The organism is Alsobacter soli (assembly GCF_003004785.1).
Taxonomy (GTDB): Bacteria; Pseudomonadota; Alphaproteobacteria; order Rhizobiales; family Beijerinckiaceae; genus Alsobacter; species Alsobacter soli.
Genome location: NZ_PVZS01000009.1, coordinates 57007 through 166816, shown reverse-complemented (window position 1 = coordinate 166816; position 109810 = coordinate 57007). Strand labels below are relative to the sequence as shown.

The following is a 109810-nucleotide window of genomic DNA, read 5'->3' as shown; positions in this document are numbered from 1 at the left end:
GGCCCTGCCGCACCTGCGCCTCGCGCGTCGCGCGGATGCTCGCGATGGCGGCCACGTCGACCCTGGCGCCGAGCCCCTCGGCGCGCCGCTTGGCGCGGTCCACCAGCAGAGCCAGCACAGCCTCCAGGCGGTCATGGCTGGTGTGGTGCAGATGGTCCGCCTTGGTGGCCGCGAACAGGACGCGGTCGATCCGCGGGCTGACCAGGCTCGACAGGATGGTGTTGCGCCCCGTCCGGAACGACAGCAGCACGTCGTCAAGCGCCTTCTCCAGGTCGGCCACCGCAGCCGGCCCGGCGTTCAGCGCCGCCATGGCGTCCACCAGCACGATCTGCCGGTCCAGCCGGGCGAAATGGTCACGGAAGAACGGCCGCACCACGTGCGAGCGATAGGCCTCGTAGCGTCGCGCCATCACGGCGGCGAGCGAGCCCGCCGGCGGCTCCTTGCCTCCCGGAAGGTCCAGCGGCGCGAAGGTGAGCGCCGGGGATCCGGCGAGGTCGCCCGGCATCAGAAAGCGCCCGGGCGGCAGGGCCGAGAAGGACAGCGGCTCGATCCGCGCCGCCGCCAGCGCCCCCTTGAACAGGTCGGAGAGTTTTCGCGCCGTCGTTTCGTCCGCGGGCTGGCCCGGGTCGAGGGCCCCCAGCGCCTCGATGAACGCTTGAGAGCCCTCCCGCCGCGCCGGATGGCGGCACGCCGCCACCGCCTCGGCGGACCACTCGGCGTAAGTCTTGGAGAGCAACGACAGGTCGAGCAGCCACTCGCCCGGGTAATCCACGATGTCGAGCGTCAGCGTGCGCGGCCCGGACACCCAGCCCGCGGCGCTCTCGTATTCGATGACGAGCCGCAGCTCGGCGATACGGCTGGTGGATTCTGGCCAGCGCCGGTCCGCGCCCGACAGGGCCGCCAGATGGTCCTCATAGGCGAAGCGCGGCACCGCGTCGTCGGGCTGGTGCTCCAGGGTGACCTTGCGGATGCGCCCCTGGGCGTAGGCCCGGAAAACCGGCAGCCGCGCCCCGCGCAGCAGCGCATGCACCAGGGCTGTGATGAACACGGTCTTGCCCGAGCGCGACAGCCCGGTGACGCCGAGCCGCAGCGTCGGCCGCGCCAGGCCCCCCAGGCTGTCCACCAGCGACTGCGCCGCAATGCGCGCCTCGAAGGCGAAATCGGAAAAGGAGGGAGGCACGTGGCAGGCGGGTCCGGAATGGCGGGCGACCGCTTATGTGGGGCCGACCCGCCCCGATGTCGAGCGCGCGCTCAATCCCCCGCCGACCCGGGCGCGACGAAGCGGTCCAGCCGCCCCTGTCCGAAGTCCACCTCTCGCCAGTCGTCTACGGGGAAATCCACCACGGCCATCGCCGAAGTTGGAAAGCCCGCCCGCATGCGGGAGAAGGCGTAGCGGTCGCCGTGGCCCACCAGGCGACGGGCGAACTCGGCCATCCCCGGATTGTGCCCCACGATGGCCGCCGTGCGCACCTTCGGGTCGGTGTCACGAACCACCGCCAGCAGGTCTTCCGCCTCCGCCTCGTAGATGCGCGGGTCCTGCTTGACCGGCGTGTCGCCGAGCGCCTTGGCCGCCTGCTCCCAGGTCTGCCGGGTGCGCAGCGAAGGCGACACCAGCGCCACGTCGGGCAGCAGGTGCTCCTCGGCCATGTAGCGGCCCGACGCCGCGGCGTCCCCGAACCCGCGCTCGTTCAGAGCCCGGTCGAAATCCGGCGCCGCATGGTGCGGCACGGCCTTGGCGTGGCGGAAGATGATCAGACGGCGCAAGGCGCCCTCCCCTGTTTCTTGTTCTCTTGTTGTTGTCTCTTGCTCTCACCGCCCCTCGCGCCGCGCCATGAAGGCGATGCGCTCGAAGAGGTGGACGTCCTGCTCGTTCTTGAGAAGCGCGCCGTGCAGTGGGGGGATGAGCTTCTTGGGATCCCGCTCCAGCAGGGTCTCCGGCCCGATGTCCTCCGACAGCAGCAGCTTCAGCCAGTCCAGCAGCTCGGACGTGGACGGCTTTTTCTTGATGCCGGGAACCTCCCGCACCTCGAAGAACACGCGCAGCGCCTCGGCCACGAGCCGCTTCTTGATGCCGGGAAAATGCACGTCGACGATCTGCTCCATCGTCTCGGCGTCCGGGAACTTGATATAGTGGAAGAAGCAGCGGCGCAGGAAGGCGTCCGGCAGCTCCTTCTCGTTGTTCGAGGTGATCACCACGATCGGCCGCTTGGCCGCCCGGATGGTCTCGCCCGTCTCGTAGACGTGGAACTCCATGCGGTCGAGTTCGAGCAGAAGATCGTTCGGAAACTCGATATCCGCCTTGTCGATCTCGTCGATCAGCAGCACCGGCCGCTGGTCGCTCTCGAACGCCTCCCAGAGCTTGCCCTTGCGGATGTAGTTCTTGATGTCGCTGACCCGCGGGTCGCCGAGCTGGCTATCGCGCAGGCGGGAGACCGCGTCATACTCGTAGAGCCCCTGGTGCGCCTTGGTGGTGGACTTCACGTGCCAGGTGATCATCGGAGCGCCGAGCGCGCGGGCGATCTCCTCGGCCAGCACGGTCTTGCCCGTGCCGGGCTCGCCCTTCACAAGCAGCGGCCGCTGCAGCGTGATGGCGGCGTTGACGGCGACCTTCAGGTCCTCGGTGGCGACGTAGTTCTCGGTTCCGGAAAAGCGCATGCGGGTCCGCTCGGGCTGGAGGTCCGGCTGCCCGGACGCGTTGCGGGCGAACTTAGCGCATTTGCGCGGCATGGGGAGATGGGCGCGAGCTTTCTCCGCTCTGACCCTGGCGATACCGCCTCAGCCTCCAAGGCCCAATCGCCGCAAAGCGCCCTGCCCCGCCGCCACGCCGGTCGCGAAGCAGGCCTGCAGCAGGTAGCCGCCCGTCGGAGCCTCCCAGTCCAGCATCTCGCCGGCCGCGAAGATCCCCGGCAGGCGCTTGATCATCAGGGCCTCGTCCAGTTCGTCGAGCGCGATGCCGCCCGCCGTCGAGATGGCGCGCTCCAGGCCGGCCACGCCCGTGAGCCGCAGCGGAACGCCCTTGATCGCCCGCGCGAGCGACAATGGCTCTCGCGAAAGGCTCACGCCATGCGCTTCTCGAACCAGCCCCGCCGCAACCGGCGAGAGCCCGGCCGCCTTGCGCAGCACGTTGGCGAGGGACTGCCCCGGCTTCGATGCGCCTATGCGCGCGGCGAGCTCGGTGTCCTTCGCATCGGGCTTGAGGTCGAGCCACAGCGTCGTGGGCCCGCCCTTGTCCAGCGAGTCCCGCAGGGCCGCGGACAAGGCATAGACAGCTCCGCCTTCGATCCCGGTCCGGCTCACCACCGCCTCGCCGCGAATACGGCGGCGCGCGAAGGTGAAGGCCGCGCCCTTGACCGGCTCCCCCGCGAAGCGGTCCCGGAACACGTCGGACCACGCAACCGTGAAGCCGCTATTCGCAGGCCGAAGCGGCGCGACGGCGACGCCTCGCCCCTGCAGGATCCCGGCCCAGCCTCCGTCCGAGCCCAGGCGCGGCCAGCTCGCGCCGCCCAGCGCCAGCACCGTCGCGTCCGCCGCGACGGCTTCGCGGCCTTCGGGGCCGTCGAACAGCAGTTGGCCCTCCCCATCCCACCCCAGCCACCGGCGCCGGAGGGCGACGCGCACGCCGCGTCCTTCAAGCCGCCGCAGCCAAGCCCGCAGCAAGGGCGAGGCCTTGAGAACGCGTGGAAACACGCGTCCGCTCGAGCCCACGAACATATCCTGCCCCAGCCCCTCCGCCCAGGCCCGCAACGCCTCGGGCGGAAACACCTCGACGATCGGCCGCAGCCGCGGCGCGGCCTCGCCGTAGCGGGCCAGGAAGCCCTCCAGCGGCTCGCTGTGCGTCAGGTTGAGGCCGCCCCGCCCCGCCATCAGAAACTTGCGCCCGAGCGACGGCATGCGGTCGTAGACCGTCACGGCGACGCCCCCGCCAGCCGCGGACGCGATTGTCTCGGCCGCCATCAGCCCCGCCGGCCCCCCGCCGATGATGGCGACGGTGCGGCTAGATCGGCTCGGGGTCGACGAAAGATCGCGTGTCATGCGCCCTGCGTAGTGACCCAGGACGGCCTCGACAAGCTCTCTCCGTCATGGCCGGGCTTGTCCCGGCCGTCCACGCCTCAGCCGCCCGCGCAGATGCCCGGGCCAAGCCCGGGGATGACGGCGAACAAGGCGCACGGGATCGGCGTGCGATCCGCTTCCGGCCCCGCCGCCTTGAAAAGCCCGCCTCCCCGGCCCACCTTGCGGCGGAGAGGAGCCCATCGTGATCCGCTTGCTGATCAGCGACCGTTCAGGAACCCGCGTGGGACAGCTTCCGCGCTGGGCTGTTGGGCTCGGCCTGGCTGCGCTCGCCGGCCTCGGCCTGCTCATCGCCGTGATCGGCTTCAGCCTAGTTCTGCTGCTCGCCCCCGTGGTGCTGGCCGCCGGGGCGATCGCACGCTGGCCCCTTCGCAAGGTCTTCCGCGAAATGGAGGCCGCTCAGGCCTCCGCCGCATCCGCCTTCGACCGCCGCCCGCCGCCTCCGCGCGACGTGATCGAAGGCGAGTACCGGGTGATCGAGGAGCCGCGCGCCGGACCCCGGTGACGCCGGGCGGGCGCCGCCCTATGCTCCTCCCATGCTCCTGACGTTCTTCACCAATCTCCGCGCCGCCAAGGTCCCGTGCACGCTCCGGGAATACCTGCTGCTCCTTGAGGCGCTGGAGGCGGATCTCGCCGACAAGTCGGTGGAGGACTTCTACTACCTGTCCCGCGCCTGCCTGGTGAAGGACGAGCGCAATCTCGACAAGTTCGACCGGGTCTTCGGCCAGACCTTCAAGGGCGTCGTCACCCTGGGCGAAGCGGTCGAGGAGACCGGAATTCCCGAAGAGTGGCTTCGCAAGCTCGCCGAGAAATATCTGACCGACGAGGAGAAAGCCCAGATCCAGGCGCTCGGCTGGGACAAGCTGTGGGAGGCCCTCCAGGAGCGGCTCAAGGAGCAGAAGGGCCGCCACCAGGGTGGGAACAAGTGGATCGGAACCGCCGGAACCTCGCCCTTTGGCGCCTACGGGTACAACCCGGAGGGCATCCGCATCGGCCAGGACAAGAACCGCAATTTCCGGGCGGTGAAGGTCTGGGATCGCCGCGAGTACAAGGACCTGGACGACACGGTCGAACTCGGCGCCCGCAACATCAAGGTCGCGCTGCGCCGCCTGCGCAAGTTCGCCCGCACCGGCGCGGCGGAGGAGCTGGACCTCGACGCCACCATCAAGGAGACGGCCTCCCACGGCTATCTGGACGTCCAGATGCGCCCCGAGCGCCGCAACGCCGTGAAGGTGCTGCTGTTCTTCGACGTGGGCGGCTCGATGGACTGGCACGTCGAGCAGGTGGAGCAGCTGTTCTCGGCCGCCAAGACCGAGTTCAAGCACATGGACTACTTCTACTTCCACAACTGCCTGTACGAGGGCGTTTGGAAAACGAACCGTCGCCGGCGCGAGGAGCAGACGCCCACCTGGGACGTCATCCGCACCTACCCGTCGGACTACCGCGTGGTGTTCGTCGGCGACGCGTCCATGAGTCCCTACGAGGTCGCCATGCCGGGCGGCGCCGTGGAGCACTGGAACGAGGAAGCCGGCCAGGTGTGGCTCCAGCGCGTGCTGGACCACTTCCCCCGCACGATCTGGCTGAACCCCGTGCCCAAGAACCACTGGGGCTACACCCACTCCATCCAGATGATCAAGGACCTGATGGGCCAGCGCATGTTTCCGCTGACCCTTGAAGGCCTCGACGGCGCCATGCGGGAACTGGCGCGGTGAACGCCGAATAGCTTCAGGCGCGAGCCCGGCGGCTCACGCGGCCATGCGACCGCAGCTTTCGGCGCACCTTCGGCAGGCGTCCACGCAGTCCTGCATGTCGCCGACGTCCTCGCAGCTCTTCGCGCACTCGCGGCAAATCTCAGCGCATTCGCGGCAGACATGCGGATGGTGGCTCGAGTTCATGATCATGAAGTCCGCGGCCGTCTGGCAGATGGTGGCGCAGGCCATCATGATCTTCACGTGCTCAGGCGCGAGGTGCTTCCCGCCGGCCTCTAGGCAGTGGGTCATCAGCATGCCGAGGCATGATTCATGGCAGCGCACGCAGTTGTCGACACATTCGCGCATCTCGCCCGTAAGGTGGTGCATGGCGGTCTCCTTGGCTCGGGGGATGACCGGCCAACGGTGACCTCCCGGAAGGGTTCCGCGGGACGGCTGACGGTTCGCCTCTTGCAATCGAGCCGCCGGGGCCCGAGAACGGCGGCGGCAACCGGAACGGCCCCATGCGCGACGACGCTCCCCTCGGCTACGCTCACCGACCCAAGCCGTTCGGCTTCGAGGTGAGCTATCGGTTGGATCCCGACGCGCTCTTCGTCGACACGGGCCGCAAGCAGGAGAACATCCCCTACGCGGCGATCGCCTCCGCCCGGCTCGCCTACGCGCCCACGAACTTCACGACCAAGGGGTACCGTCTCACGCTGGGTCTCAAGGACGGCCGCACGCTCAAGGTCGGCAACCTGTCCTGGAAGACGTTCTTTGAGTACGACCGGCAGGACGGGCGCTACACGCCCTTCGTTCGCGCGCTCCTGAAGCGCGCGGCGGCCGCCAACCCCCGCCTCGCCTGCCGCGTGGGGACCCCGCCCTTCCTGTGGGGCCTGAGCGCCGCCGCCGGGGCGTTGATTGTCGCCGGCCTGATCGCGATGGGCGTCCTGGCGATCCAGCGCAACGGCCTCACGGCCGCTGCGCTGCTGGTGCTCTTCGTGGCCCCGCTCGGCTGGCAGGTCCACGCCATGGTGACCCGAAACTGGCCGGGCGACTTCCGCCCCGACGCGCCGCCGGAGCGGGTTCTGCCGGGCTGAACTCTCAGGCCTTGGCCGGCTGCGGCTCGCGGACGACCAGCACCGAGGACTCCGCGTGGCGGACGATGGTGGAGGCGTTGGATCCCAGCAGGTAGGTCGCCATCCCGGGCCGGTGCGAGCCGACCACGATCAGGTCCGCCCCGATCTTCTTCGCCTCGGCGAGCACCTCGTTGTACACCGCGCCCATGCGAACCGCCGTGGTCACCTTGCCCTCGGTCAGGCGGATGGTGGCTGCCAGTTCGGCCAGCTTTTTCTCGGCGTCGGACTGCTGCTCCTCGTCGAAGGACGGCGGCACGTACTCCATGAAGGTGACGGGCAGGATGGAGCGCACATAGACGAGCGCCAGCGTGCCGCCGGTGACGTTGGCCAGCGCCACCGCCTTGTCGAGCGCTGGGCGGGCGATGTCGACTTCCGCAAGATCGACGGGGACCAGAATCGTCTTGAACATCGGGGGGCTCCTCTTCGAACGACTTGCGTCAGTTTAAGCGGGATCGCATCCGTTTCATTGCGAGAGGTCAAGCCCGTGTGCCTTGTTCAAGGGCGCATGGACATCCCGGCCCGGCGCCGCCTACCATTCCGCATCGGCCCGCGAAGAGGCCGCCGGGAGGATGACCTTCATGACGACGAACATGGACCGTCGGGCGCTGCTGCTTGCGGCGGCCGCCCTGGCGGCCGGCGCTTCCGCGCCGGCTTTTGCTGAGGAAGGCTGGCCGAAGGGCCGGCAACTGCGCCTCGTGGTGCCTTTCCCGCCTGGCGGGGCTACCGACGTGGTGGGACGCATTGTGGCTGACAAGCTCGGCCAGATCTGGGGACAGACGATCGTCGTCGAGAACCGCGCTGGCGCGGGCGGCAACATCGGCAACGAGGTCGTCGCCAAGGCGGAGCCGAACGGCGACACCCTGCTCGTCGGCACCGTGGGCATGGCCACGAACCAGTTCCTCTACCCCAAGCTCAACTATGATCCGGTGGGCGACTTCGCCCCGATCAGCCTTCTGGCGATGGTGCCCAACCTGCTGGTCGTGTCGAAGGGCCTTCCGGTGAACTCGGTCCAGGAACTCATCGCCTACGCCAAGGCCAATCCCGGGAAGCTGAATTACGGCTCGTCCGGCGTCGGCACCTCGATCCACCTGTCGGGCGAGCTGTTCCAGCGCATGACCGGCACGAAGATGGTGCATGTGCCCTATCGCGGCAGCGCCCAGGCCACCCAGGACCTGATCGCCGGGCGGCTCGACCTGATGTTCGACAACATTTCCCAAGCCTTGCCGCACGCCAAGGCGGGGTCCACCAAGGCGCTGGCCATCACCACCGGCAAGCGCTCGCCGGTGACGCCCGAATACGAGACCGTGTCGGCGACCGTGCCAGGCTTCGACGTGTCCTCCTGGTTCGCCTTCTTCATGCATCGGAAGACGCCGCCCGCCATTCTGGACAAGGTCGCCGCTGCCACCCGCGCGGCCGTCGCGGATCCGGGCGTGCAGGAGCGTCTGAAGGCGACGGGCGCCATCCCGGTCGGTGGCGCGCCCGAGGAACTGGAGGCCTTCATGGCGAGCGAAGTGAAGACCTGGGGCGCGGTGATCAAGGAGGCGAACATCAAGGCGGATTGAGAGCCGGCCTCTCCCGCGCCACAAGCAGCGCGGCGTCGCAGGCAGGGGTCGAATGTCGTCGTCCTGAACTGCGATGTCGCCGCGCTGCAGTGATCCCGGCGCCCTTCAGGCCACGCCGAGCTTGCGCTGCAGCTTGGTGGACGAGGTGGTGTACTGGAACGTCAGCTTCCGGTCCGGATAGACGTAGCGGTGCGCCTTCTGCGCCGCGAGGGCCGCCTCGTGGAAGCCGGACAGGATCAGCTTCAGCTTGCCCGGATAGGTGTTGATGTCGCCGATGGCGAACACCCCTGGGGTGGAGGCCTCGAACTTCTCCGTGTCGACCGGGATCAGGTTTTCGTGCAGGTTCAGGCCCCAGCCCGCGACTGGGCCCAGCTTCATGGTGAGGCCGAAGAACGGCAGCATGGCGTCGCACGGGATCTCGAACACGGTCCCGTCCGGGCCCCGGCAGATCGCCGCGGAAAGCCACCCGTCCGCGCCCTTGAGGCCCGTCACCTGCCCGACGCGCAGGTCCATCGCGCCCTGGGCCACGAGCGCGCGCATCTTTTCGACGCTGTGAGGGGCGGCGCGGAACTCGTCCCGCCGGTGCATCAAGGTGACCCGCTGGGCCACGGGCTGCAGGTTCAGCGTCCAGTCGAGCGCGGAGTCGCCGCCGCCGACGATCAACACCGCGCGCCCGCGCAGCGCCTCCATGCGGCGCACGGCGTAGAAGACGCTGTGCTCCTCATAGGCTTCGATGCCGGCGATGGGCGGCTTCTTGGGCTGGAACGAGCCGCCCCCTGCCGCGATCACCACCGCCTTGCAGTGGAGCTCCCGGGCCGCGTCCGTCACCACGCGGAAGCGCGGCTGCTCGGGCGTTCCCAGCGCTTCCAGCTCGGTCACCATCTGGCCGAGGTGGAAGGTCGGCTGGAACGGCTCGATCTGCTTCAGGAGATTGTCGACGAGCCCCTGCCCCGTGATCACCGGGAATCCCGGGATGTCGTAGATGGGCTTCTCGGGGTAAAGCTCCGCGCACTGCCCGCCTGGCTTGGGCAGGATGTCGATGACATGGGCGCGGATGTCGAGCAGGCCCAGCTCGAACACGGCGAAAAGCCCCACCGGTCCGGCTCCCACGATGACGACGTCTGTCTCGATCATCTCGAAGGCCGCCGTCGTCATCGCCTGTCTCCTGCGGCGCTACGCCTGCCGCTCCGGGGTTCGCACCACCAGGCCGTCCAGCTCCGGCCTCACCTTGATCTGGCACGAGAGGCGGGAATTCGGCCGGACGTCGTAGGCGAAATCCAGCATGTCCTCCTCCATGGAGGATGGGGCGCCGACCTTTTCGGTCCAGGCCTCGTCCACATAGACATGGCAGGTCGCGCAGGCGCAGGCGCCGCCGCACTCGGCCTCGATGCCGGGAACGCCGTTGCGCACGGCGTTCTCCATCACCGTCGAGCCGTCCTGGGCGTCAACCGTGCGCGAGGCGCCTTCGTAATCGACAAAGGTGATCTTGGTCATCCGGATCTCGGGTCCACATGCGGGAGCGCCGCCTAAGGCGGACACGCGCCTACTTAGGACAGTCGGGTGGCTTTGGCGAGATCCGGCGCCTACAGGCCGCCGGCCCGGGACACCTGCAGCCGGGCTGCGATCACGGCGCGGGCCTCGGCGACGGCCGCATGCAGGCCGGCCAGGGCCTCCAGCACGGAGTCCTCGTCGGCTTCCGCTGCGAGCATCTCGACCCGGTGCGCCTGCGCCGCCACCGCGAAGGCGCCGACCGCCCGGGCCGCCCCCTTCAGGAGGTGCGCTGCGTCCGTGCGCGTCTGTGCGTCCGCAGCCTCCCGAACCGCGCGCAGCACGTCATTCGATTGCTCGAAGAACATCCCGAGCACCTCGCGCGCCAGGTCATCGTCGCCCATGGTCTGGGCTGACAGATGGCGCAGATCCAGGATGGCCGGAGCTTCCGCGTCCGGGCCCGCATCCTGCCGCAACGCCGTGCCTGCGCCGAACATGCCGTTTCCCTTCTGGTGAGGGCGCCCAATCGGGAGCGCGGAGAAAAGTGTGTGGCGCCGGAAGCTTTCCACAAGCTTCATCGTGAGGAGGATTTTGGCGCCAAGGTGTCCAAGTTTTCGCCGGGTCGACTACCCAATGGTTGTAGAGGGGCCCCAACTGCGGCTGAATAGACGTTCTGTAACTCTCGCCTTGCGCCTTGTCACGCTTCATGGTGAATCAGCCGTTAACGACGTTTGGTGAGAGACGTCGAGGCTGGGTTTCCATGGGCAAGGCCTCCCATTAGAGTGCGGCTTGGTTAACCGACCCCGAAGAAATGGGCTGGCTGACCGCCGCGAGAGGCGCCATGCGCAACTCGCGCAGGCCGCGTGCGCGACGGCCTGCGCCGGTTGGCATGGAAGCGGCTGCGTGACGCGTACCGGATGCGAGGCTCCTGATGGCTACCCAACCCAAGGTCAACGACCCCACCGAGGCGGCCCTTTCGGCGATCGAAGAGGCGCTGAACCTCACGGGTTCGCCCCCCGCCGGGAAGCCTCGCGAGCCCGAGGAGGGCAGGACCACGACGGACGCCACCGATCCGATCGGCCCCAAGCTGCCCGCCGTCAACGACGCGGAGATCTTCCCCGAGGTGAAGATCGAGAAGCCTCGCGACCGGGCCCGGCCCTCCCGCGAGCAGGCGGACGCCCGCCGGCCCGAGCCCGGCCGCCCGGCCAATGACGACCGCCGCGCCGTCGGCGAGATCCTGCAGGCCCTGCAAGTTCGGCCGTCGCGCAGCGCCTTTGTGTTCGCCACGCTCGCCTCCCTGGCGTGGCTCGGCGTGTTCGGCGCCTACGCGGCCAGCCGATGGGCTGCGCTCGGCGGCGCCGACGCGACCTTCTCGCAGCGGCTCATGACCCCGGAGGCCGGCCTGGGCGCCTTCGCCGCGCTCGCGCCGGTGATCGTGTTCTTCGTCCTGGCCTCGCTGGCGGCTCGCGCCCAGGAGATGCGCCTCGTCGCGCGCTCCATGACCCAGGTCGCCATTCGATTGGCCGAGCCCGAGACGGTGTCGGCTGAGGGCGTGGTGAGCCTGTCCCAGGCGATCCGCCGCGAGGTCGCCGCCATGGGCGACGGCATTGAACGGGCGCTCGCCCGCGCCGGCGAGCTCGAGACCCTGGTGCACTCGGAGATCGCCACCCTCGAGCGCGCCTATGGCGAGAACGAGATCCGCATCCGTTCGCTGATCGACGAGCTGGTCGTCCAGCGCGAGGCCATCCTGTCCAACGCCGAGCGTGTGCGCTCCTCCATCACGAGCTCGCACGAGTCCCTGCGCGACGAGCTGGTCGCGACGGCGGCCCGCATCTCCGAGGAGGTCGGCGAGGCCGGCGCCCGGGTCACCCAGTCCTTCGGAAGCAAGGCCGAGGAAATCAGCGCCATCCTCTCCCGCACGGGCGAGCGGATGGTGGAGGAGATCGCCACCAAGGGCGAGAGCCTTATCACCCGCCTGTCCTCCACCACGGACGACGTCAGCGGCCGCCTCTCGGAGGCGACCGCCTCTGTCACCGAGACGCTGGGCGCCAAGGCCCGCGAGATCACGGACGGCCTCGCCGCCACGGGTGAGCAGCTCACCGGCCAGATCGCCGAGCGCGCCGCGCTCGTGTCCCGGTCGCTGGAGGACACCAGCGAGACTCTGCGGGCTACCCTGTCCGAGGGATCCGAGAAGGTCACCCGCATCATCGCCGAGACCGGCGCCGGCGTGACGGACGCCATCGCCGCCCGCGCGCTGGAGGTCAACGAGACCCTGCGCAACACCGGCGAGACGCTCGTGGCCGACCTCGGCTCCCGCGGCGACGCCGTGGCCGAGCGCATCGAGAGCACCGGGGCCCGCATCGCCGAGACGATCACGACCCGTGGCGACGCCCTCGCCGGCCAGCTCGCCGCGACCGGCGACCGCATCCACGAGGCGGTCAACGTCAACGGCCAGGCCCTCGAGCAGTCGCTCGCGAAGACCGGCGAGGCGATCGCCGCCCTGATCGCCGAGCGCGTCGCGGCCACCCGCGAGGCTTTCGAGACCAGCGCCGAGAAACTGCAGACCACCCTTGCCGAGCGGACGGCGGAATCCGAGCGCGTGTTCACGAGCAGCGCCGAGTCTGCCGTGCTCGCCCTCGCGTCCCGCGCGGAGCAGACGGAAGCCTCCTTTGCGGAGCGCGCCCAGGCCATCGCCGAAACCCTCGCGGCCCACGCCGCGGAGGCCCAGGCCGGTATGGCGTCCAGCTCCGAGGCGGTCGCCCGCACCCTGGCGAGCCGCACGGCGGAGGCCGAGCGCGTCTTCTCCGAGGCCGCCGAGGGCCTGGGCCGCGCGCTGGACGAGCGCGCCAGCGCCACCCAGCAGGCCCTTGCCTCGAGCGCCGACCGCATCGGCCGCGCCATCAGCGAGCACGCCGGCGAGGCCGACTCTGTCCTGGCCGCCCGCGCTCGCGAGATCGCCGACATGCTGGCGAGCCGCACGGGCGAGACCCGGGAGGTGTTTGAGCAGACCACCGAAGCAGTTCTGGGCGTTCTCGCCGCCCGCGCCGCCGAGACCCAGACGGCCTTCGCCGAGCATGGCGAGGCCCTGCAGGCGCGCATCGCCGGGATCGCCCGCGACGCCGTCATGGCCGTCGCCACCCAGAGCTCGCGCATCAACGACGCCCTGGCGCGCAACGCCGACCAGCTGCTCCAGGCCATCACCGAGCGTGGCGGCGAGGTGTCCCGCGCCATGGCCGGGACGCTCAGCGCCTTCGAGGAAACAGTCATCATCCGCGGCGGCAGCCTCAACGACCGTCTGGCCGGCCATCTGTCATCCTTCGAGGACACGGTCGCGCGCCGCGGCCAGGCCCTGGAGCAGACGCTCGGCGAGCGGATCGGCGCCTTCCAGACGATCCTGGGGGAGGTCGAAGCCAAGCTCGACGAGGTGTTCACCGCCCGCGTCGGCGCCTTCGAGGGCGCCATGCAGGACCGCGCTGCGGCGCTGCAGCAGGCGCTCGACTCCGCCTTCGCCGGCTTCGAGGGCTCGGTGCTGGAGCGCGGCTCCAGCCTCGCCACCACCCTCACCACGCGCCTGGAAGGCTTCGAGCAGGCCGTCCTTGGACGTGGCGGGGAGATCGCCGAGCGCATCGGCTCCGACGCCCGCGCCTTCACGCAGGCCGTCGAGGCCCGCCTGGGCCAGGTGGAGTCGCTCTTCGGCGAGCAGGGGGAGACCCTCGCCAACCGTGTCTCCGTCCGCGCCGAGCAAGCCGCCCGCGAGTTGCAGCAGCAGATCGAGGCCTACGAGGTCAAGACGGCCGCCTCGGGCGTCAACGTCGCCCGCACCCTCGACAGCATCTTCGCCCGCATCGACCAGGGACTGGACGCCCGCGCCAAGGCGCTCACCGAGACGCTCGCCGCCCGCACGCTGGAGATCGCCCAGCTGCTCGGCGTCGGCGGCAAGGACATCGCCCGGGCCATCGATTCCAAGATCGAGACCATCGAAGGCGCCTTCGTGGCTCGCTCGGAGGCTCTCACGCAGACTCTCACCGCCAAGGCCGAGCTTATCAACGCGACGCTCGGCCAGCAGGCCTCCGCCATCGCGGAGACGCTGGACGGCCGCGTGGCCCGCTTCGAGGAGCGCGTCGTCAACCGTCTCGACAGCGTGAGCGCCATGCTGGACGAGCGCGCCCGCACCTTCGGCGAGACGCTTACCGGCGGCGCCACCTCCGTCACGGCCGCGCTTGGCGACCGCACGGAGGAGCTTACGGCGCTCTTCGCCAACTCGACCCGCCAGCTGGGCGAGATCATGACCACCGGCGTCACGGCCGTGAACGCCGCCCTGGGCTCCCGGACGTCGGAGATCGCCTCGGTCATCGCCGGCGCGGCGCGCTCGCTCGACGGCGCCCTGGCCTCCGGCGCCGACCGGATCGCCCAGGCCGTGGACGGCCGCTCCGGCGAGATCGTCGGCGTCATCGAAACCTCCGCCAATCGCCTGGAGCAGGTGCTCGCCACCGGATCGGACGCCGTCTCCGCCTCCTTCGGCGATCGCACGGCCGAGCTGTCGCGGCTCTTCGACGAGCGCGGTCGCGAACTCGTCGAGCAGATCGGCTCGCAGGCGGACGAGGCCTCGACCCGCCTGTCCCGCGTCGGCGACGAGACGACCCGCGGCTTGGCCCAGGTCGGCGACGCCGTGCTTCGCACGCTGGAAAGCCGCAGCTCGGCCATGGTCGACCTGCTGCGCGAGCGTGGCGACGCCCTGGCCAACGCCCTGGCGGAGTCCACGAGCGCCCTCGAGACGGTTCTCGGCGAGAGCGCCTCGCGCTCTGTGGCGGAACTGTCCGGCGTGCATCAGCGCCTCCAGTCCGAGATCAACGGCAGCCTGGCGCGCCTTGCGGAAACCAACGCGCTGCTCGGATCCGCCATCACCGGCGCGGGCGAGAACCTGGGCAACCTGGAATCCGATCTCGGCGCCCGCATGATCGCGCTTCGCGACACGCTGAACGCCATCACCTCGGAAACCAGCGCGGTGTCCGACAAGGCGGCCGAACAGGTCGAGGCCCTGCGCGGCCTCGCCTCCGGCGCCCTGCGTGAGGCCGCCGGCCTGTTCCAGCGCCTGGACGAGCAGAGCCGCACGGTCGCCTCCTCCACCCAGGAGCACGCCCGCGCGCTCGCCAACGTGGCCGTCATGCTGGAGGACGTGGAGGGTCGCGTGAGCTCGGCCATCGACGCTCGCCGCGCCGCCCTCGAGGAGGCGGTCGGGGCCATCACGGGCCGCTCGGAGGAGGTCGAATACGTCACCCGCACCTTCAGGGCGCTGGTGGAGGACTCGCTCAAGGCGGCCGAGGATCGCGCCCGCCAGGTCGGGCAGGTGCTGAACGACTCCAGCCAGAACGCGGCCGCTGCGGTCGGCGAGCAGTTCGAGACGCTCCGCATGGCCACCGCCAAGGAGCGCGAGCGCACAGCCGCCGCGCTGCGCGCCACCTACGAGCAGGTCATGTCCGACCTAGGTGGCGCCCTCACGGCCGCCACGGAACGGTTCCGCGAGGCCGCGGAGGACATGCGCACCCTCAGCGCCTCCGTTCAGCAAGAGCTCGAGTCCACCCGCGCCGAAGTCCGCCGCGGCGTGCTGGAGTTGCCGAAGGAGACGCAGGAGTCCGCCGCCGCCATGCGGCGCGTCGTCAGCGACCAGATCCGCGCGCTCAACGAGCTCACCGCCTTGGTGGCCCGTTCGGATCGTGGAATGGACGTGTCCCGCCCCGGCGCGCGCGCCGAGGAGGAGCCGGCGGCCCGCCGCGTCAATGGCGCCGCAGCGCCCGAGGCGCCCCCGCTGCCGCTCCGCGCGCCCGAGGCGCCGCGTCGGGCTCCTGAGCCGCCGCCCGCGGCCGCACGTCCGAGTGTGCTGGTGACCCCCCCGCCCCGCCGCGAGGAGACGGCCCCGCAGCCGCGCGCCGCGCAGCCGGCCGCCAAGGCGGCGGAGCTGCCGCGCGAGGCCCTGTCGAGCCGGGCCAGCGCCGGCTGGCTGTCAGAGCTCCTGGCGCGCGCCTCGGTCGATGACGAGCCGGAGCCGGCCCGCAAGCCGGAGCCTCGCTCCGGTGGGTCGCGCGGCCAGTCGGGAGCGGCGGACTCGCTGGGCGCCCTGTCCACCGACATCGCCCGCATGATCGACCATGACGAGGCCGTGGACCTCTGGGACCGCTACACCAAGGGCGAACGCAACGTGTTCAGCCGGCGCATCTACACGCCGCAGGGCCAGGAGCGCTTCGACGAGTTCCGGCGCCGCTACCGTCGTGACTCGGAGTTCCGCGAGACGGTGGACGCCTACGTCCAGAAGTTCGAGGAACTGCTGCGGGAAGTGGCCCCGGGCGACCGCAACCAGGCCCTGACGCGCTCGGTGCTGACGTCGGACGAGGGCAAGGTGTACACGATCCTCGCCCACGCCGCCGGCAAGTTCGACTGACGAGCGCACCCGCTCCGCCTTCCCGGCGCGCCAAGCGCCGGGAAGCCGATCCAGCGAATGAGCTCAGTTCCAACCGGCGAACACGGCGCGCGTGCCCGCTGGATCCCCTCCCCTCAGCGGCTTCGCCCCTTCGGCGGGGGATGGCGCCGATGAGAAACGAAAGGCCCGGGATCGCTCCCGGGCCTTTTTCGCTTTCAGAACGAATGGCTACGCCTCAGTGCGCCCAGCGCACCACGTCCGCGAACACCTTGGTGGCCGCCTGGTCAAGCGCGAGGGCGGCTGACTTGCCCGACACTTCCGCAAGCGGGACAGCGCCCTTGAACACCCGCGAGGCGACGATCTTGCCGGAGTTGTTGTTGATCGTCTTGACGGAGAGCTCGACCACCGCCTGGGCGCCGCCATCCACGCGCACGCCAAAGAAGCGGATCTCGGTCTGCAGCAGCGTGTCCGGGTTGACGCCAACGCCCGTCCGGGCAACGGCGCGCCCATGGTTTTCGAACGCCTCGACCAGCCGGGTCTGCAGAAGCCGGGGCAGCCGATCCGACCATTGGACCCCGCCGATATTGCTTACTGAACCATCATTCGCGCGAACGATGATGCGGTCTGACTCGAGCGGCTGCAGCGCTGTGGGCTCGGCCACCACCAGTTGCGTGCGCCCGGGCGTCTGCCGCGCTGCGCCAACCGGGGCGGTCAGGTCATAGACCTGCGAGGGCGTCGAGCTGCCGCATCCGGCAAGCCCGAGGCACCCGGCCCCCACCGCCAGGGCCGCGGCGAACAGAGGCGCGCGACGCGATCGCGCGGGGGAAGGACAGTCACGGGAAGGCATGGAACGGGGTCGCCTCAGGCAAGTGGGCGTCCTCACGGACGGCCCCGGTATTCGGGAAGGGACGGCTTGCTACCGAAGATCAGCTGCTGCGGGTTCTGCTGGAAATTGCGCAGGGTGCGGTTGAGCTCGCCCAGGGTCTGCCGGCCTTCCGTCGCGAGCGACTGGTAGTCGCGCAGCGCCGGTCCGGTCACCCGGTTGATGCCGGCCGTGATCTCGGCCGTGCGCTTGTCCAGGTTGTCGGCGAGCACGCGCACCGACCGCGCCATGTCTCCGATGCTGCCGAGCGCCGCCTTGGTGTCGTCGGAGCCCAGGAACGTCCGGACGCTGGCGAGCACGCTGTCCACCTGGTCGGCGGACTTGTTGAGCTTGGCCGTGAGCTCCCGCGCGTTCTTGATGATCTCGTCGACCTGCTTGCTGTTGTTGCCGAGCGAGGCCGTGAATTTCTCGACGCTGTCGACCGAGCGCTGGATCTTGTCCGGATCCACGGCGCGCAGGGTCCGGCTCGCGTCGGCGAGCACGCCGTCGAGCTTCACGGAACTGTCGTTCAGGCGGCCCGCCAGCGTGGCGGCGTCGCGCAGGAAGGTGGCGATGTGCTCCTTCTCGCCCGCCACCGTCGCGGTGATCTGCTGCAGGTTGGAGACGACCTTGTTCACGTCGTCCGGGTTCACCGCCTTGACGACGTTCTCGACGGTGCCGGTGAGCCGCTGCAGGTCCACGGAGAGCGCCGCGATCCGGTCGGCCGCCGCGCCCGTGGAGGACAGGAACTTGTTCACCCCGTCGGAATTCGACGCAAGCGCGCCGGAGAACTTCTCGACGTTCTTGACGGTCGCGTTGATGGAGCCCTGGTTCTCGGACAGGATCTGGTCGGCGCGGCCGAGCACGTCGTCCGCCTTCTTTGCCAGCCGCTGAGCGCTCTCCAGCAGATCCTGGAAGTCGGACCGGTCGGCGTAGATCACCGGCGGCTGCCCGGGCTCCCTGCTCTCCAGCTTGGCGCTGTTCGGCCCGCCGCCCGACAGCTGGATGGAAGCCACGCCGGTGAGGCCCTGGAACTCCAGTCGCGCGCGCGTGTCCACGTTCACGGGCGTGTTGGCGTCGATCTCCACGCGCGCCACCACCTTGCTGGGGTCGTTCGGCTGCAACTGGATCGACGTCACCTCGCCCACCCGCAGGCCGTTGTAGAGCACCTGCCCGCCGCGCGAGAGGCCGGACACGGAGCCGCTGAACACGATGCGATAGGTGGCGAGCTTGGTCCCCGCGTCCTTGCCCGAGAACCAGAACACGAAGCCGAACGCGGCGGTGAGCACCGCCAGCGTGAACAACCCGATGAGCGCGTAGTTGGCGCGCGTTTCCATGCCCGGCTTACCTTCCTGCCCCGGCTTCGGCCGTCAGGTGACGGGCCCGCTCGCCGTGGAAATAAGAACGCAACCAGGGGTGGTCGGACTTCAACATCGTCTCGATGGGCCCCGCCGCAATGACCCGCCCGTCCGCGAGCGCCGCGATGCGGTCGCAAGCCGAATAAAGGCTGCCGAGATCGTGGGTTACCATGAAGACCGTGAGTCCCAAAGTCTTCTGTAGGGTTGCGATCAGTTGGTCAAAGTCTTGCGCGCCGATGGGGTCGAGACCCGACGTCGGTTCGTCGAGAAAGACGATCTCGGGATCAAGCGAGAGGGCGCGCGCCAGCGCCACTCTCTTGATCATGCCGCCCGACAGCTCCGACGGATAGCGGTCCGCCACTTCAGGCTTCAGACCCACCAGCTCGAGCTTGAGCAGCGCGAGCTCGTCCATCAGCTCCTGCGACAGCTTGAGGTGCTCGCGCATGGGCACCTGGACGTTCTGGCGCACGGTGAGCGACGAGAACAGCGCGCCCTGCTGGAACAGCACGCCCCAGCGGCGTTCCATCGCCTTGCGCGCCTCGGGAGTCAGATTGTCCACGTCCTGGCCGAAGACCTTGATGGTCCCGCGGCGCTTCGGCACCAGGCCGAGGATGGTGCGGGTGAGAACCGACTTGCCCGTGCCCGACGCACCCACGAAGCCCAGGATCTCGCCGCGATACACGTCCAGGCTGAGCCCGTTCATGATCACCTTGTCGCCGAAGCCCACGACGAGATCGCGGACCTCGATCACGACTTCCCGGTCGGGCGCGCCGTTGGGGCGTCCGGTCGGCGCGGCGACGGGGGGAACGGGGGCGTCCACGGGCTCGCTCAATAGTTGATGGACGCAAAGAACATGGCGAAGAGGCCGTCCACCACGATCACCATGAAGATGGCTTTCACCACTGACGAGGTGACCTGACGTCCCAGGGACTCGGCGCTGCCCTTCACCGCCATGCCCTCGATGCAGGCGATCATCCCGATCACCAGCGCCATGAACGGCGCCTTGATGATGCCCACCATGAAGGTGTTGAACGCGATCGCGCTGCGAAGCCGTCCCAGGAACACCTCCTGGCTGATCCCCCCGTAGATCCAGGACACCACCCCGCCGCCGAACAGGCCCGCGAGGTTGGACAGGAACGTCAGGATGGGCAGCGCGACGATGAGCGCCAGGATGCGGGGCGCCACCAGCACTTCGATGGGGTCCAACCCCATCACGCGCAGGGCGTCGATCTCTTCCCGCATCTTCATGGAGCCGATCTCGGCCGTGAAGGCGGACCCGGAGCGGCCGGCGATCATGATGGACGTGAGCAGCACGCCCAGTTCGCGAAGGGTCAGGATTCCGATCAGGTCCACCACGAAGGGCGTCGCGCCGAAGCGCCGAAGCTGGAAGATGCCCTGCTGGGCGACGATGCAGCCCACGAGAAAGGAGATCAGCGTGATGATGGGCACGCTGCGGAAGCCCACCGCCTCGAGGTGGAACACCATCGAGGTGATTCGGAATCGGCGGGGATTCACGAGCATCCGCCCGAACGCCGCGACCAGCGAGCCCAGGAAGCTCACGCCCCCGACCAGGTCCCGCCCGGCGCCCACGACGGTGCCGCCCACGTCGGACAGAATGTCCACGACGGCGGAATGCTGCACCGGGGCTTTCAGCCCAAACTCGTGGTAGGCGACCTCATGCAGCAGGATCCGCTTGGGCTCGTCGAGCCCCACGAAGCCGGCCTCCTGCCCGCGAGCCACGATCTCGGATCGCGCCCTGTCCAGCACCCAGGCGCCGAGCGTGTCGAGTCTCTCCACGGCCGAAAGATCGAGCAGCACGCGTTCGGCGCCCTGCGCCTCGGCTGTCAGCTTCGACGCGCCCGCCTCGACCGCGGCGGCCTGGTCGGACGTCCAGCGCCCGATGAAGCGCATGCGCGCCTCTGCGCCGTTGCGCTCGACCACCACGTTCGCGACAGGATCCATAACCGCCCGGTTCATGCGCGCCTGATTCAGGCGCATGCTTGGTTCTAACGATGATACAACCTCACGGGAATGGATGCGCGGCGGCTTCTAAGCGTTTTCCCTGAGGTGTGACCCGCAGGCGCCAGCCGGTTGCAGCATCTTCCGCGTGTATGCCCAGGCGGCGTCCGATTGCCCCCGGACGCCGGGCGCGCTACTCCGGACGGATCAACGCTGAGGTCACGATGTCACGCACCCTCGCCGTCGCTGTCGAAAGCTTCCCGATCGCGGGGACCTTCACCATCGCGCGCGGGTCGCGCACGGAGGCTGTGGTGGTCACCGCGACGATCGAGGATGGCCCCGCGCGCGGCCGCGGCGAGTGCGTGCCCTACGCCCGCTATGGCGAGAGCGTCGACAGCGTCGTGGCGCAGATCGAGGCCGCCCGGGCCTTTGTCGAAGAGGGTGGGGACCGCCATGCCCTGCTCGCCCATATGCCGGCCGGCGCGGCCCGCAACGCGATCGACTGCGCGCTGTGGGACCTTGAATCCAAGATCGCAGGGGTTCCCGCCCATGTCCTGGCCGGCTTGGACCGCATCGCCCCCGCGACTACCTGCTTCACCATCAGCCTGGGCGCGCCCGAGGCCATGCGGGAGGCCGCCGTGAAGGCGGCCGATCGGCCGATCCTGAAGGTCAAGCTCGGCGGCGGGGCGGACGACCCCGCCCGCATCGCCGCCGTGCGCCAAGGCGCCCCCGAGGCGCTGCTCGTGGTGGACGCCAACGAGGGCTGGCGCGAGGACGACCTGGCCCGGCAGCTCGCCGCCTGCCATCACGAGGGCGTCGCCCTAATCGAGCAGCCGCTGCCCGCCGCAGACGACGCCGCCCTTACCGCCTTCGACAGCCCGATCCCACTTTGCGCCGACGAAAGCGCCCACGGCATCGACCATCTCGCCGCCGTGGCCGAGCGCTATGACGCCATCAACATCAAGCTCGACAAGACGGGCGGCCTCACCGCGGCGCTGGAACTGGCCAGGGCGGCGCGCGCGGCCGGCCTCGACATCATGGTCGGCTGCATGGTGGGAACGTCCCTCGCCATGGCCCCCGCCACGCTGCTGACGCCGTTCGCCCGCTATGTCGACCTGGACGGCCCCCTGCTGCTCGCCAGGGATCGCGAGCACGGGCTCCGCTACGAGGGCGGCCTAGTCTTCCCGCCCTCCCCTGCTCTCTGGGGCTGACGTTCCGCCATTTCTGGGCGAAACCGCGGCTGGCCCCTTGAGGGCCGGCTGCCGGAATGGTGGTGTTGGGTTGCAGGGCTGCGGAATGATTCGCGCCCGGATCAAGCGCCATGGCCGACACCCCGCAAACGCCGCTCAGCTCCGACGACTACGAGGCCATCGAGGCCGCCGTGATGGAGACCTCCCGCGGCCGCTGGTTCCTGGCCGAATACGCCCGGCGCAACAGGCACGCCGAGACCGAGCGGCTGCTGCAATCCCTGAACCGGATCGAACGCGCCGTTTCGTCCCGCGACGCGCAGGCGCCGGACGCCGCCGCTGTCCTGGGCGTGCAACGCGACCTGGCCGATATCGCCGACAAGATCGCCCGGACGAGGCAGGACATAGCCCAGTCGGTGGCGGAAGCGGTCGGCTCCGGCAAGGCGCCGCCGCCGGAAAAGGCCTTCGACGAACTCGTCGCCATGGCCGAGCAGGCCGACACGGATGCGTTCGAGGCGGCCGAACAGATCCAGGAGATCGCCTGGTCCCTGCGCGAAAGCGCCGAAAACCCGGAAGTCGCGGGCGTCCTCGACGACCTCGATCGTCACGCGCTCGATGTCTACCGCGCAACCAACCGCCACACCGTGGCGACCACGCGCGTGCGCTCGATTCTCACCGTCCTGCGCGGCATTGAGGCGCGGATCCAGGCGATGCTCGGGGCCGACCAGAGGGCCTCTCGCCCGCCGGCGCCCGCCTTGCCGCCGGCGTCGACCGCCGCCCGGGCCGACATCGCCTTCGCCGAGCAGCATCCATTAGGCGCGCGCATAGCCCAGCGGCCGAGCCCGCCTCCCGTCCTGGAGAAGCCCAAGGCCCCACCGGCGCAGCAGCCCCTGGCCCCCGCGTCGCCGGCCGAGGGTTCGCGCGCGGCCGCTTTCGCGGCCATCGACGCCCTGTCCCAGGAGCAGAAGCTCGCCCTGTTCGCTTGAGCGCAGCCATGCGCTCTCCGTGACGCGGACGCGCGCGAGGGCCGTTTGCCGCAGGGATGCAAACGTGTTCCCTTGGGCGCCCCGTCCGCAGATCGACCCCGTGAACGCGCTTCTCGGCATCAGCCTCAAGATCATCTCAACCCTCGCTTTCACGGCGATGTCGACGCTGATCAAGCTCGCCGGCGACGCTGGCTATCCTACGGGCCAGACGGTCTTCTTTCGCTCGTTTTTCGCCCTGATCCCCCTGCTTGCGTGGCTCGCCTCGCGCGGCGAACTGGTGGACGCGGTGCGCACGACCCGGCTCTTCGGACATCTCAAGCGCAGCATCGCCGGCACAATGGCGATGTTCTGCGGCTTCACAGCGCTCTCGCTTCTTCCCCTGCCGGACGCGACCGCCATCGGCTACGCGACCCCGCTGATGACGACGCTGCTGGCCGCGCTGGTGCTCAAGGAGGTCGTGCGCGTCTACCGCTGGAGCGCGCTCGGCGTCGGCTTCTGCGGCATGCTCATCATGATGATTCCCTACATGCAGCCGGGGGGCGCCTATGGGCGGCGCGAGGCCATTGGCGCGCTGTTCGGCCTGGGAGGAGCCTTCTTCAGCGGCATCTCCTCCATCGAGATCCGCAAGCTGGCGCAGATCGAGAAGACCGGCGCGATCGTGTTCTACTTCTCCAGCACTGCCTCGGTGATCGGCCTCAGCACGATCGTCCTCGGCTGGCGTATGCCGGGCTGGCATGACGGCGCGCTGCTCGTGATGGCCGGGATCGCCGGCGGCGTCGGCCAGATCCTGCTTACGTCCAGCTACCGCTTCGCGCCCGCTTCCGTGATCGCGCCCTTCGACTACACCACCCTGATCTGGGCTTTGATCGTCGGCTTCGTGGTGTTCTCCAACATCCCCGAGCCGCTCGTGCTGACCGGCGCCGCGCTGGTGATCGCCGCAGGCCTTTTCGTGATCTGGCGCGAACGCCAGCTTGGCCTGGAGGACCGGCGCCGGCGCGAGCGCGAAGCTGGCGCGCAGCGCTCCACATGAAGGAGCGCGCCTCCCTCTCCGGCCCTCTGGGGCGTGCGCTGCTCACCCTCGGCGTGACGGAGATCGCCGCCTGGGGCTCCCTGTTCTACAGCATGGCGCTGGTTGGACCGCGCATCGCGGCCGAGACCGGCTGGTCGCAGGCGCTCGTCTATGGCGGATTCAGCCTGGCGCTCGTCGCCTCCGGCCTTTCCGCCCCGGCCGCCGGCCGCCTTATCGACCGGCACGGCGGCCGGCCCGTGATGGCCAGCGCCTCCCTGCTCGGCGCCGCCGGACTCGCTGTTCTCGCCGTCAGCCACGGACCGCTTGGCTATCTCCTTGGCTGGGCCGCGATCGGCGTCGCCATGGCGGGCACGCTCTATGATCCCGCTTTCGCCACCCTCGCGCAGATCGCCGGTCCGCAGACCCGCCGCGCCATCTCGTTGCTGACTCTGGCGGGCGGCTTCGCCTCCACGGTTTCATGGCCTGTCACGCTCTGGCTGCTGGGCCAGATGGACTGGCGCAGCGTGTTGTTGGTCCATGCGGCAGGCCAGGCCCTTCTGTGCGCGCCCTTGCTCGCCTTCGCTCTCCCGGCCGCTAGCGCCGGCTCCGTGGTGGCCAGGACCACCGAAACGGCCTTGCCCCGCCCGTCCCTGCTGCGCGACATGGACTGGACGGCCTTCGGCCTGTTCGCCCTGGTCATCGCCGCCCATGGCTTTGTCACGAGCGCGCTCTCGGTTCATCTTGTCCGCCTTCTGGATGTACTCGGCATGACAGAGGCCCAGGCCGTCCTGGCGGGCGCCTTCATTGGCCCGGCGCAGGTGGGCGCGCGTCTGCTCGAATTGTTGTTCGGAGCCCGTCTCAGCGCCCTGGGCCTGGGCGTCTGCGCGACCGTGCTTCTGCCGGTCGCCTTCGCCGTGCTGGCCGGGCTCCCGGCAGGAACAGCCGTGGCCGTGGCGTTCAGCCTCGTCTATGGCGCCTCCAACGGCCTCGTCACGATCGCCCGCGGCGTGGTGCCCTTCGCCCTCTTCCGCCGCGACCGTTACGGCGAGATCCTGGGCCTGCTCTCCACACCGGCGCTCGTCGCCAAGGCCTCTGCGCCCGTGCTCTTCGCGCTCGTGGTGGCGGACCATCGCGCCGGACCGGCTCTGATGCTCTGCAGCGCGCTCGCGCTGCTCGCGGCGGCCGCGATGCTGGCCCTCGCCACCCTGCGGCGGGAGCGTCCAGCCCCGGCGCCCTAGTCCGCTGTAACGAACGGGCGCGCTTGCATTCGGCGGCAAAGCCCAAGCCGACCCCAAGTTCTCCAGCGCATGCGGGCAGTATCTACTCCCTGGGACGAACGGGCCTTTACAAAGCCGCGTTCGTTTTTCAAAACAGAAGCACGCGCAAGGGAGCATGACGATGGGTGTCGAAGGCCGTGAAAAGGTCAAGGTGTTGGACATCGGCGCCCATGCCCTGTCGGGTCAGTTGGGCAAGACCATCCAGCGCCTGCGCAAGGCCTACAACCTGTCGCTCTCTGAGCTCGCCGAGCAGTCCGGCGTCGCCAAGTCGATCATCAGCCAGATCGAGCGCAACGAGACCAATCCCACACTCGCCACCATCTGGCGGCTGTCCCAGGCGCTCGACGTCTCCATCGAACGCGTGCTGTCGAGCGGCGACGACGAGCCCTTCATCGACAAGACCACCAAGGGCGACACCCCCATCCTGGTGTCGGACGACGGCAAGGTCCGCCTCGGCATCATCGGCTGGATCAAGACGGTCGAGTGGCTGCAGTGGTACGACGTCAACGCCGAGCCCGGCGGCGTGCTCGACTCCGACGCGCACCAGCGCGGCTCCATCGAGTGCCTCTCCGTCATGGATGGCGAGTTCGAGGTGGAGGTCAGCGGCCAGATCCAGCGCGCCAAGGCGGGCGAGACCCTCCGCTACCGCTGCGACCGCCCCCACAGCGTCCGTTGCGTATCGTCCACGCCCGGCCACGCCACCATGGTCTGCATCCTGAAGGCCGCCGTGATGGATTGAGGGCCAAGGCCCGGCATTGAGGTCCACCGTCATCCCCGGCGCGCCGGGAAGGGGATCCAGGGCGACTTGCCCGGGCTTGCCCGTTTCGCGCCGATCACGATTTGCGCCAGCTTGTCCGGGCTCGCGCCACGCCTCCTCCCCTTCCCCCTTCGCGGCTGCGTTGCTCCGGCCGGGGATGTCGTGCGAAGGAGCCCTTTGTCCGTGATTGCGAAGGAAGCGAAGCAATCCAGGGCGTGACGACTTGGGCGCCTCCTTCTGGGTTGCTTCGTCGCTGCGCTCCTCGCAGAGACGGAAAGCGCCGCGAACCTGTCTAGTCCGCCTTCTTCGCCGGCCGGGGCGGGCTTGCGACCGGCGGCAGGCTCTTCAGGTACTCCGCCATGGCGCCGCGGTCGGCGTCACCGAGCTGCGACGTGTTGCGGATCACTGGCCCCATCGAGCCTCCGACGGCGTCGTACTCCGGCGTGAAACCGGTCTTGAGCAGTTCGGCGATGTCGGCCTTCGACCAGGACTTCAGGCCTGCCTCGTGCTGGGTGATGTTCGGCACGAAGCCCTTGCCCTCCGGGTCCGGCCCGCCCGAGAGGCGCTTGTCTGCCACGATCGCCCCCGTGAAGGCGCGCGGCGAATGGCATTCGGCGCAGTGGCCGGGCCCTTCGACGAGATAGCGACCGCGGTTCCACTCGGCGCTTTTGGACGGGTCGGACTGCGCCTGCTTGCCGTCCAGGAAGGCGAGCTTCCACAGTCCGAGCCCGCGCCGGAGATTGTAGGGGAACGGCAGAACGTGGTCGGGCGCCCTCCCCTCCACCGCCGAAAGCGTCTTCAGGAAGCCGAAGAGATCCGCGAGGTCCGAAGCGCCCATGCGCTGGTAGGACGTGTAAGGGAACGCCGGATAGTAGTGTCGCCCGTCGGGCGACACGCCCTCGCGCATGGCCCGGATGAAGCTCGCCACGTCCCATCCGCCGATCCCGTCGCGCGGATGCGGCGAGATGTTCGGCGCATGAAACGTGCCGAACGGCGATTCGAGCGCGAGCCCCCCGCCGAGGCGCGTCCGATCGTCCTGTCCCGGGGTGGCGTGGCACGAGGCGCAGCCCCCGGCCCAGAACAGCGTGCGGCCGTTCTCGAGGTTCGGCGCCGACGCGACCGTCACGTCCGGCGCGCCGCGGACAAGCTCGTAGGTGGACGGCGCCGTCAGCAGCCAGAAACCCGCGGCCCCGAGCGCCAGCAGGACCACCAACGCGACCAAGAGCTTCTTCATGTCCGCCTGCAAAAAGGAGCGCCGTAATACTTGGCGGCTGCGCAGCAGCCCGGGACGGGAGCCTGGGGGACAAGGCTGCGGGCTCTGGCCCCCTTCCCCTCCGTGCTACGCCGGCCAGGATGACGGAGAACAACTGCCGTTCCCGTCCGGTCGCCCGACAAGAGTCAGCGCCGGAGGGGCTTCCGGGACGAGATCCGGCTGGGAGAGTTGCGCCTGCTTGGCGCTCAGCTCTTCTTGACCCGGTAGGTCTCGTGGCAGCCGCCGCAGTTCTTGAGCACAGCGGGGAAGTTCGCCTTGAAGGTCGCCTCGTCCTTGATGGCGGCGGACGCCTTCTGGGCGTCGGCGGCGAACTTGGCGAAGTGGTCCTTGAAGCCCGCCATGTCCTCCCAGATCTTCGGCGCGGCGGTGGTCTCGCCGCCCGTCTTGGAATTCTCCGGGTAGAGCGTCGGCATTTTTTGAGCCGCGTCCTGGTAGGTCGCGAGGGCCTTCTGCACCTTGGCGAGGTCGAAGGGCGTCTCGCCTTTCAGCATGCCGCCCGGATCCTTGGTGGCCGCGCCCACGCCCTTCATGATCTCCCGACGCTGCGCGATGACGTCCGACTGGGCCACCACGGCGGTGGCCCCGAGCGCGACAGCGATGGTGGCGATTGCGATGCGAAGCATAAGTGAAGTTCCTCCTGGCTCGTTCAACGGAGCTCTGGTTGATCGGAAGCGCAGGTTGACCCCGCGAATGAGGGAAAGCGAGCCAATGAGGCGCAAAGCCGATCTTGCATCCTTGCAAGATCAACTTTGCGTCAGCAACACGTGATCAGGCCGCTTGGGTCGAGGCCGAACGGATCACGTCGAACACGCGGTCGGGCGTCGCCGGCATGTCGATGTCGCGCACGCCGAAGGCGCGGTCGAGCGCGTCCACGACCGCGTTCATTACGGCCGGGCAGGACCCGATGGACCCCGCCTCGCCGGCGCCCTTCATGCCGAGCGGGTTCGTGGTGGAGGGAACGTTCTTGGTTTCGAAGTGGAGGAAGGGAACGTCCCCGGCGCGCGGCAGCGTGTAGTCCATGAAGCTCGCCGTCACGAGCTGCCCATCCGCGTCGTAGACCGTCTTCTCCAGCAGCGCCTGGCCGATGCCCTGGACCACGCCCCCGTGCACCTGGCCGGCCAGCAGCAGCGGGTTCACCGCGATGCCGAAGTCGTCGCAGATGGTGTAGCGCACCACCTGCGTGACGCCGGTGTCGAGGTCGATCTCGACCTCCGCGATATGTGTCCCGTTCGGGTAGGTGGCGTTGGGCGGCGTGAAGTCGCCCTCGCCGGTGCGCAGTTCCTTGGTGGCCTCGGGCAGGTTGGCGAGGTCGACGAAGTCGATGCGCCGGTCGGTGCCGGCCACGCGCACGCCGCCATCCGCCACCTCGAGATCGGCCACGCTGGCTTCGAGCTTCTGCGAGGCGAGGTCCTTCAGCTTCTCGGCCAGATTGCGCGACGCGGCATACACGGACACGCCGCCCACCGGAATGGAGCGGGACCCGCCCGTGCCGTTGCCCGTCTTCACCGTCAGGGTGTCGCCTTGCACGACCTTGATCCGCTCCAGCGGAATGTCGAGGTGCTGCGAGGCGAACTGCGCATAGGCTGTGGCGTGCCCCTGCCCGTTCGACTGCGTGCCGGAATAGACGGTCACGGTGCCGTCGGTCTCCAGCCGGATCTCCACGTCCTCGCCCTCGCCCCAGGCGGTGCACTCGATGTAGGTCGCCATGCCGATGCCGCGCAGCTTGTTCTGCTTGCGCGCGGCGCGGACCCGCTCCTTGAAGCCGGCCCAGTTGGCCGCTTCCATGGCGCGGGTCATATGCTGGTCGAAGTCGCCGGTGTCGTAGGTCCGGTCCCCGATCGGCGTGGAATACGGCATGGCGCTCGACGGGATGAAGTTCTTGCGCCGGATCTGCTCGGGCTTCATTCCTGTCTCGCGCGCGGCCCTGTCGACGAGGCGCTCCAGGAGGTACGCGGCCTCCGGGCGACCGGCTCCCCGGTAGGCGTCCACCGGCACCGTGTTGGTGTAGACGCCGCGGCAGCGGACATAGATCGCCGGCGTCTTGTAGACGCCCGTCATCATGGTCGCCCCGAGATACGGGATGTACGGCCCGTACTGGGACGCGTACGCGCCGATGTCGCCCAGGATGTCGAACCGCATGGCCAGGAACTGGCCGGACCTGTCCATCGCGACCTCGCCCACGGCGATGTTGGCGCGGCCCTGGGCGTCGCCCATGAAGTGGTCGGCCCGGTCGGCGATCCAGCGCACCGGCCGTTTGAGCCGCTTCGCGGCCTCCGCGGCGAGCGGATACTCGCGGTAGCAGAACGTCTTGGTGCCGAAGCCGCCGCCGACGTCGCCGGTGACGACGCGGATGTTCTCCGGCTTGATCTTCAGAACCTGCCCCGCGAGCGTGTCGCGGATGCCGTGCACGCCCTGGCTCGACAGGGTGAGCGTGTAGCTCTTCGTCTTGGCGTCGTACTCGGCGATGACGCCGCGGGTCTCCATGTAATTGGTGACCAGCCGGTTGTTCTCGATCTCGATCTTCACGACCTTGGCGGCGGAAGCGAAGATGCCGTCCACCTTGGTCTTGTCCCCCATGGCGGCGTCGAAGCTCACATTGTCCGGCTGTTCCGTCCAGACGGCCGGTGCGCCAGGCTTCAGCGCCGCGCGCATGTCCACGGACGCGGGCAGCGGCTCCCAGTCGACGCCGATCGCCTCGGCGGCGTCCTTCGCTTGATTGACAGTCTCGGCCACCACGAACGCGACCGCGTCGCCGACGTGCTTGGCCACGCCTTTGGCCAGCACGGGGATGTGCGCCACGTGGTTCTGGGTGCCGTCGGAATTCGGCATGGCCGCCTGGCAGGGCACGTCGCCCAGATGCGCCACGTCCTCGTGGGTGAGGATCAGCTTCACGCCCTTCATGGCGCGAGCCGTCTCCAGGTCCGTGAAGGTGAACCGAGCATGAGCGTGCGGGCTGCGCAGCAGCACGGCTTCGAGCTGCTTCTCGGGCTGGTAGTCCGCGGTATAGCGGCCGCCGCCCGTGACGAGGCGCTGGTCCTCCACGCGGCGGAGCGGCTGGCCGATGCCGAACTTCTTCACGGTCATGGGAAGGTCTCTCGGAGAGGCAGGAAGGTGGGACGAAGGCGGGATGAACTAGGAGCCGGTCTCCACAGGTTCGCCGTGGTTCACCCAGTCGAGGAAACCGCCGGCGAGATGGGCGTCGACGCCCACGCCATGCGCCTGGGCGATCCCGGCGGCCTGGAGCGAGCGCTTGCCGGATCGGCACGAAAGCACGACGCGCTTGCCGTTCGCCTCGGGCAGCGCGGCCGGATCGAATGTGGACAGGGGAAAGAGCACGGAGCCGGGGATGTGGCCGGCCTCCCACTCGTTGGGCTCGCGCACGTCCACAAGCAAAATGGAGCCGTCGGCCAGCCCTGCCTTGACCTCCTCGACGGAGAGATCCTCGACTCTGGGCCCTTGGCCAAAACCAAACATGCGGCGACGCTCCCTGACGTTTGCTCGGGACTTTAGCCCATCCGAACAAGTTGGCCAGAGGGAGCGACGGCGCGAGCGATGCGGGGCGCGCGCAGGACGCGTGCGCCCCGTTCGCCCCTTAGGCGAGCGGCGGGATGCGCAACACCTGACCCGGATAGATCTTGTCGGGATGCGTCAGCATCGGCTTGTTGGCCTCGAAGATCTCCGTGTAGTGGGCGCCCTTGCCCTTGCCGTATTCCTTTTCGGCGATCGCCCACAGCGTGTCGCCCTTGGCGACCGTGTACATGTTGGACGGCGGCGTCTCCTTGTTGACGATCAGGTCGCTCTGGACCTCCGCCACGCCCTGCGTGTTGCCGAGCGCCAGGATGATCTTCTCCGCGTCCGCCGTGGACATGGCGTTGCCGGAGACCTTCACCTTGTCGCCCTCCACGCTGACCTGAAGCCCTTGGGCCTGCAGCCCGTGCTTGGCGACCTCCTGCTGCAGGGCCTCGGGCGTGGCCGCAGCGCTCGGGCTCGCGCCGAACAGCTTCTCGCCCGCATCCTTGATGAACTTGAACAGTCCCATCCCTCTCTCCTTCTGTTGGATCCAGCGAACTAGGGCACGGCTGCGCCGCTCCGGACAAGCAACCGGCGCAGGTACCCTCCGCCAAGATCAAGCAACGCGCGAAACACGGAATGCGATCACGCAAAAAAGCCCGCGATCGAGGATCGCGGGCTCGGATATTTCGGAAGCGAGCTGGCTTATTCCCCGGCGCGCAGAAGCTTGTCCATGGCGGGTTCGGCCGGATTCCAGGCCGTGTCGCCATCCGCGCCGTCTTCTGACGCCATGGCGAGCAGCTGCCCCAGGCGATTGCGAGCCCGGTTCACGCGGCTCTTCATGGTGCCGACCGCGCAGCCGCAGATGTCTGCGGCTTCCTCGTAGGACATCCCGGAGGCGCCCACGAGGATCAGAGCCTCGCGCTGGTCCGGCGACAGCTGCTGCAGGGCGTCCTGGAAGTCCAGGAAATCCATGTGCGAATTCTGCGACGGAGCTGAGGCCAGCCGCGCCGCGATCTGCCCTTCGGGGTCGGCCACTTCGCGGCGGCGCTTGCGGTATTCCGAGTAGAAGATGTTGCGAAGGATCGTGAACAGCCAGGCGGACATGTTCGTGCCTTCGGTGAAGGACCCCAGATTGCTCCAGGCCTTCACAAGGGTTTCCTGCACGAGGTCGTCGGCGCGGTCGATATTTCCGGAGAGCGACATCGCAAAGGCGCGCAGGCTCGGGATGGCGCCGAGCAGTTCGGCCTTGAGGCTGGCGCTGCCCTGCGGGTTCATTCCGTCTCTCCGAGCTTCTCGTCGAGTTTGTCCATGAGCTCCTTGAAGCGGTCTGGTACTGGCTGATTGAGGACGTCTTCGTAAACGGCTCTCAACTGGCGCCCGATGTGGTCCTGGATCTGGGGAACGAGACCAGGGGTCGCTTCACGACCGACTCCACCCGGACCCGCCTTGGCTGGATCCGGGCGCCGGGCGCTCTTCTTCTGCGTCATTGCCACCCTCCGGGGGCGCGGAAAGACAGCTCCGCGCGGCACGATAGTTCGGAGTTTCAACGCGCAGCTACGTTCCCGGTTCCCGTCTGGCGGGAACCTTTTTTTCAGCCGTACGTTGTGGCCCAATGCCGCGCTCACGCACGGTCACCGATTGGGGGCGTTATGCCGATTTCTCAGGCCATCTCACCGCATTTGCCGTTCCTGCGCCGCTTCGCCCGTGCGCTGACCGGCAATCAACGCATTGGCGACGTTTATGTTCAGGCCACTCTTGAATCGATTGTATCTGATCCTTCGCGCATCGACCTGAACGGCGATGTGCGCATTGCCCTTTATCGCCTGCTGCTTGAGGTCTGGCGCTCGGTGCCGATCAACGCCCAAGTGGATCCCGGGCTGCCTCCCGTCGAATTGGGCGCCCAGCGCAGTCTCGACGCGATGACGCCGCGCTCCCGCATCGCCTTCCTGTTGCGCTCCCTCGAGGGCTTCAGCACCGCCGAGGTCGCTCAGACGCTCGATTGTTCGCTCGGTGAGGCCCAGGCGCTGCTCGACGCGGCCGGCAAGGAGCTTGCCGAGCAGATCAAGACCGACGTGCTCATCATCGAGGACGAGCCGCTGATCGCCCTCGATCTCCAGAGTCTGGTAGAGGACCTCGGTCACCGGGTGGTCGACGTGGCGCGCACTCACAAGGAGGCGGTCGCCTCCATCCAGAAGCTGCGGCCTGGCCTGATCCTCGCGGACATCCAGCTCGCGGATGGATCCTCGGGCCTCGAAGCCGTCAACGAGATCCTCGGCGCCATTGAGGTCCCGGTGATCTTCATTACGGCCTATCCAGAGCGCTTCCTCACGGGCACCCGGCCGGAGCCCGCCTTCCTGATCACCAAGCCGTTCCTCACCGATACGGTGAAGGCGGTGATCAGCCAGGCGCTGTTCTTCCAGCGCCGCGCCCAGCGCCCGGACAAGCTCGCCGCGTCCGCCTGAGGCTCGCTCAACCAAAACAAGAACCCGTTGAAGCCGCCTCTGAACGGCTTCAACGGGTTTCTCTTTGCGCTTTAGGTCGAAGATGAGAAAGACACAACTTAAGGCTGCGCCTTCAACAGCTTAGCGGCTCGTCATCATACCCAGGATCATGCCCGTTATTCCCGCGACGAGCAGCGCCGTCATGGGACTACGCCGCACGGAATCCTCCAGCTCGGTCCCGAGCGTCTGCAGGCGAGCCTGGGCGTCTTCCGCAAGGCCGCTTCCGGCCCGCGCGAAACTGCCTGCGGCGTCGGTCACCTGCCCGCGAGCGGTGTCGACCGCCTCACGGACGCGGCCGGCCTGCTCCGCCGCCTGCTCTCGCACCAACTGGGCCACCGCCTCGCTCAGCTTGCCGAGGTCGGCGCGAAGCTTGTTGAGATCGTCACGGACGTCCTCCGGACCGCTGCCCCCGCCAGAAACGCTGTCGAAATCAGTCACGTGATGTCTCCCTGTTTCGATCTCACATCCTGCCTGTCAGCAGCAGGACGATGATGATCAGCACCACGACGCCGAGAATGCCGGACGGGCCATAGCCCCAGCCGCGACTATACGGCCACGTCGGCACGGCGCCGATCAGCAAGAGGATGAGGATGATCAGCAGAATGGTGCTGAGGCCCATGGTCGATCTCCTGAATGGGTTGGCGCGCCAGCGCCGCGCCTGTTGCCTCGGTTCTTTCGTCGAGAACCCTGATGCTGCGGCAACGTTCAGGTTCTTTGGATGGTTCCTCGCGGCCGCCTGCCGGCCCCCCAAGCAGAACGGGATCCGCAGCCTGGTCAGCTGCGGATCCCGTTTGGCTCGGTTCGATCGGGCGGGAGGGGGCGTTCTGGCCCGAACCGTGCCTTGCTAGCCTAACGACGGGCGCGCCTCTGGGGTTCCATGCCGCGCCTGCCCTCCGCTCTATTCTGCGGTCAGTGAGGCGACGACCCAGGGATTCCAGGGAGAACGCTTCCCATCGGCGCTTGACGAGGCGGCCGCGTCGGCGGGAGCGCAGGTTCCGGAAATCGTTCGAGCCTTGGGCGCTGCTGCGATCGTTTCGCGCTTCACCACCAGGCTCGCCGGCGTTGCGGACGGCTTGGCCTCCGGCGCCCTCTTCACCACCGCGACCACCGGGGGAATAAAAAAGAAGGAAACGGCGACCGAGAAGGCGACGGTGGGGAGAATGCGCGACGCGTTCATCGGGAAGCTCTCCGTGTAGATGCAGCTTGACAACGTCAGCACTCTGGCCAAGTTCCCGAGGGCATGGTGCGTGAAAACGCACAAAGGCGTTCAATGCCGGTTTTAGTCGGTCGCCTTGCGCCGCTTGCGGACAGCCCTCTCCTTCACGGGACTGAGCACATCCTCGGCTGCGACGCCCACGGCTTTGGCTGCGGCCGTTTCCACGCGCTCCTTTCGCTCCTCCGAGTCGGCCGGAGCGTCTGCGGCGGCGTCGACCTCCTCGGCGATCGCAGCCACGACCTCCGGCTTTCCCAACTCCTTCACCTCCGAGATGTTCGGGTCGCGGGCCTGCTTGGCGACTTCGCGATACCGCTCCAGCAGCGTATTGAGCTGATCCTCGGAGAGTTCCTCCAGGTCGAGCAGCGTGTTGCGGGCCGAATGCGTCGCGCGGATCAACTCGTCCAGCTTGATCTGGACTGCCGCCGATTCACGGTTTTGCGTGTTCTGAATCAGGAAGACCATCAGGAAGGTGACGATCGTGGTTCCCGTGTTGATGGCGAGCTGCCAAGTATCGGAATAGCCCAGGAAGGGTCCCATCGCGCCCCAGACGACGATGATGAGGCACGACGCCACAAAGGTAAGCGGGTGACCCGCAAACCGGCTCGTTTTGGATGCGAAGACGGCGAATTTGGAGCCCATCGAGGTCCTCCGGAAGGAGCGTTGGTCGCAACAAACGCTCCGTCCTAGGCGCCGTTTCCTCACCCACCCGTAATCTTCGCGATTGAGGCAAACAGCGGGGCCGGACAAGCAATCGTAACCGGGAAGAATTTGCCGCTCGGCGTTGGGAGGAGCGGAACGACGAAGCCGCATGATCCCGAAAATCCGCCCGTCGCCTCGAGCGCCAAAAACAAAAGGGCCGGCTCTCGCCGGCCCTGCGCCGTTAGATCGGCGATGTTGAACCGTCAGTAGTAGTCGCAAACGCGACGGCCGTAGGCGTCATAGTAGCAGTCGGCCGCACGGCGCGGCGTGGTGGCAGCGCCGACCACGGCGCCGCCCGCGGCGCCGATCGCAGCCCCGGCGAGAGCGCCGCCGGCCCGACCGGTCGCAGCGCCGCCGATCACCGCGCCAGCCGCGCCGCCCAGGGCGGCGCCGGTCACGGCGCGATTGCCTTCTTCGGTGGCGCAAGCGCCGAGAGACAGGGCGACGGCGGAAATCATCAGGATCTTCTTCATCGTCATCTCCTTCAGACCGACTTCTTATCTGGGCCAACAGAAGACCCTGCGTCTCGTCGGCATTGCGGCTGCCAACGCAAGTCAAGCCACAAAGGTTGCGCCGTGGCTAGAGGGAGCCGCGCCTGAGCAGTCAAATCTCGATCATCGGCAAGCATTTCCACGGCTTCGCTCCGGGTTACCGAAACGCGGAACCAACCTAAAGGGCCAGCGTTGGGGGACACGAACGAACCAGAGGAGCGCAGGAATGCCAGATAAGCAGCAGCGGTCGAACCGGGGCTTCGCTTCGATGGACGAATCCAAGCAGCGGGACATCGCCCGCAAGGGAGGAGAAAGCGTCCCGAACGAGAAGCGCAGCTTTTCTCGGAATCCCCAGCTGGCCGCAGAGGCCGGGCGCAAGGGCGGCCGCAGCGTGGCGCCCGAATCCCGCAGCTTCTCTCGTGATCCCAAGCTGGCCGCCGAAGCGGGCCGAAAGGGCGGGGAGGCCTCCCACAGCCGCCGCATGAAGAACGCGGAAGCCGGCCAGCGCTGAGACGCTGCCAAAGCCGGAACGCTCATGGGCGTCGAATCCGCCAAGGCGGAATCGGCGCCTTATTCTTGTTGGCCAAGGTTCGCGCAGAAGTCAGGTCTCGAGAGCGATGTGGGGGCTCAAGCCCCCACCGCCTCGCTGAGGTCGATCGCGAGCACGCGTTCCCGGGTGTGCCGCACTGGAGCCCGCGCTCCTTGAGGGCGCATCCGCTCCATCTCTGACCGGATCCCCTTCCAGAGTGCGTCCCACCCACCGTCATCCCCGGTCGGCGCATTCGGCGCGAGCCGGACAGTCCCGTGGCGGGCCTTCTGCCGATCATACAACGCCCGGGTCGCCGCGAAGACGACGTCCACGCGCCCAATCACGCGCCGCTCGAGGAGGGGCAACGTCGCCGGGGCGTTCGGTCGAGCCGCCAAGTCCTCCGCGCAATCATAGATCCGCAGATCCGGGTTCAGGTGCGAGCTGAACGCCATCGCGGCCGGCGACGCGATCCAGATCACGGCCGGCTGGCCGCGCTCCGCCATGAGATCGTCCAGGAGCTTGCGCAGCAGCGCGTTCGCCGTGCGATCAGCCAGCCTGGGCGGCAGATGAGGGGTGGCCACGGCGACGCCGGAACCCTCGTCCCGGCATTCCATGGCTCCCGAGCCGGATCCGTCGAGAATGGGCTCCTCGAACACGAGCACCCGATGATCGCCGGCCGCCCGGGTCATCAGGGAGCAGAGGCGCGCATCCTGCTCCCGCCAGCGGCGGTGCGAAAAGCAGAGCAGCAGGGGCTTTCCGGTGGAGGTCGAAGAAAGGGTCATGGGCTTCCACGAAAGCTGACGCGTGTCCGCGTTCCTGCGAGGCCGCAGGAAACGAGGAATGGCGTGTGGGGGTCGAGATTGATGAGAGCCAAGAGCTACAAGGGAAACGTTCAAACCCTGCCAGGGTTCCACGGCGAACGTTCGGGAACTGAGGACCCTCGCCCGCGTTGGGTGCCGCCTCTCAGCAGGAGACATCGGCGATGGCGGACGAGGATGCGACGGCGTCACGCTTGGCGGAGTGCGCGGCCCTGATGCTCGGGCTGGCGCGGCTCATGCTGGACGCCGAGCCCCGGTCCTTCGCCGCCTGGCTCCGAAAAGTCGCGGACGACATCGAGGCAGAGGCGGCGCAAGATGAAGCGGAGGCGGCGAAAGCCGTCGCCGCGCGCCACTAGCCGGCCTACCCATTCACCACGGTTCCGCCATTCGGGTGGATCACCTGGCCCGAGATGTAGGTCGCGTCGTCGCTGGCCAGGAACACATAGGCGGGCGCCACCTCCCGGGGCTGCCCAGGGCGGCTCATAGGCACGTCCGAGCCGAACGTCTTCACCTTCTCGGGGGGAAACGTGGCCGGGATCAGCGGAGTCCAGATCGGCCCAGGGGCAACCGCGTTCACCCTGATTCCGTCTTTCGCCAGAGACATGGACAGAGAGCGCGTGAACGCCACGATCGCGCCTTTCGTCGAGCTGTAGTCCAGCAACTGCGGGCTGCCCTTGTAGGCGGTGACCGACGCCGTGTTGATGATGCTGTCTCCGGCCTTCAGGAGCGGCCGGACCGCCTTCGCCATGAAGAAGAAACTGAAGATGTTGGTGCGGAACGTCCGCTCGAGCTGCTCCTCGGAAATCTCGGTGATGTCCTCGCGCTGGTGCTGTTCGGCCGCGTTATTGACGAGCACGTTGATCCGGCCGAACGCATCAGCCGCCTTGGCCACCGCCTCGCGGCAGAAGGCCTCCTGTCCCACGTCCCCGGCGAGCGCCAGCGCTCGCGCGCCCTCCGCCTCGATGAGCCTCACGGTGTTCTGGGCGTCCTCGTGCTCTTCCTTGTAGACGATGCACACGGAGGCGCCCTCTCGCGCCATGGCGACCGCGACCGCACGCCCGATGCCGCTGTCCCCGCCCGTGATGATGACGCCCTTGCCCTTCAGGCGGCCCACGCCTGCAAAGCGCGGCGCATAGTCGGGCTTGGGATTCATTTCGGTCTCATGGCCCGGCTGGGAGCCCTGGCGCTGTGGAGGCATGGTCTGGTCGGACATGATGTCTCCGCTCTCGTGGAATGTCGTCGGGGTCAGTCGCGCGGTGGGCGCCGAGCGTTCTTGGAGGTCCTGGCCGGGACGGGCTCGCCGTCCTGAGGGGTGGGATAGCTCTCGAACTGCGCCATCGCCGTCGCCAGCATCCCGCAGGACGCCAGCGAGGCGCAGAGCAGCGCCATGGTGACTGTCGCCAGCGCGGGCATGTCGCTGGACAGGATCAGCGACCGCACCCCGCCGGTGTCCAGGCCGACCACGCCGGCGGTGATCAGGGCCCCGAACAGGAGGCCGCCGCCCAATTGGGTCAGCAGGAAGCGAGGCCAAGCCGCAAGAGCGGCCCTGCCGGAAGGGGCGCACGCCATTAAAATTATCCGTTGCTGTCGGTCAGGCAAACGGAGGCCGAGGCCGTTCGTTCCCGAAGGCGCGCCCGCGTCCCTTAGCCGGCCCAGACCTTCGGCTCGCGCGGCTCCGCGTCGGGCGCGCGCGTGTAGCTGGACGGCATGTCCAGCCGCCAGGAGAAGCCCGCGGGCGCGTAGTCCAGCTGCGCCCTTGCATTGAGCGCGCGGGGGACGAGCCGCTCGATCACGGCGTGGCCGAAACCCTTGTGCCGGGGCGGCTCCACCCTCGGCCCGTTGCTTTCGCGCCAGCTCAACGAGAAGCGGGCCTCGCCCGGCTGCGCTGGATCGGTTTGCTCGAAGCCCCAGGCGATGTCGATCAACCCGCCCGGGACGGAAAGCGCTCCGTATTTGGCCGAGTTGGTCGAAAGCTCGTGCAGCGCAAGCCCGATGTTCTGCGCCGCCTCCGGCTCAAGCCGCACGTCCGCGCCATGCAGCCGGATCCGGGTCCCGATGATGTCCTTCCAGAAGGTCAGCTGGGACTGCACCAGGTCGACCACGGCCGCGCCCTGCCAGTTCTCGTTGACCAGAATGTCCAGGGAGCTGGCCAGCCCCTGCAGGCGCCCGGAGAACCGCGACTCGAAATCCCGCGCCGATACGCTGGTGGTGAGCGTCTGGCGCGCCATGGCCTGCACCACTGCGAGCAGGTTCTTGGTGCGATGGGTCAGCTCCCGCAGCAGGATGCGATTGTGGGTTTCCCGTGTCCGGCGGTCGGTGACGTCCACGCTGGCGCCCAGGATGCCCAGGATCGCCCCGCTGCTGTCCCGGCGCGGCTCGACGCGGACCAGCTGCCAATTTTCTCCGCTGACCCCTTCGACCCGGAACTCGCCGGAGGCCGGCTCGCCGGCCGTGAGCACCGCCGTCTTCATTTCGGTGAGCCGGCGCGCCAGCTCGGGCTTGAAGACCTCGGCGTCCGTCCGACCGACGAAGTCGGCTGGGCTGCGGCCATCGAGTTCGCGGCTGACCCAGGTATAGAGGAGCTTCGCGTCCTGGGCGAAGACGGTGATGTCCGCGCCTTTCAGCGCGACCTGGAAGCGCTGCAGCGTGTCTCGCAGCTCGTCCGTGACGCGCGCGAGCTGATCCTGGGTCGCTTTCTCGCTGGTCAGGTCGATGATGGCCCCGATCAGACCGATCGTCCGCCCGTTCGCGTCCGCGAGCGGCTCCGCCTTGACCCGGAACCAGCGCGGGCGGCCCTCGATCTCGACGCTGTACTGGTAGTCGCGCGCCGTCCCCGAGGACAGGATCGCCTCCTTCGCCGGGATGATGATGGCGCAGACGTCCGGGGGCAGAAGATCCTCCTCCTTGAACCCGATCACCCGGCCGCTCGGCAAGCCGAACACGTCGCTGCTGATCCAGGTGAAGACCCTGTTCCGGTCCTGGGTGAACACGATGACGTTGGCGGCCCGCAGGGCCACCTCGAAACGTTGCACGGCGCCTGCGAGCTCGGCCGTCCTCGCCGCAACTTCCCGCTCCAGGCGCTCGTTGGCGGCGCTCAAGCGGCTGCGGCTGTCGGCCTCCTGCCGAAGGAAGCGGTAGGTGCTCAGCAATTGCTGAAGGCCGAACAGGAGGATGGCGAAGGCAGCCACCCCTCCGACGATCATCTGGATCCGCGCGGCGCTCCGGTAGCCGTGCTCGGATTGGGCCAGGACGAGCCGGTTCCTGTCGCGAAAATCGGCCAGCGACGCCCGAATCGCCGCCTGGTCCGCCGCATCCCCGAGGCTACGGATCCTGTCGCGCGCCTCGTCGCGCCGGCCCGCCTCGATGAGAGCCAGCACGCTGCGGATTTCCGTCACCCTGCCGTGGACCAGTTGCTCGATCCGCCCAAGGCGCTCGCGCTGGTTTTGGTCCATGACCAGCTCTCGAAGGCGCTCCAGCGGCGGCGTGACCGCCTCGAGGGCGTTGCGGAAGCGATCCACCGCCGCCGGGTCGTCCGACAGCAGCGCCGCATATTCGCCAGCAAGGATGTCGGAATAGGCGGATTCCAGCCGAAACACGCTCTCGCGCACCTGGGCCGCGCGCATGTTGACCGTGACGATCCGGTCCGTGTTGAGCACCGCCAGCACGGCGGCCACGACTGCCGCGACCAGGAAGGCCGCGCTCAGGATGGCCAGGAGCCAGCCCTGGCGAAACGCCTGGTCAGCAGGAGCGGATTCTGGAGTGGAATGAGCGGCGGCGCGGGAGCGCTCGAGGTCCGTGGGGGCGCGCTCAATCATGGCCGGGCCAGCTTTCGCCCGAGCCCGCGCCTGGCCATCCGCAGCCTGATCCATGAACGGAAGTCGCCCCGACCCGAGAGGCCGTTGAGCGGCCCGTGATTACCGAACACTCTGAACGCAGGTCAACGCGCGACTCCGAGGTTTGTTCCCTTTGGGGGTGCGGGCTCCCGGCTCAGCGGCCCACAGTGAAGTACAGGATGATGCCCGCCACGATCGCCAACGCGATCCCGATGGTCAGCACATAGCGCACATTGTGTCCTGTCACGCCCTGCTTGGCTCTGACCTCGTTTCGCACCGTCGGGGGATCCACCGGCTCTTGAGCCATCCGCAATGCTCCTTCGCGACTTGTCGTGGAGCAAACGTGCCCCGCCGGAAGACGGTTCCGTCCCGGGGCGGTCAGCCGCTCCTCAACTCAGGAACGAAAGCTCGTGCGGGACGTTTGTCTCGCAACCAAACACCACCCCCTTCCGACCAGCGAGGTATCGATGACGATCCACGCCCTTCCTTCGAGCGTCAGGATCCTGTTGCCCGCGGACGCCCTTTTTGTCATCGACGTGCTCCGCCGTTTCGAGCGCTTCCGCAACGGCTACGACCAGAGGCACCTGGATGCGGCCGCGGCGTCCATCCGCGACCGGCTTGGAGACGGCGCCGTGGACGGGCTCATGTCGGATGCGCTGCTGCTCGATAACGAGCTGCGGCTTCGCACGTCCGGCGATTTCGAATTCATGGCGGAGGGCGTTCCCACCGCGACCGACGGCGAGATCACGCTCCTGCGCATGATCGCCGCCCTTCAGGACGGCTCCTTCAAGCTGGCCGGTCAGGACGCGGCCGATCTCGAGATCGTGCAGTCCCGGGCATTGCTCATGCTGGCGAACAAGTTCGCGTCTCGCCTCGCGTCTCACGGTTTGCGCCTATCCCGCAACATGCTGGGGCCGAACTGGTCGGCGCGCCCGATCGCGCCGCAGCGCCCTGCGGGCGGCAAGGCCCCGGAACTGCGGGTTGTAGCCACCATGGCGGGGTGACGACCTCGCAAGAACTCGAAAAGGGCCGGAGCCTCGCTCCGGCCCTTTTCGATTCAAGGAATTTGGCGCCCATGCCGGAGGCGCTTTTGCCCCTCCGCAAGCCCCCTGCCCCGCTGACGTCAGGCCGACTTCTTGGACCTGCCGCCCTTGGCAGGGCCGCCTGCGCCTCCACGGGCGGTCGCAGGAGCGCTCTTGTCGACCTTCCCTGCCTTTTTCACGGGCTTGCTCGCCGCGAGCGGTTTGGCCGTTCCGCGGGCGCCGGCCTGTTCGGGCGCGCCGCTCTCCTTGGCTGGCGCCTTCGGAGAGGAAGGCGCCTTGCCGCCAGGCGCCTTTCTGGCGCGGCCTTCCGGGGCGAGGGCCTGCTCCGATTCAAGGCTGCGCCGAAGAGCATCCATCAGGTTGACGACGTTGCTGGGCCGGGGAGCCGCCGTCGCGGCCGGCGCGGCGCGGCCGGACTGCTTGGCCTTCACCAGATTGATGAGCGCGTCCTCGTACCGGTCCTGGAAGGCGGCGGGATCGAAGGACTTCTTCATGCGCCCGATGATGTGGGACGCCAGGTCCAGCATGTCGGGCGGGATTGTCACATCGGGGATATCGTCGAAATAGGCGCCCGGCTGTCGAACCTCGTAGGGGTAGCGCAGCGTCGCGGCGAAAAGGCCTTTTCCGCGCGGCTCGAGCATCAGGATGCGTTCGCGCCGGTAGAGCACCACCCGGGCGATTCCGACCACATCCTCCTGCCGCATCGCTTCGCGGATGACCGCGAAGGCCTCCTGGGCCACGCGATCATCGGGCGCTAGATAATAAGGCGCGTCGACGTAGAGCTCGTCGATTTCCGAGCGGGGCACGAAGGACTCAATGTCGATCGTGTGGGTGCTCTCCAGGGCGATGGCGTCGATCTCCTCGTCCTCGACGATGACGTAGTCGCCTTTGGCGACCTCATAGCCCCGGACCTGGTTCTCGGATTCGACCACGTCGCCCGTATCGGGATCGAACATCTGGCGTCGCAGGCGGTTGCCGGTTTCCCGGTTTACCGTGTGGAACGCGATACGAGACGCAGCGGTGGAGGCCGGATAAAGCGCCACCGCGCAGGAGACGAGGGACAGCTTGAGATAGCCTTTCCAGTTCGCACGCGGCGCCATCACGCAACCCTCCGCCGGCGAATCCCTCGCCAGTTCCACGAACGTGAGTCGCTTCCGACTCGTTCCGCCGATCCGCCCGTGCGCTGGAACCGCCCTCGGAAGAAGGACAAAATATCATTTATCAATGTTCATGGCGTCGGCAGAGAGTCGCCGCCCAGCATTCGCCACATTCAAGCCAAGTTCCGGACACGCGGCACGGTCAACGATTTGTTAATTCTAAGCTGCCGAGACCCCGAAATCCAAGCATTTCGGGTTGTTTGCTGGGCTGATCCGTGTCCTGAATGCCACAGACCTGCCGTACTAGGGTTGTGAAGCCTGTTCTGGCGGCAACCTGAATTGAACATGGCCGTTGTGGCGGGTATTGTCTCTCAGGCTCAAGCCTCGAGACCCCTCCTCGAAAAGGATGCGAATAATGATCCGTAACTTCCTCCTCGCCGCCACGGCCCTGACCGTGATGACGGGCGCGGCCGCTGCGGCCGACCTGCCGACCTCGAAGGGCGCCCCGATGGCCCCGGTCGTCTACGCCCCGGTCTTCACCTGGACCGGCTTTTACGTCGGCCTGAACGCCGGCTACGGCTGGAACAACGGCAACCGTGACCTGACCTTCACGAACGTCACCCCGGCCAGCGTCGACTACGGCGCGACCTACGGGTTCAACGGCGGCGGCAGCGACGGCGGCTTCGTCGGCGGCGGTCAGATTGGCTACAACTGGCAGTTCGGCGCGTTCGTCGCCGGCGTCGAGGCCGACCTCCAGTACGCCGACCTCGGCAACAGCAACCACAACGGCTACTTCCCGTACTATGCCTACTACGGCAACAACAACAACGGGAACTACTTCGGCACCGTTCGCGCTCGCCTCGGCTACGCGATCGATCGCGCCCTCATCTACGTGACGGGTGGTCTGGCCTACGGCGACGTCGGCGGCCACGACTTCTGGGGTAACAGCAGCACCAAGGCTGGCTGGACCATCGGTGGTGGTCTCGAGTACGCCTTCACCCCGAACTGGACGGCCAAGATCGAAGGTCTGTACGTCAACATCGACCGCGGCAACCGCTCCGGGTACGTGACTGGCGTCGACTCGGCTGGCCTTGCGGCTGACTATGTGGTCTCCTCCGGCAAGAACAACGACTTCGGCGTCGTCCGCGTGGGCGTGAACTACAAGTTCTAAGTTTCTCGGTCACACGAGGAATAAGAACCCGGCGGGCCCTGCCCGCCGGGTTTTTCCGTGTTTGGCGCTGAATTCCCGTCTCTTCCGCTGAAACCTCGCGAGGGTGGGTTCGTTATCGACTCCTGAGTGTTCGGTCGGGGGGCCCGGCCGGCGTAGCGGACGGACGAGATGGACAGCGGACACCGGTTTCAGGAATTGGCGGATCACGCGCCTGTGCTGATCTGGCGCGTAGGGCCGGACATGGCCTGCAACTACGTCAACGTGCCACGGCTCGAATTCACCGGCAGACCTCTGGGGGAGGAACTCGGCGAGGGCTGGTACGACGTCATTCATCCCGAGGACGTGGACCGGTGCCGCCGCCACTTCCGGTCGGCCTTCGACTTGCGTCGCGAATTCAAGATGGACTATCGGCTGCGCCGGCACGACGGCGTCTACCGGTGGGTGCTGGACACGGGCCGGGCGTTCTTCGACGCCCAGGGCCGCTTCGCCGGCTACCTCGGTTCATGCGTCGACATCACGGACCGCAAGGAGGCCGAGGTGCGGGCCGCCCAGGCCCTGGCCGAAGCGCGCCGGGCGCTCCGGCAACGCGACGTGCTGCTCGCCGAAGTCCACCATCGGGTCAAGAACAACCTCCAGGTGATCCTGAGCCTGATCGCCCTGAAGGCCCGTGACGTCCAGGACGACGACTGCCGGGAAGCTCTCGAGTCAGTGGGGCGGCGCGTCCAGGCTATCGGAGTGATCCAGCAGGAACTGCACGAGGATGACGACGTCTCGAGCATCGGCCTGCTGGACTACATCAACCGCCTGCTTCCGCCCCTGATGATGATCCACCATGGCGACCGCGCCGCCTTGACGGTCAACGGCGAGAACGCGCCCATCGATCTCGCCACGGCGACGCTGATGGGCATGATCCTGGCTGAACTGACCGCCAATGCGTTCAATCACGCTTTCGCGGCGGGCGCCGGCGCCATCTCGGTCGAGATCGGCCGCAACCAGTTGGGCCGGCTCCAGATCACCATGCAGGACAGTGGGCCCGGGTTCGGGGACGAAGCGCGCCCCCATGGGATCGGACTGAAGCTCGTCCGCAACCTGGCCCGGCAAGGCCGCATCGAGATCGAATGCGAGCGGGGCGCCGGCGCCAGGTGGACGCTGGTTTTGCCGAGCGAACGCTCGTGGGCGTCGGCCTGACAGGGCGGCCGCGAACTCAGGCCTGTCGGGCGACGGCCATGAGCCGGTCGATGGTGGACGCCAGTTCGGCAAGCTGGAACGGCTTGCCCAGGTGGGCCGTCGGCGGCGTAGCCTGGATCGGCTGCGGACCCTGGCCCGTATGTCCCGTCGCGAAGATGACGGGCAGGCTAGGTGCGCCCGCGCGAAGGGTGTCTGCCAGCTTGTCTCCGGCGATGTCAGGAAGACCGAGGTCCGTGATGACGAGATCTATGTCAGCATGCTCGCCGAACAGCGAGAGGGCCTGCTCCCCATTCAGCGCTTCGAGAGGCTGATGGCCGAGTTCCTCAAGCATGTCGACCATCGTGAGCGCAATCAGGGGCTCGTCTTCGACAAGCAGAACCTTGAGGGACGTATCGCCCAATGCAGAAACCCTTCGCCCGAAACAGCACAGGGCAATTCAGCGACACCGCAGCCCTCGGCGCAATCTAGCCCAACATGACCCTGCGTTACAGCCCTGATATTCGCCGAGGCCACCGCTCGACGATAACGAATCTACTTGCGCCGGGAGTCTTGGTTTCCCTTGGGCTCAGCGCCGTCCGGGATCGGTGAATTGTCTGGTCTCGCGCGCGAGCCCACCTCCGTTTCGCTCCCGGGTTGGCCCGGACGACGCGCGGGTTCTCCTTTGCTCTCTTGGGGCTCCGGAGAGCGCGGCGTCTGCGAGGTGTCGGACATGTCTTCGCTCCTGCGCTTCAGGACAGGCCGCTCGCGCGGCCGTTGGAGGCGCTCTCGAGAACGGTTCGGAGCACGTAGACCTGCCTCAGGCTCTCGACCAATTCCTCCTTGGACAGGGCGCTTGCGCCGCTCACACCCAATTCGAGGGCGAAGGACCGCAGGTCTTCGGTGATGGCGTCCGGGGAGGATGTGAGGGGCACGGCCGTGGCGTTGGCGAGGTCGTCTTCTTGAACGTGACGCATGGAACTCAAGGTTGCTGCTGTTGTGCGGCGCAGGTCGCGCCGATTGGGCAGGCAACTCCGCCCATGGGGCGCGGGTTCCGATTGTCGCCTCCTCACAGTGGAAGGCCCGTCCCGGTGCGTCAGGAACCGTGCTGACGGGGCCGCGTTGAACAGATCCCTTTCGGGTGGAGCCTTGTCTTGAGCATTGGAGCGCACCGGCGGCCTCGGATCCGGCGCGGGGCGGCTGGCCTCGTGGCGCTCATGCTCGGCCTCGTCGTGGGCGCAGCCGCCCTGGCGGCCTCGAGTTCATCCTCCCCGGCGCCCACCCTGCCGCTCGCGCTGGGCGGAAAAAGCCACTCCTCCTCTGACCAGGCGAAGCCGCCGGAGGACCCGGCCAAGGTGCCGGACTTCGTGAGCAGGCTGGACGATCGCCAGGCACGCGCGCTGCTGCTGGAGACCTTGGAGCGACGCCCAACCCCGGAAGAGGCGCGCGACAGGGATGCGGTCACTGACCTGTTCGGCGCGATGCTGTCCTCCGCCCGGGCCTACGCGGAGCGTATTGCGAAAACGGCGTCCGGCGTGCCTCCCCTGACCCTGGTGCGCGACCGCATGCTCGACCACCTGGACGCGACCCCAGGCTCGCTTGCGGCTCTTTTTGGATGGATCCTTCTCTCGCTCACCGCAGCGGGGGCCGTCGAGGCGCTCGCGCGGCTCGCCGTACGGGCCGTCACGCGCAGGCAGCGAACTCGCCTGGGCTTGCCGCCGCCGCCCGATACCTTGCGCGACGGCGGACTGCTGGGCCAGCGCCTGATCGGCTTGGCATGCTTCACAGCGGTCGCCGTGGGATTGGTGCTCGCCTCCCCGCGCGCGCTCCCGCAGGCGCAGCAGGACTTCGCCCTCTCCTTCGTCGCCGGGGCGCTGCTGGTTCGATTGGCGGATACCCTCGCCTACCTCAGCATCGCCTTTCTGACGCCAGCCTCGGCGGCCGCGGAGCGGCGCATGGTCCGGCGCGCGCTGCGAACCGCCGTGGTGGCATCGCATGGGACCGTGGTGTTCGGCGCGCTTGTTCTCACAGAGCTGCGCGCGGCGGACGTCCCCTTCGAGGGCCGCATGGTGATTGGCCTGGCGTTGTGGACAGCCCTCGGCATGGAGCTCTTCGCCGGCCTCAAATGGCTGCGCGTCATGATCGAGCCGCCGGAGGAAGGCGGAGGCTTCGCGCACGAGACCCTGCTGTTCCGCTGGCTGCGCGTGCATTGGCATGGGGTCACCATGCTGGCGGTGGGGTTGGTCTGGCTCCTGACCTTCCTGGGCGCGCTGGAGGCCGGCCCGATGGCGTTCGAGGCCGGTGTGCTCAGCCTGCTGCTGGTGGCCTACACGCCCGCCGCCGTCCGCCTGTTGACCCTCACGCTGCGGAGGTCCTTCGCGCGGCGACGCGGCCACGATGACAAGGTGGACCCGCCCTGGGTTACCAGCGTCGTGCGCTGCGCCCGCATCCTGGCGACTGTCGCGGCGCTCTACGTCATGGGGCGCGTCTGGGGCCTGGACGTCTTCGCCTACGCCAGCAACCGCCTCGGCGAGAGCGTGGCCCGCATGGTGCTGGACGTCGCGATCATCCTGCTCCTCGCCTATGTCGTCTGGGAGATCATCCGCGCCATCGTGCGCAGCGAAGCCGGCGGCGACCCGGTCGATCCCGACGACGCCGAAGTGGCCTTCGAAGAAGGCAGCATGAAGCCCCAGACGCGCATGCAGACCTTCATGCCGCTCGTGGAGAAGTTCCTGCTGGTGGTCGTCCTCATCGTCGCCGGCATGATGATCCTGAAGACGCTGGGGGTAGACACCGGCCCCCTGCTCGCCGGCGCCGGCATCGTCGGAATCGCCATCGGCTTCGGCGCGCAGACGCTCGTGAAGGACATCGTCAGCGGCATCTTCTTCCTGCTTGATGACGCCTTCCGCCTCGGCGAGTACGTCGAAATCGACCAGACCCGCGGCACCGTCGAGGGAATCTCCATCCGCAGCCTGCGCATCCGGCATCACCGCGGCGCCGTGCACACGGTTCCGTTTGGCACCATTCACCGCCTCACCAACTACAGCCGAGACTGGATCATCCTGAAGCTCGAGTTCCTGCTGGCCTTCGACACCGACTTGCAGAAGGTGAAGAAGATCGTGAAGCAGATCGGCAAGGAGTTGATGGAGGACGAAGAATATGGCCAGCACTTCCTGGAGCCGGTGAAGTCGCAGGGCGTGCGCCGCATGGAGCAAATCGGCATGGTCGTGGGCGTAAAGTTCATGGCCAAGCCCGGCGAACAGTTCATCCTGCGGCGCGAGGTCTACCAGCGCGTGCGCGACGCCTTCGAAAAGAATGGCATCGCCTTCGCCCGTCCGCAGGTCGTGGTGCAGGTGCCCAACGCCAAGCTCTCGGCGGAGGAGTCGGAAGCCATCGCGGCCGCCGCCGCAGAGGCCGTCGACCTCCCCGTTCAGCCGCAGAATCCCGAGCAAGCCTCGAAGAAGGCCAAGGCGGGCTAAGTTGCGTCGGAACAGCCCGGCCCGTCGCCACGTTTGCCCCGGAAGGAGATCCCGATGCCGCACGCCGCCACGCCTGATCCAGGCCCTACCCCGGAACCAAAACCTCAACCCCTGCCCAACCCCTCGCCGCAACCGGACATTCCGGATCCGAACCCTCCCGGTCCGGACATCCCTGAGCCTGGCCCGGGTCCCGGCCCCGGCGTGCCGGATCCCAATCCGGCGCCCGTCATGCCTCCGATGAGCGATCCCATCCCGCCGCCCGTGCAGGCCTGACCCGGCGAAGACCGACGGAACTTCGCCGCCCCGGGCACGTTTTGGGGCCGTCTCCGAGAACAGAAAGGGAGGGGCGCGTCCATGAGTTCGGACGGAGCCATCGACCTCGCGTCCGACGCGGGAGCGACGACGCTTGAACTGGCCCCCCAACCAAAGTGGATGGCCGGGCCGGCCGCATCGCTCCTGACCAAGACGGAACGGCCGAGCCAGGGCCAGGATCTCGCCCGCATGCTCGAAGACATGCTCGACCTGGCCGGCTGCCTGCTCGAGCTGGAGCGGATCAGCGGGCCCGACCGGTGGCGTCAGGAGACACGCGGCTATGAGGCCCTCGCCCGAGCCCGACGGTCCCTTCACCGCTGCGTGCTGGCCCGAGGGCTCTGAGGTCAGATACTCGCCGGAACCAACTGACGAAACGCGCGTTCTCGGTTCATCAGCGTCGCGCGCCGGAGGAACGCCCCCTCTTGCCGACGCGCTGGCGCCCCCTCCGGCCCGCAACGAACCCCGTTGCGGGTCTTCTTTTTGGGTTTTGGAACCCTCCAACGCAGGCGTACGTTCCGAAGGCACGTCTCAGCGTCCCGGTGGCGGGCGGCATGCCGCTGCGCGCCGGGGCTCGGTCCCGTGAAGGAGCTACGATCCATGTTTGGAAACCAGGATACGCGCATGTCCGACGTTCGCGACGATCTCGCGGCCGTTCGAAACGATCTGGCGCGTCTCGCCGACACGGTCTCGAACATGGTGTCCGGCCAGTCGCGCGCGGCTCGGAACAACGCACAAGGCATGATGGACCAGGCCCGCGGCCAGTTCTACGCGCGCGCGAACGACGTCAGCAAGATGGGCAACATGTTCGCCAGCGAGGCCCGGGACCGGCTGCATAACGCCAATGTCGAGATCGAGTCCCGGATCGAGCGCAACCCTATCACGGCCGTTCTGATCGCCGCCGGCGTGGGCCTCGTGCTTGGCCTCATGAGCCGTTCACGCTGATGAACCGGCTCTTCGAGACTCTCAAGGACACCGCCATGCGCCCGGTGCGCACGGCCGTGTCCCACCTCGTCGAGGACGTGATCGAGATCGCCCTGATCGCGATATTCGCCCTTCTGGCTGCAGCCTTCGGCATCGCCGCGCTCTATATCTGGCTCAGCGAGCGCTACGGCGAGCTCCATGCCGCCGGCTACATGGCCGGCATTTTTTTGGTCCTGGCCATTCTGGTCGTGATCTTCCGCGTGATCGCCAGCCGGTCCAGGGCCAAGAAGGCCGAGAAGGAGCGCAGGGAGATGGCCGCCAAGGCCAGCGACGCCGCCCGCTCGGCCCTGGACGTGGCGGCCCTTCTCAAGTCCACCGGGCTGGGCGGCGAGCGCGAGAACATCGCGGCCCGCGTGGCGCATTCTGTCACCAGCCAGGTGAGCCCCTGGACGCTCATCGGGCTTTCGGTGCTGGCAGGCTTCATCGGAGGCCGGGTACTGGACAAGAACGACGACTGAGCGGGACGGCCTCGCCGGTCACGCAAAAAAGGGGCCGCGGCGCAAGCCGCGGCCCTTTTGGTTGGGATGCAGGAGCCGCGGTCAGCCGACCGCCGACTTCTCCTTGCGGTGGGACTTCTGGTCGAAGAACAGGGCCTGGCTGATCACCGCCTTCACGGTCTCGACCCGGAAGGGCTTGGTGACCAGGAACGCGGGCTCCGGCCGCTCTCCGGTGAGGAAGCGCTCCGGATAGGCAGTGATGAAGATCACCGGCACTTCGAACGACTCGAGAATGTCGTTCACGGCATCCAGGCCGGACGAGCCGTCCGCCAGCTGGATGTCGGCGAGCACGAGGCCGGGCTGCTGCCGCTTCACGGCCTCGACGGCCTCGCTCCGGGTGCGCGCGACCTCGATCACCCGGTGACCAAGCCCTTCGACCAGGGACTCGAGGTCCATGGCGATGATGGGCTCGTCCTCGATGATGAGCACGTCCGTGGCCATTTGCTGGGCGATCTCGCGGCCCGCCTCGTCGATGAGCCCGGCCACGTCCTCGGGGCTGCGCCCCATGGCTCCCGCGATCTGCTCGTGGGTGAATCCTTCGACCGAGCTGAGCAGGAAGGCGACGCGCGCCGGCGGCGTCAGGGCCGCCAAGTTGCGCGTGATGCTTCCGGAAGCCGACGGGGTGTCCGTCACCTGGTTGATGGCGATGGAACCCCAGACCTTCAGGAACGCTTTGTAAAGAGCGACGCGGGGCTCCATCTCGCGCTCGAAGGAGTTGGGGTCCGCGATCAAAGCTTCCAGGGTGGCTACCGCATAGGCGTCGCCGCCTTGCTGAGTGCCGGTGAGAGCGCGGGCGAACCGACGCAGGTAAGGAAGGTGCGGTGCGATCGCCTGGGCTATGGACATGGGCGCCCCTTGTCTGCTGGAGAGATTTAGGCCCGGAGGCAGGGAGGTCGGTTGGCCCGGGCCAGCCGAACCTTGACTTCAAATGAACGATGGACCCTCTGAAAAGTTCCGGCCGGGGATCGGAACCGTGTGCGGCAAGCGACGTTAAGTTTTCCAAGCCCCACGGATGAGGTCGCCGATTGATCCCCCCGGTTGATCGCGCCGCAATTGGCGACCTGGAGGCCTGAATGGACGAGAAGAACCCCAAGCGAACGGACCGGACAGGCGGCAGCATGGATCAGCAGACAGGACAGGCGGCACGCACGGGCGCGCCGGCGGAAGCTTTTGACGCCGACGTGCACGCCCAGATCGGACGCCAGCTCCGCTCGATCTATGACTCTGTCGTGAGCCAGCCGGTGCCGGATCGCTTTCTCGAGCTTCTCAACCAGTTGGATACAAAAACAGGGGGAGAGCAGAAGGAAGACGAGTGATGGACGAAGCAGGCCGCCGGATGAAGGACGACCTGCTCGGCGCTGTCCCAGCGTTGCGCGCCTTCGCCATGTCTCTCTGCGGAAACCCCGATCGTGCGGACGACCTCGTCCAGGAAACGCTTCTGAAGGCTTGGGGCAACCGGAATTCGTTCACGCCAGGGACGAACGTCTCCGCGTGGCTTTTCACGATCCTTCGTAACGTCTTCTATTCCGAGCACAGGAAGCGCCGCAGGGAGGTCGAGGATGCGGATGGGCAGATGGCCGCCCGCCTCGCGACCCATCCGGCCCAGGATGGGCATATGGATCTCGCCGACTTCAATGCGGCCCTGCAGAAGCTTCTGCCGGACCAGCGTGAGGCGCTCATCCTGATCGGGGGCTCCGGCCTGTCCTACGAGGAGGCCGCCCAGATTTGCGGCTGCGCCGTGGGCACCATCAAGAGCCGCGTCAATCGCGCGCGCAATCGCTTGGCCGAATTGCTGTCGGTGAACACCGTCGGCGACTTCGGGCCTGATTCCCGGTGGCGCCCGGCCCTGAGCCAGTACACCCGCGCCGGCACCGAGGACCGCTGAGCTAAATCGCTCGTCGGGGACGTCTTCCGAAATGGAATGGAAAAAAGGCCGGGCGCGAACCCGGCCTCTTTCTTGAGAGCAGAGCGCTTCAGTAGCAGCGCACGCGGACGCGGTATCCATAGCGGTCGCGCGCATAGCAGTGATGCCGGGGCGCCGTAGCGTGACCGATAATGGCCCCGCCGACGCCGCCGATCGCCGCCCCGGCGAGCGCGCCGCCGGCCGTGCCAGCGGCCGCTCCACCCACGATGGCGCCTGCCCCGGCCCCGATCAGGCCGCCGCTGATCGCACGATCGCGGGGCGTGTATCCGCACGCAGCCAGGGGCGCGGCGATGACCAGCAGGGCCAGCGCTTTCATTTTCATAGCGATGCTCCAAGTTCACAGGCGACGACCGCCTGACCCAACGGGGCCCGGACGGCAGGCGGAACGATGGCGCCCCGCCCGCGCCGAACGCGAGTTCCACAACCTTTGTTCCACGCGCGTGGAATATCCGGGACAGTCGCGGCTTTGATGCCACACGTCCAGATCGACCAAGGTGGAAAGGAGTGCACGCGGAAGTAGAACCTCCGTGGCGGCTGGAGGTCCTTGAAGAGCGCTTAATGGAGAACCCAGGAGCAGCGGTTAGCTGAAGCCTTCGCCTAGACGAAGGGCGCCTTCACCCGCGATTGCCGGGTCATCCAGCCTGGAACGGGCAGGCCCTTGGTCTTGAGGAAGGCCGGGTTGAACAGCTTGGACTGGTATCGCGTGCCGTAGTCGCAAAGAATGGTCACGATCGTCTTCCCCGGCCCGAGCCGCTCCGCCAGCCGGATCGCGCCGGCCACGTTCACGCCCGAGGAGCCGCCCAGGCAAAGACCTTCCTTTTCGAGCAGCTCGAAAATGACAGGCAGCGCCTCCTCGTCCGGGATCTGGAAGGCCGTGTCGATCGGCGCGCCCTCGAGGTTGGCGGTGATGCGACCCTGCCCGATGCCCTCGGTAATGGAGGACCCCGCGGACTTCAGTTCACCCGTCGTGTAATAGCTGTACAGCGCCGCCCCCATGGGGTCGGCCAACCCGATGGTGATGGCCGGGTTGCGCGCCTTGAGGGCCATTGCGGTTCCGGCAAGGGTGCCGCCCGTCCCGACCGCGCAGATGAAGCCGTCCACTTGACCGCCCGTCTGCTCCCAGATCTCCGGCCCGGTGGTCTCGATGTGGGCCTCGCGGTTGGCGACGTTGTCGAACTGGTTGGCCCAGATCGCCCCTTCGGGATTCTTGGCGTTCAGCTCTTCCGCGAGCCGGCCGGACACCTTCACGTAGTTGTTGGGATTGGCGTATGGCACGGCGGGAACCTCGACGAGATCCGCCCCGGCGAGCCGCAGCATGTCTTTCTTCTCCTGCGACTGCGTCTCCGGGATCACGATCACCGTCTTGAAGCCGAGCGCGTTGGCGACCAGCGCCAGACCGATGCCGGTGTTGCCGGCCGTGCCTTCCACGATCGTGCCGCCGGGCCGCAACGCCCCGCGGCGGACGGCGTCCTGGATGATGAACAGCGCCGCGCGGTCCTTCACGGACTGGCCGGGATTCATGAACTCCGCCTTGCCCAGGATGCGGCACCCCGTCCGTTCGGACGCTCCCTTCAGCAGGATCAGGGGCGTATTGCCGATGGCGTCGACGATGCCGGAGCGGATGGTCATAGGGAGATCCTGATCGCCGGCAGGAGGTCGGAGGGAAGCCGGCTCGCCGCGGACTATAGGGTCGGCCGGCCGCGGATCAACGCCGCACGCGGCTGGCGCGCCCTCGCCTGCCATGATCCCGACGCATCGCTCGTCGCGGCTTGCGCCGACCGCTGACGGCGGCGAAGATCCAGAGATGCACGCGCCAGTTCCGATCCAGATCGCCCAGGCCGCGGCGCCGGACGATGTCGCCGACGTCGCGGACCTGTTCCGCGCCTATGCCGCCTCGTTGGACGTCGACCTCTGCTTCCAGGATTTCGGCGCCGAGCTTGCCGGGCTGCCCGGCAAGTACGCGCCCCCGCGCGGGGCGTTGCTGCTGGCCAGATCCTCCGGAGGCGAGCCCCTGGGCTGCGTGGCTGTCCGGCCGCTGCCGGAGGACGGCTGCTGCGAGATGAAGAGGCTCTACGTCTCCTCGGCTGCGCGCGGACTGGGCCTGGGCGAGCGCCTGGTCGGGGCGGCGCTGGCGGCGGCCGAGCGGATCGGGTACCGGGAGGTGCGCTTGGACACCCTTCCGTCCATGACGCAGGCCGCCGCGCTGTATCGCAAGCTTGGGTTCGAACCCATGCCGTCCTACTACGAGACCCCGGTGGCCGGGACCCTCTTCATGCGCCGCAGCCTGGGCGGCGACGTGCCCTAGAACGGCGAACGCCCCGACCGCAGGCGCGGTGGAGCGTCACGTTCGTTGCGCAGGGCGCGCAGGCAGTCACCAACTGGTCAGCACGGCGCCCTTGAACTTCTGCTCCACGAAAGCTTTCACCTCCGGGCTGCGGTAGGCGTCCACCAGCTCCTTCACCCAGGGCTTGTCCTTGTCGGCCACGCGCACGGCGATGACGTTGACGTAAGGTCCCTTGGGCTGCTCGAGGAGGATGGCGTCCTTCTGCGGGCTGAGCCCGGCAGGCTCGGCGTAGTTGGTGTTGATCGCGGCCGCGTCCACGTCGTCCAGCGTGCGCGGCGCCTGGGCGGCGTCGATTTCGATGAACTTCAGCTTGCGCGGGTTCTCGACGATGTCGAGCACGGTCGGCTTGAAGCCCACGCCCTCCTTCAGCTTGATCACGCCCTTGTCCTGCAGCAGCAGCAAGGTTCGGCCACCGTTGGTCGGGTCGTTCTGGATGGCGACCGTCCCGCCGTTCGGGACCTCGTCGAAGCTCTTGTGCTTCTTCGAGTAGATGCCCATCGGGAAGTTTACCGTCTGCGCGACGCTAACGAGCTTGTAGCCGCGGTCCTTCACCTGATTGTCCAGGTAGGGCTGGTGCTGGAACGAGTTGGCGTCGAGCTCGCCGGCGTCCAGCGCCTGGTTGGGCACCACATAGTCCGAGAATTCCTGGATGCGCAGGTCGATGCCCTTCTTGGCCAGCACGGGCTTGAGAGACTCGAGGATCTGCGCATGCGGGCCGGGCGTGGCGCCAATGCGGATCACCTGGTCGGCGGCCTGGGCCGCGCCTGCGGCGAGCAAGGAGGCGGCGAACGCCGCGCCGATCAGCGCGCGACGGGACAGGGAGACAGTCACGGGAGGACTCCAGTTACGAGGGGTTCGAGGGTACAGGGGATCAGGAATGGCGCAGGCGCTTGTTGAGGCGGCGCGCCAGCACGTCGCCGAAGCTCTGCACCGCCTGCACGAGCACGATGAGCACAACCACAACTGCGGCCATCACTTCCGGCATAAAGCGCTGGTAGCCGTAGCGGATGCCGAGGTCGCCGAGGCCGCCGCCGCCCACCGCGCCGACCATGGCCGAGTAGCCGATGAGGCTCACCACGGCGAGCGTCAGGCCGAGCACCACGCCGGGCAGCGCCTCCGGGATCAGCACCTTGCGGACGATCTGCAGCGGCGTAGCCCCCATCGCGCGCGCGGCCTCGACCAGACCCTGGTCCACTTCGCGGATCGCGCCCTCCACGATGCGGGCGATGAACGGCGTCGCCGCCACCGTCAGGGGCACGATGGCCGCCGCCGTGCCGATCGAGCTACCCGCCACCAGCCGGGTGAACGGGATGATGGCGACCACCAGGATGATGAAGGGCGTCGAGCGCGTGGCGTTCACCACAAGCCCGAGCACTGCGTTGATCGCCGGCGCGGCGAAGAGCTCGCCCTTGCGGCTGGTGGCCAGGAACACGCCGAGCGGCAGGCCGACCAGCGTCCCGATGGCGGCCGCGACGGCCACCATGCCAAGCGTGTCGAGCGTCGAAGCCCAAATGAGCCGGATGAGTTCAGGCGACATGACCGAGCACCTCCGCGCCGAGTCCGAGTTTTCCGAGGGCGGCGACCGCCGCCGAGAGGCCGGGCTCGTCGCCCGGCAGGCTCACGACGAGGCTGCCGAACGGCCGACCCGCGATCCGCTCGATGCGGCCGGCCAGGATGTTGAAGTCGATGCCGAGCGTCGTGCTCAGGCGGCTGATCACCGGCGTGGTCGCATTCTCGCCCGTGAAGGTGATGCGCAACACCGCCTGGCCGCCCGGGACGGGGGCGGGTTGCAGCGCGCCTGCGACATCCGGCGGCAGCTCGATCCCGGTGACCGAGGCCAGGAAGCTCGCCGTGGTGGGGTGCCGGGGCCGGGTCAGCACGTCGAACACGCCGCCCTCCTCCACGATGCGCCCGCCTTCCAGCACGGCGACCCGGTCGCAGATCTCCTTGATCACCTGCATCTCGTGCGTGATCAGCAGAATGGTGATCCCGAGCTCCGCGTTGACCCGCTTCAGCAGTTGCAGGATCGACGACGTTGTCTCCGGGTCGAGCGCCGAAGTAGCCTCGTCGCAGAGCAGCACCTTCGGCTCAGTCGCCAGCGCCCGCGCAATGCCGACCCGCTGCTTCTGGCCGCCCGAGAGCTCGGCCGGATACCGGTCCCGCTTGTCGCTCAAGCCTACCAGTTCCAGCAGCGGCTCCACCGCCTGCCGGATCGCCCCCTTGCCGACGCCCGCGACCTCGAGCGGCAGCGCGACATTGTCGAACACCGTGCGGGAGGACAGCAGGTTGAAGTGCTGGAAGATCATCCCGATGGACCGGCGCACGCCGCGCAGCCCGGCCTCGTCCAGGCCTGCGACGTCGACCCCATCCACCACGACCGAGCCGCTCGAGGGGCGCTCCAGCCCGTTCACCAGCCGGATCAGCGTCGACTTTCCGGCGCCGGACCGTCCGATCACCCCCACGATGGCGCCCTTGGGGACCGCGAGGTCGATGCCGTCCAGGGCCCGCACCTCGGCCTGTCCCCTCCGGGCTGCGAAGCGCTTCGAGACGCCCTCGAACCGGATCAAGGCCTCCCCGGCGGCAGGCTCCGCCTGCGCGGGGGCGAATTTCACATGAGCGTTCATGGTCAACCTCGAATGCCTGGCCCGCGCCGGGCGTCTTGCCGCCCGGGACGAGCCGGAAGGGCCTGGACGGCCCTGTCAGCGGCCGCGACGCTGCGGAAAGAGCGCCCTTCCAGCGCCCGCGCGGACGGATCGGCGGCATAGAAGCGATAGGCGGCCTCGCCAGGCTGGCGAGCCACGATCCCGACGGCGGCGCCGCCGAGTTCGATCAGAAATGCATCGGACATGACGAAGTTCGCGCCCCGCGGGGCGCCCTCCAGACCAGGACGAAAAGCGGAAATCTCAGGCTGCGCGTCGACAACACCGGCCGGGCATGGACCGGCAGGATGCGAAGGCGTTTCCGAAGGTCGTCATGGTCATGGTGGTCTCCTCGTCGGGAGCCCACGACAGCGTCGTGGCGCTTTAGCGTTTGGTGACGCGGCGCAAGCTGCTGCTCAAAATCCCGCGGCCGCACCGCCGAATACGATGCAACGCCGGCACCCTACTCGCTTCTGCGATGAGGTCAACCGAAAGAACGGACGATTGTTCGTTTTACCGGAATGTCGCCCATGCAGGCGACGCAGGGCTGGACCCTCGGCTCATGGCGTCGGACGGACGGTGTCGACCCGCACGCCGGGATCGTGCGCCACGCTTGGACCCCGCGGCCGGTAATCGAGAACCGCCATGCGGGTCTGGCCGGAGTCGGGCCCCACATGCACCTCGATCGGCCCGCCCTCCGGGGGCGCGAAACGCCCGCCGGGCTGCCAATAGGCGAGGTCCTGCTCGGTGAGCGAAAACACGATCTGGGCGCTTTGCCCGGGCTCGAGCTCCACGCGCCCCATGCCGCGGAGTTCGCGGACCGGCCGCGACAGACGCGCGACCCGGTGACGGATGTAGAGCTGAGCCTGCGCCGTGCCGCGCCGATCGCCGACATTGGACACGTCCACCGATACCCTGACGGTCTCCCCTGCCCCCATCCGGAGCCGGTCCAGCCGCGGCTCGCCCATTTCGAAACGTGTGTAGGAGAGGCCGTACCCGAAGGGATAGAGGGGGGTTGATGGCAGGTCGATATAGGCGCTCGTGTAGGGCTTGTAGGTCGGCGCCGCAGGCCGGCCTGTCGGCAGGTGATCGTGGTAGATCGGGATCTGCCCCACCGAGCGGGGGAAGCTGATCGGCAGCCGACCAGTCGGCTCGTTGAGCCCGAACAGGGTGCGGGCCACCGCGAGCCCGCCCTCGCTGCCCGGGAACCATGCCTCCAGAATCGCCGGCGCCTCGCGGTCGAGATCCTCAACCGTGAGCGGACGCCCGTTGAAGAGCACCACTGCAGTGGGCTTTCCAACCGCGAGCACGGCGCGAGCCAGCGCCATCTGGTCCCCGGGCAGGTCGAGCGAGGCGCGGCTCGCGGCCTCGCCGCTCTGCGTCGCATGCTCGCCCAGCGCCAGGATCACGATGTCCGACTGCGCGGCCAGCTTGGCCGCCCCCGCGATGTCGGCAGGCTTTGACCCATCCACGGCGCCGGCGGCGAGCGTCGACACCTGCGCGCTCCCGCCCAGCACGGCCTCGATCCCCTCTTTCAGCGTGATCGTGGAATCGGGATCGCCGTGCGCGGCCCAGGGGCCGAGCGTATCCGCGCCGGCGTCCCCCAATGGCCCGATCACCGCCACGCGCCTGGCGTCTCTCCGGAAGGGAAGCGTCTGCCGGTCGTTCTTGAGCAGGACGAGGCTCTTCTCGGCCAGCGACAGCGCGGCGGTCCGGTGCTCGGCCGAGCCGATCAGCGTCGCCTCCCGCCTCGGGTCCGAGCGCGCATAAGGGTCGTCGAAGAGGCCGAGGTCTTCCTTGAGTTGCAGGATCCGGCGCACGGCCTCGTCCAGTTCGCCCCCGGGCACCGCGCCCTCGCGCACGAGCAGGGGCAGGGACGCCACGTAGGTGCGGCTCTCCATGTCCATATCCGTGCCTGCCTGAAACGCGATGCGCGCGGCGTCGAACCCGTCCTCCGCCACGCCATGCACCGGCAGTTCGCTGATTGCGCCGAAGTCGCTCACCACGATGCCGTCGAAACCCCATTCACGCCGCAGGATGTCCCGCAGCAGCCGGTCGTTGGCGACACCCGGGACTCCGTCCACCGCGTTGAAGGCGGCCATCACGCACCGTGCGCGGCTCGCCACCGCCGCCTGGAAAGGCGGCAGTTGCTGCTCGCGCAGGGCGCGCTCGGACAGGTCGAGCCCGCTGTAGTCGCGCCCGGCCTCCGTCGCCCCGTTGCCCGCGAAGTGCTTGACGCAGGCGGCGACCGAATCCGTGTTCGCGAGGTTGGAGCCCTCGAGGCCCCGGACCCGCGCGGTCGCGATCTGGGCGCCGAGCCAGGCGGATTCGCCGCCGCCTTCCGCCACGCGCCCCCAGCGCGGGTCGCGCGCCACGTCCACCATGGGGGCGAAGATCCAGTTCACGCCCGCCGCCGCGGCCTCCGTGGCCGATACCCGCTCGCCCTGCTCGATGGCCTTCATGTCCCAGCTGGCGGCTTGGCCGAGCGGGATGGGCAGGATGGTTCGATAGCCATGCAGGACATCGAAGCCCAGCAGCAGGGGGATCCCCAGCCGCGTCTCCTTCACCGCCATTTCCTGAAGGCTGTGGGTATACTCGGCTCCGTAGACGTTGAAGAGGCCTCCCGCCTGCCCTTTCAGGATCGCGTCGCGCACATCCTGCGGCGCGAAAGGCCCCGTCACGGCGTGGTTCCCCGACACCAGATTGAGTTGCCCAACCTTTTCCTCGAGCGTCATCTTCGCCAGCAGGCTCTCGACGCGTTCGGAGGCGGCTCCGGGAGCGACCAAAGCCAGCGTCGCGGCGGCCGCGGCGATCAGGACGCGCGGACGGGATGCGAAAGAAGCCATGCGATCTCGCCTGTTCGGAAGCCCGTATGCGTGAGGCCACACCATAGGCGTCGCCGAATGGGGTCGCAAATGATGCCTCCGCAACGTCGTTCACGATGCAGGCATCGTGCCGAAGATCAACAACGGGGCAGTCCATCTCGTGAGATCGCCGTGGGAGACGTTCAGCGGCGACCGGAACACTCGAACCGCCTTGGCGTTAGCAAGTCGAAGGAAACGAATGGAGGCCTGAGCATGAAACCGATCGCTGTCGCCGTCCTCGCCCTGGGGGTCGTGGGCTCAACCGCAGCCATGGCCCAGAGCGTGACCATCGATACGGGCGGAAGATATGGTCGCGATCACGACTGGGACAGCGGCCGCCGCTATGAGCATCGGTGGGACCGTGGCGACCGGTATCGCCGCTTCGAGACCGGATCTGTCGACTGCCGCACTGTCACCATCCGCAAGCGGAACTTCGACGGAGACCTCGTTGTGCGACGGATTCGTCGCTGCGACTGACTAGAGCGGCGTCAAAAGGAAAAAGCCGGCGCGAGTCGGCTTTTTTCGTCGTCTTATGGAGCTGAAAAAGGGCCGGATCGTTCCGGCCCTTCACGTGTGACCCGGTGAAGCCCTTAGCGGGTGGACTTGCGCGCGGCGTCCTTGATGTCTCCGGCGGCCGAGCGAGCGTCGCCCTTGGCCTTGTCCATCTTGCCTTCGGCCTGAAGCTTGGCGTCGCCGGTCAACTTTCCGGCCGCGTCCTTCATGGCGCCCTTGGCCTTGTCCATCGCGCCCTTCACGTGCTGCTTGTCCATCGGGTTCTCCCTTCATTGAGTACAGGGACAACGCGCCAGCGGCCCGATCGTTCTCGGACTCTCGATAATCGCTCTTCGCCGATACCCGTTTTTGGTATTTACACTCTGTAATACAACCTATGAGATAAATCGCGTCGCGGATTGTCATGCACCGGCCGATTCGTTCAGGCACGTTGGCGCTCATGATGACCGACTGACATCCGGCGCAGCCCTGGCTGGCGCCGGAGCAACGATAATGTGAGCGGAAGCACCCCATGTTGATGACGATCCAGCAAAGCTATTCCGTGGAAGGCCTGCGGTCCACGCCGCTTTTCAGGGATGCTTCCGCGGAGACTCTGGAGCAATTCGCCCGGGTCTGCCTCGTCCAGCGCGTCCCGTCCGGAACCGAGCTGATCGGCGCCGGGGAGCGCCCCGGGTTCGTTCATCTCGTCCTGGAGGGAGCCGTCGAGTTCTTCTCGATGGAGGCTGGGCGCGAGGCGATGCTCTGCACCGTCCGCGACGGATTGGCGGTCGGCCTGGACGCTCTTCTCTCGAGCGACGAACCGGTCCACGGGGCCCGCACGCTGACAACGGCGCGCCTGTTGGCAATTCCAGGCGCCAACCTGGTGCCCGCGATGTCCAAGGATGCAGGCCTGGCGTTCGCCGCGGCCTCAATCGCCTCTACGCTCTCGACCCGCCTCGCAAAGGAACTGGCCGAACAGAAGCTTCGCACATCCATTGAGCGGCTCGCGCACTGGCTCCTCAGGGTGCAGCGCCACTTCGGCGGCGCGGACCGGTTCGAGTTGCCTTATTCCAAGCGGACCCTGGCCCTGCGCCTGGGCATGACGCCGGAAAGCCTGTCCCGCAACTTCGCCCAGATCGAGAAAAGCGGCTGCCGCATTGATGGCCCCTTCGTGACTGTCACCGACCGCCCCACGCTCGAGAAGTTAGCCCGCATAGGCTGAATGCAAAGCCCTCACCCGAGGTGAGCGGTGAAGAGGCTTGGTCTGCCGAGACACAAAAAGTTGATTCAGGGCTCAACAAGAGTTGACGAGAGGGCCTTCAACGGGCGGTAGTGGTACCAACATTCGCACCGCCCCGGCCAAATGCCCAAGCGACGAACCGACAGCGAGTTAGACGAGCCCACCATCCGCACGCCCCCGCAGGGCATGCGGATAGGACCTCTGGTTCCCGCCCTCGACTTGATCCGCAGGGAGGGGCTGCTGGTGGAGCAGGTTTGCGCCCTGGCCGACATCGCCGTATCCCTCTTCGACGACCCCGACGCGATCATCTCATACGAGTCGGCCGGGCTTTTTCTGCAGAAAGCGGCAAGGCTGACCGGCCTGCCATGTTTCGGACTGCTCGTAGGGGCCGCGGGAACGCCGTCCTCCATGGGGCTGGTCGGCTTCTTGATCCAGCACGCGCCCACGCTGGGAGCCGCCGTGCACGACCTTGCTCTTTACCTGCATCACCAGGGCCGGCGTGGCGTTCCGATCCTGGACAGGGCCCGGGAGGTCATCGCGCTGGGCTACACGGTCATGGACGTCAGCGCCCCTGGCATGGGCCAGTTGATCGAGCTCGCGCTGGCCCTCTGGGACCGCACCCTGCGCAAGCTTCTCGGGGACGACTGGCGCGCGGGCGAGGTCCTTCTCTCCCGGTCGCGGCCCGATGACGTCGCGCCCTACCGGCGTGTTTTCGACGCTCCTCTCCGCTTCGACTCCGAGGTGAACGCCCTGCTGCTTCCGACGAGCCTGATGGACAGGAGGATCAAGGGCGCTGACCCGGCGCTTTATCGCTATCTCAAGCGTCAGATCGAGACTGCGGAAGCGATGAACTCAAGGCCCTTCGTTGAGGACGTGAGCCGTGCGATCCGCTTGAGCCTCCGCCAAGGGGCTCCGACGGCCGACGACGTCGCACGCGCGCTCGGTCTCAACAAGCGCACCCTGACCCGCCGCCTCGCGGCTGAGGACTCCACCTTTTCCGAGCTGTTGAGCGGCATTCGCTTCGACATGGCGAAGCGTCTCCTGCTCTCCAGCACCATGCCTCTGAGCGAGATCGCTCTCCTGCTGGGGTACTCGGAAGCGAGCGCTTTCACCCGCGCGTTCCGCGACTGGTCGGGCGAAAGCCCCCAGCAATGGCGATCGGTTCACCGGGCCCTGGATCTCCGCGATCTGCTGCTGGACAGCGCTCGATAGGGGCGAATCTCAGACCGAGGACGCCTGCTCCCCAACTCTCAGCCGCGCGCAGGCTTGCTGGGCGGCGATCTGGCCGGCGATCAGGGCCCCACCCACCGTCATCGCGCCGCCCACCGTGTCGGCCCCGCCCGAGGTGGCCTCACCTGCGAAGAACAGTCGGCCTCCAATCGGCTCGGCCAGCATCGCTCTCGCGCCAGCCGCGCCCGGAGGCGCATACGAGTAGGCGCCTCGGGAGCAAGGATCGCTCACCCAGTCCGCAAGCCGCCCCGCCGTCACATGGCGACGCGCCTCGCTCCCCACGATATCGGCGACCACGTCCAGAAGCGCCGCGGCGGCGCTCTCCTCTCCCAGGCGCACCAGGTCGCGTGCCTGCGTCCCCCCGATGGTCGCGATCACGATGTCACGGTTGAAGGGCCAGAACTCCAGGTTGAAGCCCGTCCCAAGCGGGTAGAGGTCGCTGGGCGACGGCCAGCCAAAGCGCTCGCCGTCGAAGGCGAGGACCACCTTGGTCAGCGCGCCCATTCGCAACGCGCCGATAGCTCCCGCAGTGGCCGGCGGAAGCGGCGGATCGAAGCGGATGCTTCCCGAGGCAAGCACGCCCAGTGGCGCCGTGATGATGGCCGCGCCGGCCCGGATGGAGCCGGCAGGCCCTTCCACCACGACGCCATGCGAGCCCCAATCCACCCGACGAACAGCTGCGTTCAGGGTGATCGGCAGCCCTGCGCCCGCCGCGGCCACCAGCGCGCCATAGCCGCCCGGAACCGTCTTGTCGGGCCCCTCCCAGAGCTGACGGAGGTCCGCGACGCCGATCCGCTCCGGATCCTCGCCGATCGCCTGCTCGCCATATCGCCGCGCCGCTTCCCCCACGGTGTCGGCCTCCCCGCGCACGAGGTCCGCCAGCGAGAGGTCGCGGCCTTCGGAGGTTCCGTAAAGCAGCTGCCAGAACCGCTCTGAAGCCCGCATGCGCTCCTGGCGGTCCTGCTCCGGCAGGCGCACGCCGCCGCGAAAGGGCACGCCCCTTCCCCACCCGCGGTGCGGCTCGAGCGCGATTCCGAGTTCGGCGGCCAGGCCAACCCAGGGATTGCGGTCGGCATAATGCACATAGGCGGCGCCCGCATCGAAGGGGACGCCTCCGCACTGGTCGGTGAAGGCGCGCCCGCCAAGGCGCCCGCGGGCTTCCAGGACGCGCACGGAGGCGCCCCGGGCCAAGGCTTCTCGCGCCGCCCCGATGCCGGCGGCGCCCGCGCCGATCACGACGACGTCGACGTCGCGCCGCGCGTCGGATCGCTGGATGAAGGGACTGGAGGGGAAGGCGGCGCGCTCTGTCATGCACGGCTATGTAGGCGACCGCCAAGGCGCGGCCAGATCACGCACGCTCCCGCCCAAGCTCCTGCCGCAGCCGCGCGGCGAGTTCGTCGAAGTCGAAGGGCTTGCGCAGGAGCCCGTGCGCGCCCACGTCCGCGAGCGCGCGCGTGTCCGCGTGCCCGCTCGCGAACACGATCGGCAAATCCGGCCGCATCTCCTTGAGTCGCCGGGCCGTCTCGGCGCCGGTCAGGCCGGGCATGACGTAGTCGAGGATGGCGATGTCCACCGGCCCCGCCTTGGCGAGCTCGATTCCCTCGACGCCGTCCACGGCGGCCACCACCCGATAGCCGAGCTCGACGAGGGCGTCGCACATCACCCGGCGCAGGTCCTCGTCGTCCTCGATCAGCAGCACGGTTTCTTGCTTTCCGCGAGGCGCCTCGGCCGGCAGCGCGGGGGCGGCCGGCGCCGCAGCATGCCGGGCCTGGGGGAGCATGATCGTGACGGTCGTGCCGTCGCCCTCGCGGCTGTCGATGTGCGCCTGCCCGCCCAGCTGGCGCGCGACGCCATACACCTGGGACAGCCCGAGGCCGGTGCCCTGCCCCGCCGGCTTGGTGGTGAAGAAGGGATCGAACGCGCGCTCGCGCACCTCCGTCGACATGCCGGGGCCATTGTCGGCCACCGAGATCGTCACCCAGGGCTCGCCCGGCGCCTCGGGCCGGGACACCGTCCTGGTCGCGAAAGCGATGCGCCCGGAGCCCTTCATCGCGTCCCGCGCGTTAATGGCCAGGTTGACGAGGGCGAGTTCGAGCTGGTTGGCGTCGGCCAGCACGGGTCCGACGTCCGGACCGAGGTCGGTCGAGATCTGGATCGTCGGCCCGAGCGACTGCCCAAGCAGGTTCTGCATGCCGGTGATCAGCGCGTTGATGTCGACGGGCTTCGCCTCGAGCTCCTGGGTCCGGGAAAAGGCGAGCAGCTGCGAAATCAGCTTCACGCCCCGCTGCGCGGCCTGCAGGGCGTGCCCGGCCAGCTCGATGATGCGCTCCTCCTTGGAGCGCCGCTGGATCAGGTGCAGGCCGCCCACCACGGCCGCGAGCAGGTTGTTGAAGTCGTGGGCGATGCCGCCCGTGAGTTGCCCCACCGCCTCCATCTTCTGCGATTGAACGAGGGCGGCCTCGGCCTTGGCGCGCTCCAGGATCTCCCCCTGCAGCCGGTGGTTCGCTTCCGCGAGTTCGCGCGTGCGCTCCTCGACCCGCCGCTCCAGTTCGTCGTTCAACCGGCGCAACTCGGTCTCCGCGTCCCGAATGCGGAACAGCGCCCGCACCGCCGCCACGAGTTCTTCCGGCTCCGCCGGCTGCGTCATGTAGGAGTCGGCGCCGCTGTTCAGGCCCAGCGCCTTGTCGGCGCTGGCCACGAATGAGGCCGAGATCTGCAGGACCATCATCCGCGGATGCTCCTGCTTCAGAATCTGGCAGATCTCGATCCCGCTGTAGTCCGGCAGCTTGACGTCCAGCAGCACCACCGCCGGCTGGCGCTCGGCCGCCAATCGGAGGGCGTCTGCGCCCGTTCCCGCCTCGATCACCTCATAGCCGGCGCGCTGGAGCGTCCGCGTCTTCGCGTAGCGGACGGCCTCTGTGTCGTCGACATTGAGGATCAGGCGCGGTTCGGGCGTCTTGCTGGTCATGCTGCAGGTCCCGTCACACCGGCGAGCAAGGACATGAGAACCTCTTTCGAGAGCGTCTCCTTGCTCAGAACCGCCCTTGCCGATCCGACCTTGCGCCGCAGGTCCGGGTCGATGACGTGAGATGTCGAGACGATCACCGGCAGGGACGCCATGTCCGCCTCGCCTTGCAGCGCCCGCAGGAACGAAGGTCCGTCCATGACGGGCATCTGCATGTCCAGGATGATGGCGTCCGGCGGGTCGGACCGGATCAGCTCCAGGGCGTCCGCGCCGTTCGCCGCCTCGGCCACTTCGAAGCCCGGCTCCGAGGAGATGATCTGGCGCACCACGTAACGGAACGCCTCGTCGTCATCGACCACCAGCACCCTGCGCAGGCCGGCAGCGCCGGTCGCGCCGCGTCCAGGGGCGGCCGGCGCGTAGGATGCGGGGATCCTCAGCACGAAGGTGGATCCCTTCCCCGGCTCGCTGGTCACCGACACCGCCCCCTTGAGCAGTTCCGCGAGCTTGCGCGAGAGCGGCAGGCCGAGCCCAGTGCCTTTCGAACGGGCCTGCAGGCGGTTCTCCACTTGCACGAACTCATCGAAGATCCGCTCCTGGTCAGCGGGAGCGATTCCGATTCCGGTGTCGCTGACGGCGAAGACGACCTCGCCGCTCTTCCGGTTCCACCCGGCGCTCACCTTCACCTCGCCGGCTTCGGTGAACTTGAGCGCGTTGGAGATGAAATTGCGCAGGATCTGCGCCACCTTGCCCTCGTCTGTCCGGAGCGCCGGAAGCCCGGCCTCCTCCTCGAAGGTGAGCGAGACAGCGTCCGCGGTCTGCAACGGCTTCATCGCGCCGCGCAGGCCGCCGAACAGCTCGGTCACGGTGAATGGGGTGACCTTCACGTCGAGCTTGCCGGCTTCCACCTTCGCGAGGTCGAGGAGATCGTTGACCAGTTCGGTCAGGTGCTCCGCCGATTGCCGGATGTATCCGACCTGCTTCTCCTGCTCGGCCGAGAGATCGCCGTCGAGACGATCCAGCAGCATGCGCGAGATCGCCAGGATCGAGTTCAGCGGCGTGCGGAACTCGTGGCTCATGTTGGACAGGAAGCGGGTTTTCAGCTCGCTGGCCTGGCGCAACTGCTCGGCCTTCTCGTCCAGCTCGGAATAGAGCGCCACCACGCCCCGGTTGGTGTCTTCGAGCTCCCGGCTGAGCGTGTTCAGCTCCTCGTTGCGCTCCTTGAGCTCGGAAAGGCTGTTGAGCAGCTCCCGGTTCTGCTCGCGGAGAGCCCCCATGGGGTCGCTCTCGCTCTCGCGCGCGACCGAGGCCGCAATCGAGGACAGCGCGCTCGGCTGAATGGGCGCCGCGCGTTCCGGGCGCGCCTTGCGCAGGTCCACCACCGCGCCCTTGCCCGGAGCCGTCTCGATCGAGACCTGGTCCATCAGCCGCTTGGCGCCGATGATGCCGAGCCCCATCCCGGTGCGGGATTTGTAGCGGCCTTCCAGGATGGTCTCGAGTTGGCGGATCCCGGGCCCGGTGTCCGAGATGCGGACCGCTATCTCCTGGGGGCGCGCGTCGGTCTCCAGGAAGAACTCGGCCTTGCCGCCGCCGCCATACGCGTAGGCGTTGCGGGCGATTTCGGACACCGCCGTCGCGATGCGCGTCTGGTCCTGCTGGTCGAAGCCAAGCCGCTCGGCGATGCTGCGGGCGCGCTGCCGAACGTAAACGACGTCCATTTCGCTGCGGAGCGCCGTGGAGAGGATGGGATGTCTCATGGCCGCGGGCTCCGCGCCACCAGCACGGTGGCGTCGTCGCGCCCACGGCAACAGTCGCGCCACAGGATGGCGGCGATAAGGCTCGGATGGGCGGCGAACAAACCTGGGTAACGGTCCAGCGTCCAGCTCGTGGAGATCCCGTCCGAGTGCATCACCACCAGCGAGTCCCTCGGCAGCGGATATTCGAAGGCCTGAAAACGGCGCGCCGAGACGCCCGCCGAGCCGTTGTGGGAAATCATGCGGCGGACATCGCCCGGACTGACCACCGCTCCGGCGATGTTGCCCACTCCCGCGAATGTGGCCCGGCCCGTCGCGACGTCGAGAGCAGAGACCGCGACGGCCGCTCCGCGCGTCGCCCGCAGTCCGTGATGGATCCGCTCCAGGAGGTCCGTCAGGTCGAACACCTCGCTGGCGCGTGACGAGAAGATCCGCACCGCAGCGGTCGACGCTTCGGCCGCGGCCGCTCCGTGCCCGAGGCCATCCGCGACCAGCAGCAATGGGCGTCCCTCGCGGTCACGGGCCACGGCCCAGGCGTCGCCGCACACCTCCTCTCCGGGCTTGGGCGTAGACACAGCGCCGAAAGCGAGACTCGAAGAGGCATGAGGGATGAAATGGCCCGGCGGCGGCGTGCGGCCTCGACCGAGGCGCGCCAGCACAGCCGTCCCGTGACCGGGCCACGACACGATGTCCATGGAATGCGCCTGGCGGCTGACGGATCCGAGCCCCTGGCCCGCGCTGCCAGCCGTTGAATGACCGTCCCGCAGACACGCGGAGATGTCACCCATCCCCGGCCCACTGTCCACGGCGATGACCTCGACGCCGTCCGACCCGTTTTCGCAGACCAGCGACGACAGGATGGTCCCGCCGCCGCCATGCTTGACGAGATTCGTGGCGAGCTCGGTGGCCACGATGGCGGCCCGGCCTGCCTCCTCGGGCGTGAAACCGACCCGCTCCGCCAAGGCCACCACAATCCGGCGCGCTTCAGCGACCTGACTGCCTTCGCTGACTGGAATGGCCTTCGTCGTCATCGCGCCCTCTCACTTCCAGCGCACGATAGTGACGCGGGTTCCCTCGCCAGGCTTGGATTCGATGAAAAACTCGTTCGACAACCGGCGCGCGCCGCTGAGCCCGAGCCCCAGGCCCTTGCCAGAGGTGTAGCCGTCCTTGAGGGCGAGCTCGACGTCCGCGATGCCCGGGCCCTTGTCCTCGAAGGTCAGCCGGATGCCCCGGCGTCCCCCGTCCTGGACGACTTCGAGACGCGTGGTCCCGCCCCCGCCGTAGTCGAGCGTGTTGCGAGCGAGCTCGCTGGCGGCCGTGACGATCTTGGTCTGGTCCACCAGGCTGAGGCCGATCTCGATCGCGCGGGCGCGCACCTCCTGGCGAACCCGGACGATGTCGTCGGAACTGCGGACCGGCATCACGTCGTCACGAACGACGGCCACTGAAGTCTCCCAGGCCCCTGAGCCGGTTCTGGATCATCAGCATGCCGCGCTCCACGTTGAGCGCGGTTTTCACGCCCGTCAGCGACAGCCCAAGCTCCACGAGCGTGATGGCCACCGCCGGCCGCATCCCCACCACCACCGTGTCGGCGTCCAGCATGCGCGAGACGGCCGCGATGTTGTCCAGCATTCGCCCGATGAAGCTGTCCACGATTTCCAGCGAGGAGATGTCGATCAAAACGCCTTTGGCCTTGGTGGCCGCGATCTTGGCGGTCAAATCCTCCTCAAGGGCCAGAGCCAGGCGGTCATGCATGTCCACCTGGATGGTGATCAGGAGGGCGTCGCCCATTTTCAGGATCGGAATTCGGTCCATGGACGGCGCCTCAGCGCAGGAACTCGACGGGGGCGGCTGTCGCGCCGGCGGTGTCGACCACGCGCTTACCGATCCTCTGCAGGGCGAGCGCCAGCGCGTCCGCCAGGCTGGCTTTCGAGATCACGTTGAGCTCGACGCCGAGATGCACCATGGTCTGCGCAATCTGCGGGCGGATGCCGCTGACGATGCAATCCGCGCCCATCAGGCGCGCGGCCGCGACCGTCTTCAACAGATGCTGCGCCACGAGCGTGTCCACGGTTGGAACGCCCGTGATGTCGATGATCGCGATCTCGGCCGAGTGCTCCACGATGGACTGGAGCATGTTCTCCATCACCACCTGGGTGCGCTCGCTGTCGAGCGTTCCAATGAGCGGCAGGGCGAGGATGCCGTCCCAAAGCTTGACCACGGGGGTGGACAGTTCGGCGATTTCCCGCTGCTGGCGGATGATCACCTCTTCGCGGCTCTTCTGGAAAGACTCGATGGTCAGCAAAGCCAGCCTGTCGAGCTTGCGCGTCGCCTCGATCGTCGCCCCCGCGATCACGTCGGCCTGGTCCGGATAGTCCACTCCGATTGCGCCGAACAGCGGGAGCTTGAGGCCGAGTACGAAATTGGATGTTTCGCTGGGCGTGAAACCCTGGAGCGCCCTGGAACGGGACAGCGCCACCAGCATGTCCCGCAATTCGCCCCCGAGAGGCGAGTGCGCTGCCCCATGCGCCAGCTCGGGACCCACCAGGGCCAGCATGCGACGGCACTCGCCCTCGAGCTCGGCGTCCTTGATCCGGCCCGTCTGGAGGGTCCCGTCATCTCTCAGTTGCTGAAGCCAGCCCTTGATGATCTCGTCGTGATGCCGGCTGATGACGCCTGCCCAATCGGCCGCAACGGCCATGTCTGTACTCCCCCAACATGACCGGTCCGCGCAGAGGACCTGGGCGGCCCTCATGGTTTCAGCTCTGGGCGCCGGTCCGATCCAAGCCGCAGCTGAGCCGTTCAACTCGCGGTTGCAACAATCGTTCCCGCAGAGCTTCCGCTTTTTTCAAGGCGCCTAGTTTTTCAAGGCGCCTGGAGTGGCGCCGTCGCCAGCCTTCCCACGCCGCCGCGAGGGGTCCCCTGCGCAGCCTCAGGAACCAAGCTGCGGACTCGACAGTTGTTTGGACAGCGAAAGCAAAAGGAGGACAATATGGGACTGGGTAAAGGCGCTTTGCTTTGGTTGATCGGCGTCCCGATCCCGATCATCATTTTGATCGCGCTGTTCTGGCGCTGAGAGCACTGGTTATAACAACGAAGCCCTGTGGTCCACTACAGGGCTTCGTTTTATGACGTAACAATGTTCTGGATCGTCGCCAGCACATCGTCGATGAGGAACGGCTTCCGCAGGAACGCCGCATAGCCTGAACATCGCTCGCGCACGGTCGCTTCCGGCAACGAGCTCATCAGGATCACCCTGGTCCCGCTCACCCGTTCATCCTCGGCCAAGGCGGCCAGCATGCCGGGCCCATCCAGCACGGGCATCATGAAGTCCAGCAGGATCAGGTCCGGCTTTTCGGCCAGGGCCCGCTCCAGCCCCTGCCGGCCATTGTTGGCGACGACGACGCGAAAGCCCTCGTCGCTGAGGATGTCCTCGAGCACTTCGGCGATCGCCCATTCGTCGTCGACGACCAGCACCGTGCGCAAGATCATTCTCCTCGGCCGAGATGGTCGGGGATATGGGGCGCGGACTGCAGAGCCTGGGCTTCCTCGGGCCGCTCTTCCAGCCCACGCAGGAGCCGCTCCGCAACGGCTGCGTCCGCTTCGATGTGCAGTCCGCCCGGCTCCAGTCGGAAGCGGCGGAATTCCATGGAGGTCCGCCCCTCCCTGACCTTCAGCGCGGCCACAAGACGGTGCAGGTGGGAGTGGGCGCCGACATAGCGCATAACGATGATGTTGTCGGCCACGGGGGACATGTCGCGAACGGCCATTCCCGCCAGAGGCTGCCCCGGCACGATCCCGGCGAGATCCATCTCGGCGGTGGAGAGCGTGGTCACCGACCGGGCCCGCAACTCGTTGCTCAGCGCCGTGAGCAGCGGGCCGATCCGGGTCGTGTCCGTCGAGAGCTTGGCGAAGCCGTCCACGCCGTCGATGAAGAGCCGACGGATTCCGTTCTGCTCCACCGTGCGCAGCAGCCTGTCGCACACCGCGTCCACGACCGCCTCGGTGACCGGCTGCCAATGCACCCGGACCTGGCCGTCCTTGATCCTCTGAGCCACTGGAAGTTTCAAGCCCTTGGCCTTGACCAGGACGGACTGCGGGCTCTCGTTGAAGCTGAAATAGAGCCCCGGCTCGTCCGTGTGGCCGAGGAACTGCAACCCCACCGTGCTCTTGCCGATGCCCGCCGGTCCCAGCAGGAGCGTCGTGCTGTGGACGCTGGGCCCGCCCCCCATCATCCCGTCGAGGACAGGGATTCCGATCGACACGGTCGGCCCGTCGGCCGTCTCGGCCCGGCTGGGCTTCGCGTAGAGCGCTTCCGTGCGCGGGTAGACTTCGATGCCGTTGTCGCAGATCACGTAGGAATGCAGGCCGCGGATCATCGCACCGCCGCGGAACTTGTGGATCTGCAATTCGCGCTCGGACTGGCGCCCGTAGGTCGAGCTCTGCAGCTCCACGAGCCCATCCACCATGGTGTGCTCGGCTGAGACCATCCGCTGACCCATATAGGCGCTCGTCAGCAGGAACATGGTGCAATCCGTCAACCCGGCTTGGGTCTGCAGTTCGTGGATGAATTTCTTCAACTCGCGAGGCGAGGTAGCGGTTTCCTCCGCCGAGACAAGCCCATCCAGCACAAGAAGGCTGATCCTTTTGCTGCGGATCTCCCGGCGCAGCATGTCAACGAGGCCTTTCAGGCCGTCGTCCTCCAGGGTCCTGAAGGCGCTCAGGTAGGTGACGCGATCGGGGATGGCGGCGCGATCGAAAAAGGCCAGGTTCTCGAGGTGGCCGATCATGCGCGAATGGCTTTCGGCCAGCAGGGTCACATACAGCGCCCGCCCGCCGGCGGCCGCATGGCCGAAGCACAGTTGATTGGCCAGGATGGTCTTGCCGGAGCCGGGGGCGCCCTGGACGATGTAGATGCCGCCCCGGAACACGCCTCCACCGAGGAGGCGATCAAGCCCCGGGATGGTGGTCGGCGTTCGCTGCATTGTTGTTTCGTTCATGTCTCGCCCCTCCGGCGCTGGTCGTCCGCGCCGGCGCCGCTCCGCGGCAGCCGCACTGTGAAAGTGGAGCCTTGACCCTCCACGCTGGAAACCGTGATCCGGCCGTGCATGGCCTCGACCAGCCGCCGCACGACCCAAAGCCCGACGCCGAAGCCTCCGGCCGGCGCGCCCGCGCCCAGGAGCCGCTCGAACCGCTCGAAGATGCGCTGCTGGTCGTGGGGGGAGATGCCTGGCCCACGATCGGACACCCCGAACGCCAGGTCCTCGCCGTCGATTCGTGCGAACACCAGGATCGGCTGCCCCGGCGCATACTTGATGGCGTTGCTGAGCAGGTTCTCCAGGATCTGCTCGCCCGCGAGCCGATCGAACACGGCAGGCAGCGTCTCCGGGCAGCTGAACTCGATCCGGCAGCCGGAATAGGCCGCGGCGGGCCCCAGGCTCTCGACCACCTGGCCGGCCGTTTCAGCGAAATCGTGGGGCTCCGGCTTGAGGTCGACGCGCCCGGCCCGGATGCGGGTCACGTCCAGCAGGGTGGTGACCCGCTTGATGTAGTGCACCACGAGCCTCTCGGCGCGTTCGGCGCCCCTGGCGAGGATCTCCGCGTCGGAGCCGTCCTGCGCCATGCGCCTGAGCCGCTGCACCTGCGCCAGGATCGGCGTCATCGGATTGCGCAACTCGTGCGCCACAAGCGCGAGAAAGGCGTCGCGGGACGCCAAGGCCTCACGAAGCTCCTGGAGTTCCGCCTCCCCGGACAGGGACGTGGGTGAGGGATGCCGAGATCCCTCGTTGTCGTTGACCATGAGGCGGGGGACCAAAAGTCGCAACGGATGCGGTCAAGTCTAGGGCCGGGGCACCCCCGATACAATCCAGGGTTGCGAAAACCACGCGATATTGTCGCTGCCGAACCGTGGCGGGCTGAAAATCAGGCCGAAGGCCCGAATACGGTCGCCCTGACGATCTTGAGGCCGACCGTTTCACCGATGGCGGGCACGATAGCGCTGGGCAGATCCACGTCGAGCCTGCGGGCCAGCCCGGCGACCGCCACCTCCGCCCGGCGGATGGCGCCGTGCCGCCGCACCGCGGCGACGACGCCGGCGAGCCCCTGCCCGCCCGGCGGCTCCATCCGGACGTCCTGCGGACGGACAAAAAGATCGGCCGCGCCCCGTCCATTGTTGTGCGTCGCCGGAAAGATGGGCGTGTCCCCCAGGAAGGCCTGGCCACCCGCGAGTTCAACCCCGATCCGGTTGCTCTCCCCCAGGAAGCCGCACACGAAGGGGGTGGCCGGCTTGTCGTAGACGTCGTCGGGGGTGCCGACCTGCTCGATCCGGCCGTCGTTCAGGATCGCCACCCGGTCCGCGAGCTCCAGCGCCTCGTCCTGGTCATGGGTGACAAAGAGCGTGGTGTGGCCCGTGCGCCGGTGCACGTCGCGCAGCCACTGGCGCAGGTCCTTGCGCACGCGCGCGTCGAGCGCGCCGAAGGGCTCGTCGAGCAGGAGCACGCGCGGCTCGATCGCCAGCGCCCGGGCGAGCGCCACGCGCTGGCGCTGGCCTCCGGAGAGCTGGCCCGGGAAGCGCTTCTCGAGGCCGGTGAGTTGCACCAGGTCCAGCAGTTGCCCAACCCTCTGCCGTATGGCCTCTGAGCTCGGCCGCTCCCTCCGGGGGCGGGCCTTGAGGCCATACGCGATGTTGTCCGCAACGGTCATGTGCCGGAACAGGGCGTAATGCTGGAACACGAAGCCGATCCGCCGGTCCCTGAGGGAGAGCCGGTGGGACTCGATGTCGTCGAACAGCACCCGGCCACCGTTCTGCTCCTCCAGGCCCGCGATCACGCGCAGCAGCGTGGTCTTGCCGGATCCCGATGGGCCGAGCAGTGCGACCAGTTCGGCGGGCTCCACCTCCAGCGACACGCCCCGCAGCGCCGGGAACGGCCCGAACAGCTTGGTGACAGCCTCGATCCTGACTGCGACGGACATTGGCGGGCTCCGGTCAGTGCTTGGCGCCGGCCGACAGTTCGTCGGCGTAGCGCCATTCCAGCAGCGTCTTGAGAACGAGCGTGATCAGCGCCAGCAGGGCGAGCAGCGACGCCACCGCGAAGGCTGCGACCGTGTTGTACTCGTTGTAGAGGATCTCAACGTGCAGCGGCACGGTCGTGGTCAGCCCACGAATGCGGCCCGACACCACTGAGACCGCGCCGAATTCCCCCATCGCGCGCGCGTTGCACAGCAGCACGCCATAGAGCACGCCCCACTTCACGTTGGGCAGCGTGATGGTCCAGAAGGTCCGCCACCCCGAGGCGCCCAGCATGAGGGCCGCCTCCTCCTCGGCGGCGCCTTGCGCCTGCATCACGGGCAGCACTTCGCGCGCCACGAACGGGAACGTCACGAAAATGGTGGCCAGCACGATCCCCGGCAGGGCGAAGATGATCTCGATCCCGTGCGCCTTCAGCCACGGTCCGAGCAGCCCCTGGGCCCCGAACAGCAGCACGTAGACGAGACCGGAGACGACGGGCGACACCGAGAACGGCAGGTCGATGAGGCTGGTCAGCAGCGCCTTGCCGCGGAACTCGAACTTGGCGATGGCCCAGGCCGCCGCCAGGCCGACCACGACGTTCACCGGAACCGCGATGGCGGCCACCAGCAAGGTGAGGCGAACCGCCGCCAGGGCGTCGGGCTCGACCAATGCCTCGTGGTAGGCGTCCCATCCCTTCCGCAGCGCCTCCACGAAGACGGAGACCAGGGGGAAACCGAGCACCAGGGCCAGGAAGAGCAGCGCCAGGCCGATCAGCGCCGCGCGCGCGACTGGTCCCTCGCTGCGCACGCTGCGGCGCACGGGCGCGTCTGTCTGGGCGAGAGCGAGGTCAGACATGGCCCAGCCTCCGCCTGAGCCCGCCATGCAGCAGGTTGAGCAACAGGATCATGACGAAGGACGCCGCCAGCATCAGCACGCCGACCACCGCCGCCCCGGCGTAGTCGAACTGCTCCAGCCGGATCACGATCAGCAGCGGCGCGATCTCCGACACCATCGGCACGTTCCCGGCGATGAAGATCACCGACCCGTACTCGCCGACGGCCCGCGCGAAGGCCATCACGAATCCCGTCGCCAGGGCCGGGAACACGGAAGGGAGGATCACGGTGAAAATCGTGCGCCGACGGTCGGCGCCCAGGAGCGCCGCGGCTTCTTCGACTTCGGGCTCGATCTCCTCGAGCACCGGTTGCACCGTGCGCACCACGAAGGGCAGCCCGATGAAGACCAGCGCGACGACCACGCCCAGCGGCGTGTAGGCCACCTTGAGGCCCAGCGTGTCCAGCGGAGCCCCGATCCAGCCGTTCGGCGCGTAGATCGCCGCGAGCGCGATGCCGGCGACTGCGGTCGGCATCGCGAAGGGCAGGTCCACGGCCGCGTCGACCATCCTTCGGCCCGGAAAGCGGTAGCGCACCAGCACCCACGCGATCAGCATGCCGAAACCCGCGTTGACGAGCGCCGCCAGGAAGGAGGCTCCGAAGGAGAGCCGAAGGGCCGCCACGGTGCGTTCCGCCCGCGCGATCGCCAGGAACTCCGCCGGGCCGATGCTGGCGGCCTTCAGGACCAGGCCGGCCAGAGGGATGAGGACGACCAGCGAAAGGGCCGTCAGCGTGACGCCAAGCGCCAGCCCGAAGCCGGGAAGAATGCTGGGCTGGCGCCAGCGCGGAGCGGCCGCCGTCTGCATGGCTCAGCGCTTGGGCTTGTAGAGCTGGTCGAACGTGCCGCCGTCGCCGAAGTGCTCCGGCTGCGCCTTCGCCCACCCACCGAAGTCCTTGTCGATCGTGACGAGCTCGATGGGCTTGAATTGCGCCAGATCCTTCGGATCGGCCGTCTCCGGCCTGATCGGCCGATAATGGTTCTTGGCGATGATGGCCTGGGCCTTCGGCGTATACAGGAACTCGAGGTAGGCCTGCGCGACCTCCCGGGTCTTCTTCGCGTCAGCGTTGCCGTCCACGAGCGCAACGGGGGGCTCCGCCAGGATGGAGAGCGACGGCGTGACGATCTCGAATCTTCCGGCTCCGAACTCCTCGCCGGCCAAATAGGCTTCGTTCTCCCACGCGAGCAGCACGTCGCCGATGCCGCGCTGGGCGAAAGTCGTCGTGGCTCCCCTCGCTCCGGTGTCCAGCACGGAGACGTTCCCGAAGAGGGCGGCGATATACGCGCGCACCTTGGTCTCGTCTCCCCCATAGGCCTTCTTCGCCCAGGCCCAGGCCGCCAGGTAGTTCCAGCGCGCCCCGCCGCTCGTCTTCGGGTTGGGCGTGACCACCCCGACGCCCGGCTTGGCGAGGTCGCCCCAATCCTTGATCCCCTTCGGATTGCCCTTGCGGACCAGGAACACGATGGTCGAGGTGTAGGGTGAGGAATTGTGAGGCAGGCGCGTCTGCCAGTCCGCCGGGATCTTCCTGGTGCGCTGCGCGATCGCGTCGATGTCGCCCCCCAGCGCCAGGGTGACCACGTCGGCGTTGAGGCCGTCGATGACCGTGCGGGCCTGGGCGCCGGAGCCGCCGTGCGATTGACGGATGGTGACGGTCTGGCCGGTCTTGGCCTTCCACTCCTGCGCAAAGGCCGCGTTGATGGCCCTGTAGAGTTCGCGGGTCGGATCGTAGGAGACGTTGAGCAGTTCGACGGTCTGGGCGCGGGCGCCCGACGCGATGGCGAAGCAGAACGCGACGACCGTGACGGCCAGTGCGTGATCGAAAAGACGTCGAAGGCGCTTGCGTGTCATCGATGCTCTCCTGTGTTCACTATAGCCATCCCACCACGGTTGTGCGCGGTAGAAGATTGGGCGCCTTGCGGCAGCGTCCCCGGACCTTGGCGGCATATGCTGGCCCGGATCAGATCCCGCTGCCGTCGGCGTCGTAGGCGGCCCTGGCCAGACGCCTCTGCTCGAGGGCGCGCCAGCCCTTTCGGTGCGCGAAGCGAAGAGCGGGCCGCAGCAGCGCCTCCAAAAGGCCGGCCGCAATCGTGAGGCGCCAATCCCCGAGCACCGCCTGGGTCAGCGCTGCCATCCCCAGCCCGGACAGCAGCCTCCAGCTGGCCTCCTCGATCAGGCCCGCGCGCCAGCCTGCCACGAGGCCCTCGGCCAAATGCCGTCGCACGGCCGCTGCCGGCCCTGTCCCGCCCGCTCTCCGCGCCACGGCGTCGGCGCCGCGGACGAGCGAGGCTGCGCCGGCGTCCACAAGCCCCAGCGCGACGGTGTCGCCGGTGACCCGGTCCACCAGGATGAAAGCTCCGAGTTCACGGTCGCCCCGATAGTCGGTCAGCGCGACCGGCCGGTCCAGGGCGACGGTGACGAGCCCGATCTCGTTCATCCCCAGTCCGTCGGCAGCGGCGGGCTCGAACGAATGGATATCCACGGCGCCCAGCACCGAAACCCGGGCGGCAGCGGTTGCGGACGCCAGTCGCAGCTGGAATTCCTCGCCGTTGCCCAGGGAGCGCTCGCTCATCCAGAGCAGGCGCCCGGCGAAGGCCTTCCGGGCGGTTAGGCCATCTCCGACGGCCACGATCACATCGCCGCGCGACACGTCGATTTCATCATCGAGGGTCAGCGTCACGGCCTGGCCCGCGACCGCCTCGTCCAGATCGCCACCCTGGGTGACGATCCGCCTCACGCGGGAGGGGCGCCCGCTCGGCAGGGCAGCGATCTCGTCCCCAGGCCGGATCACCCCTCCTGCGACGGTCCCCGAAAAGCCGCGGAAGTCCAGGTTGGGCCGGTTGACCCATTGCACCGGGAACCTGAAACGCACCCCCGGCGCAGCGCTGGCGGAAATCTCCACCGTCTCCAGGTGCTCGAACAGGCTCGGCCCCGCATACCACGGCATCGCCGTCGAGCGACGGGCGACGTTCTCGCCCTCCAGCGCCGAGATCGGAATTGGCGTGACCGCATCGAAGCCGAGGCGTGCAGCCATCTCGCGATACTGCGCGACGATGCCGTCGAACACGGCCTGCTGGTAGCCGACCAGGTCCATCTTGTTCACGGCCACCACAATATGGCGGACGCCCAGCATGGACACGATGAACGAATGCCGGCGGGTCTGGGGCAGCACGCCCTTGCGGGCGTCGACCAGGATCACGGCGAGGTCCGCCGTCGAGGCGCCGGTCGCCATGTTGCGGGTGTACTGATCGTGCCCAGGCGTATCGGCCACGATGAACGACCGTCGTGGCGTGGCGAAATAGCGGTAGGCCACGTCGATCGTGATGCCCTGCTCGCGCTCGGCCGAAAGACCGTCGACAAGCAGCGCGAGATCGAGCTTGTCGCCCTGGGTGCCGAACTTCCGGCTATCGCGCGCCAGCGCGTCCAGCAGGTCGTCGTGAACCAGCTGGGCCTCGTAAAGCATCCGGCCGATCAGCGTCGACTTGCCGTCGTCCACGGATCCGCACGTGATGAAGCGCAGCAGCGCGGGGCCTTTGCTGGCGATGGGCTCGGGCGCCGGAATGTCGGGAACGGCCCGGAGGGCGACGGCGGGGCTCATCAGAAATAGCCCTCCTGCTTCTTCTGCTCCATGGAGCCTGCGCCGTCATGGTCGATGATGCGCCCTTGTCGCTCGGAGGAGCGGGAGCCGCGCATCTCGGCGATGATCTCCGGCAGGGTGGCGGCCGTGCTCTCCACGGCTCCGGTCAGCGGGTAGCAGCCCAGCGTCCTGAAACGGACCATCCGGGTTTCGACGACCTCCCCTGGCCGCAACGCCATGCGATCGTCGTCGCGCATGATCAGCGCGCCGTCGCGGACCACCACCGGGCGGGGCGCGGCGAAGTAGAGCGGCACGACAGGGATGTTTTCGCGGGCGACGTAGTCCCACACGTCGGCCTCGGTCCAATTCGACAGCGGGAACACGCGGAAGCTCTCGCCCGGGCGCTTGCGGGTGTTGTAGAGACGCCAAGGCTCGGGCCGCTGCGACTTGGGATCCCAGCGATGCTCCGCCGTGCGCAGCGAGAACACGCGCTCCTTGGCGCGCGATTTCTCCTCGTCCCGGCGCGCGCCTCCAAATGCGGCGTCGAACTTATGCATGTCCAGGGCCTGCCGCAGCGCCTGGGTCTTCATCACGTCCGTGTGGACTCGGGATCCGGAGACGAACGGGTTCACGCCGGCGCGCACGCCCTCCTGGTTGACGTGCACGATGAGGTCCAGGCCGAGCTCCTTCGCGCGCTGGTCGCGGAAGGCGATCATCTCCCGGAACTTCCAGGTCGTGTCGACGTGCAGAACAGGAAAGGGCAGCGGGCCCGGGTAGAAGGCCTTGAGGGCCAGGTGAAGCAGGACCGCAGAGTCCTTGCCGATGGAGTAGAGCATCACGGGGTTGTCGCAGGTCGCGACCGTTTCCCGGATGATGTGGATGGCCTCAGCCTCCAGCTTCTCGAGATGCGTGAGCTGGATCATGCCCCGGCCTCCTGCGGCGCAGCGCGCGTGAGCCGGCCGTCTTCAGCCACATGGAGGCCGCACTCCTTCCTGGCCTCGTCCTCCCACCACCAGCGGCCGGCGCGCTCCGGCTCGCCGGGCCTGATCGCCCGCGTGCAGGGCGCGCAGCCGATGGAGGGAAATCCTCTCTCGTGCAGCGGGTTGAGGGGAACGCCGTTCTCTTTGACGAACGAAAAGAGAGCATCCCTGCTCCAGTCCAGCAGGGGATTGGCCTTGATGAGCCCATAGGACGGGTCGAAGGAGACGAGCTCCATCCCCAGGCGGTTGGTCGATTGGTCGGCCCTGAGGCCAGTCACCCAGGCGCTGACGCCCCCGAGGGCGCGCCGGAGCGGCTCGACCTTACGGACCCCGCAGCAGGCCTTCCGGGCTTCCACGGACAGGTAGAAGCCGTCGATGCCCTGGTCGGCCACGAGCTCCTCCAGAGCCTCGCCCCGGGGATAGACGCCCCGGATGCGCTTGCCGTAGCGCTGCTCGGTTTCGCTCCAGAGCGCATAGGTTTCCGGGAAAAGCCGGCCCGTATCGAGCGTCACGACGGCGATGTCCAGGCCGCTCCCGAAGATCCAGTGTGTGAGCGCCTGGTCCTCGAGTCCGAAGCTGGTCGTGAAGACGATCCGACCCTGAACGGACCGTCGCAGGAGGGTCAGCCGCTCGGCGGGGCTGAGGCCGCGGAAGCCTTCCACAAGATCCCCGACCAAGCGACCTGAGGCGCGCGGACGGGATTCGAAGGCGAGGGGGAGAGAGGGAGCGGGCATGGCCAGTTCCGTTCGTTATATCGAACGAACCCTAGCCACAAAACCGAGACGACTTCAATCCCCACGAAACAAAAGAATTCACCGTAAACCACGTTGAGGTTTGTGAATTGATGCCTTGGTTTTGCCGGAACAATGGCGGCCAGATGGCGTTAACCTGGCGTTAACCGCTGGGAGGGACGGGCATGGAAATCTCCGCCGAGCTTCTCTTCGCTCTTACGGCCGCGGTTTTCGCGCTGTACGAGTTCGCCCTGGAGATGGCAGGCCGTTGAGCGGGCGCTACGCGGGACAGGAGCCGGCCAGCTTCACCGCAGCCGATGGCCGCGATCATGCCTTTTGATTTGTTTGGCGGCCGCTTCGGCGCAATGCTGCCAGCATGAACATTCTTTCCATCCAGTCCCACGTCGCCTACGGGCACGTGGGCAACGCCTCCGCGACCTTCCCAATGCAGCGTCTCGGCTGCGAGGTCTGGCCCATCAACACGGTCCAGTTCTCGAACCACACGGGCTACGGGCAGTGGACGGGCCGCGTCTTCGACGGCCCCATGATTGAGGAGCTGGTGGACGGCATCGCCCAGCGTGGGGTGTTGGGGCAGTGCGATGGCGTGCTCTCCGGCTATATGGGCTCGTCCGACATCGGCGTCGCGATCCTGTCCACGGTCGAGCGGGTCCGGGCCGCGAACCCGCGGGCCGCCTATTGCTGCGACCCCGTAATCGGCGACGTGGGCCGCGGCGTCTTCGTGCGCCCCGGCGTGCCCGAGTTCATGCGCGAGCAGGCGGTTCCGGCCGCCGACGTGATCACGCCCAACCAGTTCGAGCTTGAATACCTGGCAGAGCGGACCTGCGCCACGCTGGCCGACGTGAAGGCGGCGCTGGACATCGTCCATACGCTCGGACCCAAGGTCGTGCTCGTCACCTCGCTCCTGACGGAGGAGACGCCCGGCGATGCTATCGACCTCCTGGCCTCGGACGGCCAGGCGATCCACCGTGTTCGCACCCCCAAGCTCGGCCTGAGCGTCAACGGCGCCGGCGACGCGATCGCGGCGCTGTTCTACGTGCACTGGCTGCGCAGTCGCTCGACAGCCCATGCGCTGGGCGAGGCTGCGGCCTCCATCTACGGCCTGCTCAAGCGCACGGAGGAGGCCGGATCCCGCGAGATCCTCACGGTCGCCGCGCAGGACGAATTCGTGAACCCGACCCGCCGCTTCACGGTCGAGCAGGTCTGAATGGCGCAGGCTCGCCCGGCGCGCTGGAATGGGATGTCTCCGCCATGAAGCTGCGCGTCGGCACGTTCAACGTGGAGAATCTCTCCTCCCGCTGGCGCTTCGCGGAGGTCCAGCGCGGCGAGGTTACTGCGGCCATGTCGCTGGCCGAGTTCTCCCGCCCGCACGAGCGGGAGCAGGCCGAGCGCTCCGTCGCCCTCACCTTGGAAGACGACAAGCGGCAGATGACGGCGTTGGCCATCGCGGAAGCGCGCGCAGACATCCTCTGCCTTCAGGAGGTGGACAGCCTGCGGGTGCTGGAAGCCTTCTTCGCCAACTACGTGCACCGGATGTCTGACATCCGCTACGGTCACTTCAAGCTGGTGGAGGGCAACGACCGCCGCGGCATTGACGTCGCCTTCGCGGCCCGGCGCGACCTGCTGCGGCCCGACCAGGTGACGATCACCTCCCATCGCGAGGCCAGCTTCGCCGAGTTCGGCGTCTACGACCGCGACATCGCCGCCTTCGGCATCAGGCCGGACGACCGCGTCTTCAACCGCGACTGCCTGATGGTCGACCTGGACCTCGGCCGGACGTCCCTGACGCTCTTCGTCTGCCACCTGAAGTCCATGAACAACGGCAAGGCCGACGGCCGCACGGGCACGATGCCTCTGCGCCGGGCCGAGGCCCGCGCCGTCCGCTCGCTCGTCCAGCGCCGCTTCGGTCCGGACTGGCGGCGGGCCAACTGGATCATCGCCGGCGACCTGAACGACTATTTCGAGGTCATCGGCCCGGGAGGCGACGTCACGCCCAAGCCGCCCTGCGCGCTGGAGCCCTTGACCGACGGCTTCGGCGTCAACCCGGTGTCCGACTTGCCGCCTCACGAGCGCTGGACCCACTTCCACCGCGCCTGGGTGGAGGAAGAGCAGCGCATCAGGGAGGAGCACGTCCAGCTCGATTACCTGCTGCTCTCCCCTGCCCTCGCCGAGCGCGGCGCCAAGGTGGACATTATCCGCCGTGGCCTGCCCTATCGCACCCCGCTGGATCCGCGTGATCCGGATCGCTCGATCGCCAAGCTCGCCCTGACGGGAGACCGCTATCCGCGCGTCGGTTGGGATCGGCCCAAGGCCAGCGACCACTGCCTCCTTGCGGTCGAAATCGACCTGCCCCATTCCCATCGCGACTAGCAACGGGAGGACGCCATGCGCCGCCGATTCTTCACGCTGGACGTGTTCGCGGAACGCCCTTTGGCCGGCAATCCGCTCGCCGTCGTGCTCGACTGCCAGGGCCTGACGGATGCGGCGATGCAGGGGATCGCGCGCGAGTTCAACCTCTCCGAGACGGTCTTCGTACTCCCGCCGGAAGACGCCAGGAATCGCGCCCGGCTACGCATCTTCACGCCTGGCCGTGAACTGCCCTTCGCAGGACACCCGACCGTGGGCACGGCCGTTCTGCTCGCCTGCCTCGACCACGGCGCCGGCCACGGGGTGCTGGGCTTCGGCCTGGAGGAGAAAGTCGGCCTCGTGCCCTGCGTGGTCGAAGTGAAGCGCGACGGCTGCGGCGAGGCCACCTTCACGCTCCCCCGCCTGCCGGAAGAACTCGGGCCGGTGCCGCAGGCCAGACTGATCGCGCAGGCGCTGAGCCTGAACGAGCAGGACATCGGCTTCGGCGAGCACCGGCCCACGATCTACTCCGCCGGCAACGGCTTCACCTTCGTGCCGGTGAAATCGGCCGCCGCGGTCGCGCGCTCGCGGCCGGACCTCGGCGCCTGGGACGCGGGCGTCGGCCCGGCCGATCACCCGAACGCGTTCCTGTACACGCGCGAGACCACGGACGCGGGCAGCGCCTATCACGCGCGCATGTACGCGCCCGACATGGGCGTCCTGGAGGACCCCGCGACCGGGTCGGCCGTGGCCGCCTTCGCCGGCGCGGTGATGCGGTTCGACCGCCCCAGGGACGGCGAGCACATGCTCGTGGTCGAGCAGGGCTACGAGATGGGGCGCCCGTCGAAGATCACGCTCGGCCTTTCGGTCGAAGGCGGACGCCTCACAAAGGCGACCATCGGAGGCTGCGCCGTCGTGGTGTCCGAGGGCGCCTTGCGCGTCTGACCCCTGACCTGATTATGACGCGCACAGGCCGAACGTCTCTCCGGCCTCGACCCGTTGCGCCTCAACCGGACATTGGTATGCACCACGAAGCACTCCCGACCTTCGCGCGGGTTCAGACGATCGATTGCCGTTTCGAGCCCAGGCCATGGCCATGGGCCGAGGCGGAGCGTGAGCGCATCGACGCGCACTGGGCGACCGTCGCGGCGAGCAACCCGGCCCTGTACGACGGCCGCGTGCTGGTGCTGCACAGCGGCGGGATCGAAGGCGACACGTTCAGGGCCGCCTACCTGGAGACGCGGTTCTCCCGATTCCTGGCCTGGCGCGATTTTGGATTCCCGGACAAATCGATGCGCAACGGTTTCGCCATGGCCGCGCTGCGCAGCGCCGACGGCGCTTTTCTGCTCGGCGTCATGGGTCCGCACACCGCTAACGCGGGAAAGGTCTATTTCCCAGCCGGCACGCCCGATCCGAGCGACATCGTGGACGGCAAGGTCGATCTCGCCGGCAGCGTCGCCCGCGAACTGAAGGAAGAAACGGGCCTGACGGGCGAGCACGTCGCCTTCGCCGATGACTGGACCGTGGTGAGCCACGGCCAACGCATCGCCCTGATGCGTCGGGTCCAATCCGGCGAGCCCGCCGAGGCGCTCAGAACCCGGATCCTCGATTTTCTGGAGCGCGAGGCCCAGCCGGAGTTGAGCGATATCCGAATTGTCCGCAGCGCCGCTGACGTCGACGAACGCGCCATGCCGCCGTTCATGGCGGCTTACCTCCGACGCGAGCTCATGGGCGTGGCCTAGGCGGTTGAAACTCCTGGGGACAGACCCCGCCCCGGCCGAATTCAAGCCTCCCGCCTAGCTTGAACGTGGCGTTAAGCCATGGTGCTAATCACCGGCACTCCAGAACGGGGCTTAACGGTGATCCGCTCAACTTCACTCATTGCTGTCATGATGCTTGTGACCGGATGCGCGACCGTCACGCGCGGCACGACCAATCAAATCACTTTCACGTCCGAGCCGTCCGGCGCACAGATGCGCACGTCGCTTGGCCACACGTGTTCGACCCCTTGCACGCTCGAGATCCCGCGCAAGTCGGAATTCATCGCGACCTTCGCGATGGACGGCTACAAGGACCAGCAGGTGCCCGTTCAGACCCGCGTCGCCGGATCGGGCGCGGCGGGCTTCGCCGGCAATGTGCTCGTCGGCGGCCTCGTGGGCATGGGCGTCGACGCCGCCACCGGCTCGACGCTCGAGCACTTCCCGAACCCGGTTTCGGCCACCCTCGAAGCGCTGCACCGCGCCCCCGCCCCGAAGCCCGCACGCAAGCCGCGGGCCCCGAAAACGCCGGCCGCGGCTCCGCAGGCCTGATTTCGAGGCGGCCGCGACGGCGGCCGCGCTTCCTTACCCCTGCGGGTAACCGTGACGGCTCCGCGAGGCGCGGACCATGGCTTCCGCCTCCCCGTCCCGTCCGGCCTGGCACGCGGCGGAAGCCTGTCCGATCTCGACCTTGATGCGGTCATAGACGGACTGGCTGACATGGCCGGAGTTCAGGTCGTTGTCCATCATGGCGTGATAGCGCGCGACCGCGCCGGAGCAGCCCGAGCCTTCGGGAAGCCGGAACCCGGGCGGCGACACGCCCGCTGGCAGATTGGCGTAGGCGGATGCGCCCGGGGCTGGAGCCGCAGCCATCGGCCCCGGCGCCGGGCCGGCGCTGTTGCAGGCTGCGAGGGCGAAGCAAAGGGCGGGCGCGATCTTCCGCATCGGTGATTCTCCACGGCGATGTCTTCGTTTGACGCCGCCTGGAGACGCTCGTCAACGGGATGCATCCTCGTGCTCGGCTCGGAAGCAGCCGGAACGAAATCCAGCATCCAACAGCAGCCGAGGCTTGCGCCCCCGGCCTGCCCTCAGTTATGAAGCCAAAACGGCCAGCCTGGCCGGATAAGAGGACGCCGTGGCTGCATTCGCCACCCATCGCCTGCTGACGACGGAGACCCTTGCGGTCCGTCCGGCGGCGCTGCGCGCCTCGCTGCTTCTTTCCGGGCTTCTTCTCCTTACCCGCCCCTGAGGGCCGGCCGGGCGCTTGCGCCTAGGCGCTCAGGGGACGACGGAAGCCGACGAGACGCAAAAGCCCCGTCAGCCAGAGCATGCGACGGGCAAGGCCACGAGAAGGACACCCGATGACCGCCCAGAACGACGCCGCCGCCGTATCCTCCAAGGATCGCGTCCTGATCTTCGACACCACCCTGCGCGATGGCGAGCAGTCGCCCGGCGCCTCCATGACCCTGGAGGAGAAACTCCAGGTGGCGGACCTCCTGGACGAAATGGGCGTCGACATCATCGAGGCTGGCTTCCCGATCGCCTCCGAAGGCGACTTCGAGGCGGTAAGCGAGATCGCCAAGCGCGTGAAGCGCGCCACCGTTGCGGGACTGGCCCGCGCCGGCCAGAAGGACGTGGACCGCGCCGGCGAAGCCGTGAAGCGCGCGATCAGGCCGCGCATCCACACCTTCATCTCGACCTCGCCCGTGCACATGAAGCACAAGCTCCAGATGGAGCCGGCCAAGGTCCTGGAGATGGTGACGGCTTCCGTCACGCGCGCCCGCAACTGGGTGGAGGACGTGGAGTGGTCGGCGGAGGACGGCACCCGCACGGAAATTGACTTTCTGTGCCGCTGCGTCGAGGCGGCGATCAACGCGGGCGCCACCACCATCAACATCCCGGACACGGTCGGCTACACCACCCCTGAGGAATACGCTCGCCTTTTCCGGACGGTGCGCGAGCGCGTGCCGAACTCCGACAAGGCGATCTTTTCGGTGCACTGCCACAACGACCTCGGCATGGCGGTAGCGAATACCTTGGCCGGCCTGCAGGGCGGCGCGCGGCAGATCGAGTGCACCATCAACGGCATCGGCGAGCGGGCTGGCAACGCCGCGCTGGAAGAAGTCGTGATGGCCATCAAGACCCGCAACGACGCCTTCCCGTACTCCTGTAGCATCGACACGACGATGTTGACCCGGGCCTCGAAGCTGGTCGCCGCCGTCACGTCCTTCCCGGTGCAGTACAACAAGGCCATCGTCGGCCGGAACGCCTTCGCGCATGAGAGCGGCATCCACCAGGACGGCATGCTCAAGAACACCGAGACCTACGAGATCATGACGCCCGAGTCCGTGGGCGTGTCGAAGACCTCCTTGGTGATGGGTAAGCACTCCGGGCGCCACGCCTTCCGCGAGAAACTGAAGGAGCTGGGCTACGACCTGGGCGAGAACGCCTTCGAGGACGCCTTCAAGCGCATGAAGGACCTCGCCGACCGCAAGAAGCACGTCTATGATGAGGACATCGAGGCGCTGGTCGATGACGAGATCGTCACCGCCCATGACCGCATCAAGGTTGTGGCCCTCACGGTGATCGCCGGCACCCAGGGCCCGCAGCTCGCGACGCTGACGCTGGACGTCGACGGCGCCCACAAGACCATCCAGTCGAGCGGCAACGGCCCGGTGGACGCGACCTTCAACGCCATTCATGCCCTTGTTCCCCACGAGGCGCGCCTCGAGCTCTACCAGGTGCACGCGGTCACCGAGGGGACGGACGCCCAGGCGGAAGTCTCGGTGCGGCTGTCGGAGGACGGCAAGTCCGTCACCGCCAAGGCGGCTGACCCGGATACGCTAGTCGCCTCGGCGCGCGCCTACCTGGGGGCTCTCAACAAGCTCATGACCAAGCGCCTGCGCGGCAAGCCCGAGGCGCTCGCCGCCGGCTGATAGGCCAGGCCGTCCATCCCGCCGCTACGGGCCAGGCGGAGTGGATCCTCAAATTGAGGAGCCATCTCAGCATCTTGGCCCGAAGCGTCAGTCTCGATGACGCTTTTTTGAAAAAGGGGGGTGGACAGGCCGGGCGGCCTTTGCTACTCACCCCCTCGTCGCGGGGCCGAAGCGGTTCGCAACCTCGAAAACGCTTCGGCTCTTCGCATCTCCGGCGCCAGCCGTGAGACGACTTTGATGGGCGCATAGCTCAGTTGGTAGAGCAGCTGACTCTTAATCAGCGGGTCCTAGGTTCGAGCCCTAGTGCGCCCACCATCAAAGTCACCACCGCGACGCGAATTCCCTCCGCATTGGCGATCTCCTCACAAGCCAAACGTGTCTTGAGCTGGATGTGGCCGGTCACCATCATCCCTCGGTGCGTGGGGTCCGAGTCTTTCCGCGCAAATCGGGGGTGATGTCGACATGCGCTTGTGTGTTTTTCTGGCTGGAATGCTCGCCTTCACGGTCATGACGCCGGCTTTCGCGCAGCAGCGCCTCAGCGGCAGGATCGCGGGCTTCAACTGCGGCGACAACTGCTACCTCACCATCAAGACCGACGCCGGCAGGGAGGTGGACGGCCTTTGCGTGGCGAAGGCTTGCCGCCCCTGGAACGAGGCGACGGAACTGCCTGCCAAGCTGGAGGGCCGCCGGGTCGTCGTCCGGGTCGGCTCCTCCAAGCAGTACGACGGGGATGGAAACGTCATGGGCCGCTATCGATCCTTCGAGGACATCCAATTCGCTGATTGAGGCGCACGCGTCGGCGGAAGCACACATCAGGGTAGCGACAGCGGGAACAAACAATCCTGGCGAGGCGTTTACCCCTGTTGCCAACCAGGGGCCTGAAAGGTCCGCCGCTCCCGAATGCCTCACTCAGGCGCCCACGACCCATCGCTCGTCGTCCTTTCCGTGCTGATCGCGATCGCCGCATCCTACACGGCGCTCGATCTGGCCGGCCGCATGCGCCAAACGTCCGGGTGGCCGTCTTACGTCTGGCTCGCGACGGCCGCGCTGGCGATGGGCGGAGGCATCTGGTCGATGCACTTCGTCGCCATGCTGGCCTTCAGCATCCCCGGCGTGAGCGTGCGCGGCTACAGCGTGGGGCTGACCCTTCTTTCGCTGGCCCTGCCGATCGCCGTCACTGCCATCGGCTTTCACACGGCGATCCGTGGCGAGCGCAGGATCCCGATGCTCCTGGCCAGCGGCCTCGTCATGGGGCTTGGCATTGCCGGCATGCACTATCTCGGCATGGCGGCGCTCCGGGTCCAGGCTCAAATCCACTACGACCGCCTGTGGGTCCTGATCTCGATTGTGATCGCCATGGTGGCCGCCACTGTCGCCCTCTGGCTGTCTTTCCGGAGCGCTCGATTCGTCGAACGTCTGTTCGCAGCCGCCGCGATGGGTCTCGCCGTGTCCGGCATGCACTACGCCGCCATGCGGGGCATGTCCTTCACGCCGGCCGAGGCGATGGCGCACGAGCATGCCGCCGTCGATGTGAACCCGGTGAGCCTGGCGCTTTGGGTCACCGGGACGACGTTCCTCATCCTGATACTGGCCCTGGTGGCCGCCATGTTCGACCGCCACTTCGCCCAACTCGCGGAGCGGGAGGCCTCGGCCCTGCGCCAAAGCGAAGAGCGCTTCCGCCTCCTCGTGCAAAGCGTGACGGACTACGCGATCTTCATGCTCGACGAGACCGGCCGCGTCGCGAACTGGAACGCCGGGGCGCAGCGCATCAAGGGATATACCTTCGACGAGATCGTCGGCAGCCACTTCTCTCGCTTCTACACGGAGGAGGACAAGGCGGCAGGGGTGCCCCGGCGGGCGCTCGACACCGCCGCGACAGAGGGCAAGTTCGAGAGCGAAGGCTGGCGCGTTCGCAAGGACGGCACCCGCTTCTGGGCCAGCATCGTGATCGACCCCATTCGCGACGAAAAAGGCCAGCTGGTCGGTTTCGCCAAGGTCACGCGGGACATCACCGAGCGCAAGCAGGCCCAGGACGCGCTTGAACAGGCGCGGGAAGCGCTCGCCCAATCGCAGAAGATGGAGGCGGTCGGCCAACTGACGGGCGGCGTCGCCCACGATTTCAACAACCTGCTCATGGCTGTCCTGGGCAGCCTCGACCTGCTCAGGAAGCGGCTGCCGCCCGATCCGAAGATCACGCGGTTGCTCGACAACGCCATACAGGGCGCCGAGCGCGGCGCGGCTCTCACCCAGCGCATGCTGGCCTTCGCGCGCCGCCAGGACCTCAAGCCGAGTTCGGTCGACCTGCCAGATCTGGTCAACGGCATGAGCGACCTGCTCAACCGCTCCATCGGCCCAACCACGCGGATCGAGACGCGTTTCCCGCTGGGCTTGCCGCCGGCGCTCGTCGACGCCAACCAGCTCGAGCTGGCGCTGCTCAATCTCGTCGTCAATGCCCGTGACGCCATGGCGGAAGGCGGCCTGATCACGATCGGGGGTCGCGAGGAAATCGCTGACGGATCCGGGCGCCTGGCTGCCGGGCGCTATGTCTGCCTGTCGGTGATGGACACCGGACACGGAATGGACGAGGCGACCCTGGCGCGGGCGCAGGAACCATTCTTCACCACCAAGGGGGTGGGCAAGGGCACGGGTCTGGGCCTTTCCATGGTCCACGGCATGGCCGAGCAGTCCCAGGGCCGGCTCGTGCTGACGAGCAGGCCTGACGTGGGCACCACGGCGGAGATCTGGCTTCCCGTAGCCCCGCCTGCCGAAAAGGCGGAATCCACCACCAGCATCGTCCCCTACCCACGCCAGGCCTCGTGCGCCTACACGATCCTGGTCGTCGACGACGACCCTCTCGTTCTCGAGAACACCGCCGCCATGCTGGAGGACCTCGGCCATCGCGTCATCGAGGCCCGCTCCGGCGCCGAGGCGCTGGAGCTCCTCAACAGGGCTCGAACGCTCGATCTCGTCATTACCGACCACGTGATGCCGGAGATGACAGGGCTCCAGCTGATCGAGCGTCTGCGCAAGGAGCGGCCCGGCCTGCGCCTGATGCTCGCCACCGGCTACGCCGAACTGCCCACGGAGACCCAGGCCTCGTTACCCCGGCTCAACAAGCCCTTCGACCAGAACGCCCTGGCATGGGCCATTGACGACATCATGCGGGAACCGGGATCGGGCGTCCTTCCGTTCCGGCCCAAGCACGGGTGAGAGCGGCGCCGGGACGGACGTCGAGCCCCGGCTTGGCTCTGGCGCTCCCAAGCCCCATCTAAGGCGGCTCAGGAAGGCGCTCGCCCCCGGCGCGCCTGGAGATCGAGCCGTGACCGTCACCCTTCCGTTCGACAACACCTACGCCCGGCTCGACGGCCCGTTCTTCACCCGCACGCAGCCCACCGCCGTGTCGGCTCCCCGACTCGTCAAGCTCAACCGGGAGCTGGCCCTGCAACTCGGCCTGGGTCCCGACGCCCTCTCCTCGCCGGACGGCGTGTCCGCCCTTGCCGGCCGGAGCCTGTTCGGCGGCTCCGAGCCGATCGCGACAGCTTATGCGGGCCACCAGTTCGGTCATTTCTCCCCGCAACTCGGCGACGGCCGGGCGCTCCTGATCGGCGAGGTGCTCGACCGCTCCGGCGCTCGCCGCGACATCCAGTTGAAAGGCTCCGGCCCGACGCCCTTCTCGCGGGGCGGGGACGGGCGCGCGGCCCTGGGGCCGGTCCTGCGCGAGTACCTGGTCAGCGAGGCCATGGCCGCCCTGGGCGTGCCCACCACGCGCGCCTTGGCCGCTGTGACCACCGGAGAGCACGTCATGCGTGAGGAGATCCTGCCTGGCGCCGTGCTGGCCCGGGTCGCCTCCAGCCACATCCGCATCGGCACCTTCGAGTTCTTCGCGGCCCGGCGCGACGTCGCGTCGCTCAAGACCATGGCGGACTACGCTATCGCCCGGCATGACCCCGCTGCGGCACAGGCCGAGAACCCCTATCGCGCATTGTTCGAGGGCGTCGTCCGGCGACAGGCCGAACTGCTGTCGCGCTGGATGCTGCTCGGCTTCATCCATGGCGTGATGAACACGGACAACATGTCCATCTCGGGCGAAACCATCGACTATGGCCCCTGCGCCTTCATGGACACCTACGACCCGGCCACGGTCTTCAGCTCCATCGACCGGCAGGGGCGCTACGCCTATGGCGCGCAGCCCGGCATCGCTCAATGGAACCTCGCGCGCCTCGCCGAAGCCCTTCTGCCCCTCATGGGCGAGGACCAAAAGCAGGCTGTGGCGCAAGCCCAGGCCGCCCTGGACGTCTTCGTGGAAGTCTTCAACGATCGCTACCTCTCCGGCCTTCGCCGCAAGCTGGGGTTGGTGACCGCGCGTGAGGAGGACCTGGCGCTCGCCCAGGCGCTGCTGGCCCGCATGGCGTCGGACAAGGTCGATTTCACGCTGCTCTTTCGCCGCCTCGCCGACGCTGCCGCCGACCTGTCCGGAAACGAGCGTGTGAGAGACCTATTCATGGACTTGCCTGCCATCGACGAGTGGCTGGCCCGCTGGCGCGCGCGCCTGGCGCAGGAGCCCGCCTCGCCGGAAGATCGCGCCGACGCGATGCGCCGCGCCAACCCGGCCTTCATTCCCCGCAACCATCTCGTCGAGCGCATGATAGAAGCCGCGGTGGAGCGGCAGGATTACGCGCCCTTCGAAGAATTCCTGCGCGTTCTGGCCCACCCCTACGAGGACCAGCCGGAGTTCGCCGCCTACGCGGAGGCGCCTCCTCCGAGCAGCCAGGCCTACGTGACCTACTGCGGCACCTAGCTGAAACGAAAAGGGCGCAGCCCTGAGGCTGCGCCCGATCCTGATCGCGCCTGCCCGTTCTTACTGGGCCGCGCCACCCGAGCTCTGAGGCTTCACGCTGTGCGAGCCGCCGGAGCCCTGCATTCCCATGGAGCCGCTCGCCTTGCCGCTGGTCGAGCCGCCCGACTTCGTGCTCAGCGAGCCGGAGCCCTGGACGTCGCCCTTGCCGCGAACCGAGCCGGTCTCGATGCTGCGCGACTTCTCGCGGGTGCCGGACATCTCGCCGCGACCGCGGGTCTCAGCCGAGAACCGCGTATTCGTATGCCGCTCGCCCGTGCGGATCGACACGCTGCTGGACGGCTCGTTATGCCCGTAGCGGTGCACCGTACGGCTGCGATAGGTCACGGACGGGGAGTCGTTCTCCCAGGTGCGCACCACGTGCCGCTTCTTGCGGATCGTGATGGACGGCTCCTCCGCGTAGAAGCGGTGATGATGCTTGCGGATCACCACCTTCCGGCGGGGCTCGTCGTCGTAATAGCGATGCACGAAGCGCTTGCGCTTGTGGATCACCGTCGTGGACGGCTCGTCATTGTAGCTCGTCACAGAGCGGCGATGCACCGAGACGCTGGGGCCTTCAGAAGTGCGGGTGCGCGTGCGCACGGAAACGCCGCCTTCCTCATGGCTGCGGGCGCCCACCGTGGTGCGACCCTCCACGGAGGCCGAGCCCTTCACGCGAGCGGAGCCGGAACGCTCCTCGCTGGCGCCCATCTTCTGCTTGGTCATGGAGCCGCCCTGCGCGCGCTGCTCGTGGCCGCCGCCAGCCTTCTGGCGTTGCATGGTCGAGTCGCCGCCCGACTGCGAGCTTACAGAAGCGCCGCCGGACCCGCTGGTGGACGCCGAACCGCCGGCGTTGAGATTGGTCTGGGCGAGGGCCGTCGTGCTGACGAGCGCGAGGGCCAGGCCGAGGGGAACGAGTTTCATGATGATTTGTCCCTTCTGGGCCGGGGCGCCCCTTATGGGCGTCGTCCCGGCGGTTTGTTGGGTTCAAGCGGCGCTGCGCCGCGATCGTTCCGTCAATCGATGACTTGGACGATCTTGTGCGTATGCGGGTCCACCAGCACCGTCTGGTCGTTCACCACGGCGTAGCGATAGGTCGTCTTCACGCCCACGCTGGCGGGGACCTCGTAGTACTCGACGGTGGAGGGCAGCGTCGCGCCGACAGCCACCTTTTCCTTCACGCGGACGGACGGACGGTGCTCGCGCACCACATACTCCTTGAACCGCGTTTCGTCGGCGCCCGCGAGCGTGCCGCCAACCACGGCGCCTGTCGCGCCGCCTACCACGGCCCCCACGGGACCACCCACGACGGCGCCGCCCACGGCGCCAGCAGTCGCCCCCGCGGCGGCTCCGCCGGAGGACTGGGCCTGAGCGGCCACCGGCATGGCGATCATCGCCGCCAAGGCGGCGGCAGAAAGAAGCTTCGCCTTCATGTCGTTCTCTCCGTTGATCACCCCCGGCCAATCAACGGAGGACTCGCACTGCCGGTTCCGAGAAATCGCACAACAAAAGCCGGCAACCCGCATGATGAATACATGTTCATATTACATCTGAATGGCCGTTCATAATCCGAGAGACTCAGGATGCTTCAGGTCGTCATTTCCGAGCTGCAAGCCGAAGCTTGAGCATGAAAAGCTTTCCGACAAGCCTCGAGAAAGTAGGTCACCCAAAAAGGGAACGGCCCGGGTGAACCCGGGCCGCCAAGTCAGCTGCAGATCCATTGCCTCCAGGCCACAAGGTGGATCGGGCGCGCGTCTCCCGGTTACTTCACTACCTCGGCCGCCTTCTTGGCGAAGCGAGGGTCGAAAGTGTCCGCGAGGTTCACCTTGGACTCCTTCAACTCCGGATCGAACTGCTTCAGCATGTCGTAGGTGCTCTTCATCCCGCTTTCCGAGATGAGGCCCGTCTGCGAATAGGTCGGCTTGGAGTTCTTCACGGCCAGCTCGTAGAGAGACTTGTCGCCAAGCAGGTACTCCTCCGGCACCGTGGCGGCGATCTCCTCGGGGCTCGCCTTCTGGATCCACTGGAGCGCCTTGTAGAGGCCGTTCGTCACCGCCTGGACGGTGTTCGGGTACTTGTCGATGAAGTCCTTCTTCACATAGAGCACCGCGGCCGGGTTGGAGCCGCCGAACAGCGCCTTGGTGCCCTCTTCCGTGCGGGTGTCGACCACGACCTTGATGTCGCCCGACCGCTCCAGCATGGAGATGACGGGCTCGAGGTGTGAAATGGCGTCCAGCTGGCCGTTCTTGATGGCGGCCACCGCCGATTGCGCGCTGCCAACGCCGATGAAGGAGGCGTCCTGCGGGGTCAGGCCTTCCTTGGCGAGCAGGAAGTTGACCAGCATGTTGGTGGAGGACCCCGGCGCGGTGACGCCGATCTTCATGCCCTTCAGGTCCTTGGGAGACTTGTAGCTGTCGGCCTTCGCCTTGGCGACGCCCACCACGATGCCGGGGAAGCGCCCGAGTTCGAGTACGGCGCGGATGTCCTGGCCCTTGGCCTGCATGCGGATGGTGTGCTCATAGGCGCCCGTCACCACGTCGAGCGAGCCGCCAATAAGGCCCTGCAGCGACTTGGCGCCGCCGGCGAAGTCGGAGATCTCGACATCGAGCCCCTGCTCCTTGAAGAAGCCCTTCCGCTCCGCGATGGTCAGCGGCAGGTAGTACAGCAGCGCCTTGCCGCCAACGCCGAGCTTCACGTCCTTCTTCTCGGGCGCCTGCGCGAAGGCCGCGGCTCCGGTCAGAAGCAATGCTGCAGCCGCCGTGGCGATCAGCTTGAAGGGACTCATGTTTTCACTCCCAGAAGTGGTTCTTGTTGAAGTTAAGCAATCTAAAGTTGAACCTTAAGCTCAAGCCTGCGAGGCCGGCTGGGGCCGCCAAACCAACAGCCTGTTCTCGATCAGCGTCACCAGCCAGTCGATGAAGAGCACGAAGGCGGCCAGGATCACCATGCCGGCGAAGACCCCCGTGACGTCGAAAACGCCCTCCGCCTCGTGGATCAGGTAGCCGAGGCCTGCGGCTGAGCCGAGATACTCGCCAACCACCGCGCCCACGAGGGCGAAGCCCACCGACGTGTGCAGGGACGAGAACATCCAGCTCAGCGCCGAGGGCCAGTACACGTGCCGGAACAGCTGCCGCTCGTTCATGCCCATCAGGCGCGCGTTGGCCAGCACGACGGAGCTGACCTCTTTCACGCCCTGGTACACGTTGAAGAATACGATGAAGAAGACGAGCGTGACGCCGAGCGCCACCTTGGACCAGATGCCAAGGCCCAGCCAAAGCATGAAGATCGGCGCCAGCACCACGCGTGGCAAAGCGTTGGCCATTTTCACGTAGGGATCGAACACGGCCGCCACGGTCGGCTTGCGGGCGAACCAGAAGCCGAACAGCACGCCGCCGACCGACCCGATCAGGAAGGCGAGCACGGTCTCGCTGAGCGTGATCGACAGGTGCTTCCAGATCTGGCCGCCTGCGAACAGCTTCCAGATGCGCGCGATCACCTCGCCCGGCGTCGAGAAGAAGAACTTCGGCAAAAGGTATGTCCCACCAATAGGCACGGTCGAGCCGATGTGCCAGATCAGCAGCACTATGGCCGCGACCAGCACCTGCCACGCGAGCAGCTTGGGACGGGAGATGGGGGTCATGGGAGCTCTCTACCCCGTCATTGCAAGCGCAGCGAAGCCATCCAGGGGGACTGGGCCGGAGCCTTCCTGGATTGCTTCGTCGCCGCGCTCCTCGCAAGGACGTCTGAACGGTTCTGTCGCGCCCTCATGCCGGCGCGCCTCCATAAGCCTTCACCACCTCGTCCCGCAGTTCGCTCCAGATCGCCTTGTGCAGGGCGTGGAAGCGCGGGTCGAGCCGCACCTCCGAAACGTCGCGCGGGCGGGGCAAATCGATCGTGTGGTCTCCGATGATGCGAGCCTTTGGGCCGCAGGACATGATCACCACCCGGTCGGCCAGCGCGATCGCCTCCTCCAGGTCATGGGTGACGAACAGCACGGCCTTTCGGTCGGCGGCCCAGAGCTCCAGCAGCAGGGTGCCCATGATCTGGCGGGTCTGCGCGTCCAGCGGCCCGAAGGGCTCGTCCATGAGCAGAATCTTGGGGTGACGGATCAGCACCTGCGCCAGGCCCACGCGCTTGCGCTGGCCCCCGGAGAGTTGGTGCGGGTAGCGGTCCGCGAACGCGGCCAGGCCAACCCGGCCGAGCCACTCCTTGGCCTGCTTGCGGGCGTCCGACGATGCGACGCCCCCGACCTCGAGGGCGATCGCCACGTTCTCCAAGGCGGTCTTCCACGGCATCAGGGCGTCCTGCTGGAAGAGGTACCCGGCCTTGCCGTTGAGCCCGGCGAGCGGCTCCCCGAAGATGGAGACCGCTCCGCTCGCCGGCTTCAGCAGCCCGGCCGCGGCGTTCAGCAACGTGGATTTCCCGCAGCCGGTCGGCCCCACGATGGCGACGAACTCGCTTTCGGCGACGCGCAGCGTCGTGGGCGCGACGGCCTCGTAGACGGGCTGGCTTCCGCCGCCATACGCGATCGACACGCCTTCCAGCGCCACTGCAGGCGGCTTTGCGCCTGGCGCGTCGCGTTCGATCACGCGCAACACCACCATCTCGAACGCTCTCCCTTGGCGCGCCTCCGCTCGGGGCGGATGCGTCTGCGGCAAACTAGATGCGGCCCGGAGCGCGAGCAAGCCGCGCAATGGTCACACCGCCTACGAACGAAGAAGCCCCGGCGATCGCTCGGCCGGGGCTTCAGGGAAGTCACAACGCGGGCGTTACCCGCGCCGGCCTTAGTTCTTGGACTTGTCGACCAGCGCCTTGGCCTTGATCCAGGGCATCATGGCGCGCAGCTTCTCGCCGACTTCCTCGATCTGGTGCGCGGCGTGGCGGGCGCGGACGGCCTTGAACGAGGTCTGGTTGACCTTGTTCTCCAGCATCCAGTCGCGGGTGAACTTGCCGGTCTGGATGTCGTTCAGGACGCGCTTCATCTCGGCCTTCGTGTCCGAGGTGATGATGCGCGGGCCGGTCACGTACTCGCCGTACTCGGCGGTGTTCGAGATCGAGTAGTTCATGGTGGAGATGCCGCCCTCGTAGATGAGGTCGACGATCAGCTTCACCTCGTGCAGGCACTCGAAATAGGCCATCTCGGGGGCGTAGCCCGCCTCGACCAGCGTCTCGAAGCCGGCGCGGATCAGCTCCACGAGGCCGCCGCAGAGCACGACCTGCTCGCCGAAGAGGTCGGTCTCGCACTCCTCCTTGAAGGTCGTCTCGATGATGCCGGCGCGGCCGCCGCCGTTGGCGGAGGCGTAGCTGAGGCCGAGGTCATGGGCGTTGCCCGTGGCGTCCTGGTGGACGGCGATCAGGGTCGGCACGCCGCCGCCGCGGACGTACTCGGAGCGCACCGTGTGGCCGGGGCCCTTCGGGGCGACCATGAGCACATCGAGGTCCTTGCGGGGCTCGATGAGGTTGAAGTGCACGTTGAGGCCGTGCGCGAACATCAGGGCGGCGCCCTGCTTCATGTTGGCGTGCAGCTCGTCGCGATAGATGTCGGCCTGCAGCTCGTCCGGGGTGAGCATCATCACAACGTCGGCCCACTTGGCGGCCTCGGAAACCGTCATGACCTTGAGGCCCTCGCCCTCGGCCTTCTTGACCGTCGGGGAGCCGGCGCGCAGCGCGACCGCGATGTTCTTCACGCCGCTGTCGCGCAGGTTGAGCGCATGGGCGTGACCCTGGGAGCCGTAGCCGACGATGGCGACGTTCTTGCCCTTGATCAGGTTGATGTCCGCGTCGCGGTCGTAATAAACGCGCATGGGTGTCGTCCTCTCTTGGGCTCCCGCCCCCGGCGGTTCGGCCCTCGTGCTGTTTTCGCGCCCGTCCAGGCCGGGTGGTGGATGGGTGGTCCGCGGGGTGCTTTACTGGTCGCTGGCCCGCGAAACAAGCCCCACGCCCAAGGTATCCCGCGCACAGGAGCTATGCCGTGCGGCAATAAAGTTGCCCGGCGGCTCGCCATCGCGCCACTTTGCATCCGCAGCCGGCCCGACGAGGACATTTGCATGCCTATCCCCTCCCCCGCCGAAATCCTCCGGTTCTGGCGCGAAGCCGGCCCGGATCGCTGGTTCGCCAAGGACGACGCTTTCGGCCACGCCATCCGAGAGCGTTTCGAACCGGTCTGGCGCGCTGCCGCCGCCGGGGATCTCGACGGCTGGACTTCCACCCCGGACGGCGCTCTCGCCCTGGTCATCGCGCTCGACCAGTTCCCGCGCAATCTGTTCCGCGGCTCCGCCGACGCCTTTGCGACGGACGAGCAGGCGCGCCGCATCGCCGGCGAAGCCTTGGCGCGCGGAGACGACGCGCGAGTGGATCCCGCGCTGCGCGCCTTTTTCTACCTGCCCTTCATGCATTCGGAGGACATGGCCGACCAGGAGCATTGCGTGGCCCTGTACGCCGCCGCAGGGGACGCGGGCGGCCTCGAATGGGCGCGCATACACCGCGAGATCATCGCCCGCTTCGGTCGCTTCCCTCATCGTAATGCCGCGCTCGGGCGCGACACCACCCCGGCCGAAGCCGAGTTCCTCGCCGGCGACGGCTTCAAGGGCTAGCGTCCCGACTCAGTCCGCGAACTCCTCGCGGCGATAGCCCTGGGCGTACAACAGCGCCGTCAGGTCCGCGTGCTCCACACGGGCATGGGCCGCGGCGGCGACGGCGGGCTTGGCCCGGAACGCCACGCCCAGCCCCGCCTCGTTCAGCATGGCGAGGTCGTTGGCGCCGTCGCCCACCGCCAGGGTGTCGAGGTGGGCAAGGCCGAAGCGGTTGCGCAGCTCGACAAGGGTCGCAAGCTTCGCCTCCTTGCCCAGGATGGGCTCCTGCACGCGCCCGACGAGCTTCCCCTCCTCTGCGATCAGCACGTTCGAGCGGTGCTCGTCGAAGCCGATGGTCGCCGAGATGGGCCCCGTGAACAGCGTGAAGCCGCCCGACACCAGCGCGGCGTAGCCGCCGTCGCGCCGGATCGTCCGGACCAGGGCCGACCCGCCGGGCGTGAGCGTGATCCGCTCGGCGATGATGCGGTCCACCACGGCGACGTCCAGGCCGGCCAGGAGACCAACCCGCTCGCGCAGGGCCGGCTCGAAGGCGAGTTCGCCACGCATCGCGCGCTCGGTGATGGCCGAAACCTTGTCCTTGAGCCCGACGAAGTCCGCCAGCTCGTCGATGCATTCCTGCCCGATCATGGTTGAGTCCATGTCGGCCAGGAACAGCCGCTTGCGCCGGGTCGCCGCTGGCTGGACGATCACGTCCACGGGCTCCCCGTCCAGCGCCGTGCGCACGCGCTCGGCCTGCGCCGTGGCGTCGTAGGGCGCATCACCCGAGGCCGGAGGCGCCCGGAACGGGACATCGGCAGCCACGCCGGGATTCAGCATGTGCGGCTCGCCCGCGCCCGGCAGGACTTGCGCGACGCGCCGGAGCAGCGCATCGGAAAGGGCGGGACGTTCGGGATGCGAGACGAGCGTCGCGACGAGATGGATCATGGGGCCGACGAGGTCCGGACTAGGAGCGGAAGCGCCGTGGCGCAGGGTTACGAGGCGATCCTCATCGCAGGACCGACCGCCAGCGGCAAGTCCGCCCTGGCGATCAATCTGGCGAAGCGCCTCGGCGGCGTCGTGATCAACGCCGACTCCATGCAGATGTATCGGGACCTGCGCGTCATCACGGCCCGCCCCACTCCCGAGGAGGAGGCCAGCGCGCCGCATCGCCTGTTCGGATCCGTGGACGCCGGCGAAGCCTGGTCGGTCGGCAAGTGGCTGCGCGCCGCTGAAGGCGAACTGGCGCGCGCCAGGGCCGAACGCCTGGTCCCGATCGTCACGGGCGGCACCGGCCTCTACTTCAAGGCCTTGACAGAGGGCCTGTCCGACATCCCCGAGGTCTCGGCGGAAGTGCGGGCCGCCGTGCGCGCCGCCACGGTGGATGTTCCTGCCGAGCAACTCCACGAGGAGCTTGCGCACCGCGACCCCGAGACCGCGGCCCAGCTTCGCCCGACGGACCGCCAGCGCATCATCCGCGCCCTGGAGGTGTTCCAGGCCACGGGCCAGCCGTTGACTCGCTTCCAGAACGCCCGCGCCGGCCGGCTGCTCGATCCCGAGCAGTGCCTGCGCGTGTTCCTCGCCCCTGACCGCGACGCCCTCTACCGCCGCATCGACGCCCGCTTCGACGCCATGGTAAGCCTGGGCGCGCTGGAGGAGGTGAAGGCCCTCGCGGCGCGCCGCCTCGACCCCGCCCTCCCCGCCATGCGCGCCCACGGCGTGCCGTGGCTGATCAAGGCCCTGAACGGCGAGATGACGCTGCCCGAAGCCATCCAGCGCGCCAAGGCCGACACCCGGCACTACGCCAAGCGCCAGTTCACCTGGTTCCGCCATCAGGGCGAGGGCTGGCTGTGGCTGGACCCGGCCGAGGCCGAGCGCGCCATCCTGGCCACCATGAGCTTCGTCGAGGGGCCGCCGGTTTGAACGCCAGGCAAAAAGCCAAATCCGCTTGACGCCGGTGAACGGCCCGACTACGGTCCCGCACGTTTCGCAATCGAGGGACGCGCGCGTGCGCAACATTCTTATTGTATCCGGGGCGCCAGAGACGGGACGGTCGTAGCACCGCAATCCCGAAGCTGGCGCCGTGTCCGAGGTCCCTCACCGGGGCCTTTTTTGTTGCCCGCGCGAACCCCAAGCCGAATCACCAGACCCGACCGAACCCGATGGGAGCAGACCGATGACCCGACAGATGACTGGCGCCGAAATGGTCGTCCAGGCGATGCAGGACCAGGGCGTCGAACACATTTTCGGCTACCCGGGCGGCGCGGTCCTTCCGATCTATGACGCCCTGTTCCAGCAGGACAAGGTGAAGCACGTGCTGGTGCGCCACGAGCAGGGCGCGGTTCATGCGGCGGAAGGCTACGCCCGCTCCTCCGGCAAGGTCGGCTGCGTGCTCGTCACGTCCGGCCCCGGCGCGACCAACGCCGTGACGGGCCTGACGGACGCGATGCTCGACTCCATCCCGCTGGTCTGCATCACCGGCCAAGTGCCCACGCACCTGATCGGCTCGGACGCCTTCCAGGAATGCGACACGGTCGGCATCACCCGCCACTGCACCAAGCACAACTACCTGGTCCGCTCCATCGAGGACCTCCCCCGGATCCTCCATGAGGCCTTTTACGTTGCGTCAAACGGCCGCCCGGGCCCCGTCGTGATCGACATCCCGAAGGACGTGCAGTTCGCCAAGGGCAGCTACGCACGCCCCATGTCGAACCAGCACAAGACCTACCGCCCACAGATCAAGGGCGACATGGGCAAGATCCAGGCCGCGGTCGACCTGATCGCCTCCGCCAAGCGCCCGGTGTTCTACACCGGCGGCGGCGTCGTGAATTCGGGCCCGGAGGCCTCGGCCCTGCTGCGCGAGCTGGTGCGGCTGACCGGGTACCCGATCACCTCCACCCTCATGGGCCTGGGCTCCTATCCGGCGTCCGACTCGCAGTGGCTCGGCATGCTGGGCATGCACGGCACCTACGAGGCCAACCTCGCCATGCATGACTGCGACGTCATGATCTGCATCGGCGCGCGCTTCGATGACCGCATCACCGGGCGCCTCGACGCCTTCTCGCCCAAGTCCAAGAAGATCCACGTCGACATCGACCCGTCGTCGATCAACAAGAACGTCCGCGTCGACATCGGCATCGTGGGCGACTGCGGCCACGTGCTGGAGGACATGGTCCGCCTGTGGCGCGCCCAGGCCCCCCAGGTCGACAAGGCCGCGCTCGGGGAATGGTGGAAGCGCATCGATGGCTGGCGCGCCCGCAACTGCCTCGGCTATCGCAACGACAGCAAGGTCATCAAGCCGCAATACGCCATCCAGCGTCTCTACGAGCTCACCAAGGACCGCGACGTCTACGTCACGACCGAGGTGGGCCAGCACCAGATGTGGGCGGCGCAGTACTTCAAGTTCGAGGAGCCGAACCGCTGGATGACCTCGGGAGGCCTCGGCACCATGGGCTACGGCCTGCCCGCCGCCGTGGGCACGCAGATGGCCCACCCGGGCGCGCTCGTCATCGACATCGCCGGCGAGGCGTCGATCCTGATGAACATGCAGGAGATGTCGACGGCCCTGCAGTACCGGCTGCCGGTGAAGATCTTCATCCTCAACAACGAGTACATGGGCATGGTGCGGCAGTGGCAGGAGCTGCTGCACGGCGGCCGCTACTCGGAAAGCTACTCGGCCGCGCTGCCGGACTTCGTGAAGCTCGCCGAGGCCTATGGCGGCCACGGCATCCGCTGCTCGGATCCGGCCGAGCTCGATCACGCCATCCTGGAGATGATCGACACGCCCAAGCCCGTCATCTTCGACTGCATCGTGGCCAAGGAAGAGAACTGCTTCCCCATGATCCCGTCGGGCAAGGCGCACAACGAGATGATTCTGCCGGATTTCGAAGGCAAGACCGGCGACATCATCGACGCCAAGGGCCGCGAGCTGGTGTAAGCCTGCGCGGGAGGGCGCGAGCCCTCCCGTTCTGACCCGAGGAGCCGCCCTCATGAAGCTCGTCATCGCCAACAAGGCCTATTCGTCCTGGTCCCTCCGGCCTTGGATCTTGATGCGGGCGCTCGGCATTCCGTTCGACGAGGACCTGATCCCCCTCGACACGCCCGAGTTCCGCCCCCGCGTGGACGCCTACGGGGCCGGGCGCACCGTGCCGATCCTGGTCGATGGCGACGTGACGGTCTGGGAGTCGCTCGCGATCATGGACTATCTCGCCGACCGCTTCCCCCAGAAGGCGGTCTGGCCGGCGGACATCAAGGCCCGCGCCTTTGCGCGGACGATCGCCGCCGAGATGCACGCTGGCTTCCGACCGCTGCGCTCCGCCTGCCCCATGAACCTGCGCAAGCGCTACGCTGCCAAGGACCGGGGCCAGGACGTCGCGTCGGACGTCGCCCGGATCCTCCATCTGTGGCGGCAGGCGCGCGAGCGCTTCGGCGCCGACGCGGGCGGACCCTTCCTGTTCGGCGCCTTCACGGCCGCCGACGCCATGTACGCGCCCGTGGTGGCCCGGTTCCAGAGCTATTCGATCCCGGTGGATCCCGACATCCGCGCCTACATGGACGCGGTGCTCGATCATCCCGCATTCTCCGAGTGGCAGGACGCCGGGATGAAGGAGGCGTGGATCGTGGAGCACGACGAAGTGGACGAGCCGCAGGTCGGGCCGTTCAGGGGCTGAGAGTCTTTTCGAGATTGCGAGACGAGGCGACGATGAACATGCCGATGAAGTCCCACTACTCCGACGCGCCCAAGGCCCAACCGCAGGCCCGGCACACCCTTTCGGTGCTCGTCGACAACGAACCGGGCGTTCTAGCCCGCATCGCGGGGCTGTTCTCGGGCCGCGGCTACAACATCGAGAGCCTGACCGTCTCGGAAACGGAGCACGAGAAGCATGTCTCGCGCATCACCATCGTGACCACCGGGACCGGCCAGGTCATCGACCAGATCAAGGCCCAACTGGACCGGTTGGTCCCCGTGCACCGGGTGGTGGACCTGACCATCCAGGGCGAGGCGATCGAGCGCGAACTCGCCCTCGTCAAGGTGGTGGGCACGGGCGAGAGCCGTGTCGAGGCGATGCGCCTGGCCGGCGCTTTCGGCGCCCGGACCCTCGACGCCACCCTGACGTCCTTCGTGTTCGAGGTCACCGGGACCACGGACGAGATCGAGCGCTTCCTGCGCGTCATGTCGGTGGTGGGGCTGGTCGAGGTTTCGCGCACCGGCATCGCCGCCATGGCCCGCGGCGCCGAAGCGCTCTAAAGAAAAGCCATACCCCCGAGGAAACCCCAATGCTCAAGCTGTACCATTCGCCCGGCGCGTGCTCGCTCGCCGCGCACCTGGCCCTGGAAGAGGCCGGCGCGACCTACGAGGCCGTGCGGGTGAACTTCGCCGAGAACCAGCAGCGCTCCCCCGCCTACCTGGCCATCAATCCAAAGGGCCGCGTGCCGGCGCTCGTGGACGGCGACTGGGTGCTCACGGAAGTTCCGGCGATCCTGCGTTATGTCGCACGCAGCCACCCGGCTGCTGGCCTGTGGCCCGAGGACGTGCGCGACGACGCGCGCTGCGCCGAGTGGCTGGCCTGGTGCTCGTCCACCGTGCACGTCAGCTACGCCCACGTGCGCCGCGCGGAGCGCTACGCGGAATCCGCCGCCGGCAAGGCGGAAGTCGAGGAGAAGGGCCGCGCCACCTGCCGGGACGTATGGGCCCAGGTGGACGCGCGCCTCGCCGGCCGCGTCTGGGCGGCGGGCGACAAGCTCTCGGTGGCCGACCTCTACCTTCTCGTGTTCTGGATGTGGGGCCGCGGCCCGACGCTCGGATTCGATATGGCGACGGACTACCCGAACTGGACGGCGCTGGCCCGCCGCCTGGCCGAGCGCCCGGCCGTGCGACGTGTCTTCGAGAAGGAGGGCCTGCGGCTGCCGGAGTGAGGCGGCTCAGGCCGTATATATGAACTGGCTCAGAAACGAGAAAGCCGGGACACAGTCCCGGCTTTTTGCTGTGCGGCATAGGGCGCGGCTGGTTAGTCCAGCCCGACCGCCACGAAACGCACCTCGCCCTGGGCGTTCGCCACGAGCAGAAGGGCCGACTTCTTGCCGTCTTTCTTCAATGCGTCGATCCGCTTCGTGATCGCGTCTGGAGAGGTCACGGGCTCCTGCTGGACCTCGACGATCACGTCGCCCGGCTGAATGCGCTTGTCGGCCGCGGGCGAGTTCGGGTCCACGCGGCTCACCACCACGCCCTTCACGTTCTCCTTGATGGAGTAGCGACGGCGCAATTCGTCGTTCATCGGCGACAGCTCGAGCCCGAGCGCCCGCTTGACGGTGGGCTTGTCGACGTCGCCGCCGCCATTGCCGCCGCTGGACAGCTTGGCCTGCTTTTCCCCATCTTCCAGGCGCCCCAGCTTGACCGTCTTGGTCATCTCCTGGCCCTTGCGCACGATCCCGACCTGGACCTCCTTGCCGACCGGGGTCTGGCCCACGAGCCGCGGCAGGTCCTTCGATTCCTTCACGTCGACGCCATCGAACTTGACGATCACGTCGCCGGGCTCGATGCCGGCCGGCTTCGCGGGGCCCTTGTCGTCGATGCCGGCGACCAGCGCGCCCCGCGGCGACCCGAGCGCGAGGCTCTCCGCGATCGCGTCATCCACGTTCTGGATGCGCACGCCGAGCCAGCCGCGGCGCGTTTCGCCGTACTGGATCAACTGGTCGATGACCGGCTTGGCCATGTTGGACGGCACCGAGAACCCGATGCCGATCGAGCCGCCCGACGGGGACAGAATGGCTGTGTTGATGCCGATGACCTCGCCGTCCATGTTGAACAGCGGGCCGCCCGAGTTGCCCTTGTTGATGGCCGCGTCGGTCTGGATGTAGTGGCCGTAGCTCTGGTCCGAGATGTCGCGGTTGCGCGCCGACACGATGCCGGCCGAAACCGAGCCGCCGAGCCCGAACGGGTTGCCGATGGCGATCACCCAGTCGCCGATCCGCGCCTTGTCGCTGTCGCCGAACTTGACCGCCTTGAGAGGCTTGTCCGGCTTCACCCGCAGCACGGCGATGTCGACCTTGGAATCCTTGCCGACGATCTCCGCCTTCAGCTTGCGGCCGTCATTGAAGATCACGGTGACGTCGTTGGCGTCGCCGATCACGTGATTGTTGGTGATCACGATGCCGGCCGGGTCGATCACGAAGCCCGATCCCAGCGAGTTGGACCGGCGCTGGGGACGCGGCCCGCCTCCCTCCCCGCCGCCGCGATTGTTGAAGAAGTCGTCGAAGAAGTCCTGGAAGGGCGATCCCGGCGGCAACTGCGGGATGGGCACCGAACGTTGCTCGGTCACCGTCGTCGAAGCCGAGATGTTCACCACCGCGTCCGTGATCTGCTCGGCCAGGTCGGCGAAGGACTCGGGCGCGCTGCGTGCGTAGGCGAGGCTCGGCGCTCCGATCGCGCCGGCGCCGATGGCCGTAGCCGCCGCAGCGGCGATCGCCGTGCGCCTCAGGGTGGTCAGGAAGGGCTTGGCCATGGACGTCCTCTGGTCGTTCGGTGGGTGAGCGTCGACCGGCGCCCCGGTCGAAACTCCGAGTTCAGTGCCCTCTGGGTCGCACGATTTTAGGGCGGAATGCGGACGCCGACGAGAGGCGATCGGCGTTCAGGCGAGCACCCATCGGGCGACCCACACGACGGCGACGCCAATCACGGCCGAAACGATCCCGACGGTCCGCATCGGCCCCTCCCCGAGCGCCAGCACATTCGTCATGCGGCTGCGCACGAAGCCCGGGAAGGCAGCGAACATGAGGCCCTCGATGGCGAAGACGAGGCCCACGCCGACGAGGAAGTCGGTCACGCGCTTCTCCGCCTACGGCTTGGCTTCGCCGGGCGCCGGCGGCGCTGCGGTAGACACGCCCGGCGCCGGCGACGGCGCCAGCGTGGCCGGCAGGCGCTGCTGGTCCTTCTTGGCGACAGGATCGCCGAAGTAGCGGAAGAAGTCGGAGTCCGGGCTCAGCACCATGCGGGTGTCGCCCCCACGCAGCGACGCTTCATAGGCCTGCATGGAGCGATAGAAGGAGAAGAAGTCCGGATCCCGGTTGAAGGCGTCCGCCAGGATGCGGTTCTTCTCGGCCTCGCCGCTGCCGCGCAGTTCGTCCGCCCGGCGGGTCGCGTCGGCGCGGAGCACCACGACGTCGCGGTCGGCCTTGGCCTTGATGGTCTGCGCCATCTGCGAGCCGTTGGCGCGGATGTCGGCCGCCTCGCGCTGGCGTTCCGTCTGCATGCGCTGGAACACCGCCTGGCTGTTCTGCTCGGGCAGGTCGGCGCGGCGCAGCCGGACGTCGACGATCTCCATGCCGAGGCCTGCCGCCTGGCGGTTCACGTCATCCCGGATCTTGTGCATCAGCGCCTGGCGATCGGTCCGCACAACGGCCGTGAAGCTCGCGTCGGCAAGAACCGTGCGCACTGTCGAGTTCACGATGGAGGTCAGTCGCGCGTTGGCCCCGCTCACCGTGCCCACGCTCTGGTAGAAGCGCAGGGGATCGGTCACCCGGTAACGCGTGAAGGCGTCAACCACGAGCCGCTTCTGGTCAGAGGCGATGACCTCCTGGGAGGGCAACTCCAGGTCCAGGATGCGCTTGTCCACGTCGACGACGACGTCGATGAAGGGCGCCTTGAAATAGAGGCCTGGCTGCGTGATGGGCGCGCGCGCCACCTTGCCAAAGCGGAAGACCAGCGCCTGCGACGTCTGCTGGACCACGAAGGTGGAGCTGTAGATCAGCACCACCGCGATGAGCGCCACGATGATGGCGACAAGACGAGTGGTCGAGTTCACTTCTGTGCCCCCTGCGTCTGGCGGCGCTGGAGCTCGTTCAGCGACAGGTAGGGCACGACGCCCTGGCCCGAGCCGTTCTTGCTGTCGAGGATGATCTTGTCGGAGCCGCCGAATACCTTTTCCATGGTTTCCAGGTACATCCGCTCACGCGTCACGTCGGGCGCCTTGCGGTACTCCTCGTACACCTGCTTGAACCGGCTCGCCTGGCCGTTCGCCTCGGCGACGACGCGCTCGCGGTAGGCTTCCGCCTCCTGGACGATGCGGGCCGCCTCGCCTCGCGCCTCCGGCACCACCTTGCTGGCGTAGGTCTCGGCCTCGTTGCGCGCGCGGTCCTGGTCCTGACGGGCCGCCTGCACGTCGCGGAAGGCGTCGATGACCTGCTGGGGCGGGTCCACCTTCTGCAATTGGACGAGCCGGACTTCCACGCCCGAATTATAGGTGTTGAGCACGTCCTGCATGTGCTGCCGGACCTCGTTCTCGATAGCCCCGCGGTCGGTGGTCAGGATCTGCTGGATGTTGCGACGGCCGACGACCTCACGCATGGCCGCCTCGGCCACGGCCTTCACCGAGGCCTCGGGGGCCTGGATGTTGAACACGAAGTCGGCCGCCCGGGCCGGATTGATTTGCCACTGCACGGCGAAGTCGATGTCGACGATGTTCTCGTCGCCGGTCAGCATCAGGCTCTCTTCGAGCACGTCACGATAGCCGCTCCTGCGCGCGCCCTCGGCGCTGCGGTAGCCGACCTCCGTGGTGTTCACCACCGTCACGCGCGGCTTCACGACCGAGCCGATCGGATAGGGGAAATTGTAGTTCAGGCCAGGCTGGCTCGTGCCGACATATTTGCCGAACACCAGGTTGAGGCCGACCTCGTCGGGACGAACCGTGTAGAAGCCGGTGGCGAGCCACAGCAGCACCGCGCCGAGCGCGATGGCCGCAGCGCCCTTGCCGCCCACGCCGCCGCCGCCCGGCATCACCTGCCGGAGCTTGTCCTGGCTGCGCCGGAGGAGCTCTTCAAGGTCCGGCGGCGCTCCGTTGCCCCCGCCGCCGCCTTGCGGGCCCGTCCCCCACGGCCCCTGCTTCCGCGGCCCCCAGGGTCCTCCCCCGCCGCTCTGATTGCTCCACGGCATCAAGCTGTCCTTCTTCCGCTCTGGCCGATGTTATCGCCGGGGCGCTCGAAAGGCCCGCGGCGTGTTTATGGCACGGAAGTGGTGTCTCGTCTCCGCTTCGTCAACGGAGGCTCGGCCGGGATGGTTGACGAACCGCAGCGCCAGGGCGCCGCAACCCCGGTTCACGGCCTGATGCGTTCGTAGTCGATGTACGAAAAGGCGAATTCGTCGTCCGGCCCCGCGGGGTGGTCCTCGCGCCCGACTTGCCGGAACTGCGCCCTGTCGATGGGCGGAAACACCACATCCCCGTCCGGGGACGCATGCACGGCCGTGAGATGAATCCGGTCTACCCGGCCCATCGTTTCGGCGTAGATCTGCGCGCCCCCGACCACGCAGACGCTGTCGGCGTTCATCCGCAGGCCGATCTGCTGCCCCAAGT

The 109810-nt window shown here is 67.9% G+C and carries 113 protein-coding genes and 1 tRNA gene (2 of these 114 running past the window's edge); 42 read left to right on the top strand and 72 right to left on the bottom strand.

Annotated elements, in window-relative coordinates; translation table 11 throughout:
- The 4 genes from SLNSH_RS10385 to SLNSH_RS10370 form a co-directional block, all read right to left on the bottom strand.
- Nucleotides 1-1180, bottom strand: the 5' portion of a protein-coding gene (locus tag SLNSH_RS10385; protein ID WP_106336739.1) for a YcjX family GTP-binding protein. Its footprint begins 278 nt before the window's first position; the window shows 1180 of its 1458 coding nt (coding positions 1-1180); the start codon lies at nucleotides 1178-1180; its stop codon lies beyond the left edge, outside the window.
- Between the two features lie 71 nt (nucleotides 1181-1251).
- The gene (locus tag SLNSH_RS10380) at nucleotides 1252-1764 is read right to left on the bottom strand and encodes a SixA phosphatase family protein (RefSeq protein WP_106336737.1); all 513 of its coding nucleotides are present in this window, start codon (nucleotides 1762-1764) and stop codon (nucleotides 1252-1254) included.
- Nucleotides 1765-1809: 45 nt separating this feature from the next.
- Nucleotides 1810-2655, bottom strand: a complete 846-nt coding sequence (locus SLNSH_RS10375; protein WP_106336836.1) for an AAA family ATPase — start codon at nucleotides 2653-2655, stop codon at nucleotides 1810-1812.
- Between the two features lie 120 nt (nucleotides 2656-2775).
- On the bottom strand, nucleotides 2776-4032 hold the full coding sequence (locus SLNSH_RS10370) for a TIGR03862 family flavoprotein (protein ID WP_106336735.1): 1257 nt from the start codon (nucleotides 4030-4032) through the stop codon (nucleotides 2776-2778).
- A 220-nt stretch (nucleotides 4033-4252) separates the two neighbouring features.
- On the opposite strand from SLNSH_RS10370, the gene SLNSH_RS10365 reads away from it, so the two are divergent.
- Together SLNSH_RS10365 and SLNSH_RS10360 are read left to right on the top strand one after the other, a co-directional pair.
- Nucleotides 4253-4573 carry a hypothetical protein gene (locus tag SLNSH_RS10365; protein ID WP_106336734.1) on the top strand — a complete coding sequence of 107 codons (321 nt, stop codon included), beginning with the start codon at nucleotides 4253-4255 and terminating at the stop codon, nucleotides 4571-4573.
- Nucleotides 4574-4604: 31 nt separating this feature from the next.
- Complete coding sequence (locus SLNSH_RS10360) at nucleotides 4605-5780, top strand: vWA domain-containing protein (protein ID WP_106336732.1); 1176 nt, start codon at nucleotides 4605-4607, stop codon at nucleotides 5778-5780.
- Between the two features lie 33 nt (nucleotides 5781-5813).
- On the opposite strand, the gene SLNSH_RS10355 is transcribed toward SLNSH_RS10360, so the two are convergent.
- On the bottom strand, nucleotides 5814-6146 hold the full coding sequence (locus SLNSH_RS10355; RefSeq protein ID WP_106336730.1) for a four-helix bundle copper-binding protein: 333 nt from the start codon (nucleotides 6144-6146) through the stop codon (nucleotides 5814-5816).
- A 134-nt stretch (nucleotides 6147-6280) separates the two neighbouring features.
- Here SLNSH_RS10355 and SLNSH_RS10350 point away from each other — a divergent pair, with 134 nt between their 5' ends.
- Nucleotides 6281-6856, top strand: coding sequence for a hypothetical protein (locus SLNSH_RS10350; RefSeq protein ID WP_106336728.1), 576 nt, complete (start codon nucleotides 6281-6283; stop codon nucleotides 6854-6856).
- Nucleotides 6857-6860: 4 nt separating this feature from the next.
- Here SLNSH_RS10350 and SLNSH_RS10345 read toward each other — a convergent pair whose 3' ends face one another.
- Complete coding sequence (locus SLNSH_RS10345; protein WP_106336726.1) at nucleotides 6861-7304, bottom strand: universal stress protein; 444 nt, start codon at nucleotides 7302-7304, stop codon at nucleotides 6861-6863.
- Between the two features lie 169 nt (nucleotides 7305-7473).
- Between SLNSH_RS10345 and SLNSH_RS10340 the strand changes: the two genes are divergently transcribed.
- Nucleotides 7474-8457: a tripartite tricarboxylate transporter substrate binding protein gene (locus tag SLNSH_RS10340; RefSeq protein ID WP_210202498.1), complete on the top strand. Its 984-nt coding sequence runs from the start codon at nucleotides 7474-7476 to the stop codon at nucleotides 8455-8457.
- Between the two features lie 105 nt (nucleotides 8458-8562).
- Here the strand turns inward: SLNSH_RS10340 and SLNSH_RS10335 are convergent, their stop codons facing one another.
- The 3 genes from SLNSH_RS10335 to SLNSH_RS10325 all read right to left on the bottom strand — a co-directional run bounded on the left by SLNSH_RS10335 (nucleotide 8563) and on the right by SLNSH_RS10325 (nucleotide 10442).
- Nucleotides 8563-9612 carry an NAD(P)/FAD-dependent oxidoreductase gene (locus SLNSH_RS10335; RefSeq protein WP_245422224.1) on the bottom strand — a complete coding sequence of 350 codons (1050 nt, stop codon included), beginning with the start codon at nucleotides 9610-9612 and terminating at the stop codon, nucleotides 8563-8565.
- A gap of 18 nt (nucleotides 9613-9630) precedes the next feature.
- The gene (locus tag SLNSH_RS10330; RefSeq protein ID WP_106336722.1) at nucleotides 9631-9951 is read right to left on the bottom strand and encodes a 2Fe-2S iron-sulfur cluster-binding protein; all 321 of its coding nucleotides are present in this window, start codon (nucleotides 9949-9951) and stop codon (nucleotides 9631-9633) included.
- A gap of 89 nt (nucleotides 9952-10040) precedes the next feature.
- Nucleotides 10041-10442 (bottom strand): Hpt domain-containing protein, encoded by a 402-nt coding sequence (locus SLNSH_RS10325; protein ID WP_106336721.1) that lies wholly within the window; start codon nucleotides 10440-10442, stop codon nucleotides 10041-10043.
- Nucleotides 10443-10876: 434 nt separating this feature from the next.
- Here SLNSH_RS10325 and SLNSH_RS10320 point away from each other — a divergent pair, with 434 nt between their 5' ends.
- Nucleotides 10877-16381, top strand: coding sequence for an apolipoprotein A-IV repeat region-like domain-containing protein (locus SLNSH_RS10320; protein ID WP_106336719.1), 5505 nt, complete (start codon nucleotides 10877-10879; stop codon nucleotides 16379-16381).
- A gap of 214 nt (nucleotides 16382-16595) precedes the next feature.
- Here the strand turns inward: SLNSH_RS10320 and SLNSH_RS10315 are convergent, their stop codons facing one another.
- The 4 genes from SLNSH_RS10315 to SLNSH_RS10300 form a co-directional block, all read right to left on the bottom strand.
- Entirely contained in the window at nucleotides 16596-17207 is a 612-nt protein-coding gene (locus SLNSH_RS10315) for an ABC-type transport auxiliary lipoprotein family protein (protein ID WP_106336717.1), read from the bottom strand.
- A 32-nt stretch (nucleotides 17208-17239) separates the two neighbouring features.
- Nucleotides 17240-18559: an MlaD family protein gene (locus tag SLNSH_RS10310; protein ID WP_106336716.1), complete on the bottom strand. Its 1320-nt coding sequence runs from the start codon at nucleotides 18557-18559 to the stop codon at nucleotides 17240-17242.
- A gap of 7 nt (nucleotides 18560-18566) precedes the next feature.
- Nucleotides 18567-19283 (bottom strand): ABC transporter ATP-binding protein, encoded by a 717-nt coding sequence (locus SLNSH_RS10305; protein WP_196240236.1) that lies wholly within the window; start codon nucleotides 19281-19283, stop codon nucleotides 18567-18569.
- 125 nt (nucleotides 19284-19408) lie between these two features.
- Nucleotides 19409-20542 carry an ABC transporter permease gene (locus SLNSH_RS10300; RefSeq protein WP_196240235.1) on the bottom strand — a complete coding sequence of 378 codons (1134 nt, stop codon included), beginning with the start codon at nucleotides 20540-20542 and terminating at the stop codon, nucleotides 19409-19411.
- 221 nt (nucleotides 20543-20763) lie between these two features.
- On the opposite strand from SLNSH_RS10300, the gene dgcA reads away from it, so the two are divergent.
- The 5 genes from dgcA (at nucleotide 20764) to SLNSH_RS10275 (ending at nucleotide 25737) form a co-directional block, all read left to right on the top strand.
- Nucleotides 20764-21750, top strand: coding sequence for an N-acetyl-D-Glu racemase DgcA (gene dgcA, locus SLNSH_RS10295; RefSeq protein ID WP_106336712.1), 987 nt, complete (start codon nucleotides 20764-20766; stop codon nucleotides 21748-21750).
- Between the two features lie 110 nt (nucleotides 21751-21860).
- Nucleotides 21861-22712: a hypothetical protein gene (locus SLNSH_RS10290; RefSeq protein WP_106336710.1), complete on the top strand. Its 852-nt coding sequence runs from the start codon at nucleotides 21861-21863 to the stop codon at nucleotides 22710-22712.
- 64 nt (nucleotides 22713-22776) lie between these two features.
- Nucleotides 22777-23742, top strand: coding sequence for a DMT family transporter (locus SLNSH_RS10285; RefSeq protein WP_245422222.1), 966 nt, complete (start codon nucleotides 22777-22779; stop codon nucleotides 23740-23742).
- Nucleotides 23739-24959, top strand: a complete 1221-nt coding sequence (locus SLNSH_RS10280; protein ID WP_106336709.1) for an MFS transporter — start codon at nucleotides 23739-23741, stop codon at nucleotides 24957-24959. The genes SLNSH_RS10285 and SLNSH_RS10280 overlap by 4 nt, the downstream gene beginning before the upstream one ends.
- 160 nt (nucleotides 24960-25119) lie before the next feature.
- The gene (locus tag SLNSH_RS10275; RefSeq protein WP_106336707.1) at nucleotides 25120-25737 is read left to right on the top strand and encodes a helix-turn-helix domain-containing protein; all 618 of its coding nucleotides are present in this window, start codon (nucleotides 25120-25122) and stop codon (nucleotides 25735-25737) included.
- Between the two features lie 310 nt (nucleotides 25738-26047).
- On the opposite strand, the gene SLNSH_RS10270 is transcribed toward SLNSH_RS10275, so the two are convergent.
- The 7 genes from SLNSH_RS10270 to SLNSH_RS10240 form a co-directional block, all read right to left on the bottom strand.
- Nucleotides 26048-26989, bottom strand: coding sequence for a c-type cytochrome (locus SLNSH_RS10270; RefSeq protein WP_106336705.1), 942 nt, complete (start codon nucleotides 26987-26989; stop codon nucleotides 26048-26050).
- A gap of 224 nt (nucleotides 26990-27213) precedes the next feature.
- Nucleotides 27214-27651 (bottom strand): c-type cytochrome, encoded by a 438-nt coding sequence (locus SLNSH_RS10265; protein WP_106336703.1) that lies wholly within the window; start codon nucleotides 27649-27651, stop codon nucleotides 27214-27216.
- Nucleotides 27652-27796: 145 nt separating this feature from the next.
- Nucleotides 27797-30112 (bottom strand): xanthine dehydrogenase family protein molybdopterin-binding subunit, encoded by a 2316-nt coding sequence (locus tag SLNSH_RS10260; protein WP_106336701.1) that lies wholly within the window; start codon nucleotides 30110-30112, stop codon nucleotides 27797-27799.
- 48 nt (nucleotides 30113-30160) lie between these two features.
- Nucleotides 30161-30502 (bottom strand): rhodanese-like domain-containing protein, encoded by a 342-nt coding sequence (locus tag SLNSH_RS10255; RefSeq protein WP_106336699.1) that lies wholly within the window; start codon nucleotides 30500-30502, stop codon nucleotides 30161-30163.
- A gap of 118 nt (nucleotides 30503-30620) precedes the next feature.
- Nucleotides 30621-31067 carry a peptidoglycan-binding protein LysM gene (gene lysM, locus SLNSH_RS10250; protein WP_106336697.1) on the bottom strand — a complete coding sequence of 149 codons (447 nt, stop codon included), beginning with the start codon at nucleotides 31065-31067 and terminating at the stop codon, nucleotides 30621-30623.
- Nucleotides 31068-31243: 176 nt separating this feature from the next.
- On the bottom strand, nucleotides 31244-31816 hold the full coding sequence (locus tag SLNSH_RS10245) for a sigma-70 family RNA polymerase sigma factor (protein ID WP_106336695.1): 573 nt from the start codon (nucleotides 31814-31816) through the stop codon (nucleotides 31244-31246).
- On the bottom strand, nucleotides 31813-32028 hold the full coding sequence (locus tag SLNSH_RS10240; protein WP_106336693.1) for a NepR family anti-sigma factor: 216 nt from the start codon (nucleotides 32026-32028) through the stop codon (nucleotides 31813-31815). Before SLNSH_RS10240 ends, SLNSH_RS10245 begins: the two co-directional genes overlap by 4 nt.
- A 162-nt stretch (nucleotides 32029-32190) precedes the next feature.
- Here SLNSH_RS10240 and SLNSH_RS10235 point away from each other — a divergent pair, with 162 nt between their 5' ends.
- Nucleotides 32191-33003: a response regulator gene (locus SLNSH_RS10235; RefSeq protein WP_106336692.1), complete on the top strand. Its 813-nt coding sequence runs from the start codon at nucleotides 32191-32193 to the stop codon at nucleotides 33001-33003.
- A gap of 120 nt (nucleotides 33004-33123) precedes the next feature.
- On the opposite strand, the gene SLNSH_RS10230 is transcribed toward SLNSH_RS10235, so the two are convergent.
- From SLNSH_RS10230 to SLNSH_RS10210, 5 genes are all read right to left on the bottom strand, one after another.
- Nucleotides 33124-33480 (bottom strand): hypothetical protein, encoded by a 357-nt coding sequence (locus SLNSH_RS10230; protein WP_106336690.1) that lies wholly within the window; start codon nucleotides 33478-33480, stop codon nucleotides 33124-33126.
- 22 nt (nucleotides 33481-33502) lie between these two features.
- Entirely contained in the window at nucleotides 33503-33661 is a 159-nt protein-coding gene (locus tag SLNSH_RS10225) for a DUF3309 family protein (protein ID WP_106336689.1), read from the bottom strand.
- A 279-nt stretch (nucleotides 33662-33940) separates the two neighbouring features.
- Nucleotides 33941-34219, bottom strand: coding sequence for a hypothetical protein (locus SLNSH_RS24570; protein WP_146140240.1), 279 nt, complete (start codon nucleotides 34217-34219; stop codon nucleotides 33941-33943).
- Nucleotides 34220-34321: 102 nt separating this feature from the next.
- The gene (locus SLNSH_RS25575; RefSeq protein ID WP_106336685.1) at nucleotides 34322-34897 is read right to left on the bottom strand and encodes a low affinity iron permease family protein; all 576 of its coding nucleotides are present in this window, start codon (nucleotides 34895-34897) and stop codon (nucleotides 34322-34324) included.
- A gap of 263 nt (nucleotides 34898-35160) precedes the next feature.
- A complete protein-coding gene (locus SLNSH_RS10210) occupies nucleotides 35161-35430 on the bottom strand; it encodes a glycine zipper domain-containing protein (protein ID WP_106336684.1) in 270 nt (89 codons plus the stop codon).
- 244 nt (nucleotides 35431-35674) lie between these two features.
- On the opposite strand from SLNSH_RS10210, the gene SLNSH_RS10205 reads away from it, so the two are divergent.
- Nucleotides 35675-35959: a con-10 family general stress protein gene (locus SLNSH_RS10205; RefSeq protein ID WP_106336682.1), complete on the top strand. Its 285-nt coding sequence runs from the start codon at nucleotides 35675-35677 to the stop codon at nucleotides 35957-35959.
- A 116-nt stretch (nucleotides 35960-36075) separates the two neighbouring features.
- On the opposite strand, the gene SLNSH_RS10200 is transcribed toward SLNSH_RS10205, so the two are convergent.
- Complete coding sequence (locus tag SLNSH_RS10200; protein ID WP_106336680.1) at nucleotides 36076-36759, bottom strand: glycosyltransferase family protein; 684 nt, start codon at nucleotides 36757-36759, stop codon at nucleotides 36076-36078.
- Between the two features lie 200 nt (nucleotides 36760-36959).
- Between SLNSH_RS10200 and SLNSH_RS10195 the strand changes: the two genes are divergently transcribed.
- Nucleotides 36960-37151, top strand: a complete 192-nt coding sequence (locus SLNSH_RS10195; protein WP_106336678.1) for a hypothetical protein — start codon at nucleotides 36960-36962, stop codon at nucleotides 37149-37151.
- 5 nt (nucleotides 37152-37156) lie between these two features.
- On the opposite strand, the gene SLNSH_RS10190 is transcribed toward SLNSH_RS10195, so the two are convergent.
- From SLNSH_RS10190 to SLNSH_RS24870, 4 genes are all read right to left on the bottom strand, one after another.
- On the bottom strand, nucleotides 37157-38008 hold the full coding sequence (locus SLNSH_RS10190) for an SDR family oxidoreductase (protein ID WP_106336676.1): 852 nt from the start codon (nucleotides 38006-38008) through the stop codon (nucleotides 37157-37159).
- Nucleotides 38009-38040: 32 nt separating this feature from the next.
- The gene (locus SLNSH_RS10185; RefSeq protein WP_106336674.1) at nucleotides 38041-38364 is read right to left on the bottom strand and encodes a hypothetical protein; all 324 of its coding nucleotides are present in this window, start codon (nucleotides 38362-38364) and stop codon (nucleotides 38041-38043) included.
- Nucleotides 38365-38438: 74 nt separating this feature from the next.
- The gene (locus SLNSH_RS10180; RefSeq protein WP_158266738.1) at nucleotides 38439-40610 is read right to left on the bottom strand and encodes a PAS domain-containing protein; all 2172 of its coding nucleotides are present in this window, start codon (nucleotides 40608-40610) and stop codon (nucleotides 38439-38441) included.
- 172 nt (nucleotides 40611-40782) lie between these two features.
- Nucleotides 40783-40935 carry a hypothetical protein gene (locus tag SLNSH_RS24870; protein ID WP_158266737.1) on the bottom strand — a complete coding sequence of 51 codons (153 nt, stop codon included), beginning with the start codon at nucleotides 40933-40935 and terminating at the stop codon, nucleotides 40783-40785.
- Nucleotides 40936-41095: 160 nt separating this feature from the next.
- Here SLNSH_RS24870 and SLNSH_RS10175 point away from each other — a divergent pair, with 160 nt between their 5' ends.
- Nucleotides 41096-41632, top strand: coding sequence for a hypothetical protein (locus SLNSH_RS10175; protein ID WP_106336670.1), 537 nt, complete (start codon nucleotides 41096-41098; stop codon nucleotides 41630-41632).
- A 119-nt stretch (nucleotides 41633-41751) separates the two neighbouring features.
- Here SLNSH_RS10175 and ku read toward each other — a convergent pair whose 3' ends face one another.
- Nucleotides 41752-42771 carry a non-homologous end joining protein Ku gene (gene ku, locus SLNSH_RS10170; RefSeq protein ID WP_106336668.1) on the bottom strand — a complete coding sequence of 340 codons (1020 nt, stop codon included), beginning with the start codon at nucleotides 42769-42771 and terminating at the stop codon, nucleotides 41752-41754.
- A 412-nt stretch (nucleotides 42772-43183) separates the two neighbouring features.
- Between ku and SLNSH_RS10165 the strand changes: the two genes are divergently transcribed.
- Nucleotides 43184-43939, top strand: coding sequence for an outer membrane protein (locus tag SLNSH_RS10165; RefSeq protein ID WP_196240234.1), 756 nt, complete (start codon nucleotides 43184-43186; stop codon nucleotides 43937-43939).
- Between the two features lie 168 nt (nucleotides 43940-44107).
- Nucleotides 44108-45127 carry a sensor histidine kinase gene (locus tag SLNSH_RS10160; protein WP_106336666.1) on the top strand — a complete coding sequence of 340 codons (1020 nt, stop codon included), beginning with the start codon at nucleotides 44108-44110 and terminating at the stop codon, nucleotides 45125-45127.
- 16 nt (nucleotides 45128-45143) lie between these two features.
- Here the strand turns inward: SLNSH_RS10160 and SLNSH_RS10155 are convergent, their stop codons facing one another.
- A complete protein-coding gene (locus tag SLNSH_RS10155) occupies nucleotides 45144-45527 on the bottom strand; it encodes a response regulator (RefSeq protein WP_106336665.1) in 384 nt (127 codons plus the stop codon).
- Between the two features lie 328 nt (nucleotides 45528-45855).
- On the bottom strand, nucleotides 45856-46080 hold the full coding sequence (locus tag SLNSH_RS10150) for a hypothetical protein (RefSeq protein WP_106336663.1): 225 nt from the start codon (nucleotides 46078-46080) through the stop codon (nucleotides 45856-45858).
- A 177-nt stretch (nucleotides 46081-46257) separates the two neighbouring features.
- On the opposite strand from SLNSH_RS10150, the gene SLNSH_RS10145 reads away from it, so the two are divergent.
- The 4 genes from SLNSH_RS10145 (at nucleotide 46258) to SLNSH_RS10130 (ending at nucleotide 50333) form a co-directional block, all read left to right on the top strand.
- The gene (locus SLNSH_RS10145) at nucleotides 46258-48582 is read left to right on the top strand and encodes a mechanosensitive ion channel family protein (protein WP_146140239.1); all 2325 of its coding nucleotides are present in this window, start codon (nucleotides 46258-46260) and stop codon (nucleotides 48580-48582) included.
- 354 nt (nucleotides 48583-48936) lie between these two features.
- Nucleotides 48937-49236: a hypothetical protein gene (locus SLNSH_RS10140; RefSeq protein WP_106336659.1), complete on the top strand. Its 300-nt coding sequence runs from the start codon at nucleotides 48937-48939 to the stop codon at nucleotides 49234-49236.
- 279 nt (nucleotides 49237-49515) lie between these two features.
- The gene (locus SLNSH_RS10135) at nucleotides 49516-49836 is read left to right on the top strand and encodes an ElaB/YgaM/YqjD family protein (RefSeq protein WP_158266736.1); all 321 of its coding nucleotides are present in this window, start codon (nucleotides 49516-49518) and stop codon (nucleotides 49834-49836) included.
- Nucleotides 49836-50333, top strand: coding sequence for a hypothetical protein (locus SLNSH_RS10130; RefSeq protein ID WP_106336655.1), 498 nt, complete (start codon nucleotides 49836-49838; stop codon nucleotides 50331-50333). Before SLNSH_RS10135 ends, SLNSH_RS10130 begins: the two co-directional genes overlap by 1 nt.
- A gap of 81 nt (nucleotides 50334-50414) precedes the next feature.
- Here SLNSH_RS10130 and SLNSH_RS10125 read toward each other — a convergent pair whose 3' ends face one another.
- On the bottom strand, nucleotides 50415-51218 hold the full coding sequence (locus SLNSH_RS10125; protein WP_106336653.1) for a response regulator: 804 nt from the start codon (nucleotides 51216-51218) through the stop codon (nucleotides 50415-50417).
- 227 nt (nucleotides 51219-51445) lie between these two features.
- Here SLNSH_RS10125 and SLNSH_RS10120 point away from each other — a divergent pair, with 227 nt between their 5' ends.
- A complete protein-coding gene (locus SLNSH_RS10120; protein ID WP_158266735.1) occupies nucleotides 51446-51688 on the top strand; it encodes a NepR family anti-sigma factor in 243 nt (80 codons plus the stop codon).
- A complete protein-coding gene (locus SLNSH_RS10115) occupies nucleotides 51688-52257 on the top strand; it encodes a sigma-70 family RNA polymerase sigma factor (RefSeq protein ID WP_245422218.1) in 570 nt (189 codons plus the stop codon). The genes SLNSH_RS10120 and SLNSH_RS10115 overlap by 1 nt, the downstream gene beginning before the upstream one ends.
- Nucleotides 52258-52345: 88 nt before the next feature.
- Here SLNSH_RS10115 and SLNSH_RS10110 read toward each other — a convergent pair whose 3' ends face one another.
- Both SLNSH_RS10110 and SLNSH_RS10105 read right to left on the bottom strand, forming a co-directional pair.
- The gene (locus SLNSH_RS10110) at nucleotides 52346-52618 is read right to left on the bottom strand and encodes a hypothetical protein (protein ID WP_106336651.1); all 273 of its coding nucleotides are present in this window, start codon (nucleotides 52616-52618) and stop codon (nucleotides 52346-52348) included.
- Nucleotides 52619-52893: 275 nt separating this feature from the next.
- Nucleotides 52894-53925 (bottom strand): cysteine synthase A, encoded by a 1032-nt coding sequence (locus tag SLNSH_RS10105; protein ID WP_106336650.1) that lies wholly within the window; start codon nucleotides 53923-53925, stop codon nucleotides 52894-52896.
- Between the two features lie 175 nt (nucleotides 53926-54100).
- Between SLNSH_RS10105 and SLNSH_RS10100 the strand changes: the two genes are divergently transcribed.
- Nucleotides 54101-54601 carry a GNAT family N-acetyltransferase gene (locus tag SLNSH_RS10100; RefSeq protein ID WP_106336823.1) on the top strand — a complete coding sequence of 167 codons (501 nt, stop codon included), beginning with the start codon at nucleotides 54101-54103 and terminating at the stop codon, nucleotides 54599-54601.
- Nucleotides 54602-54667: 66 nt separating this feature from the next.
- Here the strand turns inward: SLNSH_RS10100 and SLNSH_RS10095 are convergent, their stop codons facing one another.
- The 5 genes from SLNSH_RS10095 to bglX all read right to left on the bottom strand — a co-directional run bounded on the left by SLNSH_RS10095 (nucleotide 54668) and on the right by bglX (nucleotide 60125).
- Nucleotides 54668-55417, bottom strand: coding sequence for a MetQ/NlpA family ABC transporter substrate-binding protein (locus tag SLNSH_RS10095; protein WP_425352990.1), 750 nt, complete (start codon nucleotides 55415-55417; stop codon nucleotides 54668-54670).
- A gap of 94 nt (nucleotides 55418-55511) precedes the next feature.
- A complete protein-coding gene (locus SLNSH_RS10090) occupies nucleotides 55512-56177 on the bottom strand; it encodes a methionine ABC transporter permease (protein ID WP_106336648.1) in 666 nt (221 codons plus the stop codon).
- Entirely contained in the window at nucleotides 56167-57264 is a 1098-nt protein-coding gene (locus tag SLNSH_RS10085) for a methionine ABC transporter ATP-binding protein (protein WP_106336646.1), read from the bottom strand. Before SLNSH_RS10085 ends, SLNSH_RS10090 begins: the two co-directional genes overlap by 11 nt.
- Before the next feature lie 2 nt (nucleotides 57265-57266).
- Nucleotides 57267-57488 carry a hypothetical protein gene (locus SLNSH_RS10080; protein WP_106336645.1) on the bottom strand — a complete coding sequence of 74 codons (222 nt, stop codon included), beginning with the start codon at nucleotides 57486-57488 and terminating at the stop codon, nucleotides 57267-57269.
- A 351-nt stretch (nucleotides 57489-57839) separates the two neighbouring features.
- The gene (gene bglX, locus SLNSH_RS10075; RefSeq protein WP_158266734.1) at nucleotides 57840-60125 is read right to left on the bottom strand and encodes a beta-glucosidase BglX; all 2286 of its coding nucleotides are present in this window, start codon (nucleotides 60123-60125) and stop codon (nucleotides 57840-57842) included.
- A gap of 231 nt (nucleotides 60126-60356) precedes the next feature.
- On the opposite strand from bglX, the gene SLNSH_RS10070 reads away from it, so the two are divergent.
- A complete protein-coding gene (locus tag SLNSH_RS10070; RefSeq protein WP_106336641.1) occupies nucleotides 60357-60620 on the top strand; it encodes a hypothetical protein in 264 nt (87 codons plus the stop codon).
- Between the two features lie 113 nt (nucleotides 60621-60733).
- On the opposite strand, the gene SLNSH_RS10065 is transcribed toward SLNSH_RS10070, so the two are convergent.
- Nucleotides 60734-60913, bottom strand: a complete 180-nt coding sequence (locus SLNSH_RS10065) for a CsbD family protein (RefSeq protein WP_106336640.1) — start codon at nucleotides 60911-60913, stop codon at nucleotides 60734-60736.
- Between the two features lie 254 nt (nucleotides 60914-61167).
- Here SLNSH_RS10065 and SLNSH_RS10060 point away from each other — a divergent pair, with 254 nt between their 5' ends.
- Together SLNSH_RS10060 and SLNSH_RS10055 are read left to right on the top strand one after the other, a co-directional pair.
- Nucleotides 61168-61857 carry a helix-turn-helix domain-containing protein gene (locus SLNSH_RS10060; RefSeq protein WP_106336638.1) on the top strand — a complete coding sequence of 230 codons (690 nt, stop codon included), beginning with the start codon at nucleotides 61168-61170 and terminating at the stop codon, nucleotides 61855-61857.
- Nucleotides 61858-61998: 141 nt separating this feature from the next.
- On the top strand, nucleotides 61999-63087 hold the full coding sequence (locus SLNSH_RS10055) for an AraC family transcriptional regulator (protein ID WP_106336636.1): 1089 nt from the start codon (nucleotides 61999-62001) through the stop codon (nucleotides 63085-63087).
- Between the two features lie 9 nt (nucleotides 63088-63096).
- On the opposite strand, the gene SLNSH_RS10050 is transcribed toward SLNSH_RS10055, so the two are convergent.
- From SLNSH_RS10050 to SLNSH_RS09970, 17 genes are all read right to left on the bottom strand, one after another.
- Nucleotides 63097-64416, bottom strand: a complete 1320-nt coding sequence (locus SLNSH_RS10050) for a flavin monoamine oxidase family protein (protein ID WP_106336634.1) — start codon at nucleotides 64414-64416, stop codon at nucleotides 63097-63099.
- A 37-nt stretch (nucleotides 64417-64453) separates the two neighbouring features.
- Nucleotides 64454-66073, bottom strand: coding sequence for a response regulator (locus SLNSH_RS10045; RefSeq protein ID WP_106336632.1), 1620 nt, complete (start codon nucleotides 66071-66073; stop codon nucleotides 64454-64456).
- Nucleotides 66070-67824, bottom strand: coding sequence for an ATP-binding protein (locus SLNSH_RS10040; RefSeq protein WP_106336630.1), 1755 nt, complete (start codon nucleotides 67822-67824; stop codon nucleotides 66070-66072). The genes SLNSH_RS10045 and SLNSH_RS10040 overlap by 4 nt, the downstream gene beginning before the upstream one ends.
- Nucleotides 67821-68852 carry an ATP-binding SpoIIE family protein phosphatase gene (locus SLNSH_RS10035; RefSeq protein ID WP_106336629.1) on the bottom strand — a complete coding sequence of 344 codons (1032 nt, stop codon included), beginning with the start codon at nucleotides 68850-68852 and terminating at the stop codon, nucleotides 67821-67823. Before SLNSH_RS10035 ends, SLNSH_RS10040 begins: the two co-directional genes overlap by 4 nt.
- 9 nt (nucleotides 68853-68861) lie before the next feature.
- A complete protein-coding gene (locus SLNSH_RS10030; protein ID WP_245422216.1) occupies nucleotides 68862-69266 on the bottom strand; it encodes an anti-sigma regulatory factor in 405 nt (134 codons plus the stop codon).
- Complete coding sequence (locus SLNSH_RS10025; RefSeq protein ID WP_106336627.1) at nucleotides 69250-69636, bottom strand: STAS domain-containing protein; 387 nt, start codon at nucleotides 69634-69636, stop codon at nucleotides 69250-69252. The genes SLNSH_RS10030 and SLNSH_RS10025 overlap by 17 nt, the downstream gene beginning before the upstream one ends.
- Nucleotides 69637-69646: 10 nt before the next feature.
- Complete coding sequence (locus SLNSH_RS10020; protein WP_106336625.1) at nucleotides 69647-70522, bottom strand: STAS domain-containing protein; 876 nt, start codon at nucleotides 70520-70522, stop codon at nucleotides 69647-69649.
- Nucleotides 70523-70947: 425 nt separating this feature from the next.
- On the bottom strand, nucleotides 70948-71298 hold the full coding sequence (locus SLNSH_RS10015; RefSeq protein WP_245422233.1) for a response regulator: 351 nt from the start codon (nucleotides 71296-71298) through the stop codon (nucleotides 70948-70950).
- Between the two features lie 11 nt (nucleotides 71299-71309).
- Complete coding sequence (locus SLNSH_RS10010) at nucleotides 71310-72821, bottom strand: RAD55 family ATPase (protein WP_106336624.1); 1512 nt, start codon at nucleotides 72819-72821, stop codon at nucleotides 71310-71312.
- Nucleotides 72818-73537, bottom strand: coding sequence for a sensor histidine kinase (locus SLNSH_RS10005; protein WP_158266733.1), 720 nt, complete (start codon nucleotides 73535-73537; stop codon nucleotides 72818-72820). The genes SLNSH_RS10010 and SLNSH_RS10005 overlap by 4 nt, the downstream gene beginning before the upstream one ends.
- A gap of 206 nt (nucleotides 73538-73743) precedes the next feature.
- Nucleotides 73744-74793: a sulfate/molybdate ABC transporter ATP-binding protein gene (locus SLNSH_RS10000; RefSeq protein ID WP_106336620.1), complete on the bottom strand. Its 1050-nt coding sequence runs from the start codon at nucleotides 74791-74793 to the stop codon at nucleotides 73744-73746.
- A gap of 13 nt (nucleotides 74794-74806) precedes the next feature.
- The gene (gene cysW, locus SLNSH_RS09995; protein ID WP_106336816.1) at nucleotides 74807-75685 is read right to left on the bottom strand and encodes a sulfate ABC transporter permease subunit CysW; all 879 of its coding nucleotides are present in this window, start codon (nucleotides 75683-75685) and stop codon (nucleotides 74807-74809) included.
- The gene (gene cysT / locus SLNSH_RS09990) at nucleotides 75678-76526 is read right to left on the bottom strand and encodes a sulfate ABC transporter permease subunit CysT (protein WP_106336618.1); all 849 of its coding nucleotides are present in this window, start codon (nucleotides 76524-76526) and stop codon (nucleotides 75678-75680) included. Before cysT ends, cysW begins: the two co-directional genes overlap by 8 nt.
- A 3-nt stretch (nucleotides 76527-76529) precedes the next feature.
- Nucleotides 76530-77567 carry a sulfate ABC transporter substrate-binding protein gene (locus tag SLNSH_RS09985; RefSeq protein ID WP_106336616.1) on the bottom strand — a complete coding sequence of 346 codons (1038 nt, stop codon included), beginning with the start codon at nucleotides 77565-77567 and terminating at the stop codon, nucleotides 76530-76532.
- Nucleotides 77568-77676: 109 nt separating this feature from the next.
- Nucleotides 77677-79314, bottom strand: a complete 1638-nt coding sequence (gene cysN, locus SLNSH_RS09980) for a sulfate adenylyltransferase subunit CysN (RefSeq protein ID WP_106336615.1) — start codon at nucleotides 79312-79314, stop codon at nucleotides 77677-77679.
- Nucleotides 79314-80216 (bottom strand): sulfate adenylyltransferase subunit CysD, encoded by a 903-nt coding sequence (cysD, locus tag SLNSH_RS09975; RefSeq protein WP_106336613.1) that lies wholly within the window; start codon nucleotides 80214-80216, stop codon nucleotides 79314-79316. Before cysD ends, cysN begins: the two co-directional genes overlap by 1 nt.
- Nucleotides 80213-81007: a phosphoadenylyl-sulfate reductase gene (locus SLNSH_RS09970; protein WP_106336611.1), complete on the bottom strand. Its 795-nt coding sequence runs from the start codon at nucleotides 81005-81007 to the stop codon at nucleotides 80213-80215. Before SLNSH_RS09970 ends, cysD begins: the two co-directional genes overlap by 4 nt.
- 373 nt (nucleotides 81008-81380) lie before the next feature.
- On the opposite strand from SLNSH_RS09970, the gene pdxY reads away from it, so the two are divergent.
- From pdxY to SLNSH_RS09945, 5 genes are all read left to right on the top strand, one after another.
- Complete coding sequence (pdxY, locus tag SLNSH_RS09965; RefSeq protein ID WP_106336609.1) at nucleotides 81381-82229, top strand: pyridoxal kinase PdxY; 849 nt, start codon at nucleotides 81381-81383, stop codon at nucleotides 82227-82229.
- A 44-nt stretch (nucleotides 82230-82273) separates the two neighbouring features.
- Nucleotides 82274-83392 carry an endonuclease/exonuclease/phosphatase family protein gene (locus tag SLNSH_RS09960; protein WP_106336607.1) on the top strand — a complete coding sequence of 373 codons (1119 nt, stop codon included), beginning with the start codon at nucleotides 82274-82276 and terminating at the stop codon, nucleotides 83390-83392.
- 15 nt (nucleotides 83393-83407) lie between these two features.
- On the top strand, nucleotides 83408-84313 hold the full coding sequence (locus SLNSH_RS09955; protein WP_106336605.1) for a PhzF family phenazine biosynthesis protein: 906 nt from the start codon (nucleotides 83408-83410) through the stop codon (nucleotides 84311-84313).
- A gap of 233 nt (nucleotides 84314-84546) precedes the next feature.
- Nucleotides 84547-85110, top strand: coding sequence for an NUDIX hydrolase (locus tag SLNSH_RS09950; protein WP_245422214.1), 564 nt, complete (start codon nucleotides 84547-84549; stop codon nucleotides 85108-85110).
- 231 nt (nucleotides 85111-85341) lie between these two features.
- A complete protein-coding gene (locus SLNSH_RS09945; protein WP_245422212.1) occupies nucleotides 85342-85677 on the top strand; it encodes a translation initiation factor 2 in 336 nt (111 codons plus the stop codon).
- 33 nt (nucleotides 85678-85710) lie between these two features.
- On the opposite strand, the gene SLNSH_RS09940 is transcribed toward SLNSH_RS09945, so the two are convergent.
- Nucleotides 85711-86070, bottom strand: coding sequence for a hypothetical protein (locus SLNSH_RS09940; RefSeq protein ID WP_106336601.1), 360 nt, complete (start codon nucleotides 86068-86070; stop codon nucleotides 85711-85713).
- Nucleotides 86071-86486: 416 nt separating this feature from the next.
- Here SLNSH_RS09940 and SLNSH_RS09935 point away from each other — a divergent pair, with 416 nt between their 5' ends.
- From SLNSH_RS09935 to SLNSH_RS09915, 5 genes are all read left to right on the top strand, one after another.
- The gene (locus SLNSH_RS09935; RefSeq protein ID WP_106336599.1) at nucleotides 86487-88061 is read left to right on the top strand and encodes a 2-isopropylmalate synthase; all 1575 of its coding nucleotides are present in this window, start codon (nucleotides 86487-86489) and stop codon (nucleotides 88059-88061) included.
- 239 nt (nucleotides 88062-88300) lie between these two features.
- Nucleotides 88301-88376: transfer RNA gene (locus tag SLNSH_RS09930), tRNA-Lys, on the top strand.
- A 147-nt stretch (nucleotides 88377-88523) separates the two neighbouring features.
- Nucleotides 88524-88847 carry a hypothetical protein gene (locus SLNSH_RS09925; protein WP_146140238.1) on the top strand — a complete coding sequence of 108 codons (324 nt, stop codon included), beginning with the start codon at nucleotides 88524-88526 and terminating at the stop codon, nucleotides 88845-88847.
- Nucleotides 88848-88961: 114 nt separating this feature from the next.
- A complete protein-coding gene (locus SLNSH_RS09920; protein WP_106336595.1) occupies nucleotides 88962-91271 on the top strand; it encodes an MHYT domain-containing protein in 2310 nt (769 codons plus the stop codon).
- A gap of 109 nt (nucleotides 91272-91380) precedes the next feature.
- Entirely contained in the window at nucleotides 91381-92859 is a 1479-nt protein-coding gene (locus tag SLNSH_RS09915) for a protein adenylyltransferase SelO (RefSeq protein WP_106336593.1), read from the top strand.
- Between the two features lie 60 nt (nucleotides 92860-92919).
- Here SLNSH_RS09915 and SLNSH_RS09910 read toward each other — a convergent pair whose 3' ends face one another.
- The 6 genes from SLNSH_RS09910 to ilvC all read right to left on the bottom strand — a co-directional run bounded on the left by SLNSH_RS09910 (nucleotide 92920) and on the right by ilvC (nucleotide 98699).
- Nucleotides 92920-93819 carry a hypothetical protein gene (locus tag SLNSH_RS09910; protein ID WP_106336592.1) on the bottom strand — a complete coding sequence of 300 codons (900 nt, stop codon included), beginning with the start codon at nucleotides 93817-93819 and terminating at the stop codon, nucleotides 92920-92922.
- Nucleotides 93820-93911: 92 nt separating this feature from the next.
- Nucleotides 93912-94328 (bottom strand): DUF1236 domain-containing protein, encoded by a 417-nt coding sequence (locus SLNSH_RS09905; RefSeq protein ID WP_106336813.1) that lies wholly within the window; start codon nucleotides 94326-94328, stop codon nucleotides 93912-93914.
- 329 nt (nucleotides 94329-94657) lie between these two features.
- Nucleotides 94658-95680: an ABC transporter substrate-binding protein gene (locus SLNSH_RS09900; RefSeq protein ID WP_106336590.1), complete on the bottom strand. Its 1023-nt coding sequence runs from the start codon at nucleotides 95678-95680 to the stop codon at nucleotides 94658-94660.
- A gap of 60 nt (nucleotides 95681-95740) precedes the next feature.
- Nucleotides 95741-96526, bottom strand: a complete 786-nt coding sequence (locus tag SLNSH_RS09895; protein WP_106336811.1) for an ABC transporter permease — start codon at nucleotides 96524-96526, stop codon at nucleotides 95741-95743.
- A 133-nt stretch (nucleotides 96527-96659) separates the two neighbouring features.
- Complete coding sequence (locus SLNSH_RS09890; protein WP_106336588.1) at nucleotides 96660-97499, bottom strand: ABC transporter ATP-binding protein; 840 nt, start codon at nucleotides 97497-97499, stop codon at nucleotides 96660-96662.
- A 180-nt stretch (nucleotides 97500-97679) separates the two neighbouring features.
- Nucleotides 97680-98699 (bottom strand): ketol-acid reductoisomerase, encoded by a 1020-nt coding sequence (gene ilvC, locus SLNSH_RS09885; protein WP_106336587.1) that lies wholly within the window; start codon nucleotides 98697-98699, stop codon nucleotides 97680-97682.
- Between the two features lie 243 nt (nucleotides 98700-98942).
- Between ilvC and SLNSH_RS09880 the strand changes: the two genes are divergently transcribed.
- Complete coding sequence (locus SLNSH_RS09880; protein WP_106336585.1) at nucleotides 98943-99488, top strand: DUF924 family protein; 546 nt, start codon at nucleotides 98943-98945, stop codon at nucleotides 99486-99488.
- A gap of 9 nt (nucleotides 99489-99497) precedes the next feature.
- Here SLNSH_RS09880 and serB read toward each other — a convergent pair whose 3' ends face one another.
- Nucleotides 99498-100409 (bottom strand): phosphoserine phosphatase SerB, encoded by a 912-nt coding sequence (gene serB / locus SLNSH_RS09875; protein ID WP_106336809.1) that lies wholly within the window; start codon nucleotides 100407-100409, stop codon nucleotides 99498-99500.
- 39 nt (nucleotides 100410-100448) lie between these two features.
- Here serB and miaA point away from each other — a divergent pair, with 39 nt between their 5' ends.
- The 5 genes from miaA (at nucleotide 100449) to SLNSH_RS09850 (ending at nucleotide 105380) form a co-directional block, all read left to right on the top strand.
- The gene (miaA, locus tag SLNSH_RS09870) at nucleotides 100449-101387 is read left to right on the top strand and encodes a tRNA (adenosine(37)-N6)-dimethylallyltransferase MiaA (protein ID WP_245422210.1); all 939 of its coding nucleotides are present in this window, start codon (nucleotides 100449-100451) and stop codon (nucleotides 101385-101387) included.
- A gap of 253 nt (nucleotides 101388-101640) precedes the next feature.
- A complete protein-coding gene (locus SLNSH_RS09865; protein ID WP_106336582.1) occupies nucleotides 101641-103401 on the top strand; it encodes an acetolactate synthase 3 large subunit in 1761 nt (586 codons plus the stop codon).
- 52 nt (nucleotides 103402-103453) lie between these two features.
- A complete protein-coding gene (locus SLNSH_RS09860; RefSeq protein WP_106336580.1) occupies nucleotides 103454-104134 on the top strand; it encodes a glutathione S-transferase family protein in 681 nt (226 codons plus the stop codon).
- A gap of 32 nt (nucleotides 104135-104166) precedes the next feature.
- Nucleotides 104167-104712 (top strand): acetolactate synthase small subunit, encoded by a 546-nt coding sequence (gene ilvN / locus SLNSH_RS09855; RefSeq protein ID WP_106336578.1) that lies wholly within the window; start codon nucleotides 104167-104169, stop codon nucleotides 104710-104712.
- Between the two features lie 29 nt (nucleotides 104713-104741).
- Nucleotides 104742-105380, top strand: coding sequence for a glutathione S-transferase family protein (locus tag SLNSH_RS09850; RefSeq protein ID WP_106336576.1), 639 nt, complete (start codon nucleotides 104742-104744; stop codon nucleotides 105378-105380).
- A gap of 92 nt (nucleotides 105381-105472) precedes the next feature.
- On the opposite strand, the gene SLNSH_RS09845 is transcribed toward SLNSH_RS09850, so the two are convergent.
- The 5 genes from SLNSH_RS09845 to SLNSH_RS09825 all read right to left on the bottom strand — a co-directional run.
- The gene (locus SLNSH_RS09845) at nucleotides 105473-106966 is read right to left on the bottom strand and encodes a DegQ family serine endoprotease (RefSeq protein WP_106336574.1); all 1494 of its coding nucleotides are present in this window, start codon (nucleotides 106964-106966) and stop codon (nucleotides 105473-105475) included.
- Between the two features lie 126 nt (nucleotides 106967-107092).
- The gene (locus SLNSH_RS09840; RefSeq protein ID WP_106336572.1) at nucleotides 107093-107287 is read right to left on the bottom strand and encodes a DUF2065 domain-containing protein; all 195 of its coding nucleotides are present in this window, start codon (nucleotides 107285-107287) and stop codon (nucleotides 107093-107095) included.
- Nucleotides 107288-107299: 12 nt separating this feature from the next.
- Entirely contained in the window at nucleotides 107300-108265 is a 966-nt protein-coding gene (gene hflC, locus SLNSH_RS09835) for a protease modulator HflC (protein ID WP_106336571.1), read from the bottom strand.
- Nucleotides 108262-109392 carry an FtsH protease activity modulator HflK gene (gene hflK, locus SLNSH_RS09830; RefSeq protein ID WP_106336570.1) on the bottom strand — a complete coding sequence of 377 codons (1131 nt, stop codon included), beginning with the start codon at nucleotides 109390-109392 and terminating at the stop codon, nucleotides 108262-108264. The genes hflC and hflK overlap by 4 nt, the downstream gene beginning before the upstream one ends.
- Nucleotides 109393-109553: 161 nt before the next feature.
- Nucleotides 109554-109810, bottom strand: the end of a protein-coding gene (locus tag SLNSH_RS09825) for a dihydrofolate reductase (RefSeq protein WP_106336808.1). 259 nt of this gene lie beyond the right edge of the window; 257 of the gene's 516 nt are visible here — the last part of the coding sequence; its start codon lies off the right edge, out of view; it ends in the stop codon at nucleotides 109554-109556.

Coding starts and splice junctions, on each gene's coding strand:
- SLNSH_RS10190 (WP_106336676.1), bottom strand. CDS start 38,008: ATGTCCGACCAGACCATGCCTCCACAGCGCCAGGGCTCCCAGCCGGGC.
- SLNSH_RS10210 (WP_106336684.1), bottom strand. CDS start 35,430: ATGAAGAAGATCCTGATGATTTCCGCCGTCGCCCTGTCTCTCGGCGCT.
- SLNSH_RS10070 (WP_106336641.1), top strand. CDS start 60,357: ATGAAACCGATCGCTGTCGCCGTCCTCGCCCTGGGGGTCGTGGGCTCA.
- SLNSH_RS10330 (WP_106336722.1), bottom strand. CDS start 9,951: ATGACCAAGATCACCTTTGTCGATTACGAAGGCGCCTCGCGCACGGTT.
- SLNSH_RS10340 (WP_210202498.1), top strand. CDS start 7,474: ATGACGACGAACATGGACCGTCGGGCGCTGCTGCTTGCGGCGGCCGCC.
- SLNSH_RS09970 (WP_106336611.1), bottom strand. CDS start 81,007: ATGCCCGCTCCCTCTCTCCCCCTCGCCTTCGAATCCCGTCCGCGCGCC.
- SLNSH_RS10195 (WP_106336678.1), top strand. CDS start 36,960: ATGGCGGACGAGGATGCGACGGCGTCACGCTTGGCGGAGTGCGCGGCC.
- SLNSH_RS10165 (WP_196240234.1), top strand. CDS start 43,184: ATGATCCGTAACTTCCTCCTCGCCGCCACGGCCCTGACCGTGATGACG.
- SLNSH_RS09945 (WP_245422212.1), top strand. CDS start 85,342: ATGCGCACGTCGCTTGGCCACACGTGTTCGACCCCTTGCACGCTCGAG.
- ilvC (WP_106336587.1), bottom strand. CDS start 98,699: ATGCGCGTTTATTACGACCGCGACGCGGACATCAACCTGATCAAGGGC.
- cysT (WP_106336618.1), bottom strand. CDS start 76,526: ATGCAGACGGCGGCCGCTCCGCGCTGGCGCCAGCCCAGCATTCTTCCC.
- bglX (WP_158266734.1), bottom strand. CDS start 60,125: ATGGCTTCTTTCGCATCCCGTCCGCGCGTCCTGATCGCCGCGGCCGCC.
- SLNSH_RS10275 (WP_106336707.1), top strand. CDS start 25,120: ATGGGTGTCGAAGGCCGTGAAAAGGTCAAGGTGTTGGACATCGGCGCC.
- SLNSH_RS09925 (WP_146140238.1), top strand. CDS start 88,524: ATGCGCTTGTGTGTTTTTCTGGCTGGAATGCTCGCCTTCACGGTCATG.
- SLNSH_RS10245 (WP_106336695.1), bottom strand. CDS start 31,816: ATGAACCCGCAGGGCAGCGCCAGCCTCAAGGCCGAACTGCTCGGCGCC.
- SLNSH_RS10290 (WP_106336710.1), top strand. CDS start 21,861: ATGGCCGACACCCCGCAAACGCCGCTCAGCTCCGACGACTACGAGGCC.
- SLNSH_RS09960 (WP_106336607.1), top strand. CDS start 82,274: ATGAAGCTGCGCGTCGGCACGTTCAACGTGGAGAATCTCTCCTCCCGC.
- SLNSH_RS10175 (WP_106336670.1), top strand. CDS start 41,096: ATGACGATCCACGCCCTTCCTTCGAGCGTCAGGATCCTGTTGCCCGCG.
- SLNSH_RS10350 (WP_106336728.1), top strand. CDS start 6,281: ATGCGCGACGACGCTCCCCTCGGCTACGCTCACCGACCCAAGCCGTTC.
- SLNSH_RS10045 (WP_106336632.1), bottom strand. CDS start 66,073: ATGACCAGCAAGACGCCCGAACCGCGCCTGATCCTCAATGTCGACGAC.
- SLNSH_RS10360 (WP_106336732.1), top strand. CDS start 4,605: ATGCTCCTGACGTTCTTCACCAATCTCCGCGCCGCCAAGGTCCCGTGC.
- SLNSH_RS10050 (WP_106336634.1), bottom strand. CDS start 64,416: ATGACAGAGCGCGCCGCCTTCCCCTCCAGTCCCTTCATCCAGCGATCC.
- SLNSH_RS09860 (WP_106336580.1), top strand. CDS start 103,454: ATGAAGCTCGTCATCGCCAACAAGGCCTATTCGTCCTGGTCCCTCCGG.
- SLNSH_RS24870 (WP_158266737.1), bottom strand. CDS start 40,935: ATGGCTCAAGAGCCGGTGGATCCCCCGACGGTGCGAAACGAGGTCAGA.
- SLNSH_RS10185 (WP_106336674.1), bottom strand. CDS start 38,364: ATGGCGTGCGCCCCTTCCGGCAGGGCCGCTCTTGCGGCTTGGCCTCGC.
- SLNSH_RS10100 (WP_106336823.1), top strand. CDS start 54,101: ATGCACGCGCCAGTTCCGATCCAGATCGCCCAGGCCGCGGCGCCGGAC.
- SLNSH_RS10180 (WP_158266738.1), bottom strand. CDS start 40,610: ATGATTGAGCGCGCCCCCACGGACCTCGAGCGCTCCCGCGCCGCCGCT.
- SLNSH_RS10025 (WP_106336627.1), bottom strand. CDS start 69,636: ATGGACCGAATTCCGATCCTGAAAATGGGCGACGCCCTCCTGATCACC.
- SLNSH_RS10320 (WP_106336719.1), top strand. CDS start 10,877: ATGGCTACCCAACCCAAGGTCAACGACCCCACCGAGGCGGCCCTTTCG.
- SLNSH_RS10160 (WP_106336666.1), top strand. CDS start 44,108: ATGGACAGCGGACACCGGTTTCAGGAATTGGCGGATCACGCGCCTGTG.
- SLNSH_RS10225 (WP_106336689.1), bottom strand. CDS start 33,661: ATGGGCCTCAGCACCATTCTGCTGATCATCCTCATCCTCTTGCTGATC.
- SLNSH_RS10255 (WP_106336699.1), bottom strand. CDS start 30,502: ATGTTTGGTTTTGGCCAAGGGCCCAGAGTCGAGGATCTCTCCGTCGAG.
- SLNSH_RS10345 (WP_106336726.1), bottom strand. CDS start 7,304: ATGTTCAAGACGATTCTGGTCCCCGTCGATCTTGCGGAAGTCGACATC.
- SLNSH_RS09850 (WP_106336576.1), top strand. CDS start 104,742: ATGCTCAAGCTGTACCATTCGCCCGGCGCGTGCTCGCTCGCCGCGCAC.
- SLNSH_RS10300 (WP_196240235.1), bottom strand. CDS start 20,542: ATGGATCCTGTCGCGAACGTGGTGGTCGAGCGCAACGGCGCAGAGGCG.
- SLNSH_RS10035 (WP_106336629.1), bottom strand. CDS start 68,852: ATGACGACGAAGGCCATTCCAGTCAGCGAAGGCAGTCAGGTCGCTGAA.
- SLNSH_RS09955 (WP_106336605.1), top strand. CDS start 83,408: ATGCGCCGCCGATTCTTCACGCTGGACGTGTTCGCGGAACGCCCTTTG.
- SLNSH_RS10240 (WP_106336693.1), bottom strand. CDS start 32,028: ATGACGCAGAAGAAGAGCGCCCGGCGCCCGGATCCAGCCAAGGCGGGT.
- SLNSH_RS10270 (WP_106336705.1), bottom strand. CDS start 26,989: ATGAAGAAGCTCTTGGTCGCGTTGGTGGTCCTGCTGGCGCTCGGGGCC.
- SLNSH_RS09935 (WP_106336599.1), top strand. CDS start 86,487: ATGACCGCCCAGAACGACGCCGCCGCCGTATCCTCCAAGGATCGCGTC.
- cysW (WP_106336816.1), bottom strand. CDS start 75,685: ATGTCTGACCTCGCTCTCGCCCAGACAGACGCGCCCGTGCGCCGCAGC.
- SLNSH_RS10135 (WP_158266736.1), top strand. CDS start 49,516: ATGTCCGACGTTCGCGACGATCTCGCGGCCGTTCGAAACGATCTGGCG.
- SLNSH_RS09845 (WP_106336574.1), bottom strand. CDS start 106,966: ATGGCCAAGCCCTTCCTGACCACCCTGAGGCGCACGGCGATCGCCGCT.
- SLNSH_RS10000 (WP_106336620.1), bottom strand. CDS start 74,793: ATGTCCGTCGCAGTCAGGATCGAGGCTGTCACCAAGCTGTTCGGGCCG.
- cysN (WP_106336615.1), bottom strand. CDS start 79,314: ATGAGCCCCGCCGTCGCCCTCCGGGCCGTTCCCGACATTCCGGCGCCC.
- SLNSH_RS10200 (WP_106336680.1), bottom strand. CDS start 36,759: ATGACCCTTTCTTCGACCTCCACCGGAAAGCCCCTGCTGCTCTGCTTT.
- SLNSH_RS10065 (WP_106336640.1), bottom strand. CDS start 60,913: ATGGACAAGCAGCACGTGAAGGGCGCGATGGACAAGGCCAAGGGCGCC.
- SLNSH_RS09890 (WP_106336588.1), bottom strand. CDS start 97,499: ATGGTGGTGTTGCGCGTGATCGAACGCGACGCGCCAGGCGCAAAGCCG.
- SLNSH_RS25575 (WP_106336685.1), bottom strand. CDS start 34,897: ATGGGCTCCAAATTCGCCGTCTTCGCATCCAAAACGAGCCGGTTTGCG.
- SLNSH_RS10115 (WP_245422218.1), top strand. CDS start 51,688: ATGGACGAAGCAGGCCGCCGGATGAAGGACGACCTGCTCGGCGCTGTC.
- pdxY (WP_106336609.1), top strand. CDS start 81,381: ATGAACATTCTTTCCATCCAGTCCCACGTCGCCTACGGGCACGTGGGC.
- SLNSH_RS10105 (WP_106336650.1), bottom strand. CDS start 53,925: ATGACCATCCGCTCCGGCATCGTCGACGCCATCGGCAATACGCCCCTG.
- SLNSH_RS10150 (WP_106336663.1), bottom strand. CDS start 46,080: ATGCGTCACGTTCAAGAAGACGACCTCGCCAACGCCACGGCCGTGCCC.
- SLNSH_RS10335 (WP_245422224.1), bottom strand. CDS start 9,612: ATGACGACGGCGGCCTTCGAGATGATCGAGACAGACGTCGTCATCGTG.
- SLNSH_RS09910 (WP_106336592.1), bottom strand. CDS start 93,819: ATGAAACTCGTTCCCCTCGGCCTGGCCCTCGCGCTCGTCAGCACGACG.
- ku (WP_106336668.1), bottom strand. CDS start 42,771: ATGGCGCCGCGTGCGAACTGGAAAGGCTATCTCAAGCTGTCCCTCGTC.
- SLNSH_RS10355 (WP_106336730.1), bottom strand. CDS start 6,146: ATGCACCACCTTACGGGCGAGATGCGCGAATGTGTCGACAACTGCGTG.
- SLNSH_RS10370 (WP_106336735.1), bottom strand. CDS start 4,032: ATGACACGCGATCTTTCGTCGACCCCGAGCCGATCTAGCCGCACCGTC.
- SLNSH_RS10310 (WP_106336716.1), bottom strand. CDS start 18,559: ATGGAAACGCGCGCCAACTACGCGCTCATCGGGTTGTTCACGCTGGCG.
- hflK (WP_106336570.1), bottom strand. CDS start 109,392: ATGCCGTGGAGCAATCAGAGCGGCGGGGGAGGACCCTGGGGGCCGCGG.
- SLNSH_RS09865 (WP_106336582.1), top strand. CDS start 101,641: ATGACCCGACAGATGACTGGCGCCGAAATGGTCGTCCAGGCGATGCAG.
- SLNSH_RS09880 (WP_106336585.1), top strand. CDS start 98,943: ATGCCTATCCCCTCCCCCGCCGAAATCCTCCGGTTCTGGCGCGAAGCC.
- SLNSH_RS10120 (WP_158266735.1), top strand. CDS start 51,446: ATGGACGAGAAGAACCCCAAGCGAACGGACCGGACAGGCGGCAGCATG.
- SLNSH_RS10260 (WP_106336701.1), bottom strand. CDS start 30,112: ATGACCGTGAAGAAGTTCGGCATCGGCCAGCCGCTCCGCCGCGTGGAG.
- SLNSH_RS10130 (WP_106336655.1), top strand. CDS start 49,836: ATGAACCGGCTCTTCGAGACTCTCAAGGACACCGCCATGCGCCCGGTG.
- SLNSH_RS10125 (WP_106336653.1), bottom strand. CDS start 51,218: ATGTCCATAGCCCAGGCGATCGCACCGCACCTTCCTTACCTGCGTCGG.
- SLNSH_RS10020 (WP_106336625.1), bottom strand. CDS start 70,522: ATGGCCGTTGCGGCCGATTGGGCAGGCGTCATCAGCCGGCATCACGAC.
- SLNSH_RS10040 (WP_106336630.1), bottom strand. CDS start 67,824: ATGAGACATCCCATCCTCTCCACGGCGCTCCGCAGCGAAATGGACGTC.
- ilvN (WP_106336578.1), top strand. CDS start 104,167: ATGAACATGCCGATGAAGTCCCACTACTCCGACGCGCCCAAGGCCCAA.
- SLNSH_RS10055 (WP_106336636.1), top strand. CDS start 61,999: ATGCCCAAGCGACGAACCGACAGCGAGTTAGACGAGCCCACCATCCGC.
- SLNSH_RS10205 (WP_106336682.1), top strand. CDS start 35,675: ATGCCAGATAAGCAGCAGCGGTCGAACCGGGGCTTCGCTTCGATGGAC.
- lysM (WP_106336697.1), bottom strand. CDS start 31,067: ATGGGACTGTTCAAGTTCATCAAGGATGCGGGCGAGAAGCTGTTCGGC.
- SLNSH_RS09985 (WP_106336616.1), bottom strand. CDS start 77,567: ATGACACGCAAGCGCCTTCGACGTCTTTTCGATCACGCACTGGCCGTC.
- SLNSH_RS10280 (WP_106336709.1), top strand. CDS start 23,739: ATGAAGGAGCGCGCCTCCCTCTCCGGCCCTCTGGGGCGTGCGCTGCTC.
- SLNSH_RS10305 (WP_196240236.1), bottom strand. CDS start 19,283: ATGAACGGGCTCAGCCTGGACGTGTATCGCGGCGAGATCCTGGGCTTC.
- SLNSH_RS10090 (WP_106336648.1), bottom strand. CDS start 56,177: ATGTCGCCTGAACTCATCCGGCTCATTTGGGCTTCGACGCTCGACACG.
- SLNSH_RS09940 (WP_106336601.1), bottom strand. CDS start 86,070: ATGCGGAAGATCGCGCCCGCCCTTTGCTTCGCCCTCGCAGCCTGCAAC.
- SLNSH_RS10140 (WP_106336659.1), top strand. CDS start 48,937: ATGAGTTCGGACGGAGCCATCGACCTCGCGTCCGACGCGGGAGCGACG.
- SLNSH_RS10315 (WP_106336717.1), bottom strand. CDS start 17,207: ATGCCTTCCCGTGACTGTCCTTCCCCCGCGCGATCGCGTCGCGCGCCT.
- SLNSH_RS09900 (WP_106336590.1), bottom strand. CDS start 95,680: ATGAGTCCCTTCAAGCTGATCGCCACGGCGGCTGCAGCATTGCTTCTG.
- SLNSH_RS10265 (WP_106336703.1), bottom strand. CDS start 27,651: ATGCTTCGCATCGCAATCGCCACCATCGCTGTCGCGCTCGGGGCCACC.
- SLNSH_RS10060 (WP_106336638.1), top strand. CDS start 61,168: ATGTTGATGACGATCCAGCAAAGCTATTCCGTGGAAGGCCTGCGGTCC.
- SLNSH_RS09905 (WP_106336813.1), bottom strand. CDS start 94,328: ATGAAGGCGAAGCTTCTTTCTGCCGCCGCCTTGGCGGCGATGATCGCC.
- SLNSH_RS24570 (WP_146140240.1), bottom strand. CDS start 34,219: ATGAACGCGTCGCGCATTCTCCCCACCGTCGCCTTCTCGGTCGCCGTT.
- SLNSH_RS10085 (WP_106336646.1), bottom strand. CDS start 57,264: ATGAACGCTCATGTGAAATTCGCCCCCGCGCAGGCGGAGCCTGCCGCC.
- SLNSH_RS10325 (WP_106336721.1), bottom strand. CDS start 10,442: ATGTTCGGCGCAGGCACGGCGTTGCGGCAGGATGCGGGCCCGGACGCG.
- SLNSH_RS10080 (WP_106336645.1), bottom strand. CDS start 57,488: ATGTCCGATGCATTTCTGATCGAACTCGGCGGCGCCGCCGTCGGGATC.
- cysD (WP_106336613.1), bottom strand. CDS start 80,216: ATGATCCAGCTCACGCATCTCGAGAAGCTGGAGGCTGAGGCCATCCAC.
- SLNSH_RS10235 (WP_106336692.1), top strand. CDS start 32,191: ATGCCGATTTCTCAGGCCATCTCACCGCATTTGCCGTTCCTGCGCCGC.
- SLNSH_RS10375 (WP_106336836.1), bottom strand. CDS start 2,655: ATGCGCTTTTCCGGAACCGAGAACTACGTCGCCACCGAGGACCTGAAG.
- SLNSH_RS10110 (WP_106336651.1), bottom strand. CDS start 52,618: ATGAAAATGAAAGCGCTGGCCCTGCTGGTCATCGCCGCGCCCCTGGCT.
- dgcA (WP_106336712.1), top strand. CDS start 20,764: ATGTCACGCACCCTCGCCGTCGCTGTCGAAAGCTTCCCGATCGCGGGG.
- SLNSH_RS10010 (WP_106336624.1), bottom strand. CDS start 72,821: ATGAACGAAACAACAATGCAGCGAACGCCGACCACCATCCCGGGGCTT.
- SLNSH_RS09920 (WP_106336595.1), top strand. CDS start 88,962: ATGCCTCACTCAGGCGCCCACGACCCATCGCTCGTCGTCCTTTCCGTG.